This is a genomic window from Acidithiobacillus acidisediminis, assembly GCF_023277115.1.
GTDB classification, from domain to species: domain Bacteria; phylum Pseudomonadota; class Gammaproteobacteria; order Acidithiobacillales; family Acidithiobacillaceae; genus Igneacidithiobacillus; species Igneacidithiobacillus acidisediminis.
In genome coordinates, this window is record NZ_JALQCS010000001.1 from 1,813,132 (window position 1) to 1,928,474 (window position 115,343).

97 protein-coding genes, 2 tRNA genes, 5 pseudogenes and 1 CRISPR repeat array (2 of these 105 only partly in view) are annotated in these 115,343 nt (G+C 57.7%); of the genes and pseudogenes, 34 read left to right on the forward strand and 70 right to left on the reverse strand.

Features of this window, described 5'->3' with window-relative positions:
- A protein-coding gene (locus tag M5D89_RS09165) for a hypothetical protein (protein ID WP_248885512.1) crosses the window boundary here: on the reverse strand, window positions 1-709 show its 5' portion. It extends 323 nt beyond the left edge of the window; only the first 709 of its 1,032 coding nucleotides appear in the window; it begins with the start codon at window positions 707-709; its stop codon lies beyond the left edge, outside the window.
- Between the two features lie 550 nt (window positions 710-1,259).
- On the opposite strand from M5D89_RS09165, the gene M5D89_RS09170 reads away from it, so the two are divergent.
- On the forward strand, window positions 1,260-2,630 hold the full coding sequence (locus M5D89_RS09170; RefSeq protein ID WP_248885513.1) for a replication initiation protein: 1,371 nt from the start codon (window positions 1,260-1,262) through the stop codon (window positions 2,628-2,630).
- On the opposite strand, the gene M5D89_RS09175 is transcribed toward M5D89_RS09170, so the two are convergent.
- The 7 genes from M5D89_RS09175 to M5D89_RS09205 form a co-directional block, all read right to left on the reverse strand.
- Window positions 2,595-4,280, reverse strand: a complete 1,686-nt coding sequence (locus M5D89_RS09175; RefSeq protein ID WP_248885514.1) for a site-specific integrase — start codon at window positions 4,278-4,280, stop codon at window positions 2,595-2,597. The genes M5D89_RS09170 and M5D89_RS09175 overlap by 36 nt on opposite strands.
- 336 nt (window positions 4,281-4,616) lie before the next feature.
- Window positions 4,617-5,033 (reverse strand): AAA family ATPase, encoded by a 417-nt coding sequence (locus M5D89_RS09180; protein WP_248885515.1) that lies wholly within the window; start codon window positions 5,031-5,033, stop codon window positions 4,617-4,619.
- A gap of 73 nt (window positions 5,034-5,106) precedes the next feature.
- On the reverse strand, window positions 5,107-7,464 hold the full coding sequence (locus tag M5D89_RS09185; protein ID WP_248885516.1) for a TrlF family AAA-like ATPase: 2,358 nt from the start codon (window positions 7,462-7,464) through the stop codon (window positions 5,107-5,109).
- A gap of 10 nt (window positions 7,465-7,474) precedes the next feature.
- Window positions 7,475-10,450 (reverse strand): type I restriction endonuclease subunit R, encoded by a 2,976-nt coding sequence (locus M5D89_RS09190; RefSeq protein WP_248885517.1) that lies wholly within the window; start codon window positions 10,448-10,450, stop codon window positions 7,475-7,477.
- A complete protein-coding gene (locus M5D89_RS09195; RefSeq protein ID WP_248885518.1) occupies window positions 10,440-11,639 on the reverse strand; it encodes a restriction endonuclease subunit S in 1,200 nt (399 codons plus the stop codon). Before M5D89_RS09195 ends, M5D89_RS09190 begins: the two co-directional genes overlap by 11 nt.
- On the reverse strand, window positions 11,632-13,149 hold the full coding sequence (locus tag M5D89_RS09200; RefSeq protein WP_248885519.1) for a type I restriction-modification system subunit M: 1,518 nt from the start codon (window positions 13,147-13,149) through the stop codon (window positions 11,632-11,634). Before M5D89_RS09200 ends, M5D89_RS09195 begins: the two co-directional genes overlap by 8 nt.
- Entirely contained in the window at window positions 13,146-14,648 is a 1,503-nt protein-coding gene (locus M5D89_RS09205) for a type I restriction-modification system subunit M (RefSeq protein ID WP_248885520.1), read from the reverse strand. The genes M5D89_RS09200 and M5D89_RS09205 overlap by 4 nt, the downstream gene beginning before the upstream one ends.
- A 523-nt stretch (window positions 14,649-15,171) precedes the next feature.
- Between M5D89_RS09205 and M5D89_RS09210 the strand changes: the two genes are divergently transcribed.
- On the forward strand, window positions 15,172-16,845 hold the full coding sequence (locus M5D89_RS09210; RefSeq protein ID WP_248885521.1) for a recombinase family protein: 1,674 nt from the start codon (window positions 15,172-15,174) through the stop codon (window positions 16,843-16,845).
- An 82-nt stretch (window positions 16,846-16,927) separates the two neighbouring features.
- On the opposite strand, the gene M5D89_RS09215 is transcribed toward M5D89_RS09210, so the two are convergent.
- Complete coding sequence (locus M5D89_RS09215) at window positions 16,928-17,443, reverse strand: hypothetical protein (protein WP_248885522.1); 516 nt, start codon at window positions 17,441-17,443, stop codon at window positions 16,928-16,930.
- A 353-nt stretch (window positions 17,444-17,796) separates the two neighbouring features.
- Between M5D89_RS09215 and M5D89_RS09220 the strand changes: the two genes are divergently transcribed.
- Together M5D89_RS09220 and M5D89_RS09225 are read left to right on the forward strand one after the other, a co-directional pair.
- Window positions 17,797-19,521, forward strand: a complete 1,725-nt coding sequence (locus M5D89_RS09220) for a recombinase family protein (protein WP_248885523.1) — start codon at window positions 17,797-17,799, stop codon at window positions 19,519-19,521.
- 136 nt (window positions 19,522-19,657) lie between these two features.
- Window positions 19,658-20,626 (forward strand): IS5 family transposase, encoded by a 969-nt coding sequence (locus M5D89_RS09225; protein ID WP_248885524.1) that lies wholly within the window; start codon window positions 19,658-19,660, stop codon window positions 20,624-20,626.
- Window positions 20,627-21,123: 497 nt separating this feature from the next.
- On the opposite strand, the gene M5D89_RS09230 is transcribed toward M5D89_RS09225, so the two are convergent.
- Entirely contained in the window at window positions 21,124-22,563 is a 1,440-nt protein-coding gene (locus M5D89_RS09230) for a HipA domain-containing protein (RefSeq protein ID WP_488796114.1), read from the reverse strand.
- 564 nt (window positions 22,564-23,127) lie between these two features.
- Here M5D89_RS09230 and M5D89_RS09235 point away from each other — a divergent pair.
- Entirely contained in the window at window positions 23,128-23,277 is a 150-nt protein-coding gene (locus M5D89_RS09235) for a hypothetical protein (protein WP_248885526.1), read from the forward strand.
- A gap of 584 nt (window positions 23,278-23,861) precedes the next feature.
- Here M5D89_RS09235 and M5D89_RS09240 read toward each other — a convergent pair.
- Entirely contained in the window at window positions 23,862-24,170 is a 309-nt protein-coding gene (locus M5D89_RS09240) for a hypothetical protein (RefSeq protein WP_248885527.1), read from the reverse strand.
- 216 nt (window positions 24,171-24,386) lie between these two features.
- Here M5D89_RS09240 and M5D89_RS09245 point away from each other — a divergent pair.
- The 3 genes and pseudogenes from M5D89_RS09245 to M5D89_RS09255 all read left to right on the forward strand — a co-directional run.
- Window positions 24,387-24,710, forward strand: a pseudogene (locus M5D89_RS09245) (transposase); the annotation flags it as partial.
- 62 nt (window positions 24,711-24,772) lie between these two features.
- Entirely contained in the window at window positions 24,773-25,729 is a 957-nt protein-coding gene (locus tag M5D89_RS09250; protein WP_004871535.1) for an IS5 family transposase, read from the forward strand.
- A 131-nt stretch (window positions 25,730-25,860) separates the two neighbouring features.
- A pseudogene (locus tag M5D89_RS09255) lies at window positions 25,861-26,595 on the forward strand (IS5 family transposase); the annotation flags it as partial.
- Between the two features lie 122 nt (window positions 26,596-26,717).
- Here the strand turns inward: M5D89_RS09255 and lnt are convergent.
- The 19 genes and pseudogenes from lnt to M5D89_RS09350 all read right to left on the reverse strand — a co-directional run.
- A pseudogene (lnt, locus tag M5D89_RS09260) lies at window positions 26,718-28,037 on the reverse strand (apolipoprotein N-acyltransferase); the annotation flags it as partial.
- Window positions 28,038-28,174: 137 nt separating this feature from the next.
- Window positions 28,175-29,131, reverse strand: a complete 957-nt coding sequence (locus M5D89_RS09265; protein WP_004871535.1) for an IS5 family transposase — start codon at window positions 29,129-29,131, stop codon at window positions 28,175-28,177.
- 127 nt (window positions 29,132-29,258) lie between these two features.
- On the reverse strand, window positions 29,259-29,888 hold the full coding sequence (locus tag M5D89_RS09270; protein ID WP_248885528.1) for a thioredoxin fold domain-containing protein: 630 nt from the start codon (window positions 29,886-29,888) through the stop codon (window positions 29,259-29,261).
- 41 nt (window positions 29,889-29,929) lie between these two features.
- On the reverse strand, window positions 29,930-30,670 hold the full coding sequence (locus tag M5D89_RS09275; RefSeq protein WP_248885529.1) for an HvfC/BufC family peptide modification chaperone: 741 nt from the start codon (window positions 30,668-30,670) through the stop codon (window positions 29,930-29,932).
- A complete protein-coding gene (locus M5D89_RS09280) occupies window positions 30,667-31,479 on the reverse strand; it encodes an MbnB/TglH/ChrH family RiPP precursor modification enzyme (RefSeq protein ID WP_248885530.1) in 813 nt (270 codons plus the stop codon). Before M5D89_RS09280 ends, M5D89_RS09275 begins: the two co-directional genes overlap by 4 nt.
- 59 nt (window positions 31,480-31,538) lie before the next feature.
- Entirely contained in the window at window positions 31,539-31,787 is a 249-nt protein-coding gene (locus tag M5D89_RS09285; RefSeq protein WP_248885531.1) for a hypothetical protein, read from the reverse strand.
- A gap of 47 nt (window positions 31,788-31,834) precedes the next feature.
- Window positions 31,835-32,449: a thioredoxin fold domain-containing protein gene (locus M5D89_RS09290; protein WP_248885532.1), complete on the reverse strand. Its 615-nt coding sequence runs from the start codon at window positions 32,447-32,449 to the stop codon at window positions 31,835-31,837.
- A gap of 36 nt (window positions 32,450-32,485) precedes the next feature.
- Entirely contained in the window at window positions 32,486-33,094 is a 609-nt protein-coding gene (locus M5D89_RS09295; protein WP_248885533.1) for a thioredoxin fold domain-containing protein, read from the reverse strand.
- 28 nt (window positions 33,095-33,122) lie between these two features.
- Window positions 33,123-34,988, reverse strand: a complete 1,866-nt coding sequence (gene dsbD, locus M5D89_RS09300; protein WP_248885534.1) for a protein-disulfide reductase DsbD — start codon at window positions 34,986-34,988, stop codon at window positions 33,123-33,125.
- 267 nt (window positions 34,989-35,255) lie between these two features.
- Entirely contained in the window at window positions 35,256-35,819 is a 564-nt protein-coding gene (locus M5D89_RS09305; RefSeq protein WP_226047688.1) for an OsmC family protein, read from the reverse strand.
- Window positions 35,820-35,895: 76 nt separating this feature from the next.
- Complete coding sequence (locus tag M5D89_RS09310; protein WP_014002362.1) at window positions 35,896-36,234, reverse strand: DsrE family protein; 339 nt, start codon at window positions 36,232-36,234, stop codon at window positions 35,896-35,898.
- Window positions 36,231-37,520 carry an MFS transporter gene (locus M5D89_RS09315; RefSeq protein ID WP_248885535.1) on the reverse strand — a complete coding sequence of 430 codons (1,290 nt, stop codon included), beginning with the start codon at window positions 37,518-37,520 and terminating at the stop codon, window positions 36,231-36,233. The genes M5D89_RS09310 and M5D89_RS09315 overlap by 4 nt, the downstream gene beginning before the upstream one ends.
- Window positions 37,517-37,876: an ArsR/SmtB family transcription factor gene (locus M5D89_RS09320; protein ID WP_004872738.1), complete on the reverse strand. Its 360-nt coding sequence runs from the start codon at window positions 37,874-37,876 to the stop codon at window positions 37,517-37,519. Before M5D89_RS09320 ends, M5D89_RS09315 begins: the two co-directional genes overlap by 4 nt.
- Window positions 37,873-38,610, reverse strand: coding sequence for an MBL fold metallo-hydrolase (locus tag M5D89_RS09325; RefSeq protein WP_004872737.1), 738 nt, complete (start codon window positions 38,608-38,610; stop codon window positions 37,873-37,875). The genes M5D89_RS09320 and M5D89_RS09325 overlap by 4 nt, the downstream gene beginning before the upstream one ends.
- Before the next feature lie 244 nt (window positions 38,611-38,854).
- Window positions 38,855-39,286 carry a TlpA family protein disulfide reductase gene (locus tag M5D89_RS09330; protein WP_233444873.1) on the reverse strand — a complete coding sequence of 144 codons (432 nt, stop codon included), beginning with the start codon at window positions 39,284-39,286 and terminating at the stop codon, window positions 38,855-38,857.
- Window positions 39,287-39,500: 214 nt separating this feature from the next.
- On the reverse strand, window positions 39,501-39,992 hold the full coding sequence (locus tag M5D89_RS09335) for a MarR family transcriptional regulator (RefSeq protein WP_248885536.1): 492 nt from the start codon (window positions 39,990-39,992) through the stop codon (window positions 39,501-39,503).
- 68 nt (window positions 39,993-40,060) lie between these two features.
- Window positions 40,061-40,669 carry a class I SAM-dependent methyltransferase gene (locus tag M5D89_RS09340; RefSeq protein WP_248885537.1) on the reverse strand — a complete coding sequence of 203 codons (609 nt, stop codon included), beginning with the start codon at window positions 40,667-40,669 and terminating at the stop codon, window positions 40,061-40,063.
- A gap of 13 nt (window positions 40,670-40,682) precedes the next feature.
- Window positions 40,683-40,931 carry an SHOCT domain-containing protein gene (locus M5D89_RS09345; RefSeq protein WP_248885538.1) on the reverse strand — a complete coding sequence of 83 codons (249 nt, stop codon included), beginning with the start codon at window positions 40,929-40,931 and terminating at the stop codon, window positions 40,683-40,685.
- Window positions 40,922-41,287, reverse strand: a complete 366-nt coding sequence (locus M5D89_RS09350) for an ArsR/SmtB family transcription factor (protein WP_041635824.1) — start codon at window positions 41,285-41,287, stop codon at window positions 40,922-40,924. The genes M5D89_RS09345 and M5D89_RS09350 overlap by 10 nt, the downstream gene beginning before the upstream one ends.
- Before the next feature lie 112 nt (window positions 41,288-41,399).
- Between M5D89_RS09350 and M5D89_RS09355 the strand changes: the two genes are divergently transcribed.
- The 3 genes from M5D89_RS09355 to M5D89_RS09365 all read left to right on the forward strand — a co-directional run bounded on the left by M5D89_RS09355 (window position 41,400) and on the right by M5D89_RS09365 (window position 43,549).
- Window positions 41,400-42,065, forward strand: a complete 666-nt coding sequence (locus tag M5D89_RS09355; RefSeq protein ID WP_248885539.1) for a glutathione S-transferase — start codon at window positions 41,400-41,402, stop codon at window positions 42,063-42,065.
- Window positions 42,066-42,197: 132 nt separating this feature from the next.
- A complete protein-coding gene (locus tag M5D89_RS09360; protein ID WP_014002372.1) occupies window positions 42,198-42,587 on the forward strand; it encodes an ArsR/SmtB family transcription factor in 390 nt (129 codons plus the stop codon).
- Window positions 42,588-42,595: 8 nt separating this feature from the next.
- Window positions 42,596-43,549: a permease gene (locus M5D89_RS09365; protein WP_248885540.1), complete on the forward strand. Its 954-nt coding sequence runs from the start codon at window positions 42,596-42,598 to the stop codon at window positions 43,547-43,549.
- A 230-nt stretch (window positions 43,550-43,779) separates the two neighbouring features.
- Here M5D89_RS09365 and M5D89_RS09370 read toward each other — a convergent pair whose 3' ends face one another.
- Window positions 43,780-45,540, reverse strand: coding sequence for a site-specific integrase (locus M5D89_RS09370; RefSeq protein ID WP_248885541.1), 1,761 nt, complete (start codon window positions 45,538-45,540; stop codon window positions 43,780-43,782).
- Between the two features lie 724 nt (window positions 45,541-46,264).
- Here M5D89_RS09370 and M5D89_RS09375 point away from each other — a divergent pair.
- From M5D89_RS09375 to M5D89_RS09385, 3 genes are all read left to right on the forward strand, one after another.
- Window positions 46,265-46,921 carry a helix-turn-helix transcriptional regulator gene (locus M5D89_RS09375; RefSeq protein ID WP_248885542.1) on the forward strand — a complete coding sequence of 219 codons (657 nt, stop codon included), beginning with the start codon at window positions 46,265-46,267 and terminating at the stop codon, window positions 46,919-46,921.
- The gene (locus M5D89_RS09380; RefSeq protein WP_248885543.1) at window positions 46,918-47,448 is read left to right on the forward strand and encodes a hypothetical protein; all 531 of its coding nucleotides are present in this window, start codon (window positions 46,918-46,920) and stop codon (window positions 47,446-47,448) included. Before M5D89_RS09375 ends, M5D89_RS09380 begins: the two co-directional genes overlap by 4 nt.
- A gap of 63 nt (window positions 47,449-47,511) precedes the next feature.
- Window positions 47,512-48,774 carry an IS256 family transposase gene (locus tag M5D89_RS09385; RefSeq protein WP_248885544.1) on the forward strand — a complete coding sequence of 421 codons (1,263 nt, stop codon included), beginning with the start codon at window positions 47,512-47,514 and terminating at the stop codon, window positions 48,772-48,774.
- Window positions 48,775-48,780: 6 nt separating this feature from the next.
- Here M5D89_RS09385 and M5D89_RS09390 read toward each other — a convergent pair whose 3' ends face one another.
- A complete protein-coding gene (locus M5D89_RS09390; protein WP_248885545.1) occupies window positions 48,781-49,224 on the reverse strand; it encodes a hypothetical protein in 444 nt (147 codons plus the stop codon).
- Between M5D89_RS09390 and cas3 the strand changes: the two genes are divergently transcribed.
- From cas3 to cas7c, 4 genes are read left to right on the forward strand one after another with little or no spacing between them, the layout of a single operon-like run.
- Window positions 49,198-51,465: a CRISPR-associated helicase Cas3' gene (gene cas3 / locus M5D89_RS09395; RefSeq protein WP_248885546.1), complete on the forward strand. Its 2,268-nt coding sequence runs from the start codon at window positions 49,198-49,200 to the stop codon at window positions 51,463-51,465. The two genes, M5D89_RS09390 and cas3, sit on opposite strands and share 27 nt — an antisense overlap.
- Before the next feature lie 8 nt (window positions 51,466-51,473).
- On the forward strand, window positions 51,474-52,139 hold the full coding sequence (gene cas5c, locus M5D89_RS09400; protein ID WP_248885547.1) for a type I-C CRISPR-associated protein Cas5c: 666 nt from the start codon (window positions 51,474-51,476) through the stop codon (window positions 52,137-52,139).
- Window positions 52,136-53,890, forward strand: a complete 1,755-nt coding sequence (gene cas8c, locus M5D89_RS09405; protein ID WP_248885548.1) for a type I-C CRISPR-associated protein Cas8c/Csd1 — start codon at window positions 52,136-52,138, stop codon at window positions 53,888-53,890. Before cas5c ends, cas8c begins: the two co-directional genes overlap by 4 nt.
- Window positions 53,887-54,819, forward strand: a complete 933-nt coding sequence (gene cas7c / locus M5D89_RS09410) for a type I-C CRISPR-associated protein Cas7/Csd2 (protein ID WP_248885549.1) — start codon at window positions 53,887-53,889, stop codon at window positions 54,817-54,819. The genes cas8c and cas7c overlap by 4 nt, the downstream gene beginning before the upstream one ends.
- A 4-nt stretch (window positions 54,820-54,823) precedes the next feature.
- Here the strand turns inward: cas7c and M5D89_RS09415 are convergent, their stop codons facing one another.
- Both M5D89_RS09415 and M5D89_RS09420 read right to left on the reverse strand, forming a co-directional pair.
- Window positions 54,824-55,177 carry a type II toxin-antitoxin system RelE/ParE family toxin gene (locus M5D89_RS09415; RefSeq protein WP_346347713.1) on the reverse strand — a complete coding sequence of 118 codons (354 nt, stop codon included), beginning with the start codon at window positions 55,175-55,177 and terminating at the stop codon, window positions 54,824-54,826.
- Window positions 55,114-55,365 carry an addiction module protein gene (locus M5D89_RS09420; RefSeq protein WP_248885551.1) on the reverse strand — a complete coding sequence of 84 codons (252 nt, stop codon included), beginning with the start codon at window positions 55,363-55,365 and terminating at the stop codon, window positions 55,114-55,116. Before M5D89_RS09420 ends, M5D89_RS09415 begins: the two co-directional genes overlap by 64 nt.
- Window positions 55,366-55,412: 47 nt before the next feature.
- On the opposite strand from M5D89_RS09420, the gene cas4 reads away from it, so the two are divergent.
- From cas4 to cas2, 3 genes are read left to right on the forward strand one after another with little or no spacing between them, the layout of a single operon-like run.
- The gene (gene cas4 / locus M5D89_RS09425) at window positions 55,413-56,039 is read left to right on the forward strand and encodes a CRISPR-associated protein Cas4 (protein WP_248885552.1); all 627 of its coding nucleotides are present in this window, start codon (window positions 55,413-55,415) and stop codon (window positions 56,037-56,039) included.
- On the forward strand, window positions 56,036-57,070 hold the full coding sequence (cas1c, locus tag M5D89_RS09430) for a type I-C CRISPR-associated endonuclease Cas1c (protein ID WP_248885553.1): 1,035 nt from the start codon (window positions 56,036-56,038) through the stop codon (window positions 57,068-57,070). The genes cas4 and cas1c overlap by 4 nt, the downstream gene beginning before the upstream one ends.
- A gap of 10 nt (window positions 57,071-57,080) precedes the next feature.
- Window positions 57,081-57,371 (forward strand): CRISPR-associated endonuclease Cas2, encoded by a 291-nt coding sequence (cas2, locus tag M5D89_RS09435; protein WP_248885554.1) that lies wholly within the window; start codon window positions 57,081-57,083, stop codon window positions 57,369-57,371.
- Window positions 57,372-57,550: 179 nt separating this feature from the next.
- Window positions 57,551-60,904: a CRISPR direct-repeat array (repeat unit 37 nt; unit sequence GTATCGCCCGGCTCATAAACCGGGCGCGGATTGAAAC).
- Window positions 60,905-60,950: 46 nt separating this feature from the next.
- On the opposite strand, the pseudogene M5D89_RS09440 reads toward cas2, so the two are convergent.
- From M5D89_RS09440 to M5D89_RS09450, 3 genes and pseudogenes are all read right to left on the reverse strand, one after another.
- A pseudogene (locus tag M5D89_RS09440) lies at window positions 60,951-62,168 on the reverse strand (ISL3 family transposase).
- A gap of 205 nt (window positions 62,169-62,373) precedes the next feature.
- Window positions 62,374-62,718, reverse strand: coding sequence for a type IV secretory system conjugative DNA transfer family protein (locus tag M5D89_RS09445; protein WP_248885555.1), 345 nt, complete (start codon window positions 62,716-62,718; stop codon window positions 62,374-62,376).
- A 26-nt stretch (window positions 62,719-62,744) separates the two neighbouring features.
- Window positions 62,745-63,158 (reverse strand): type II secretion system protein M, encoded by a 414-nt coding sequence (locus tag M5D89_RS09450; RefSeq protein WP_248885556.1) that lies wholly within the window; start codon window positions 63,156-63,158, stop codon window positions 62,745-62,747.
- A gap of 10 nt (window positions 63,159-63,168) precedes the next feature.
- Between M5D89_RS09450 and M5D89_RS09455 the strand changes: the two are divergent.
- From M5D89_RS09455 to M5D89_RS09475, 5 genes and pseudogenes are all read left to right on the forward strand, one after another.
- Window positions 63,169-63,381: pseudogene (locus tag M5D89_RS09455) on the forward strand (IS66 family transposase); the annotation flags it as partial.
- Window positions 63,382-63,856: 475 nt separating this feature from the next.
- A complete protein-coding gene (locus M5D89_RS09460; RefSeq protein WP_248885557.1) occupies window positions 63,857-64,390 on the forward strand; it encodes a hypothetical protein in 534 nt (177 codons plus the stop codon).
- Between the two features lie 190 nt (window positions 64,391-64,580).
- A complete protein-coding gene (locus M5D89_RS09465; RefSeq protein ID WP_248885558.1) occupies window positions 64,581-66,101 on the forward strand; it encodes a hypothetical protein in 1,521 nt (506 codons plus the stop codon).
- A 148-nt stretch (window positions 66,102-66,249) separates the two neighbouring features.
- Window positions 66,250-70,323, forward strand: a complete 4,074-nt coding sequence (locus tag M5D89_RS09470) for a tetratricopeptide repeat protein (RefSeq protein WP_248885559.1) — start codon at window positions 66,250-66,252, stop codon at window positions 70,321-70,323.
- 133 nt (window positions 70,324-70,456) lie between these two features.
- Window positions 70,457-70,975 carry a hypothetical protein gene (locus M5D89_RS09475; protein WP_248885560.1) on the forward strand — a complete coding sequence of 173 codons (519 nt, stop codon included), beginning with the start codon at window positions 70,457-70,459 and terminating at the stop codon, window positions 70,973-70,975.
- Between the two features lie 108 nt (window positions 70,976-71,083).
- Here the strand turns inward: M5D89_RS09475 and M5D89_RS09480 are convergent, their stop codons facing one another.
- Together M5D89_RS09480 and M5D89_RS09485 are read right to left on the reverse strand one after the other, a co-directional pair.
- Window positions 71,084-72,598, reverse strand: a complete 1,515-nt coding sequence (locus M5D89_RS09480) for an AAA family ATPase (RefSeq protein WP_248885561.1) — start codon at window positions 72,596-72,598, stop codon at window positions 71,084-71,086.
- A 111-nt stretch (window positions 72,599-72,709) separates the two neighbouring features.
- On the reverse strand, window positions 72,710-73,822 hold the full coding sequence (locus M5D89_RS09485; RefSeq protein ID WP_248885562.1) for a hypothetical protein: 1,113 nt from the start codon (window positions 73,820-73,822) through the stop codon (window positions 72,710-72,712).
- Window positions 73,823-73,892: 70 nt separating this feature from the next.
- Here M5D89_RS09485 and M5D89_RS09490 point away from each other — a divergent pair, with 70 nt between their 5' ends.
- Window positions 73,893-74,801, forward strand: coding sequence for a metallophosphoesterase (locus M5D89_RS09490; protein WP_248885563.1), 909 nt, complete (start codon window positions 73,893-73,895; stop codon window positions 74,799-74,801).
- Window positions 74,802-74,803: 2 nt separating this feature from the next.
- Window positions 74,804-75,151 (forward strand): hypothetical protein, encoded by a 348-nt coding sequence (locus M5D89_RS09495; RefSeq protein WP_248885564.1) that lies wholly within the window; start codon window positions 74,804-74,806, stop codon window positions 75,149-75,151.
- A 338-nt stretch (window positions 75,152-75,489) separates the two neighbouring features.
- Here the strand turns inward: M5D89_RS09495 and M5D89_RS14235 are convergent, their stop codons facing one another.
- The 24 genes from M5D89_RS14235 to M5D89_RS09610 all read right to left on the reverse strand — a co-directional run bounded on the left by M5D89_RS14235 (window position 75,490) and on the right by M5D89_RS09610 (window position 98,424).
- Window positions 75,490-75,621, reverse strand: a complete 132-nt coding sequence (locus tag M5D89_RS14235) for a hypothetical protein (protein ID WP_283102978.1) — start codon at window positions 75,619-75,621, stop codon at window positions 75,490-75,492.
- Window positions 75,622-75,804: 183 nt separating this feature from the next.
- Window positions 75,805-76,803: a site-specific integrase gene (locus M5D89_RS09500; RefSeq protein ID WP_248885565.1), complete on the reverse strand. Its 999-nt coding sequence runs from the start codon at window positions 76,801-76,803 to the stop codon at window positions 75,805-75,807.
- A 113-nt stretch (window positions 76,804-76,916) separates the two neighbouring features.
- Window positions 76,917-77,005: transfer RNA gene (locus tag M5D89_RS09505), tRNA-Ser, on the reverse strand.
- A 46-nt stretch (window positions 77,006-77,051) separates the two neighbouring features.
- Window positions 77,052-78,002: a protein translocase subunit SecF gene (gene secF, locus M5D89_RS09510; RefSeq protein ID WP_248885566.1), complete on the reverse strand. Its 951-nt coding sequence runs from the start codon at window positions 78,000-78,002 to the stop codon at window positions 77,052-77,054.
- Window positions 78,003-78,009: 7 nt separating this feature from the next.
- On the reverse strand, window positions 78,010-79,794 hold the full coding sequence (gene secD / locus M5D89_RS09515; RefSeq protein WP_248885567.1) for a protein translocase subunit SecD: 1,785 nt from the start codon (window positions 79,792-79,794) through the stop codon (window positions 78,010-78,012).
- Between the two features lie 10 nt (window positions 79,795-79,804).
- Window positions 79,805-80,143, reverse strand: a complete 339-nt coding sequence (gene yajC / locus M5D89_RS09520; protein WP_248885568.1) for a preprotein translocase subunit YajC — start codon at window positions 80,141-80,143, stop codon at window positions 79,805-79,807.
- A gap of 98 nt (window positions 80,144-80,241) precedes the next feature.
- Window positions 80,242-80,499 (reverse strand): GlsB/YeaQ/YmgE family stress response membrane protein, encoded by a 258-nt coding sequence (locus M5D89_RS09525; protein ID WP_248885569.1) that lies wholly within the window; start codon window positions 80,497-80,499, stop codon window positions 80,242-80,244.
- Between the two features lie 99 nt (window positions 80,500-80,598).
- Complete coding sequence (gene tgt / locus M5D89_RS09530) at window positions 80,599-81,711, reverse strand: tRNA guanosine(34) transglycosylase Tgt (RefSeq protein ID WP_248885570.1); 1,113 nt, start codon at window positions 81,709-81,711, stop codon at window positions 80,599-80,601.
- Window positions 81,708-82,739, reverse strand: coding sequence for a tRNA preQ1(34) S-adenosylmethionine ribosyltransferase-isomerase QueA (queA, locus tag M5D89_RS09535; RefSeq protein WP_248886460.1), 1,032 nt, complete (start codon window positions 82,737-82,739; stop codon window positions 81,708-81,710). Before queA ends, tgt begins: the two co-directional genes overlap by 4 nt.
- Before the next feature lie 6 nt (window positions 82,740-82,745).
- Window positions 82,746-84,074: a hemolysin family protein gene (locus tag M5D89_RS09540; protein WP_248885571.1), complete on the reverse strand. Its 1,329-nt coding sequence runs from the start codon at window positions 84,072-84,074 to the stop codon at window positions 82,746-82,748.
- A gap of 38 nt (window positions 84,075-84,112) precedes the next feature.
- Window positions 84,113-84,706 carry a CBS domain-containing protein gene (locus M5D89_RS09545; protein ID WP_248885572.1) on the reverse strand — a complete coding sequence of 198 codons (594 nt, stop codon included), beginning with the start codon at window positions 84,704-84,706 and terminating at the stop codon, window positions 84,113-84,115.
- A 63-nt stretch (window positions 84,707-84,769) separates the two neighbouring features.
- A complete protein-coding gene (locus M5D89_RS09550) occupies window positions 84,770-85,966 on the reverse strand; it encodes an O-succinylhomoserine sulfhydrylase (protein ID WP_248885573.1) in 1,197 nt (398 codons plus the stop codon).
- Window positions 85,966-87,408: an amidophosphoribosyltransferase gene (gene purF / locus M5D89_RS09555; RefSeq protein WP_248885574.1), complete on the reverse strand. Its 1,443-nt coding sequence runs from the start codon at window positions 87,406-87,408 to the stop codon at window positions 85,966-85,968. The genes M5D89_RS09550 and purF overlap by 1 nt, the downstream gene beginning before the upstream one ends.
- The gene (locus tag M5D89_RS09560; RefSeq protein ID WP_248885575.1) at window positions 87,374-87,892 is read right to left on the reverse strand and encodes a CvpA family protein; all 519 of its coding nucleotides are present in this window, start codon (window positions 87,890-87,892) and stop codon (window positions 87,374-87,376) included. The genes purF and M5D89_RS09560 overlap by 35 nt, the downstream gene beginning before the upstream one ends.
- Complete coding sequence (locus M5D89_RS09565) at window positions 87,889-89,172, reverse strand: bifunctional folylpolyglutamate synthase/dihydrofolate synthase (RefSeq protein WP_248885576.1); 1,284 nt, start codon at window positions 89,170-89,172, stop codon at window positions 87,889-87,891. Before M5D89_RS09565 ends, M5D89_RS09560 begins: the two co-directional genes overlap by 4 nt.
- 7 nt (window positions 89,173-89,179) lie before the next feature.
- Complete coding sequence (gene accD, locus M5D89_RS09570; protein WP_248885577.1) at window positions 89,180-90,061, reverse strand: acetyl-CoA carboxylase, carboxyltransferase subunit beta; 882 nt, start codon at window positions 90,059-90,061, stop codon at window positions 89,180-89,182.
- On the reverse strand, window positions 90,058-90,870 hold the full coding sequence (gene trpA, locus M5D89_RS09575) for a tryptophan synthase subunit alpha (RefSeq protein WP_248885578.1): 813 nt from the start codon (window positions 90,868-90,870) through the stop codon (window positions 90,058-90,060). Before trpA ends, accD begins: the two co-directional genes overlap by 4 nt.
- The gene (gene trpB, locus M5D89_RS09580; RefSeq protein ID WP_248885579.1) at window positions 90,867-92,066 is read right to left on the reverse strand and encodes a tryptophan synthase subunit beta; all 1,200 of its coding nucleotides are present in this window, start codon (window positions 92,064-92,066) and stop codon (window positions 90,867-90,869) included. Before trpB ends, trpA begins: the two co-directional genes overlap by 4 nt.
- A gap of 3 nt (window positions 92,067-92,069) precedes the next feature.
- Window positions 92,070-92,693: a phosphoribosylanthranilate isomerase gene (locus M5D89_RS09585; RefSeq protein WP_248885580.1), complete on the reverse strand. Its 624-nt coding sequence runs from the start codon at window positions 92,691-92,693 to the stop codon at window positions 92,070-92,072.
- Window positions 92,694-92,724: 31 nt separating this feature from the next.
- A complete protein-coding gene (gene truA, locus M5D89_RS09590) occupies window positions 92,725-93,513 on the reverse strand; it encodes a tRNA pseudouridine(38-40) synthase TruA (RefSeq protein WP_248885581.1) in 789 nt (262 codons plus the stop codon).
- A gap of 14 nt (window positions 93,514-93,527) precedes the next feature.
- On the reverse strand, window positions 93,528-95,741 hold the full coding sequence (locus tag M5D89_RS09595; protein ID WP_248885582.1) for a motility hub landmark protein FimV: 2,214 nt from the start codon (window positions 95,739-95,741) through the stop codon (window positions 93,528-93,530).
- Window positions 95,742-95,809: 68 nt separating this feature from the next.
- The gene (locus M5D89_RS09600; RefSeq protein WP_248885583.1) at window positions 95,810-96,832 is read right to left on the reverse strand and encodes an aspartate-semialdehyde dehydrogenase; all 1,023 of its coding nucleotides are present in this window, start codon (window positions 96,830-96,832) and stop codon (window positions 95,810-95,812) included.
- 3 nt (window positions 96,833-96,835) lie between these two features.
- Window positions 96,836-97,912: a 3-isopropylmalate dehydrogenase gene (gene leuB / locus M5D89_RS09605; RefSeq protein ID WP_248885584.1), complete on the reverse strand. Its 1,077-nt coding sequence runs from the start codon at window positions 97,910-97,912 to the stop codon at window positions 96,836-96,838.
- The gene (locus M5D89_RS09610; protein WP_248885585.1) at window positions 97,909-98,424 is read right to left on the reverse strand and encodes a hypothetical protein; all 516 of its coding nucleotides are present in this window, start codon (window positions 98,422-98,424) and stop codon (window positions 97,909-97,911) included. The genes leuB and M5D89_RS09610 overlap by 4 nt, the downstream gene beginning before the upstream one ends.
- A 101-nt stretch (window positions 98,425-98,525) precedes the next feature.
- Here M5D89_RS09610 and mobA point away from each other — a divergent pair, with 101 nt between their 5' ends.
- Genes mobA through moeA form a run of 3 tightly spaced genes read left to right on the forward strand, consistent with a single transcriptional unit; the run spans window position 98,526 to window position 100,838 of the window.
- Window positions 98,526-99,116 carry a molybdenum cofactor guanylyltransferase MobA gene (mobA, locus tag M5D89_RS09615; protein WP_248885586.1) on the forward strand — a complete coding sequence of 197 codons (591 nt, stop codon included), beginning with the start codon at window positions 98,526-98,528 and terminating at the stop codon, window positions 99,114-99,116.
- Window positions 99,110-99,595, forward strand: coding sequence for a molybdopterin-guanine dinucleotide biosynthesis protein B (gene mobB, locus M5D89_RS09620; protein ID WP_346347714.1), 486 nt, complete (start codon window positions 99,110-99,112; stop codon window positions 99,593-99,595). Before mobA ends, mobB begins: the two co-directional genes overlap by 7 nt.
- A 4-nt stretch (window positions 99,596-99,599) precedes the next feature.
- On the forward strand, window positions 99,600-100,838 hold the full coding sequence (moeA, locus tag M5D89_RS09625; RefSeq protein ID WP_248885588.1) for a molybdopterin molybdotransferase MoeA: 1,239 nt from the start codon (window positions 99,600-99,602) through the stop codon (window positions 100,836-100,838).
- A 1-nt stretch (window position 100,839) separates the two neighbouring features.
- Here the strand turns inward: moeA and M5D89_RS09630 are convergent, their stop codons facing one another.
- Window positions 100,840-101,550, reverse strand: a complete 711-nt coding sequence (locus tag M5D89_RS09630; protein WP_248885589.1) for a phospholipase D family nuclease — start codon at window positions 101,548-101,550, stop codon at window positions 100,840-100,842.
- 38 nt (window positions 101,551-101,588) lie between these two features.
- On the opposite strand from M5D89_RS09630, the gene M5D89_RS14335 reads away from it, so the two are divergent.
- The 3 genes from M5D89_RS14335 to M5D89_RS09645 all read left to right on the forward strand — a co-directional run bounded on the left by M5D89_RS14335 (window position 101,589) and on the right by M5D89_RS09645 (window position 104,219).
- Window positions 101,589-103,007, forward strand: a complete 1,419-nt coding sequence (locus M5D89_RS14335; protein ID WP_248885590.1) for a cryptochrome/photolyase family protein — start codon at window positions 101,589-101,591, stop codon at window positions 103,005-103,007.
- A 321-nt stretch (window positions 103,008-103,328) separates the two neighbouring features.
- Window positions 103,329-104,075, forward strand: coding sequence for an alpha/beta fold hydrolase (locus M5D89_RS09640; protein ID WP_248885591.1), 747 nt, complete (start codon window positions 103,329-103,331; stop codon window positions 104,073-104,075).
- Between the two features lie 68 nt (window positions 104,076-104,143).
- A tRNA-Lys gene (locus tag M5D89_RS09645) sits at window positions 104,144-104,219 on the forward strand.
- Between the two features lie 310 nt (window positions 104,220-104,529).
- Here M5D89_RS09645 and M5D89_RS09650 read toward each other — a convergent pair.
- From M5D89_RS09650 to M5D89_RS09675, 6 genes are all read right to left on the reverse strand, one after another.
- Window positions 104,530-106,794: an nSTAND3 domain-containing NTPase gene (locus tag M5D89_RS09650; protein ID WP_248885592.1), complete on the reverse strand. Its 2,265-nt coding sequence runs from the start codon at window positions 106,792-106,794 to the stop codon at window positions 104,530-104,532.
- Window positions 106,795-106,796: 2 nt separating this feature from the next.
- Window positions 106,797-109,202, reverse strand: a complete 2,406-nt coding sequence (locus M5D89_RS09655; RefSeq protein WP_248885593.1) for an ATP-binding protein — start codon at window positions 109,200-109,202, stop codon at window positions 106,797-106,799.
- A gap of 721 nt (window positions 109,203-109,923) precedes the next feature.
- Window positions 109,924-111,216, reverse strand: coding sequence for a DUF2130 domain-containing protein (locus tag M5D89_RS09660; RefSeq protein WP_248885594.1), 1,293 nt, complete (start codon window positions 111,214-111,216; stop codon window positions 109,924-109,926).
- Between the two features lie 29 nt (window positions 111,217-111,245).
- Entirely contained in the window at window positions 111,246-111,539 is a 294-nt protein-coding gene (locus M5D89_RS09665) for a hypothetical protein (protein ID WP_248885595.1), read from the reverse strand.
- Window positions 111,536-114,643: a type III restriction-modification system endonuclease gene (locus M5D89_RS09670; protein ID WP_248885596.1), complete on the reverse strand. Its 3,108-nt coding sequence runs from the start codon at window positions 114,641-114,643 to the stop codon at window positions 111,536-111,538. Before M5D89_RS09670 ends, M5D89_RS09665 begins: the two co-directional genes overlap by 4 nt.
- Window positions 114,644-114,776: 133 nt before the next feature.
- On the reverse strand, window positions 114,777-115,343 hold the 3' end of the coding sequence (locus M5D89_RS09675; RefSeq protein WP_248885597.1) for an RNA-binding domain-containing protein. Its footprint extends 1,101 nt past the window's final position; 567 of the gene's 1,668 nt are visible here — the last part of the coding sequence; the start codon falls outside the window, past its right edge; its stop codon occupies window positions 114,777-114,779.

A 115,343-nucleotide genomic window follows, 5' to 3' on the forward strand; every position in this document is an offset into this window, starting at 1 on the left:
TGGCGGCGGCCAGAGGACCCCGGATGAGCTGGCACAGCGCCTCGAAGTCCTGGCGCTTGCGACTGTGAGCCTCCACTTCGAACCATTGCAATTCCGCACCGTCGTCATCCACTTGCAGAATCGCCCCATCGGGGATCTTGTTCGCTACCACAATCTGAGGGGTGCGACGGGTGAGGATTTCGTATTCCGTCCAGACCTGATTCCCCTCCACGAGCCGGTCAATCAGGGTGTTGTTGATGAGGCTGCGATGGCGGACGTTGCCCAGGCGGAGATCCAGCCCTGACTTGGCGGGCACCGTGGGCCGGGCTTGATGCAGATGCACGACTCCGGCGGGACGTAACACATAGGCAGAGCCGCCGCCGTCGATGACCCGCCTCAGAATCCAGCCTTGAGATTGAGCTTTGGCGATGAAGCGCTGGCCGAGCTTTTCCCGGGTGACGGGCGTACTCCCCGGCCATAGGAGCCGGCTGATCTGCTCGCGGGTGAGCCAGCCGAAGCGGGCGATGGCCTCCAGGCCGTCGAGAAGATTGGTCTGGTGCTGCTGTATCGTATCCATGCGGGAGTATAGCGACCCCGCGCCCAGGTCTTGAGGCCATAGGTCGGCAACGGCCCCCGGTGTGGCGTTTTCTCCCGTAGGGGGCTCTGTACCGACCCTCGCCTTCTGAGGGTTCCGCGCGCTCTCGCGCTCTCCACCCAGGAGACTGGCCACCTTGGTGGCCAGAGTTTGGGGCAGGAAGCCCGGGAATTGGGGGCTGGACGCCCCATTCCCAGGCCCAGTGCTGGACGCACTGGCCTGCCCCCTTTACAGCGGTCCCCCGGGCGCTTTGCGCCCGGCGGCAACCCGCTCACGCGGTGCCGCTGGACGCGCACCGGTGATCAAGTTGCCCCCGGCCTGCGGCCCGGGGGACGGGGGCTACGCCCCCCCGACTGCAAACCGGCACCTGGGGGTGCCTGGACCCGCAGCTCCGCGCTGGACGCGCGTCACTTCGCGGGCCCTTTTCATCGGCGCCCCCCCAGCCTCCCTCCGCTCCGTGCTGGACGCACGGATCGTCTGGAGGGGTTCCGCAGGTCGGCAGTGCCGACCGCTGCACCCCACGGCCACCGCTAAGCGGAGTGGCCGCGGCTCCCCTCGCTTCTACCCTGTCTGACTGCGGCCCATCCTCTTCCTTGCGTGTCCGGTTGCTACACTGGACATGCAAAACGATATAACCCCTCCCTCTTCACCAGCCTCCGACACTCCTCCAGGATGGACCCACTGGTTGACCACACTGCGCAAGGGTGTGGGTGCCGTCAATGTCAATAATTTATGGCGCTGTATCTTCTGGCGTTTGCGCGAGTATCCCCCAGAGGGGCCCATGCCACAATGCGTCATCGACGAGATCTTGGACTTAAAGGCCGAAATCGACCGGATCCACCGGAAGTATTCGGAAAAACGCGAAAAACAAAAAGCGGCTCTGCAGCGAAGTCAGCTCCTCGCCACGCAGAAATCTGCAGCTGCCAAAAAACTTCCCCGCATTCTGGCCCTGTGGCAGTCCCGACTGCCAGAACGCCCTTACTGTACAAATGACTTCGAAACCGGCGTCAGGATACGGCCCACAGGCTTGGCGGTGACTTTACGAGAAATCCAACCGAACAAACCCTGGGAAAATCAATGTCTCGTCATTGACCTGGATCATGCCCATGATCTCCCCGTCGATGTTCCGCCTCCGAATATCCTGGTAACAAACCCAGTATCCGGCCATCGGCATGCCTTCTATCTCTGGAAAACCCCCATCCTGATCGGCCCGAACGCCAGCCGAAAAGCCCAAAACTTTTTTACCGATGTGGCGATTGCATTGCGCATCGCTCTCAATGGCGATCCTGCCTACCAGGGAACACTGTGTCACAACCCCCTGCATCCCCATTGGCAACTGGAGATTCTTGTGCAGAAACCATACCAACTGCGCGACTTTCGCGAAGTCCTGGATCGCATCAAGGCCACTCACCGACTCCCGCGAAGAGGGAGACAAGATGACACCCTGGCAAGCCTCGGAAGAAACTGTGCAACTTGGGAAAGCTGTCGCAGACTGGCATACACCTACGGTCCTCAACAGGATCTATTGGATCGGGTAACGGCCGATGTGAATGCCTATAATCTGCAGAATAACTCCCCCCCGCTATCGGACCGAGAGTGCCACCACATCGCAAAATCCATCGCGAACTATGTGCAAAGTGGCCGCCACCAACTGTTCGTCAGCCGGACCCATTCACCAAAACTGCAAGCCCAGCGTGGGCGCAACAGCGGAAAAGCACGGCGCAGTCGATCCGAAGGGGCACGGGCGACGGCGGTGGCGCTGTATCGAGATGGCAAAAAACAGACGGAAATCGCCGAGATTCTAGCCGTCCATCAGTCTACCGTCTGCCGCTGGCTTAAAGCGTATCCGAAAATATGCACGAACCTAATCAGGATAAAAGCGGGGACGGCGGGCAAAAGCGCCGACCGTACCGCCAGATTGGGAAGAAAAGGGGCGGCGCGTCACCGAGGTCAGGGGGGTGGGTTCGAGCGCCGGGGCGGAGCCCCAGGAGCGGCCTTCCGGAATCCAGCCACACCAATCCTATCCTCTCGCGGTGATCCTCCGGGTGAAGGGTAGAGGTTTCGGAAAGGACAACGGTACCTCGACCTTGGCCATTTGTTGGGCTTTTACCTCGATGGAGTAACCATCGCCATAGCTGTCCCCCACGTTGGCGACCTGGCCGGGGCTCGCGTGACCGGTCAAGGCATGGTGTAGCTCCCGCGGAATCAAGGCGTTTCGGCAGAGATCCTTGAAGGTGTGGCGAAAGCTGTGGAAGGTGACCTCAGGGGGTAGGTTCAGGGTCTGATGAAGGAAACGGCCAATCCACTTGCCCACGACCTCACTATCGGTGCTGACTTGGCTGCGGCTGCGCAGGAAGGGCCAGAGGCTGCGGTATCCGGCGCTGCGGATGGCTTCCACATAGGCAAGGAAGCCCAGCTCGATGAGTTTGGGATGGATGGGAACATCGCGAATGCTGTTTTGGTTTTTGGCCTGCAGGATTCGGAAGTGGGGGACGGGTTCCCGGACAATGTGATCGACGGTGAGCTGACCGATCTCGTTGAGCCGGGCGCCGGAGTACAGGGCAATGAGGGGAATCCAAATGCGCGCGTGGTAGCCTCCCCCACCGGTGCTAGTGGTGATGCCGTAGAGCGCTTGGGAGGAGAATATCTGGGCCAGCTCGGCCTGGGTGAAGGATCGGCGGCTAGATTCCGGGGCGATGCCTTCCTTGGTGGCAAAGCGTTTGTAATCGAATCCGGAAAATGGATTTTTCTCCAACAATTCGTCCTTGACGGCGATGGAAAAGATCGCTCCGACAAGGGTACCCTTCTTCTCCAAGGTTTTAGCGCTGTTACCGCGCTGATCCCGTTCGTGGCGCAGCCAATCCGTCACCTGGGCGCGGGTCAATGTGGCTGGGGTGGCTTTGGGCAGGAAACTGGACAGCGACTGGATCAGGCGCTGGAGCTCTCTGTCGGTGCGGGGCTTGCGCGGGCAGTCCTGGCGCCAGTGGTCGAGCAGTTCCTGCCAACCAAGATCCGAATTTCGGGAAGTGGCGGCGTTGGTGGAGGTGGTGGGCTCCCAGACGGCCGGCAAGGGAATATCCTCTGGCGTCAGCTTGGGTTGCACCAGACGGCCCGCCTGGCGCTGGGCCAGGATGTCGTAGCCCTCTTGCAGCGCGGGAAGGACGTCCAGGACCAGTTGGCGCTCTTCTGCCGCACTGACGGCCAGTTGATGCCCCTTGCCCACCAGTAGGGTGCGAATAGCGGGGACAAAGGCTTCGGGCTGCCCTCGGGCCAGGGCTTGGGCAATCTTAGCCTGGACCTCCTGGATGTTCTCCTGGAGCTCTTGATATTCTTCATCGTCGATCCCTTCCCGGCGCCAGGCCAAGTCGGCTTCAAGGCTGGAAAGCCACAGGGCCCGCAGGCCGGAGACCAGTGCCGGAGTAACCTCGGTGATGGGTTTGAGGGGATGGTGCGGGGCCCTGGCGACGTAGCGCGCGAAGGATTGGGCGTAGTCCGCTTCCTGCTGGACCTGTTGCCGCAGGCTGTGGAATTGCTGATCCACCTGCACGGCCAATACACGGGCCTGGCTGACCGCCTGGCGGTAGTCTTTCCCTAGGGATCGCTTGATTTCACGCTTGCCGACAGCGGCCCGTAGGGACTCTGGAACGACGATGCGGAAAACATAGCCATGAGGGGTCTTGTAACAGTTGCTGGGCAGGGCGGGCATTACCTTCTCCTCGTCCCGCTCGCTCCGTTTTGTACCGGCTTTTTGTACCACTGAGCCTCCTGAATGCCTTGATACTATTGCCATTCAGTATATTAGTACAAATTGGCGGAGAGGGTGGGATTCGCCCACACACCCATACAATTATTTAAAATTCAATAAGTTACGAAACACTTCCTTGGTTGGTTAGTGACAGCACCTAGTTACAAAGCTCTTCTCTCTAAACACCTGCATTATAACAGACATGCGCCCTCATCCAAGCCGACGTAACTGTCCACCAACTTTGGCAATCAAGCGCAAGTATTGCAGGTCGAGTGAGGAACTCTGCTCCCGAATGGATCAAACCTCCCTTCCCAGGCGTTGATAACGTCGTTCAAACGCTTCTTCGCCGCCTTCCATCACTTGGCAGACTTCGCGGCGCATGGCCTGATCCTGCAACGAGCCGGTTTGCTTCACATGGCACTGGTGATTGAAGTCCAGCACGTGGATCAGCTCCGCATCGCCATTGACCACGATGTTGGGGTTGTGGGTCACGATGATGAGCTGACGGCGCAACTTGTTGCTGCGGATCTGCTGCACGACCAATCCGTAGATCAGGTGGTTATCCAGGTCATCTTCTGGCTGGTCGAGCACCAGCGGCTCGTTGCCGTGCGCCAGCAGGAAGGCTAGCATGGCGGCAGCGCGCTGCCCGGCAGACGCCTGGCCGATGGACTGAAAGTCCCGTCCGTCACCCTTGCGGCTGTACTCGATCTGCAAACCATCTTCGGGGAACCAGCACAGAATGTGGTCGATGAATTCCGGGCGCTTGTCGGCCTCCGCCTTCAGGAATTTATTGAACCAGCCGCCAAACTCCCCCTGCCCGCGACAGGCGTATCTTCTGCGTCAATAGCGCCTGCTCGAAGGCCGCCGTGTCCCATACGCCCGGCTGCTCGACCAGATCAACCGTGCCCAGCAGATCGGCCACGAGCCCTTTGGGGGATGCCCCCTCTTGCTCCTGATACAGGTCGTCCACGTACTTGCCTTCAGCGGCCCCAAGCACCTCCCGCAGGGAGCGCTCAATGCCCTGCGCGTCCCGGCTGTAAGGGATCAGTTCGATGCGTACAAAGGGATTGCCTTGCAGCGTTGCCTGCAGAAATGCGCTCCGTTGGGCGCTGATGGCGCGGCGGGCCAATTGCACCTGTTCCAGCAGCGATTTGGCCTTCTTTCGCAACTCGGTGTGCTGCTTCTGCAAGGCTTCCAGCTTCTTCAGCTCGGTTTCCAGGCGCCGCTTTTCTTGTACTAGGCGGCCGTACTCACTGGGGTCGCTGACGCCTTGTTGCTGCAAGTCAGCCTTGAGCTGCTCGTAGGCCGTCTTGGCCGCGCCGATCCGCGCAAACCAGGGCGAAGTCTCCAGTTCACCTCTCAGGACTCGCCCACGCGCCTGCAGCACGTTTGCCGCGCTCTCGACTTCCTGCCGCGCCTTAACGATGGCGGCGTGCAGCGCTTGGACAATGCTCAGTGCCGGGCCGTCCTCGGCGGTATCGAACAAGCCTTCCGGCAAGTCTTCCGCCAACAGATCGTCGGCAAGCGCTTTCAAGCGGGTTGCCAGTTCGGCGGAGGCTTCGAACTGGCGTTCCAGCTCGCGGCTTTGCCGGTTGGTGTGCTCATAGTTTTTCAGCAGGGTGGCATGATCAGCGCCCTCGAAGCGGGCCAGCTTGCGCTGAATATCTTGCAGGGCCAGCGTCAACGCCTCACGTCCTTGCAGCTTGCCGTCCAGCTCGCGCAATTGCGCCCGTGCGGCCAAGAAGGCACGCTTGACATCCTCGAAAGCGGCTTGCTGCGACTGTGTGCCCGCCGCATCGTCAATCACCTTGAGCAGCGCCTGCTGGCTGTCACCGGCCAGCGCGGCGATCTGCCCCTGGCTGAACAGGCGCAACGGAAAGCGTTGCTCGGTGACGGCCTGGCTAGCAGGAGGCTTGAAACTGCCCGTAGCGGCGTCCCATTCCTCCACCGCGTGGCCCTGGCCATCCTGCCGCCAGATCAGGCGATAGGGCACGCCATCGCGCTGCACCCGCACGTAGATGGTCGTATCTGCCAGCAGGCCGCCTTCGTCATTGCGGTTTTTGGCGACCTTGTTGAAACGGCTGAAGATTTGCCCGGCTTCCGAGGTGGGCGATAACTCCTTCTCACGGCGATAAGTCAGGCGCAGCGCATGCACGACGGTCGACTTGCCGGTGCCACGACCGCCGATAAGCGCGTTGAAATAGGGATTGAGCGGCAAGCTGGCAGTCTGTCTGCCCCGCCCCATGTAACGTGCGTCGCAGATTTCAATCGATTCGATGAAATGCTCGGGCGTATTGAACGGCGCAAAGTCGCGGATTTCATCGCTGCGCCGAACAGAGACTTCCTGTCCATCCAGCAAGGCAAGACGCAAGCCTTCCAGGCTAGGCCGGGCCATCTTGATCCAGGTGTAGCGCGAACCGGGAACAGCCGTACCTTGGAAGCTGTGGCAATCGGTGCCCACTACGCTGGCAAAGCGTAGTTTCAGTTCATCCAGCACCATAGGCACGGGGCGAGAGGATACGGTCCACTCCAGCGCCAGGATGCCGGGTTCCCGCAAGACAGCCTTAACCGTGTTGGCATCCATCACGCATCTGCGCGTACCAGTCTCGACCTGTAACAGCCCCTTGTCGCCATTAGCATGTGCCGGAATGGCAAGCCCCCCTGCCGCCAGAATGCGCTCCACCACCTGGGCGGCACCGATGCGGGTCACACCATCGCTGCCACCACGCGTGCCTTCGTACTCCACCCGCGCCAGCAGGTCGCTGATGGTTTGACTGTTAGCGGACGGGTCGAAGATCGCCAGCAGGTGAAAACCGCCCTGCACCGAGATTTCCACTCCAGGGAAGAGGTGCAGCTCACGGAATCCGGTAGGTGGCGCGCCTGCATCGGCCTCGCGCTTCATCTGCGCATAGGCCGCCTTAAGCCTATCGATCCACTCGCCTGTGTTGTGGTCGGTGATGGCCAGGCAGTCGATCTCGGCGGCCATGTACTTGAGCAGCCAGGCCTGCGGCGTCAATTCATTCGGCGTACCGATGGCGGCCTGCCATGCCCCGGTGTCCTTGGAGGCCGGAGTGTGGGTATGGAAATCGAACTTCCACCAGCGTGCCCCGGGGTATGGCCAGGGTTGGCTTGCGTTAACGCTCATGTCCATTCTCTCAGTAATACTGCCGGATGTAGCTGTACGCTTTCTCGAACAGCTCTTCATCGGCATGCAGCTTGTACTTGAACAAGGATTTCCTGAGCGCCTTCTTGATCTCGCGCTCGCCAGCGAGGGTGTCCTGCCAACCGGGAAACCGGACCAAGCGCACGATCTCGTCGATATCTGCCACCACGCGTTCGACCATGATCGGCGTCTCGGCGGTCTTTACTTCATTGAACAGCTCGGTCAGCGCTGCCTTGCCACGATCCTCGTCCTCTTCCGGAGGCGTTTCCTTCTCGGCCTGCAGCACTTCCTTGGCCAGTTGCAGCAGTTGCTTGAGAAACTCGACGCTGTTGAGCACGCCGCACTCGAAGCGATCGCGCAGGGCATCCAGGCGTTCCGAGAGGGCCTTGAACTTTGGGTTGCCGAGGTGCTTCCGTAGCCGCCGCGCCACCTTGATCTCGATTTCCTTGGCCTTCTTCGGGTATGAGTTTGAGAGCACCGCTTCCAACAGGTCGGCGTCCAGGATGAGCGTGTCCAGGTCGTCTCGCACGGTATCCACGTGCACGTTCTGGTGGATCAGCTTGATGGTCTTGGCCCCGAGGGAATGCCAGATCAGCTTGCCGTAGCCACTGGAGGGTTGCACCGACTGGTATACCTGCGAGAGCCACTTGTAGTCCTTCTCGTACTCACCGAGGATCGGATCTGGCGAGATGGCCTCCCAAAGCTTGTTAAGCAGGCTGTACTCGACCGCGAAGTTGTCGCGCACCTCGTTGTTGGGCAGGCATTGCTGGGCGGCGATCAGGCCCTCGTAACCCTCGACCGTACGATCCACGCCGGCAAAGAAAGCCAAGCATTTATGCATCGCCTCCGGCAGCCGGTCCTTGAGTTCCTGGATGTTCGATACCACTGCCGTGACGCTCTTGTCGTCGAACTCCAGCGCCTTGGCCACGTCGTCGAAGATGCCGAGGTAATCCACTATGAGGCCATGGGTCTTCTGCTCGGAGTAGGTGCGGTTCACCCGGCAGATGGCCTGGAGCAGCGTGTGGTCGCGCAGCGGCTTGTCCAGATACATCGCCTGCAGGATGGGCGCGTCGAAGCCGGTCAGCAGCTTCGAGGTGACGATGATCAGTTTGAGCGGGTCGTTGGGGTCGCGGAGGCGGTCAAGCAACCGCTCCTCTTCATCCCGCGTGCGCGCATAGGCCTTGTACTGCGGCTCGTTGGCATTGACCGTCATCACGATGTCGGAGGCCTCCGGCGGCAGCAGCTTGTCCAGCTCCTGCTTGTAGAGCAGGCAGGATTCGCGGTCGAAGGTGACGATCTGGCCCTTGAAGCCGTTCGGCTCCACCTTGCTCTGGAAGTGCTGGACGATGTCCTCGCACACGCGTCGGATGCGCTCCAGGGTCTTCACCAGCACCGCCATCTTGGCGGCAGTCTTGCCGAGGTTGTCACGGTCGAGGTCGGAGAGACCGCCGGTCATCTCCTTGAAGGCGGCATCGATGGCTGCCTTGTCGATGTGCAGCTCCAGCAGGCGCGGCTCGAAGTGCAGCTTTAGTGTCGCACCGTCGCGGATCGACTCCTCGAAGCCGTAGCGGCTCAAGTAGCCCTTGTCATCCTCCTCCGCGCCGAAGGCATAAAAAGTATTGCGGTCGAAGCGATTGATCGGCGTACCGGTCAGGCCGAACAGGAAGGCATTCGGTAACGCATCACGCATCTTGCGGCCGAGGTCGCCTTCCTGGGTGCGGTGCGCCTCGTCCACCAGCACGATGATGTTGCCGCGATCGTTCAGCACGCCATCGGCTTCGCCGAATTTGAAGATCGTCGTGATGATGATCTTGCGCACGTCCTGCGCCAGCAGTTGGCGCAGCTTGTCGCGGGAGTCGGCCTTCTCGAGGTTGGGAATATCGGCTCCGGTGAAGGTGCCGGTGATCTGGGTATCGAGATCGACACGGTCGACCACGATCAGCACCGTGGGATTCTTCAAGCGCGGATGCAGGCGCAGCTTCTGCGCCGCGAACACCATCAGCAGCGACTTGCCTGACCCCTGGAAATGCCAGATCAGGCCCTTCTTCGGATAGCCGGCCAGCACCCGCTCGACGATCTTGTTGGCCGCCTCGTACTGCTGATAGCGGCAGATGATCTTGATGCGCTGCTTTTTCTTGTTGGTGGCGAACAGGGTGAAGTTGGCCAGGATGTCGAGCACCACATGGGGCCGCAGCATGCTCTCGGCGGCCAGTTTCAAGCCTCTCAGCGGGTGCTTGAGCGCGTCGCCGTCATCCTCCAGGTTCCACGGCCCCCAATCCTTGATGGGCAGGCCGAGCGAGCCGTAACGATATTCCTTCCCTTCGGTGACCACCGAGAACACATTGCAGACGAACAGCTCAGGCACGAATTTCTCGTAGTCGTCATGCACCTGCAGCGCGCCATCCACCCAGCTCACCGCCGAGCGCGTCGGCGTCTTGGCCTCGATCAAAACCAGCGGCAGGCCGTTGACCAGCAAGACCAGATCGGCGCGGCGCTCGGCGCTGCCGGCGCGGAAGGTGAACTGCTGGGTGACGACGTACTGGTTCTGGTCGAGCTTGTCGAAATCGATCAAACGAACCGGCACATGCTCGTTGTTCTGGCCGAAGGGCATGGAACGCTCGCCCCTGAGCCAGGCCGTAAATTCCTCGTTGGCGCGGATCAGGCCGTCGGAGCGCACCGCGAGCACGATGGCACGCAGCTTGTAGAGCACCTCATCAGCGCGGTCCGGCTGGGCGGCAATTTCCGAGTTGAGGCGGATCAGCGCCTCGCGCACCCAGGATTCAACCAGCACGTCCTGGGGCTGACGCGGGATCTCAACGCTGGCGACTCGTCGCCACCCGATTCCCTTGTGGCTGCGGCCGTAGGCGGCTTCCGACTCCTGTACGACATTGGTCGGGACGGACTTACCCGGTCCGGAAAGCAGGTCGTAAAGGCAGGCTTCGACAGTATTGGATTCGTTAAACGCCATTGCTGCTCCCCCCTACGATCTCTTTCAAGGCGAGAGCCTTCAGGGCTTGTGCCTTGGCCTTGCGCCTTTCAATGTCAGTCCGTGCCTCTCGAATCGCACCGATTTCTTCCAGCAAGGCATCCTGTTCTTCGATCGGCGGAACCTTCAGGGTGTGTTGTCGAATGTCACCGCCGTTGATTTTCCAGATGCCATTGGTGGACTTGGCGCGCAAGATCAGCCGTTTGTGTGTGCTAGGCGTGTTCCATTGCAGGGCGGCGAACTGTGGCCGAATGATCTTGCTGTCGAACTGAAGCCGGATGAGCAGATCAGGATAGAAGCATCCTTGTGGCACGGTATCGACAAGGCCGCATTTTCCGGTTAACAGCTTATTGCCATTCCCTCTCACCACCAGCACATCGTCCTTCTTCAGCGCGAAGGCGGCAGCTTGATCGTCGGTCACTTCCGCATACTTGATGTTGCCCTCGGTGACGATGCAACCGTCCCTAACCGCGCTGATGCTTAAAGTGGGATAACCTCGCTCGTCGGCGTTAACCTTTGGCGAGAGGCCATTTCTCGGTGGTGTTACGACCAGCTTCTCGACCGGATGAAGGCAGCCGTCGGGAATGGAATCAAACGCATACTCCAGTCGCGAAAACTGCAAGCCAGTGGCCGATGCAAGCGCTGAATCCAGCGCAACAAGATTCTCTTCCAGCGCACTTAGCATGAGAACCAAACGTCGCTGCTCTTCGAGTTGCGGTAAGGCGAACTCAAATCGCGCCAAGTCAGAGAAGTTGATATACGGATTCACTGAGCCTTTGGAGTTCTTGACGGAGAACTCGTTAAAAGCATCCGTTTGCATGAGGAACGGAAGGAACTCGGGCAGCAGCTCCTCCACGTTCTTTGGCTCAATCACAAAGGTAGTGTTGGCGCAGATGCCATCGAAGTCTGCGACAGCCACCTTGCGGAGGTAAGTTCGCCGAGAGCCGTAAAGCACCTGCCCTGGCCGGAAGCGCATATGAAATGCAGGCCCGAGATAGCCACTACCGATCTCACCCCAGCGACGGATTCGCAAATCGTCGGTATCCATGTGGTCACCGGCGACATAGCGCTCCAGTCCTGAAGTCTCTGGCTCAACCTTTTCCTTAACTTGGCGCACCACGTCGCCGAATTTCACCTGGCGCCCGCCTGGCTTTTTGACCTTATCAAGCACGCTCGACCTCCTCGACTTCCAGGCCATCAAGCGTTTCCACCAAAGCATCCATCTGCTGCCAGAAGGCGCGACCGTCGCTTTGCCATTGCTCCCAGGCCGCGTTCAGGCTGACGGCCTCATTGGTGCCCTTGCCGTTCGCCGCGCTCGTCGCGCGCTTCACATACAGCGGAATGGAGAGATTGGCGCCGTTGCTGGCGATCTGGTTCAGCGTCGCCACCGCTGCAAAGCCATCGATCGGCGCGAAGGCGCGGAAGGCTTCCAGGATGCGTTGCTGGTGTTCCGGCTTGAGGAAGCTCTGCGCCCGTTCACGGGTGACTTCGTTCAGCGCGTTGATGAACAGCACCTTGCCCTTGCGTTCGGCTAGCTTGCGCCGGTTGCAGACCATGACGCAGGACTCCATCGGGGAGTTGTAGAACAGGTTCGGCCCGAGGCCGATCACGGCTTCGACCCAGTCCTGCTCGACCATCTTGGCGCGCATCGCCTGTTCCTCGTTGCGGAACAGCACGCCGTGCGGCCACAGGATGGCGCAGCGGCCACGGTCTGACAGGCTGGCAAGGATGTGCTGCTGGAAGGCGTAGTCGGCCCGACCTTGCGGTGGCGTGCCGAGGAAGTTGCGCCCCCACTTATCCTGGCCCCAGGCTTCGCGGTCCCACTGCTTGATGGAGTACGGCGGGTTGGCGAGGATCACGTCGAACTTGCGCAGCCGGTCGCCTTCGATGTGCTTTGGATCGGACAGGGTGTCGCCTCGGATGATCTGGAAGTCCTCGACGCCGTGCAGAAAGAGATTCATCCGGGCGATACCGGAGGTGATCAGGTTGCGTTCCTGACCGTAGAGCTTCAGGGTGCGGTACTCGCCGCCGCTGCGCTTGACCTCGGCCAGCGCGGAAATGAGCATGCCGCCGGTGCCGCAGGTGGGGTCGTAGATCGACTCGCCGGCCTGCGGGGCCAACAACTGCGTCATCAGATGCACAACGGTGCGGTTGGTATAGAACTCGGCGGCCGTATGGCCGGAGTCGTCCGCGAACTTCTTGATCAGGAATTCGTAGGCATTGCCGAGCTCGTCCTCGGGCACGTTGGCCACCGAGAGCGTTTGCGTCGAGAAATGTTCGATCAGGTTCTTGAGGGTTTCATCCGGCAGGCGCTCGCGGTTGGTCCAGGGCGCATCGCCAAAAATGCCGGCCAGCATGTCCGGGTTGGCGGACTCGATCTGCCGCAAGGCTGACTGAATCGCCATGCCGACGTTTTTCGGGACCTGACGCACGTCCTTCCAATGCGCGCCCTCCGGTATCTGGAAGCGATGGTTCTCGGCGAACTCGGCATAGGAGAGATCGTCGCCTGACTCCTTGAGCGCAGCCTGATATTCCTCATCCCAGACATCGGAAATACGCTTGAAGAACAGCAGCGGGAAGATGAACTGCTTGTAGTCGCCGGCATCGATGAGGCCGCGCAGCAGCACGGCGGCGCCCCAGAGATAGGATTCGAGTTCTTGTTGAGTAATGCGGGCACTCATTGCAGCCAGCCTCCTTCCACCATGACCTTGGCCAGCCTGTCTTCCGCTTCCCGGCAGCGGGTGAGCGCATCCTTGAATGCCGCGATAGCCTCGGGCAGCGGCGGGACCTCCTCCTGCAGCGGCGGCAGGACATAGCGCGAGATATTCAGCGTCCAGTCCTCGGCCTTGATTTCATCGAGGCCGACGATGCGTACCGCGTCCTGCACATCCTCGAACTTCTCGAACCAGCCCTGGATTTCAAGGGCATGCTCTGGCTCCAGATAGTTCTGTGCGCGACCGCGCCGGAACAGCCTGGATGCGTCGGCAATCATCACCTTCTGACGCCGCCGGGCCGGCTTCTTCTTGCGCAGTACCAGGATGCAGGCGGCGAGGCCTGTGCCATAGAAAAGGTTGGGCGCCAGGCCGATGACCGCCTCGACCAGATCCATCTCCAGTAGCTTTTGGCGGATACCGCCTTCGGCCCCTTTTCGGAACAGCGCGCCCTGGGGCAATACCACGACCATGCGTCCTGCCCCTTCGGCCATCGACTTGACCATGTGCTGCACCCAGGCGAAGTCACCGCTGCTGGACGGGGGCAGTCCGGCAAAGTTGCGCCCGAAGGGATCGTTCACCCATAGATCTTCGCCCCACTTTTCGAGGGAAAAGGGCGGATTAGCGATCACGCAATCGAAGCTCGCCAGACGGTCACCCTCGAAGAATGCCGGGTTGCGCAGGGTATCGCCGCGCACGATCTGAAAATCCTCGATGCCGTGCAGGAACAAGTTCATGCGGGCAATGGACGAGGTGGTGAGGTTTTTTTCCTGCCCGTAGAGCTTGCCCCACAGACGCTTCACATCGCCGTGTTGTTCTTGAACGTGCTGAACGGCTGCCAGCAACATGCCGCCCGTGCCACAGGCCGGGTCATAGATGGTTTCGCCCTCTTTGGGGTCGAGCATCTCGATCATCAGCCGCACGACACTGCGTGGTGTATAGAACTCGCCGGCCTTCTTGTTGGTGGCGTCGGCAAATTTCTTGATCAGGTACTCGTAGGCATCGCCCAGCACATCGGAGGCGATGTTTTTGTTGCCGAAGGAGATGCGCGAGAAATGCTCGATCAGATCCTTGAGCAGCGCGTCGGAAAGCCGATCCTTGTTGGTCCACTGGGCGTCGCCGAAGACCCCATACAGGGTGTCCGGGTTGGCCTTCTCGATCTCGCGCATGGCGCGTTGCAGGGCATTGCCAACATTGGTCACCACCGCGCGGACGTCATTCCAGTGGCAGTCATCCGGGATCTGGAAACGATGCGACTCTGGGAAGAGGGCCAGTTGAGCATCGCCGGTCTCGTCGACGATCTCGTCGTATTCCTCGTCCCAGACATCACAGACCCGCTTGAAGAACAGGAGCGGGAAGATGTAGGTCTTGAAGTCAGCCGCATCCACCGGGCCGCGCAGGATGTTGGCGGATTCCCAGAGGTGGCTTTCAAGCTGACTGAGGGAGATGGTCGGGGTTGCTTGCGTCATTTGGATGGCGTGCTTTTGAGTGAGGTTTACGCGAAGCCATCGGTGAGCAAACCGTGTGTGCTGGCGTACCCCAGCACCAAGATTTCGATCATCACCACCACCGAACGGCGCTCCCGATTAGCAGCTAGGCGTAACATCTGTTTGATCTCCGAGGATGATCGGACGGAGTGGGTCCTGACATTCAGACGTCATGGCGGACAGTTTCTGAGACCCACACCGAATCATTATATTGCTTTTTGCTTTTTACCGCCACAATTATGGAGTTGATTCACCCGCTCCACACCCCCAGCTTGCTCTCCCCCATCAAAACCCGCGCGGATCCCCCCCCAGGTGCCGAAGTGCGAGAACGGTTGCTATATTCTGTGCAGGGCAAACCGAAAACCGCACGAACTACGGGACAATCAATCAGTTGTACTCCCTTATAGGACAAACCCATGAAACAGGAACTGTATGACCTGGCCGACCTCTTGGCCGACGTAGCGCTATCCATCATCAACCACACCAACCCAGAAGGGGGGAACCCATGCTCATCGGAATATACGCCCGATATTCAACCGCCGACCAGTCGGAAACATCCATCGCCGACCAGATCCGCCGATGCCGAAACACCATCGCGCACAAGAAGATAACCGCTACCCGGGAAATCATATTCCAGGACGCGGCGATCAGCGGCTCAGCGAACGCACAACCCGCTCGTTCGGGCTATGCTGACCTGCTAAACGCGATAGAAAACCAACAAGTGAATTGCCTTGTTGTCGACGAAATCTCTCGTCTCAGTCGCGATCCATCAGAGATCATCCGGATCACCGAACGGATTGAAAAACACAATATCCTGCTGTTGTCTTCCGATGGGATCGACTCCCTTGAGCCGGACTGGCAAATGCGTTTGGCCCTGGCAGGAATCATGGGGAAGTCCGAACTGGATAATATCCGGTACCAGACGAAACGCGGCCTACGGGGACAGCTGGAAAGAGGATATATGATCGCTCCACCGGCTTTTGGTTACACTCGTATTCGGGTTAATGCTGCCGGTTTGCCGGCAGTCAATGAAGAGGAAGCGACCGGCACGATCTGGAAAGTCAACGAAGCACAAGCAACTATAGTCCGTCAGATTTACGAGCAGAGAGCCAGTGGAGTAGCGCTCGGAGAAATTGCCCGGGAATTGAACGACAAAAAGATTCTGCTGCCACGTGCAGGTAAAAAAGGACAATCGGTGTGGCTACCGACCACCGTACATCGACTCATCACAAATCCCATTTATCGAGGCGTTCTTGTACTCCACGGAAGCGAATCGTATCGCGCCACCCACAAATCGCGGGCAGAGGAACCGATCGAATACCACCGCCCGTCTCTGCGTCTGGTTTCGGACGAGGTCTGGGCCAAGTGCAATCCTACCTCCTCCAGACCACGGACAAAAAAAAGAAACTCCCATTTTTTGTCCCGCTTGGTCACCTGCGGGTTGTGTGGCCGGTATTTGAGCATGACATCCGCGTCACACAACTGTCGAAGCCTGTTCTGCTCCGCATGCTCGGTACGTAGGAAAGTATCTGGCGACAAACACACCCAGACAACCAGCGTGTCCCTCAACGCAGTAAAGGCATTGATACGACAGGTTCTCCTATTCACGATAAGTAACCCCGAAGTATTCTCTGCATACCAGAACGCCCTCAACTGCAAGCTCACCAATACATCGCGTGACCGACTCAGTCAAGTGCGAAAGAAACTGCGGACTTTATCCAAGGACTATCAGAACACTCTGGATCAGTACATCGCTGGGAACGATACACTCGAATCCCAGGTCGCGTTACTGGGCCTACGACGGCAAGCGCTAAAAACCGAAAAGGAACTTTTGGAGAACCAGTTGCGGAGCCTCGACGAAGAGAGCATACAGCACCAACTTTCCATCACGCCAAGCGATCTGATCGATACGCTTATGGAAGATTCAAAAGTCTACGAAGATCGCTTGTACCCCATTTTAAAGGCGATATTTCCGTCGATCCGACTGATGGGACGACGTTCGGATAAGGCCGCAGTATTTAAGGTACAAATAGACTTAGGTCAGGCCGTTGCAGCAGCATCTGGAACCGCGACCGTGGTCGCACATCCGATCACTACCACTTATTCAGTATTGGCATCAAAAAGACAACCAGGGGTTTGGACAGTCACACCCTCTATCCCCCCAAAGGCCACAACCTAGGATCTCTATCCGCCTTTCAGCCCCAATACATTGGGGCCTTTTTATGCACAGAAAGGGCTACCAAAAGGTAGCCCGTAAATGTTTACTTGACATCTCTCCTTTGGTTGCACAGCATAACAACGACCTCATCTAGTATCTGATCCCAATCTTGGGGATCGGGGATCATATGGCTACCCGTGAGCGCCTGATATAACCGGGCGATCGTCTCTTTGACACGTTCCTCCGCGAGATACGCTGAGACGGGAAGCATCTCCCCCCAGACAGTATCACGTGCAATCGTATCGAGCGCCAGATCGATCACCATGCCTCGGCTGACCGCCTCGCGTCGTTCGTCGATATTAGCTATTCCGGCCGCCGATAGCGCAGCTATGATCGAAATACCGAGCCAGTCTGCAATCTTTGCAAAAACACTGACAGGCAAGCGCCGAACCCGATAGCCTCCGCGCATCAGGACTTGGTAGTCCGCCTTGCGGATACGCAATAGCTTGCGTACGTTTTTTACCTTCTGATTTCGCTGCTGGGCCACCATAGTCACCCATGTTCGCAGCTGTTTGCCCTGCCCTTGCGACAAGCTATCGAACAGCGCTTTCAAACTCAATGGGGACTTCCTATCCGTACCCGCACAAGTCCAGCGCAGATTCCGAATCGTTTGCACTTCCACAACAGACCGATTTTCCATATGTGCTCCTTTTCCGTTTGACCTTTCACGCCACGCGCTGATTTCGAGGCTTCGTTGCGTACCTAGTATAGTCACCCGATTCGCAGTCTACGCCCCTATCCAAAATCTCCGTGCGATACCTGTCGCTATATTATCCAGGCCCACAAAGAACCGGTGTTCCCTTCATCCGAAACCTGGAAAACATCACCTAGTTGCACAGGGTGTTCCTATACTGTTTGCAGCCTCTCATACCGCTGCACATCCGACCCTAACATCAACTACAAGGAGGCTTCATGCCAACAGCAGCCATCTACGCACGATTCAGTACCGATAATCAGCGCGAGACCTCGATCGAGGACCAAGTTCGACGTTGCAAGGCTGTCGCTGAACGGAACGGCTATACCGTTCCTAATCATCTCATTTTCTCCGATTCGGCGATTTCTGGGAGTGAGAAAGCCACAACAAAACGGGAGGGTTATAAAGCGCTCATTGATGCCTGGGAATCCGGCAAATTTGACTGCATCATCCTGGACGAAATCAGCCGCATCAGTCGCAGCCTAAAAGAAACGATCAAGGTAACCGATCGTATCATGCAGACCAATGTCCGTCTTATCACGGCCGATGGGCGCGATTCACAAACAGCAAACTGGCTTGAGTTGCTGCAGATTGGAGCGATTTTTGCGGAAAAATCCCTCCAGTCCACGGCCTTTCGCGTTCGAAGAGGCATGGTCGGCCAATTGCAGCGCGGCTATGAAGTCGGCTATCCGCCATACGGTTACGATGCTGTATCCGTTGGCGTCTCGGGAAATCCTGTGACCCCAGGAGAAGAACGCGTCGGCATGCGATGGATGATCAATCCGGAGGAAGCGAAGATCATTGTTCAGATGTTCGAGATGCGTAAGGCAGGAAAAAGTTTCAATCAAATCTGCCAGCATCTCAACTCCGCCGGCGTGAACCCCCCTCGCGATCCCAGAACGCCGCAAGGAGTGGCATTCTGGCGACCTGGGACGATTCGCAGACTTATCGCGAATGAGACCTTTTGTGGGGTACTTGTGACCAACGATTTAGAACTCTCTGACAACACTACGGGAAAGACCGAGAAAGGCAGAACCACTCGCTACGATAGACCCCATCTCCGCATCATTGATGACGAACTCTGGATCGCGTGCAACAGTAAGAAAGGCGCACGCGCGAGTTATGGAGGAGGTAAAAATGCGTTAGCCGGACTTATCGAGTGCGGTACCTGTGGCACGAAGTTATCGCTGAGCAGTGCCGGCAAAGAGCAGAAACTTGTTCAATCTTTCTACTGTGCGAGTTGCCGGCAAAGAAAAAGCGTGGGCGCAGCATCGGCAGTCCGGGTTCCGGTCAATACCGCAAAAGCTGGGGTAGAAACCATGCTCCGTTTTTGCCTGCAGAGAATCGTTGATAATCCCGCTATTCGCGAGGAGTTTACCGCGCGACTGCGTGCCAAGCTTACCGGCGATAGGCAATCGGAATTACTTGCATTACAGGAAGAATGCAAGCAGGCAGAAAAAAAGTACACGCGCGCGGTGGAATTGCTCAGCAAGATAGGAGAGGAAGATCATCTCAGCAAAACAGTTGTTACGCTCCATGCGGCCTGGAAAACCCTGGAAACACGATATCACCGGCTGAAGTCGGCGATTGGGCAAGTCGACAAGAAAACCCTTGCCAAGCAACTGCGATTCGATCCCGCAAAAGCGGTGGCTTCGGTGTTCGATGCCGGGCTGCCTCCCGAACGGTTACGGGCGATGTTGCTTGGAGTCTTTCCCAAGATCATCGCGATCGGGAAGACGAATCGGTACACAACTCTCTTTCGGATTAGCCTCTGTCCAGGCGCTTTGGCTGCCGCTGCAACGGGCACGGAAATCCAGGATTCAGGCGTGGTGAGGTTATCGATCCGGTTGACGGCACGCACCAGCGGTGAACGCGGCTGGTTGGTCGAGGAGATTGAGGAGCCGGTGCGTCAGCCGACAGAAGAAAGCACACACCAAGAGTAAACGTTCCTCACGTTATTTCTTCCCCGGAAAGTTGCATTCCGGGGATTTTTGTTGGAGTTGCACGTTGACATTTAGGGAAGCTCTGCACAGCCTGAGCTGGTAGAATGAGGGGGTGCGCACAAGGCAGGAAGCGATCATGGCAGGTCAGATGACATTTGCGGAGACAATGGGGCTGTCGCGCCGACACAAGGAGACCAAGCGGGAGCGTTTCCTTCGGGAGATGGACCAGGTGGTGCCTTGGCAGCCGTTGATTGAGTGCATCGCTCCCTACTACCCCAAAGCTGGACCGCGTGGCGGTCGCAAGCCCATGCCGATAGAGCAAATGCTACGTATTCACTTTCTGCAGCAATGGTATGCCTACTCGGACCCAGGCATGGAAGAGGCCCTCTATGAAATTCCCTTGCTACGGGCCTTTGCCGGTATCGACTTGGGCCGTGACCTGATCCCCGACGAGTCCACGATCCTGCGCTTTCGTCGCCTGCTGGAGCAGCACGGTTTGGCGCAACAGATATTTGCCCAAGTACAGGAGCTGCTGGAAGCCTCCCACTTGATTCTGCAGGAAGGCAAGATGGTGGATGCCACCTTGATTCACGCCCCCAGCTCGACCAAGAATCGAGACCGCAAACGGGACCCCGAAATGCATCAAACCAAGAAGGGGAACCAATGGTATTTCGGCATGAAGGCCCATGTCGCGACGGACACGCAAGGCCTGGTTCAGGCCGTCGAGTTCACCGCGGCCCATGTTCCGGACCATCGGGTGCTGGAAGAGCTGCTGACCGGAGACGAGAAGACGGTGCTCGCCGATCGTGGCTACGATTACCCGCAGGTCCATGAATTTTTGCACAAGCAGGGGATTCAGGATGCCGTGGCTCGACGTCGCTTTCCCGGCCAGAAGACGGGGCTACAGGCACTCCAGCGTTTCAACCGCCGTGTAGCAAGCATCCGTGCGCGGGGTGAACATGCCTTCCGCGTCCTGAAGTGTCAGTTTGGCTACCGCAAGACCCGCTATCGGGGCTTAGCCAAAAACGGTGCGCAACTGACCACCTTGTTTGCCCTGGTGAACCTCTACCTGGTTCGTAAGGAGCTCTGTTGGTTACGGGCGTAATCCGTCACAAAGACGAAAATCGGGTGATTTCCGTGGGCACCATGCGCTCTTTGCTGTCTCTGGGGAGGAAAAAATGAGAATTTTGGTCGCCAAATCGATTTTGCGAGACAAACTCGCCCCAAATCACGACGATTTTACTACCAGTTCAGTGGTTCCTTAGGTCACCTCTGGCCATCGTTCCAGAGGCACTGGGCTCGATCTCGGTCACACTTGCGCGATCGGTAAAACCCAGCCGTCCCCTGTGGCCTACGGGGCGTCCACCGTGGCATGGGATGCTCGCCGGGAGGGCCTCTCGCCGTCCTGCGCCTACCCTACAGCAATGATACCGCCGTACTCAGCCCTATGCCGAGCCGCCAAATACTCTTCATCCTATTGTTTTTATGGACGAAATTAGCCATACCAGTATTGTCTCAACTGGTTCCCCTGAAGAGATAATTTAGCAATTGGTAGGCAAGATGTTACCGGCCTGCTGACTGCCGCCATCCGCCGAGCGTAGTTTACTCTGAAGCGTCCGGAGCGAGAGCTTCCATATGCGCCGTAGCCATCTCTCGAAAGTCCTGCGATATATGCGGATCCCTGGCGACATCCCCCCAGAACAATCGGGCCAGATCTTTGGCGAGCGATATTAGGGCATCCTCTTCCACGTAGGCCGATATATCCTTGAAGCCTGGCACCACCGATCCCTGCGCCGCGGGCGCATATTGCATGGGAAGCATGTCGTATACGGGCGCCACGACGAAAGTCCGGGAACCAGCACTTGGCCCTGGCATAAAAGAGAGGTTCCCAGAGTGACGGTCGGTATTACCAATGAAATGCCCATACGCATCCAGAAGTCTTATCCGCTTCTCGGTATCCGGATCGATAAGTCCGAGCTCATGCAACTTTTTTGCGGCAGTAGCCCAACCCGGCAAGTCGCCAAGGACTTCCATCAGGATGAATCGCATAGAAAAAACAGGAGTACGTCCGTACAGTCCAATCCGGTCAAATCGGGTGCTCTCCAAAAACCAGCGACCATCGGTTCCCTGCACAATATCCGTTGCCGCTGTGGGCACCCCGAACCTGGACAAAACGGAGAGCGCATGGAACTCGGCTCGAAGTAAATCGCACCACCGTCGGGCCACCGGGCTCTTTTCCTGGGCTGAAGGAGAGAACTTGACGATGACCTGCCAGATGGATCCGCTCGCATCAGCGACACACGCCGTAAACTTGGGCTGCTCTCCGCCTACACTGGAACGGGGTATCCACTGTCCAGTCACGAGATCGTGAACACGTTGCGCATAAACCGCGGGACGTTCCGGGATGGCAACCACCTGTGTCTCTGCTTTTTGCCGTCCAAATAGCACAGCGGATGATACGCCTATCAGAAAATTCCCTGGAAGATCCTCTCCCACGCGGGAAAGCAACCGAAGAACTTGGTGATCGCTCCATTCATGTACGTGCTCTGAAAGCTCTTCGGCGTCCAGTGCGGAATCCCTTAGCGCGAATAATGGCTGCGCGAGGGCGCGACCCAGATATCCTTGATAACGAAGGTCCTGCAGAAACCACGGAATGCCTTCATAATGGGTTCGCACCCAGCCCTTCGGGAGCCGCCCTGCCATAGACTGCGCGCCGGGACCTGGCGTAAAGATGTACTCGTCGGCCTCAAGAACGGTTAGGGCACCGAAAGGCAACAACGTGCCTTGACCGTCTACGCGATAGACCGAAATTCGCCAAGGGCGACTCGGATCTCCGTCAACAGCTTTCGCCCAGGCATAACGGGTGGCCCGCGCAGCACCGATTTTGCACAGGAACCCTGGTCGCTCACGTTGGCAGCGCTCCATTAATCGAGATAAGGTAGGGGGCGACACTCCCAACCGATCGCGAAGGTCCTGCCCCTTTTTGGACCCGGAACGCAACAAACGAGCAAGACTGTCTACCGACGCGCCCATATTAGGCATCACATCTGAAAAGATAGTTAATTGGTATTATTACTATTAATATATTGATTGTCAAATAATATTTTGACATTATGCGCGCCATAGTGAAACGATTGAAAAGCACATCCTAAGAATGGTACCGATTTGTCGAATCCAGTAAAGGTGACCAACGCGATCCAATCGAAGGACCAAGACGCCACCTCGTCACCCCACCCCTCCAGCGGTAGCGGTCCATTTGGCAAGGTACGGAAGCAGCGAATGGCTCCGGAGGTATCCCTGTGGACAAAAACCAGAGGTTCTCGTCCACCACGAGCATTTCCCCAACGTCAACAGTTACAACAAGGGAATCGCTGAGGTGGGCACCAGCACGATAGGCGCGCCAACTGGCAATGCGGTCATGGGCCTACAGCTCAAGGCAAATGAACAGGTCATCATTGAGGACACCGGCTTCAAACCTACGGTCGCGGTCGAGCCATTGCCTCTTCCTCGTTGTTGACGGACGGGGTCAGGGGCAAGACCCTGAGAGACCCTGCACTTCCGCCACACCGCCGTGCTGCGCTAGACTGCTCGGGTGGAGGTGGCGGAATGTTTATCGACGTATGGATCACCCGCCTGGCACCCTGGCTGATCGGGGTTGGCGGCTTGCTGGGAATAGTCTTGGCAGCAGTACTGCTCTATCTGCGAAGGCATCCTGAGGATCCGGGGGGTTCCGATCGGGTGGATCCTCCTTCCTGATGCTTCAGGGCACCTCGAAAACCCGTTTCGCCAAAATTCTGATGCCGTTAAATCAGAGAGTTGCACCGATGTCCATGCGGTAATTTGAGGTTATTCGAGGTGCCCTTCAATTGTCCCGATGTCGCTTAGCCTTTCGCCGAGGCGTGCTTTGATCCTGGGGTATAGGGCTCCGGGCACGACACGGTAAGGGGAAGCTAAATCTTGGATATATTGGTCGGCAGCACTTCCAGGGAATAGCCATCGCCGTATCGTTCTCCCACCGACCCCGACGCATGGCCCATGTGTCAATTGGCATCGAAATTTGAGCTGTTCACTTTTGCACGCTGATCGGAACGCACGGACGATCTGGAACGGCTCATTGCGGCCATCCGCCGGATGCCCGGATTCCACGGCATCCGGCGGCAACAATGGGCGCTCCTTGCCTTGGGCAAAAGCTGCTGGAATCGTACCCACAAAATCCCCTGGACGGGGTGGCCCCAAGAGATTCCGTATGTGGACAAGCGGCAGCCTGTCTACCACCGCCCCGAGCCCTTGCGCCTCGATGTGCTCGTGCAACTCCAGGCGCGACGCAGCGGGACACCGACTCAGAGCTTATCCTGAGAGGCCCACAGCTTCCGCTGGATCATTGTATTGCGTACACTGGCGCCGTAGGTGCGATAATGGTAACCAGCGTATAGATCGCGTTGCAGGTGGCCATGACGACGAGTGACCAGGGCAAGTATTCGTGGTTTGCTAAATGGAACAGTCTGCCAGACAAGTTCGGCGCCGCGCGCCTCCGAGGATTGCCAGATCAGCGCCTGGGGAATATCTTGCACATGAGGCATGACGGCTTGAGACTGTAAGCGGTCGTTAGAAACAGACTTCAAATAGCTATTGTATTTCGCGTGTGGCATATTACTTACTCTCTTTTCTACGTAGATGCAGTAATTGATGATCTTTCCATCCGACCCGCAGAATTGTGAGCACAAGAAAACTGCCAATTAAAAATGGCCAGTCACCGTAGTCTCCAAAAGGAGTCTTTCCTTTCCTTGGAGATATTTTTCCATTTAAGAGGCTGCTGAAAAAGTCGGTGGTATACTGGGCAAAATGGTGCAGCGGGGGGTGGAAAGATGCGTGGAGCCAAGGTAGAGACCCAAGGGTTATTCAGCTACGTTTCCCCGGAGCAACGGGTGCCCCAGGACCATCCGCTGAGAGCGATCCGGGCTATCGTGGATCGCTCCCTGGCGGAGATGGATAGCCATTTCAGCACGATGTACTCGAGCTACGGTCGTCCCTCCATTCCCCCGGAGTTTCTCCTGAGGGCGCTACTGCTGCAGGTGTTTTACAGCATCCGCTCGGAACGGCAGCTGATGGAGCAACTCAACTACAACCTGCTGTTCCGCTGGTTTGTCGGTTTGGGAATGGACGACGAGGTCTGGGTGCCCACGGTCTTTAGGAGTCTCTGATTTAGCCATCTGATACAATGGGCTGACCGAGTAGCGAGGAGATGCTATCCATGTCCGGACAGATAACCTTTGCCGAGGAGCCCAGCCTGTCGCGACGCCGCAAGCAGACCAAGCGAGAACGCTTTCTGGCCGAGATGGATGCCGTGGTTCCCTGGGCCAGGCTTGTGGCCTTGATCGAGCCGCACTACCCCAAGGGGGGCAGCGGCCGCAAACCTATGCCTTTGGAGCGGATGCTGCGGATCCACTTTCTCCAGCAATGGTTCGGCTACTCCGATCCGGGGATGGAAGAGGCCCTGTACGAGGTTCCTCTGCTCCGTCAATTCGTCGGTATCGACTTGGGTCGGGACTTCGTTCCCGATGAGACCACGATCCTGAAGTTCCGCCGCTTACTGGAGCGCCATGCGCTTGCCCAGGCCATCTTTGCCGAGGTGCAGTCCGTGTTGCAGGAGAAAGGGCTCTTGCTGCAGGAAGGCAAGACCGTGGATGCCACCTTGATTCACGCCCCGAGCTCCACCAAGAACCGAGACCGCAAGCGGGATCCAGAGATGAGTTCCACCAAGAAAGGGAATCAGTGGTATTTCGGGATGAAGGCGCATGTGGCAACGGATCTCCAAGGTATCGTACAGGCGGTGGACTTCACGGCGGCCAAGGTACCGGATCATCAGCGGCTGGAGGGGCTCCTTACCGGAGAGGAGTCGGTGGTCCTCGCTGACCGGGGCTATGACTATCCCCAGGTGCATGACACGCTGGTGGCCCGAGGCATACGGAACGCGGTAGCGCGGCGACGCTATCCTGGGCAGAAAACCGGCTTGGCGGCCCTCAAGCGCTACAACCGCGCCATTGCCCGGATCCGTGCCCGGGGAGAACACGCCTTCCGGGTGCTGAAGTGCCAATTCGGTTATCAGCGAACCAGATATCGGGGTCTGGCCAAGAACGGTGCTCAACTGACCACGCTCTTTGCCTTGGCCAATCTGTACATGCTGAGGAGATATCTCCTGGCCGCGTAGGGAGTGGTGTGCCCAATATCCAATAATTCTCCAGAAAATGGGGGAATTTGACGGATAAGTGACCTGATAGCAACGTGCTTAGGTCAATACTGGGGACAAGGCGCACCTTTTTAGGCTAGGTCAGAGCTTCCTTTACTAAGAATCGCGATCGGTTGCTGGATCACGGGACGGTACGGGAATGCTTCCGATCCGTACTGGAACAGGCTCGCGGCCAGAATCTGCTCTCCGAAGAGCATTTCTCCGTCGATGGTACGCTGTTGGAGGCCTGGGCCTCGCAGAAATCCTTTCAGCCCAAGGATCCCGAAGATCGTAGCGGTGATGGCTCCGACTTCCGGGGCCAGGAGCGCAGCAATGAGACCCACGCATCGGTGACGGACCCCGATGCCCGGCTGTACAAGAAGGCTCCCGGAGAGGCGTCCCGTCTGGCCTACCTGGGTCATGTGCTAATGGATAATCGGCATGGATTGATTGCCGGGGAACAGGTGACCACCGCCGATGGCACGGCAGAAGTGGATGCCGCTACCCAATTGGTGGATGATCTGGGCGGGAACCAGCGCATCACCCTCGGTGCCGACAAGGGCTATGACCGTCACGGCTTTGTTCAGGATCTCCGGGACCGGAATGTGACCCCGCATGTAGCGCGCAAGCGCAAAGGCTCGGCCATCGACGGGCGCACCACCCGCCACGCCGGTTACGCGATAAGCATCCACGTCCGGCGGCGGATAGAATCCATCTACGATTGGATGAAGACGGTGGGAGGGATGCGGAAAACCCGATTCCGTGGCTTGGAACGGGTCGGTCTGCACTTTTCCTTGGTCACTGTCGCCTACAACCTGGTCCGCATGGTGCGGTTGGGGGTGGCCTGATGGGGGTACTGCGTCTGGAATCCGAAAATGGCCCAAAAAAGACTGCAACAGCGGACAAAACAGGACTGATAGGGCTGCCTATTCGGCAATTTTTGATCAAATCGGATAGCGCCACGGCGTTTCTACGGATTTTTTCCGCACCCTCTTAAAGCCCCTCTAAAATATGCAGGAAGTTTGTCTTGTATCTTTCCGCCAGGAGAAATAATCGCAGTCACCCCAGTATTTGTGGATCGAATATCGGGTTTTTCCTCTTCGCGTGCCTGCATGGCGGCCATTTGCAAACTCTGCGGTAATGCCGTGCTATGTCCGAACCAGGAGTAATCACTGATGTTCGTCAGAAAAGAAGCTCCCTGTGTAACCCCCTTGCGCACGTCCCGAGAAAAGGACTCTTCGTAACATATCGTCATTCCTGCTTTTAAGCCCTTAACGTTCAGCGTGGAAGGCCCGTCGCCTGGAGTAAAGCTGCCCAATCCCGGCAAGAAATGGTGCACCAAAGGCGCAAGCAATTGCGGAAATGGAATGTATTCGCCAAAGGGAACCAGGTGTTGTTTTCGGTACCAATGCCATGGAGCCAATCCATCGATATCCAACGCCGCATTATAGTAGTGGTGTTTTGCGTACTCGACAATTCCGAGAATGATGTTTGTGTGATGTTCTGCAGACCATCTTTGTAGATTGCGGAGCAAGCCAGGAACCTGCGTCTGAAAAACTGGGAAGGCGGTTTCCGGCAAGACGACCAGATTCGTGCCTTTTGGCGTGGCAAGAATGAGCTTGACGTAGGTATCAAGCACCGCGCTGAGTTTTGCTACATTCCATTTTTCTGTTACAGGAACATCGCCCTGGATGAGTCGTACCGTAAGCTGCTTATGCATCCGTGCAGTCCAGTGAATGTCTTGACTAAATGCCGCTCCGGTATAGAGCAGGACAATTCCACCGATTGCGGCGACGGCCTTCCTGCGGTTAGCCCGATGGCGGATAAGGAAAAGAAGCAAAGCAGCCACGCCGGCAGTTGCCAGGCCCACGCCGTATTGGCCCAGGAGCGGAGCCCATCCCCCCAGGAGACTCCAGGTCTGACTGTATCCGGTGGCAAGCCAGGGAAACCCGGTGAAGAGATGGGCTTGAAGCCACTCCGCTCCTATCCACAGAAAGGGAAGCGCGAAGAGTCTGCTATGCGCCCACCACTTCGCGGCTACCCACAGGGAAAGGGCTGGATAAATAGCGCAGTAGAGTGCCAGCAGAGCAACGGCGGCCGCAGACAACAACCAACTCATGTGCGCATAATTATGAAGCGGTATAGCTAACCAATAGATCCCGGCTGCAAAGGCCCCGAAGCCAAACGCGAATCCTATCGTTGCGGCAGCGCTTGGTGTGACCGCATCACTGAGCCAAAATAGGGCCAGCAGGAGGACAATGGTCAGGAAGGAGAGATCAAAGGGTGCGAAGGCTAAGGAAGCTCTGACCTAGCCTAAAAAGGTGCGCCTTGTCCCCAGTATTGACCTAAGCACGTTGCTATCAGGTCACTTATCCGTCAAATTCCCCCATTTTCTGGAGAATTATTGGATATTGGGCACACCACTCCCTACGCGGCCAGGAGATATCTCCTCAGCATGTACAGATTGGCCAAGGCAAAGAGCGTGGTCAGTTGAGCACCGTTCTTGGCCAGACCCCGATATCTGGTTCGCTGATAACCGAATTGGCACTTCAGCACCCGGAAGGCGTGTTCTCCCCGGGCACGGATCCGGGCAATGGCGCGGTTGTAGCGCTTGAGGGCCGCCAAGCCGGTTTTCTGCCCAGGATAGCGTCGCCGCGCTACCGCGTTCCGTATGCCTCGGGCCACCAGCGTGTCATGCACCTGGGGATAGTCATAGCCCCGGTCAGCGAGGACCACCGACTCCTCTCCGGTAAGGAGCCCCTCCAGCCGCTGATGATCCGGTACCTTGGCCGCCGTGAAGTCCACCGCCTGTACGATACCTTGGAGATCCGTTGCCACATGCGCCTTCATCCCGAAATACCACTGATTCCCTTTCTTGGTGGAACTCATCTCTGGATCCCGCTTGCGGTCTCGGTTCTTGGTGGAGCTCGGGGCGTGAATCAAGGTGGCATCCACGGTCTTGCCTTCCTGCAGCAAGAGCCCTTTCTCCTGCAACACGGACTGCACCTCGGCAAAGATGGCCTGGGCAAGCGCATGGCGCTCCAGTAAGCGGCGGAACTTCAGGATCGTGGTCTCATCGGGAACGAAGTCCCGACCCAAGTCGATACCGACGAATTGACGGAGCAGAGGAACCTCGTACAGGGCCTCTTCCATCCCCGGATCGGAGTAGCCGAACCATTGCTGGAGAAAGTGGATCCGCAGCATCCGCTCCAAAGGCATAGGTTTGCGGCCGCTGCCCCCCTTGGGGTAGTGCGGCTCGATCAAGGCCACAAGCCTGGCCCAGGGAACCACGGCATCCATCTCGGCCAGAAAGCGTTCTCGCTTGGTCTGCTTGCGGCGTCGCGACAGGCTGGGCTCCTCGGCAAAGGTTATCTGTCCGGACATGGATAGCATCTCCTCGCTACTCGGTCAGCCCATTGTATCAGATGGCTAAATCAGAGACTCCCTAATGGCCAACAAGCACCCAATGCCACAGCAAGTCCCCAACGCCATCGCAGGCGGAGGCGCTTCTTCATGCGATCGTTGCCAGAATGTTATGCAGTCCGAGCAGCCCGAGCCCATGTTGGAGGTGCCATCGTTTCGCCTTGGTATAATAGAGCAGCGTTGGGGTCGCCTCCTCGCCGGTTTCGGCAAGCAGCTGTGTGTTGTCCGACACCGCTCGACGGATCGCCAAGGGTGCTTGGTAGTCAGGACGAATGCCCCCTTCCTCGGTAATAACGTTGAAATGCGATTCATCGAAAGCTAGCGCCTGCGCTGGGTTTTTGGCAGCTAAAATAGCTGCCGCTTTGGCAGCGCTGGTGGGCTTCAGAAAGCCAACGAGAGCCACCCGCAGATGGAGTTTCCCAGCGCGTACCAGGGGCATGGCCTTTTCGTAGAACCGGTGACACCAGATGCAGTTCGGATCCATGAAAGCGGTCAGCTCTGGACCACGGTTGCCCACGAGAAAGGTATCCGCATGGCGCAATTTTTGGACGATAGTCTGAATGGGCAGGGCTTTCGGCGGGAGATCGAAGGAGTGTTCGATGTGGTCAAAAGCGCTTTGAGGCGTAGCTGCAATTGCTGATGACGACAGAAAGAACGTCAGACCAAGAGAAACAATTGATATCCACCCGGAAATGTTAAAAAACCAGGCCTTGTTCATTTGTCCTCCAAGATTACGGATCGTGGCAGAGCGTTTCGGTATCAACCGACTCGAATGAGTCCAGCACGTTGGCAAGACTCGAGAATTTGTTGGTACTGTCCACCGGGATCAGCATAGAGTCCCCACTGCAGAGCGTCTTCGAGTGATTTCCCGGTACAAAGCTGGTTTAGAAAAACATAGGACCCGGCAGGCAAAATCCAATAGATTGGTCCCTGATCTGTGGGAATCATGCCGATACCCAACCAAGCATGTCTGTGTAAATCTCCTTGAGTCCAATCCGGGAGATCATGATAACGAGTCACCTCTTCGTAGGTTACCCAGTGGGAGCGAAACAGGCGTGGGAGGCGATCCAGGTAAATGGCTTGACCAGATGCACGTCCCAGGAACAGCGCGGGTTCTCGTTCTCGCGGAACCAATGGGTGGCAACATTCCAGATTGCATCGATGAAGAAACCATTCCAGACGCGCAATCTCCCCAAGATGTTGCAGACTCTTCCCACGAGAAATCAGAAAAGGACCCAAGTGCTCCCCGTAGAGCATCAGGTCCGGATCACTGGGTAAATAGAGTCCTCGATAGCTGTCTGCTAACTGGTTGAATGGGCCGACGCCGGCCATGTCGGCAACCGCTGGGTAAATGTTGGCCAAGGAATCCGCCAATCGGTTCTGCATACTTTGTCGGTAGAAAGACAACGCCGGAGCAGAGGGTTCATCGTCTACCGACTGCAGAATTCGGTTAGCCCAATCTCGCTGCCAGCGAAGTAATGCTTCCCTATTACCATTCATACTGCGGATTCCAGAGATTGTGCTGTCCTTACCAACTCGGACAACGAGGGCAGGTCGGCATCCCATTCCAGAATGCGAATGGCATCGGGAAAGCGCGCGCATGCGAATGCAAAGAGAGTCCGGGCCTGTTTTCCGGGGACACGACTGTGGGTGTCGACGGAGAGAACCGTTCCATCCACCTGCACCTGCTCACCGCCGGCAACATGAATTTCGGTAACTGCTGGTATGGGCAAACCACCCAGCAAAGCCCATGGATCCCCTCCATGGTTGTCACAATTGATTCGCAGGTTCTCGACGTCCAGCAGTAGTTGGCAGCCGGACTGCGATACCAACTCCCGCAAAAAATCCGCCTCTGAGTAGTCGTCTCGTCCATTCGGCGGGAGATAATAAGCAATATTCTCCAGGAGCAAAGGACATTGCAGAAAATCCTGTACCATTCCTATGCGAGACACCAGGTGCCGCAACACAACGGATTGTCGAGGAAGGGGATACTGATCACTGAAATACTGGCCATCCAGTGAAGACCAAGCAAGATGGTCCGAGACCCGAAGAGGATCTATCTGATGGATTAGAGTACGTAGTCTCTTTAGATAGCTCGTATTCAATGGGTCGCTGGAGCCGATGGAAAGTCCTACTCCGTGCAGGGTGATCGGATAACGCGCGCGCACCGCCTCCAGCTCTGCCAGCCAGGTTCGATCGGCCCCCAGATAATCCTCGCTGTAGACCTCCAGGACACTAACGTCGGGCTGCGTGAGCAGAATCCCCTCGACGTGAGGAGCCCGAAGCCCGATTCCTGTGGAAGCGTGCATGGTACTCTAAACCAGTTCGTCGCCGGATTCCTGCGAGAACCGGAATCCGGCAAAGTACCTTACATGGTGGATTTCTTTTTTACGCCACTACAACCATGACGCATCATTCCCCCTTTGTTCTCATAGGCTTTGCGTTTACCGCTGCAGCCATGGCGCATCATACCTCCCTGGGATTTTGCTGCGGACTGCGTTTTGCCCATGGGCGGGACCATGGTGTCGGCGTTAGCCAATGTGGTTATGGTGCCACCGGCCAAGCAACTGGCGAGAAACGTACTGGCGATTGTCTTGGCTACTTTGCTGTGTTCCATGGTATTACTCCTTCTTGCGTGTTGTCGATATAACGGGGTAGATTGGGTTAATCGTGCCCGTGCCATAAATGTGGTAACAGTTTTTTCAAGCTGGCTTCAGAAATGGCCCCTGGGATGCGTCCGATAGCTCCATCTTTGGCACGAAACAAGATCGCGGGAGTACCTTCGAAGCCCGCCTCGCCCATAATATCCAGATTCTGCCGCAGGTTTTTCCGGGTTGCAGCGGTTGGGGTTACCTTCGGCAAGGAACGATAACTCCCGCTGCGTAACGCTGGACCAACAATGGTTTCAAAGTGCTTGAGGGCCTGCAACGGGTGCGGTGACTGCAGCCAGGCCGCCGCTTCGGCCGGACTTTGGGGGGTGAGGAAGGCGACCGGTACATATCGCACCGTCAATTTTCCAGCCCGAATCAAGGGTGCCTCGTGTTCATACATCACATGGCAATAAGGACAATTGGGATCCTGAAAATCGTAAATTATCGGACCTGCATAGCCGTCCTGAATATAGGTGACGTGGTGCGGTAAAAACTGATTCCAAAAAGAACTGGCTGTCATTTTGGGAGCAGTATCCGAAGTCTTCGCAAAGGCGAGGTTTGGGGTAAGGAGGAAGAAGCCGAAGGTGAGCACTCCTCCCAAGATCCATTGCGCCCGCTGATTGTTCATCCATCGATTCATTCGCATTCACGTCTCCCGGAAGTTCTATTTGAGATTAGGAAGTAGGGTCAGCAGTTCCCCGCGGGAAACCATGCCGGGCAGTAAGCCCGTGGTACCGCTCTTGCGCTGATAGAGAATGGCCGGGACCCCCATGGAATGGGTGCTTTGCAGCACGGCCATGTTGACTTGCAGCGCGTGAATGGTCTGAGGAGTCGGTTTGGCTGTGGGAAGACCAATGGGCCCGCTCGCTGCCAAGGGAGCCGCAAAACTTTTACCCGCCAGCACTTCGAAATGCCGGAGCGCAGACAATCGATGCGAAGATTGCAGAATCGCGGCCGCCTCCGGTGTACTGCTGGGCATCAAATAGGCCACCGGAACATAGCGTACCGTAAGCTTCCCGGAGCGAATCAGGGGCTGCTCCTCGTTGTACATGCCATGGCAATAAGGGCAGTTCGGGTCAAAGAAATCGTAAATGATGGGCCCTCTGCGCCCTTCCTGAATGTAGGTGAGACGCTGTCCGATCGTTGTCCAATAGCTGGCTTGGGCCATGGGTGGCAGGGGGCTGGAAACGGTCGCTGCCAGTGCCACCGGAGAAGAAAAAGCTGCCGCCAGCATCGTGCCTACGACGGCTGTTATCACTGAGTGTTTGCGCATGGTTGTGCTCCTTGTGCATACATAAAAATCAACGGTTATTCCCCGTTGTCCCCAACTTTTCCTGCAAATGGCGTAGCAACGTGTTAGGACCCTCATAGCCCTCATATTGCCCGACGAGATGACCGTCTGGGTTTACCAGCAAAACCGCTGGTGGGCCGAAGAGTTGGAAATGGTGCAGGAGTGCGGATGACTGGCTGTCATTCGCCGTTACATCCACACGAATCAGGGACAAAGGCCGCAACGCGCTCTCCACTCGGGGATTGTCATAGGTTTCCACATCCATCCGCTGACACTCCACGCACCATTTTGCCCAGAAGTCCACCAGGACGGGATGGCCCTTGTCTGCGGCCAGCGCCGATCGCAATTGCGACAAGCTGCGAACCAAAGTGAAGTGCGGCGTACTGGTTTGTTGCTCCCCCGGGAGTGGCAAGTCATGCTGTACGAACGGTGCGAGCGGCTGGAGCACCTGAGAACCTCCCCCCAAAGCACCTATGAACAGGGCAACCCCGAACACCAAGGCCAGCAATCCGAGTCCTCGGCGGAACTGTTGCCATCCGGTAGGTGCGTAGTGAGAACCAAATACACCCAGATAGACGCTGGAAACGATCGCCAGTGCTGCCCACAGGGCAAGAGCGACATTACCGGGAACAATGCGCGTGAGAAACCAGATCGCCACCCCGAGCAAAACGACCCCAAAAATGGCCTTGACTCCATTCATCCAGGCACCGGCCTTGGGTAGGAAATGCCCGGCCGAAGTCCCGATGACCAGCAAGGGAACCCCCATCCCCAAGGCAAGAAGAAACAGTGCCAAGCCTCCCAGTAACACATTGCCAGTATGGGCAATAAACAGGAGGGCGCCGGCCAACGGTGCGGCAACGCAGGGGCCGACGATCAGCGCGGAGAGGACCCCCATTAGCCAAGCGCCGGTAAAATGCCCACCCTTTCCATAGCGGGAGAGACGAGATTGGATGGCAGTCGGCATCTGCAGTTCGTAAAAGCCGAACATGGACAATGCCAGCAAGACGAATAGGGCGCTGAAGCTCCCGAGTACCCATGGGCTTTCAAAGAATGCCTGCAGATAGGATCCCGTAACCGCAGCCAATACCCCGGCAATGGCGTACGTTAGGGACATCCCCAGCACGTATGCCAAGGAAATCCAGAAGGCATGCCGTCTGGCCTGTCTTGCCGTCATCTGGTCCTCTACGTGCCCGACCACCAGGGAGGACAAAATCGGGATCATGGGGAAAATGCAGGGGGTAAAAGCCAACCCCAGGCCAGCGACAAAGAAGAGCAGTAATGTCCAAAAAGCATGGCTACCGAGTAGCCCTGCAGCGAACTGGCGATACCTACCGGAAGCCGCATGCGACTGCTGGGGCGCTACGGGTTTGACCAGTGGTGGCTTCTCCGGAGGTGACACCGTGGCCACGGCCGCTGTACTGGGTGTTGCTATGCTAGGCGCAAGCGTATAGGTCTTGGTTTCTACCGGATAACAGACGCCAGCATTGGCACAACCCTGAAAGCTGCTGGTCACCTGAATCTGTTTCGGGGGCTGACCCTGGAAATGGAGCGGCACGCGAACGGTGGTGGTGTCTCCCTCGTAGACGGCCAAGGTGCCCACCCCAGGAATGTGCATGGGTTTTCCTGGTGGCAGGGTGTAGGGTCCCAGCCGTACGGTGCCAGGTGTCACGTGCACCTGAATCCGGTTGCGATATAGGTGATAGTGTTTGGCTGCCACCCACTGCAGCACCAGTTCGTTCTGTGGTGCCATGTGCGCGCGGAATTGAAAGGCTTTGGCTGGAGCCAGAAACGAAGAGGAACTCCCCATCAGGGGGGAGAAGACTTCGCCCGCCAGAGCAACGGGGGGCAGACACAGCAAAGTGATCAGGAGGATCAAAACTCCCCTAGTAAATTGTTTAACTGCGCACTTTGCCACCCTCTCCACTCCCAATCTTTCAAGAAACAGGGAAACTATGTCCGGTCAGGAAATCTGGGTAATCAGAAAGAACCACCTCCTGAAGAGGCTGGATCCTTCTCTGGTTACCACGGACCCTCTTTCCTGCGTTTTACTATCCATTGGGTGCGAGGCCCTCAGGTCACCCATCTTCCAGAACGCGTCGCGACCATTACGGTCCCAACCAGGGCTACGATTCCGTCTGGATCGTCAGGAATCCCGAATAAATCGCACCTGCACCGGAGTGGGATAGCGCAGCATATCGGTGACGGGGGATGTCTGTTGCACGTGATCCAGGAGATCGGCGATTTCCTGGTCCGATGCAGGGCTTTTGATCCGGCAGGCAATATGGATCTCCTGACACCCAGGTCGCACCGATTCCGAGATTCCCAAAAACCCCTGCAGATCGATATCCCCCGTGACGTCCAGGGTCATTGTCTCAATGGTGATTCCACGCGCGGCGGCGTTGTAGGAAATCCCCACCGAAAGGCAAGCCGTCAGTCCCGCAAGCAACAATTCCACAGCGTTGGGCCCCCGATTGCTTCCCAGCAGCACCGGCGGCTCATCTCCTTCGAGCACAAAGGGTTGTGTGCGCGACGAATCTTCCTGTTTGACCCCGCGGAATCCTTGAATCTGCGTCCGCACGTGGGCCCCGGTTTGCCATTCGGTGTGGGCCCGGAAGACAAACTTCGCAAGTTCGGGGTCTCCTTTCACGGCATCAATGGTTGCCATCAGTTGCGCAACGTCCACACCGTTCACTGGGGTTGAGTCCATGCGTTTTCCTCCGGCTAATCAGTAGATTCAGAAATTGCTAAACCGTGAGACAAAGAGAGCGCACCATTTGTTCCCATCAAAAGCAGACCACCTCATCCACGGCACTGATCCAAGCCGAGAGGCCTTTCATGGAGCTCTTAGCGACACCCTTTGGGAGGGCGTCGATCCCCTGGGCTTGCAAGGAGCTTCCGCAACACTGGACCTCTAGTCCCAACTCCAGCAGTTCGTTCAGCAAGGCATGCGTGCTATCCCCTGCAGTCTCGGTACCTTTCAGCAAGAGAACTCCCTCTCCCGCAAGAAACAGGCGCACGTCCTTTCCGTCAGCCAGCATGGCCCCAGCGAGTCGGACAGCGGTGTCGGCCCTGGGGTTTGCCCGTTCCGGAGCGGCATGCAAAATTATGAGAGCAGTAGTCATCCAGATACTCCTGTAGAAGCGGCGTGGGTTCGCGGGTGGGTTTCTTGTACGGAAAGCGCGATCCACAAGCCAGAAAACGCGACGATGCCGGCGGTGAACCAAATGGCGGGGAGAATCTTGTCGCTCCATTGTGCGACCACGCCGAGCACCAGGCCACCAATGGCATAACCCGTATCTCGCCAGTATCGATAGGTGCCCAGGATGCGTCCACGCTCCAGTGGGGGCGCCACATCGGACATGGCGGCGATCAGGTTGGGATAGAGAAGGGCCATGCCCAGGCCCATTACCGCCGCCGTGGCAATCCACGCGGTGAAGCGGCCGACCAGCGCAGTGCCTGCAAGCCCCGCAGCCAGCAGGGCGAAGCCTGCCAGGATGGGCGGTCTGCGACCGATGCGATCGGCGAGATGTCCGGTCCCAAATTGACCGAGCCCCCAGACCATCGCATAGACACCGGTGATCCAGCCGATTTGCACGACGCTCAAGCCGTGAAACCGGAAAAAGACCGGGAAGAGGACCCAAACCAGGGTATCGGCAATCTTGTTGGCGACCCCCCCCTGGCAGAGGGCCCGATAGGTGGCGTCCCGAAAAGAAACGTGCAGGAAAGTCGCCCAGGTGCTGACCTGAGAAGCCGTCTTTGTGGTTTCTGCCGATGGCTGACGCTGTGCATGCTCTGCGCGAACCCAATGGATAGTATCCTGGATCCCCAATAGTAGGAGTAGTGCAAGCGCAATGACCACGAGTCCGAACGCCAACAGTGTCCAACGGGGACCGTAGACGACGGCAAGATAGCCCGTTGCGAGGCCCGCCAAACCCACCGCGATGTAGCCCACTGCCTCATTGATGCCAACAGCCAGGCCGCGCTGGTGGTTATCGGCCAGATCGATTTGGCTCGTGACGGTCATGGTCCAGGTGAAGGCCTGATTTACCCCCAAAAAAACATTGGCGCCGATGATCCACCACCAGTTGGGAGCAAAAAAGATCATTAGCGGAATAGGAATCCCCGCCAACCAGCCCAGGAATAACACCCGCCTGCGACCGATTCGATCGGATAGCCCGCCGGCGACAAAGTTGAGAGCCCCTTTTACTAGACCAAAGGAAATCACAAAGGAGGCGAGAAAAAGGAAGGCGTGGCTATCTACGCCAAAACGGTGGCTCATGGCAGGAAGGACATTTCTCTCCATGCCGATGATCAAGCCTACGAAAAAGACCTGAACCGTTTGCAGGAGGAACTGACCTCGATTGACGCCAATTCCTCGAGTATAGGTCGTGGTCTCCTCGGAGCTCATCCCTGATGGCCCTTGCGTAGAGGCACCACCGTCGCTAATGCCTCTTGAAGCTGGGTAGTGGTCTGCATTTGGTCCAGGATGAGATCGCGGACGATCTCGCACGTTTCCAGAACCTTGGGGCTGGTCAGACGATAGTGACAGAAGGTCCCGCACTTTTCGCAATGCACCAAGCCCCGAGCTTTCAGCACGCTCAGGTGCTGGGAAAGGTTGGCTTTGGAGAGGCTGATGAGTTCTGCCAATTCACCGGCATTTTTCTGTCCCTCGCCCAGATAATGGATGATCTCCAGGCGTTTGGGGTGCGCAAGGGCAGAAAATACCTCAGAAAAAAGCGCATACCGAACGGTATCATTCTTCATGCTGCTTTCCCCAGATTGATGGCAACCATGCGCGCCATATCGGCGGGCTTTTCGGGAACGTCCGTGGTAAGCGAACGAACGAAAGCCTCGCGCTCCATGGTGAGGTAAGGGTCCCAACGTTTTTCAAAACCCAGAGTCGAAGAAGGCTTCCCGGACAAGCCTGCACCGCAGACGCTCCCGGCCGCGTGCCCTGGGAAAATCTCCAAGTCATCGGGCAGGGTGAGCAGTTTTTGGTGGAGGCTGTCGAAGAGTTTTCCCGCCATTTCCTCCGGCGTTCCACCCAGATCTGGGCGTCCCACTCCGCCAACAAAGAGCGTGTCACCGGTTAGGGCAAACCAGGGATCGGCACTTCTTCGCCGATCGCTGACCAGAAGACAGAGGCTGTCCAGGGTATGACCGGGGGTGTAGAGCACTTGCGTTACGACATTTCCGGTTTCCAGGACTTCGCCGTCGTGAAGGCCGCGAATCGCAAACTGCACCAAGTCTACATCGCTTTCGTGCATGCAGTACGGTGCGCCAACCCGTTCCGCCAGGGCCCGCCCGCCAGATAGGTGATCGGCGTGAATGTGGGTGTCGATGACGAAGCTAATGGCAACTGCAGCCTTCTGTGCCTCTTCGAGGAACCAGTCCTCGTCGCCCGCTACCACATCCACGGCTACCGCGAAGCCCTTGCCTCCGCACCCGTAGAAGTAGGACAAGGTACCGTCGGCGCTTGCGCGTTGTTTGAAGAACATGGTTCACCTCCAGCATTCCGAAGTTAAGAAATAGTGCAACTAAAAGGTAGGCAAAATCTTCAGCCCTGTCAAGCTCGCGCCCTATGCTGCCAGTGGTGCTATAGGTGGCCGCCGATATCCAAACAGAGATGGAGCGCTGTCCCGGTGAGGACTGCAGGGCAGCGAACGGTAGGGTGCAATCGACAACGCCGTGGCGCCAGACATCCCTATCAGGAATATGCGCACGTTGCTCGATGGATACTTCCTAAACCCATGTCCACAACAACTTCCAAACAATCACGGGTAGCGCTATGGCCCCGACATAGCGTCCAACAATTCGCCCCTTCCCATTGACGAGTATACTGGTCGGAGTCAGGATAACGCCGCCTAGCGCCTGGCTGACACCCTGGCCGGCGGCCAGATACTCCGGATAGTTGATGCCCAACTCGCGCATCCTCGCACGTACGGCTTTCGCTGTACTTCCATTTACGCCAATTCCAATAATGCTAAAGGACTTCCCGCCGAACCACTGCTGCAGTTGCACCAACGCTGGGGTCTCGGCCAAGCAAGCCGGACAGTCTGGGGCCCAGAAGTTGATAAGGATCATCCTCTTCGGTACCGCTGGCAGGTCAATAAGCCGACCACTCAGGCTTCGGACGACTAAACTCGGTAGTTGATGGGGGATATTTGCCGCCATAGGGCTGCCTCGCCATTGCGTAAACGCATAGACTCCAATCAGCAACCCGATCCAGATAACAAACTCTATCCAAAACCGTCTTTTTTTCAGAAAAGAAAGCATGATGGTGGATATCCTCGCCAAGAGGCACTTGGGCAAATATCAAGAGTCAGCACCCATTTCCCCGGGATATCCACCAAGTGGTTGAACCGACACACTACGTCCACTTGGGAAATCAAGATGCCTTGATACTCTCCGCTTTGAGATGGATCTTTCCCTGATTTTTTAGGCGAGCTAGCAATACCATCACACTTGCCGAACTCAGGGAAAGCATCTCCGCCAGGGCGTCTGGATCCTGGCTGCCGGCTTGTTCAATCCGATGGAGAACTTCATCCTCTCGGGCCGCGAGCCATTCTTCAAAAAGTTGGTACAGCTCCGGCTGGGCATAGGCCGCGAGCGCGGTGGTGCGCTGCATGGTTTCCAACATTTCCGAACACATCGCCATGCACGATCCCATCATTTGTTGCATGGGATTGCCCCCTTCCGCGCCTTCCCCGTGCTGGTTCATCATCTTCTGCATCATCGCCATAGGACCCCCACCGCCTTGCCCCATCATTTTTTTCATCATTCCCATGCCCATCTCCATGGGGTTTCCACTCCCGGACTTTGCAGAATCGTCTTTTTCGTTGCCACTTTTTTCCGGTTCATCGGGTTTTGCTGATTCCATGACCACTCTCCTAAATTACTCAGATTTGTCACTGCCAACAGAATACCTGGGCAGTTCCGGTTTCTCCGTTATCCACGAAGTCGAAAAAGGCTACCGTAGTGATAGGGGGGCAACGTAATCACGTCTACCTGTTGGAAGCCAGCGGGTTCTACCACAGTTCGCACCTGCTCCGGCGTCATGCGCAGTTCCGTGCGCGGTCCGCGTGCCTGTCCCAGGACCGGAGTTTCTTCCCGCGGGCGGGCATGCCAGTTGACGACGGCAAAAAGCCCGCCGGGCTTGAGGACGCGGGCGATCTCCCGGGCCAGCGCTGTCTGCTCGGGCACGCCGTGAAAGGTATTGGCCATGAGGCAATAATCTACCGGCTTCGGGAGCAGTTGATGCAGATCCATGGCGTCGCCTTGCAAAAAAGAACAGTTCCTCAACCCGGCACACGCTGATTCAGCGGCAGCAAGCATTTGCTCGTCGAGATCAAGACCGAAGACTTCACCGTTTTCCACCTGTTTGGCGAGGGCGGCAGTGAAATAACCATCGCCGCAGCAAAGGTCCAAGACCGACATTCCTGTTGTCACACCAAGATCCTGAATTACCCTCAAGGGATCAGGCCACAGGGCCTGCCACCAGTCTGGGTCAGGCATGATTGTCGCTGGGAATAAAGCCTCTTGCTTATCAACGTTCATGTAATCTTCCTTCTTACCCTTCCAGATCCTTGCGCATTTGCTGGTACTCTTCTCGAGTGATCTCCCCCCGGGCATAGCGTCGGTCCAGGGCTTCCCGCGGGGTTTCTGCCGATCCTGGCGTTTGGTGGGAACCGCCGCACATGGGGCCGCCGCCCATGCCACCGCGCATCATGAAAACCATAAAAACCACCATCAGCACCAAAAAAATCAGCGGGAAGATCCACCCCCATGGCATCCAGCCCCACCCTCCATTCATCCACATGACCTTGTCCTCCGGTCTAATGAGGAAGTACTGCCGTCAACATCCTCATCGGGGCTGAGCAACGGAGTATGAGCCCCTACCCAAGCCTGCAACGACTCCAGAATCCCTAACAAGTCTGGGTCGGGAAGGCAGTAGTACACGAAGCTCCCGCGCCGTTCGGCGCGCACCAGTCCAGCTTCCCGCAGAATGCGCAAGTGGAAGGAGACATTGGTTTGGGGTAGCTCGGTGGCACGGATGATGTCGGTGACTGGTCGGCATTCCGTCCCCAACGCACAAAGGATGGACAGCCGGTTCGGTTCGGCCAGGACTTTGAAAATCGGGCTGAGCAATCGAGCGGGGCAGGACGCTTCCGGCATAACATTCTCCTTGATATGAGCACGCTCATACATGTATATTCGCTCATATTGATGATAGCGCATGCAGTTGTCAATAGGTTCCACTTCCGTGCTGCCATCTGGGAGGATTTTCATGCTGACGCTCATTCATTTTGACTTCTGCCCTTTTTGCCAGCGGGTGCGTTTGGCACTGGGTTACAAGGGAATCGTTTTTAACGAGCAGCCAGCGCGCTTTTATGGTCCAGAATACTTCCAATCGATTAGCGGCTTTGGTCGACTACCTGTTGTCGAGTACCCCGATGGAAGTCGCCAGGGCGAATCTCTGGAGATCATCGCAGAACTGGATCGCCGTTTTCCTGAGACACCGCCGCTCTGTCGCGGAGCCATTAGCGACTCGGAGTGGGAAGGTGTGCAGGCGTGGCGTGCACGCATCAGTGACATGCTATTTCGCCTGATCGCACCCACATTGCCGCAATATGCGAGTCTCGGACAGGATCCCCGCGCAATGACCTATTACCGGAACCGTATGGAGAGTTGGCTGGGAGATACGCTGGAGGGGCTGCAGAAGCGTCGTAAGGAGTGGTATGCCGGAATGGAGGTCGATCTCCAGGACGTTGCCGCGCGCGTCGCCGTCCACGGCTTCTATACTCCCATGTTTTCTGTGGCCGACACGCTTATTACCGGCGATTTGACCGGCTTACGCCTACTGGAGGACATCCAGTTGCCACCCGAACTGACCACATACTTCGCACGCGTGGAAGCGGCTGCCCAGACCACGCTTCTGCCCACCCGGGGATAGCAAAGACGGCCTGGCTTTGTTCGTGAATCATCGGTAGTCGTCAAAGTGGCCCGCGGACGGCCGGTAAGTAAGGGAGAAACTGCGCGTGCGCTCCTGTTGACAGGTGACCCGATCATTACTATATTTGTTCAAATGAGCATAGAAGATACTGATCCGCGTTGTCTCGTCAACTGCTTTGAACCCGGCAAAGTCGCTGCCGCGCGCATGCGTCTGGAACAAGATGAATCCGATATCAAAGCGGTTGTGCGCATATTTGATGTGCTGGGAAATCGAACGCGTCTGCGCATCCTGCTTGCTTTGGCGTCCGAAGAGCTTTGCGTCTGTGACATTGCGCACGCGCTCAACCTCAGTATCAGTGCAGCTTCTCATCAATTACGTGCATTACACGACCGGGACTGGTTGCGTATGCGTAATGATGGAAAGATGGTCTACTACCGCACCGATCCTCAGAAAGTAAAACAACTTCTCAGCATGACAAACGCCTTCCTGGAAGCCCGGATTGCGCAGCAGAAAGCAGGATAGGGGGCTGCATGGATTGGTTGGGTACAGTACTCGATTATTCCAAAGAGTTCGGAGAAGTCGCGGTTTTTGGATTCTTGTTTGCAGGTTTTTTGCAGGCTGTGGCAAGACCTACGGTGGTGGCCAGGTATTTATCGGGATACTCTTTGTGGCGCGCCAACGCGATCGGCGCTACGGTTGGATTTTTTACCCCCTTGTGTTGTTGCACTGCGATTCCTACCGCGCTGGCACTTTGGCGTGGAGGTAGTCGCCCCGGGCCTGCCTGCGCCTTTTTAATTGCGACGCCCTGGTTCAACTGGTATGGGCTGGTAGCCTTGTGGATATTTCTGGGCTGGCAAATGGCATTGGTTGTCGCCGGCTCGGGAGTATTAATCGCCTTTCTCACGGGGATGATCATCGATTGGCAGTCTACCGACAGATGCACCGCTCGATCGCTGGCAACAGAGGTGCCAGAAACGGTCTGTACGACAACGTCCTGTTCCGTCAAAAGTGGTTCTGCCTGTTGTTCTACGGTGGATGTTGTTGGGAGTGGAAAATTCTTCGACTTCTCTCACCCGTGGAAAAAACTACAGATGGCCGGGACTAACGCCTGGGCTTTGGCACGGGAGCTTTTACCCTGGATTGTTGCCGGAATATTGATTGGCGCTACGGTCAAGACCTGGCTACCCACTGCGTGGATCAGTGCCCTGGAGGCCCGTGACTGGCTGACTCCTGTACTGGCTCTGATCTTCGCGACGCTACTTTATGCAGATAGCCTGGGGTCGTTACCGCTGGTCAACGCGCTGTTGCAAAAAGGATTGGGGCCTGGGAATGGCATGATTTTGCTCATTGCCGGTGTGGGCTCAAATATCGCCACGCTCGGCCCAATTTATCGCGAAATGGGAGCCCGCGTTGCCATTCTTTACGCCTGCTGTGTCATGACCCTGGCGCTTCTATTGGGGATATTGTGGAATCTCTTTCTGTAGTTTAAAAGCGAATAAATAAAGGACACTCTGATTTATCTTCCTGATATAATGTGAGCACTCCTGGGTCGATAATATGGATCTCGCGAACGACTGCTTACGCTGCTCACCAGCCATCGACTTAACCGACAGATGAGCGTGCCTTATCAGACTGCTCCATCTACGACGGCGTCCTGACGATTCGGGGGAGCCCCTTCGGTTGGATCCTCCTGCCCGACGCGATCGTTCCGATGTCACGTAGCTCTTCGCTGGGGAGCGGCGCTTTGATCTGGGATATAAGGCTCCGGACGCGGGACGGTAAAAGGAAGCCGGATTTTGGAAATCTCCGTCTGCAGCACTTCCAGGGAATAGCCCTCGCCGTATCGATCCCCCACCGATCCTGATGCGTGACCGGTGAGCTGGTGGTGCACGTCGCTGACGATTCCGGCATTCCGGCATAAGTCTTTGAAAGTATGCCGCAGGGAATGAAACACCACGGTTCGCGGAAAGCCCAGACGCTCGTGGACGTACCGGTTGAACCATCGGCCGATCATTTCACTATCTGTATGCAAGGCTCCGCGACTGCGCAGCAGGGGCCAGAGCCGGGAATGCCCAGCCGCCTGGATGGCCTCGACATAGTCCAGGAATCCATGTTCGATCAGCTGCGGATGCAGGGGCACCGAGCGTAAGCTCTCGCTGTTTTTCGCACGGCGAATACGAAAATGGGGTACCGGCTCCCGCTGTACGTCGTCTACCGTGAGGCGTCCCAGCTCGTCGAGCCGCGCACCTGTGAAAAGCCCCAGTAGGGGAATCCAGACCCTGGCGTAATACCCTCCCCCTCCGTTGCCTTTGCTCTGCGCAAACAGACCCTCCGCCGAGAACAGTGTCTGCAACTGGGCCAAGGAAAAGGGCTCTCGGCCCGATTCCGACTGTACGCCAATCTTCAGAGCAAGGCGCTTGTAATCGAAACCGGTGAACGGATTGCTCGGCAGAAGCTCGTCTTTAACCGCCACCGAAAACAGCGCTCCCATCAAGGTGCCTTTCTTTTCGAGGGTCTTGCCGCTATTGCCGCGACTATCTCGCTCGTGCCGGAGCCAAGCCGTGACATCTTGCTTGGACATGTCAGCAGGCAGCTTGCCCCGCAAAAACTGGGACAGAGACTGTACTAGGGTCTGCATCTCCCGGACCGTGCGGGGATGGCGGGGACAATCCCGGATCCAATACTCCAACAGCTCCTGCCAGCCGAAAGTCGGCTTGCCCTTTACCGCAATCTCCGGCACGGGGGGCGTCGGCACTTCCTCTCCTCTCTGCCGTCGCTTTAGATCTCGGGACACGGCCCGGAAAGCGGCGGCAAAGGGTTCATAGCCCTCTCCTAAGCGCCAGAAAGAGGTATCCCGGCCAGTAGCCAGGTGTAGGTGTTGGGCAATAAAGGGCTTGAGTGCTTTCAGCAGCTGCACATCCCCGACCAACCCCGCCGGCGGAAGCTTACCCACGAAAAAGGGATTCTCCCGCGGCATTAGCCAGCGCTCATCCGTGTCCTTTCCGTCCGAGTCCGGGGCCAGGAGCGAGGCCACCAGCTCCCGATATTCCTGCTCGTCCTGCTGCAGGATCGTCGCGTACATCAGTCGCGCGGCTTTTTCGATTTCTTCTGGAGAAAAGGTCGGTCGGGGTACCGGGCGGGCAACCTCGAGGATTTTCGCCTGCTGGTCCGGGGGCAGCTGGTCAAAGATGTCTTTGAGAATCACTCCCTGCGGCTGACCCTGTTTCTCCAGCGATGGGGCGACGATCCGTTCCCAGGCTGCCTTTTTAGCCGCGAGGAATTCGTCGACCTCCACCGCCACCCGCCGGGCTAGGCGCTCGGCTTCCTGGCGGTTGCCGGTGCCGAGGGAAAAGCGCAGATAGCCATTGGTGCCGACCTTTCTTGGGCCGGAGGCCAATGGGATTTCCTTACCGCGGAGGGAGTCCGGGAGCTTGCGAGAAAAGTGGTACAGCGACCCGCGACGGATAATGTACATGGGGGTATCGACCTCACTTTTAGCTACACGTCTAGCCACAGTGTTTAGCCGCAACCCATTGAATTGAAAATTCCTTTTTTAACTATCAGGAACTTATCTACGATTGGCGGAGAGGGTGGGATTCGAACCCACGTGACATTGCTGTCCATCCGATTTCGAGTCGGATTTTACGCCTTTTTTGATCAATCGCTTGCATAGTGTTCTTTTTATTTTTCAATACGTTATATCGTTTTCCGTTCCCGCCAATTCCCATATATTCCCGCCCTGGGTGTGCTGCAATTACGCTGCAAGAAAGCCCTGAGAATCCTCATAACCAATCCGATCGCACCCAGCAACCGCGCCCATACTAGCACACGAGTTGAGAACCGCGCTCACCCATCCCATGCGCTCAGACCCGCGCGAGCGCTCACCGGCCCTCAATCTTTTTATGGTTACATCAATAATCGCAATACCGACGGGCAATCATCGTGAAAAAGTAACGCTACATTGCCTTAATTGTTCCCTCTCGCCCCCGTTCGTTCCCACTGAATAACGTGGCGTTAGTTTCATAAGCCATTGATCGTATTGCATTTATGCTTGACATGGGCAGACTAGGTGCCTATAATGAGTGATATGGAGTGCACCATGCACTTGCACGGAAAGGGCCTCGTCTCCCCCTGCACTCCTGCCGCACAAGCCAACGGCGGATGAAGTGAGACGGCGGCGATGTTTATAGGAGACGAAAATGACGTCTGAAGCACAAAATTTGGCAAAACAGATTGAACGGGAATCTCGCAAAATCACAGACATTGCAACGGAACTCGCGCCGGATATGCTCAACCCACCAAGCTATTACGATCCCGAAAACGATGATAAACCGTTATTTACACAAGAACAGCAATATAGAATAAATAAAGTACAGGTGCGCGTTGCACTTTTAAAGAAGAGGCTTTCTCTTGTTACTCGTCCGCAAGTTCGGCTGCTGCAGCGAGTGCCCGCGACTCGCACTACCACCCGTGCACGTCGGTCTCACGGGGCATCAAGCCGCTCAAGCGCAGCATCTGCAGAGTCGGGATCCGACGGCGATGGGGATGGCGGCGATGGGGAACCGCCTCAATCACTCATCAGCAGTCTTCTAGACCAGAACGCGCTCGCGCAACTTCTGTGCGTTAGCAAAAAAACCCTTCAAAATCAGTACAGCAAAAACCCTTTCGCATTCCCGCCTGCCATTGCAGTGCCTGGAGCTCGCGGTCCCAGGTGGACGCTGGCCAGTATCCAAGCATGGATTGCTAATCGTCCTACCTATCTCCCCCCTGCACCGCCACTACCTACTCAGCAAAAGCGCCGTGGTCGTCCTCGGCTTGCCCTCGTTGCCCGTGGGGCAAAGGGAGGTGCGGCATGAGTACTCGCACCTTCAAAAAATCCGCCAAGACATTTTCTGTAGATGATGTTTTGACGTTGCTACAAAACGCTAAAATTTATTGCAAGCGTAACGGGCGGGAAGTTAATGCCGATTGCGACAATACTGGTCATTGCAACTACAAAATTGCCCCGCAAAAAGGAGTGTATCTCAATACAGCCGCCAACGAGGGCGGCACTATAGCCGATCTTCTCCGCCGCCTGCGCATTGATGCTGCCACGGCTTCTGCACCGATCCTCGCGTCTCCTCGCCCCGCCGAAGGCAGGCAACAAGTGGAGCGTGCGACACAAGATAACAGCAGCATTGCTGCGCGCCTCTGGACGCAAAGCTGGAGCTGCATACACAGCGCTGATATGCCGGTGGATTGGGATAAGGGTCTGTCCACTGGTCAAAAAATTGGGGTGCGTGCGCGAATCGAGCGCGAACGCGATGCTGCGCGAGCTTATATCCGGTCGCGGCTAGGTGAGCTATGCTCGAAAGTGGTGTGCGGGAGATTACAGCTGACCTGAGGAGGGTGGCGCACTGTTGCTAGAAAGGGTTTCGAAATCTGATCAGCAACGAAGAGGTGCGCCATGAGAGAAGATAGCAAAGTGGTAGAGGGATTGGCAGGGCTGGAGGTGGGGATCGAAGAGATCCTGCGGCAGGGGGCAAGACGTTTGGTCCAACAGGCGGTGGAGGCTGAACTGGTGGCGGTACTCGAAGAGCTGAGCACGGTACGGACCGTGGATGGGCGTCGCGCCGTGGTGCGCAATGGCTACCAGCCGGAGCGGGAGATACTGACCCGCCTGGGTCCTGTTCCGGTGCGAGTACCCAAGACTCGGGACCGCTCGGGATCGGGGTTGGGATTCCGCTCTTCTTTGGTCCCGCCCTATGTTCGCCGTTCGCAGACCATCGCTGCGGCCCTGCCATGGCTTTATCTGCACGGTATTTCCTCTGGCAAGCTGCGCGAGGCGCTGGTCGTGCTGTTGGGCGAGCAGGCTCGGGGACTCTCTCCGGCGGCCCTGGGGCGCCTCAAGGCGGAGTGGGCGCAGGAGCATACCGAATGGCAGCGCCGTTCCCTCTGTGGCAAGCGCTATGCCTACTGGTGGGCCGATGGCATCTACACCAACCTGCGTGCGGAAGATGACCCACGCATCTGTCTCTTGGTCATCATCGGCGTGACCGCTGAAGGGAAGAAGGAGATCGTGACGGTCACCGACGGCCTGCGCGAATCCAAGGCGTCCTGGCTCGAAGTCCTGCGCGACCTGCGGGATCGAGGCGTGCAGGAAGCCCCCTTGCTGGCCATCGGCGACGGGGCCTTGGGCTTCTGGTCGGCGCTGAGCGAGATCTATCCGCAGACACGCCATCAACGCTGCTGGGTGCACAAGACCGCCAACGTCCTCAACGAGTTTCCCAAGCGGCTGCAGAGCCAGGCCAAGGCCGCCCTGCAGAACATCTGGATGGCCGAGACCAAAGAGGCGGCAGAGCAGGCCTGGCGGGTCTTTGTGCGCAACTACCAGGCCAAGTACCCAAAGGCGGTAGAGAAGCTCCAGAAGGACCGCGACGTACTGCTGGCCTTCTACGACTTTCCCGCAGAGCATTGGCTCCACATTCGCAGCAGCAATGCCATCGAGTCCACCTTTGCGACCGTTCGCCAGCGCAGCAGCCGCAGCAAGAACTGCGTCTCGCGCAGCAGTTTCCTGGGACTGAGCTTCAAGCTCATCCAGCAAGCGGAAAAACACTGGAAAGGGATTCGCTACCCGCAGAGGCTCCGAGACCTCTTTGCCGGGGTGATCTTTGTCGATGGGATGCCGGCCAATGAAACCCAGCCCGACCCCCAACAGGACGCCGCCTGAATCATGTCAGCAAATCCTGATACACCACTCTTGACCATAGCTCCTGGGCGTGCCACCGTTATTCTGGCTGTAATAGTCCTCGATGGCGCCCGATCCAGGCCGGGAATCGCTTGTGCGCTTGGGTTGGTCGCTGGGGGTTTCGTCTGGATAGTCAGCCACCTTGGCGACGTGCTCCAGGTTGGAGCCTTTCTTGGCGTGGATGGAAAGCATACAATCTCCTGAGCAACTACCTTCGGTTATAGCCGGAAGTTGGAAAATGTTCTTGTGCAGATTCTGCATGGCGGCTCTTCGCTTGGCCGTGCGCGCCTCAAGTGTTCGGATCTTGAAGAAGATGGCATGGCCTGTTGATCGCGGCACAGGCCTTGGCGTCTGGCTGGTCACGACGAACGAGAGGAAATAAAGTGCGGATAGGCAGCGCAAATCATGCCCATAAGTAGTAGCATCGCTCATGCCGCGAAAAATGCTGACGGATTTTGGCGTGATCCGCACGACCTACTAGAGCATCTGAATAGTGTTGGTACGCTGGCCGCGACATTCGCGGAACAATATGGCGGCGACTGGGCCCGATTGGCCGGGCGCTGGCACGATCTCGGTAAATACCGCCCGCGCTTCCAGCGCTACATCCGCTTGGCCAGTGGCTTTGAGGTCGATGCACACATCAAGGGCGAAGCGGGCAAGGCGCCACATTCTACGGCGGGGGCCATGCTTGCAACGGATCGCTTCGGTGCGGCGGGTCGAGTGCTGGCCTATCTAATCGCTGGACATCATGCGGGACTCGCAGACTGGTTTGGAGGGCTGGATGTGCGACTGAGCAACGCAGATAGTCGTGATGAACTCAATGAAGCACTGGCCGAAAATCCGCCCGCAGAATTACTGGATACTGGTGGCTTCAAGCCAGATTTGCGCATCATCCCAGGTGGCAAGAATGGCTTTGCCCTGTGGGTGCGCATGCTATTCTCGGCGCTGGTGGATGCAGACTTCCTCGACACCGAGCGCTACATGGACCCGGACAAGTTCGCGCAACGTAACTGCTGGCCTGCGCTTGCCGAGCTAGAGCCCCGCTTCGACGCTCACATGGCGCAGCTGGCTACACTGGCCCTGCCCACGGCGGTCAACGCCATCCGCGCAGATATTCTGCGCCAGTGTCGGGAAAAAGCCGCGCTCACTCCGGGCCTTTTCTCGCTCACCGTGCCCACTGGTGGCGGTAAGACACTCTCGGCTATGGCATTCGCCCTGGCCCATGCGCAAGTACACGGCAAGCGCCGGGTCATTCACGTCATCCCCTACACCAGTATCATCGAGCAGACGGCAGACGTCTTCCGCAGCATCTTCGGCGAAGTGGTCATCGAGCATCACAGCAATGCCGAATCCGAACCCAGCCAGGAAAACCACGCTTCACGCTTGGCTTGCGAAAATTGGGACGCGCCCGTTATCGTTACCACCAACGTGCAGTTTTTCGAGTCACTGTTCGCCGCCCGGACATCGCGCTGCCGCAAGCTACATAATCTGGTGGATAGCGTCGTCATCCTCGATGAAGCGCAGCTGTTGCCTCCGGAATTTCTACAGCCGATGCTCGACGTACTCAATCTGTTGACGCAGCACTACGGCGTGACCGTGGTGCTGTCCACCGCCACGCAGCCCGCCTTGAGCACTCGCGCCTATTTTGACGCGCGCCAGAACCTGCGCGGCCTGGACAATGTGCGTGAAATCATCAGCGATCCTGATGCGCTCTACCATTCACTGGAACGCGTGCGGGTACTTCTACCTGCAGATTGGCATACACCCATAGAATGGCCGCAGCTGGCGTCGGAATTGGCCGCACACGACTCGGTGCTCGCTATCGTCAATACCCGCAACGATGCTCGCGCGTTGTGGGAGCAGATGCAGAAGATCGATGCGGGGACGCTGCATCTGTCCGCGCTGATGTGCGGCGCCCACCGTTCGCTGGTCATCGCCGACATCAAGGCGCGACTAAAAGCCGGCATACCTACGCGTGTGGTCAGCACCCAACTGATCGAAGCGGGCGTGGACGTGGATTTCCCTGTGGTATTTCGTGCGCTCGCAGGGCTCGATTCCATCGCCCAAGCGGCAGGGCGCTGCAACCGCGAGGGCCACTTGGCCGCCAAAGGCAAGGTCGTCATTTTCGTGCCGCCTAAGCCCGCTCCACCCGGGCTTCTGCGTCGTGGCGAGGACGCTTGTCGCAGCGTTCTGTACGGCGACACCGAGCAGCCGCTTGCGCTCGAGTGCTTCGCCCGCTATTTCGAGCGTTTGTACCATGCCTGTGAACTCGACAAAAAAGGCATCTGCGATGACTTGTTCATGGCCGACAACGCGCTTGACGGACGCGAACTGGCCGTCAATTTCCGCACCGCAGCAGAGAAATTCAAATTGATTTCAGATGAAGACAGCATGCCCATCGTTGTGCGTTACCAGGGCGTTAATGGCCAGGACGACAGCATCAACAAGTGGCTAGCGACCTTGCGTAAAGATGGTCCCGAACGCTGGCTGATGCGCAAGCTGCAGCGCTACACTGTTAACCTGCATCGCATCCAAGCCATGCAACTGCTCCGACAAGGCGACATTGAGGAAATCATGCCTGGGCTGTTCGCGCAAGTGAGCGATTGGCTGTACGACACCACCCTTGGCCTCAATCCCGAGGGCACTCCGGTTCACCCTGTTTGCATCGCATGAGAGGTCTTATGAAGCCTTACTGCCTTGAACTTTCTGGCCCCTACGCCTGTTTCACCCGGCCGGAAATGAAGGTCGAACGGGTGAGCTACGACGTGATGACTCCTTCGGCCGCACGCGCCTGCTTCGAGGCGATTCTTTGGAAGCCAGCAATCCGCTGGCATGTGCGCCGCATCGAGGTGCTCAAACCCATCCGCTGGATCAATCTGCGGCGTAACGAGGTGGCTGGTGTGGTCTCCAGCCACAATGTCCAGACCGCTATGAAGAATGGTCAAGGCGACCTAGCTCTCTATATTGAGGATGACCGCCAGCAGCGCGCCGGGCTGTTCTTACGCGATGTGGCATACCGGGTGCATGCCGATCTGGAGTTCCTGCCCGCGCACGACCCTGAGGCCCGCGCACCGAAGTATCACGAGATGTTCGAGCGCCGCGCGGCCAAGGGCCAATGCGTCAATCAGCCCTACCTCGGCACCCGTGAGTTCGCGGCGCATTTCCGGCTCGTTGACGATAAAGCCACCGAGCCACAACCTATCGATGAATCCCGCGACTTAGGTTTCATGCTGCACGATTTGGACTTCTCCAACCCAGCCGACCCACAGCCGCGCTTTTTCCGCGCGCGCATGGAGCAAGGCGTGGTGCATGTTCCAGCCTGGGACAGCGCGGAGGTGCGGAGATGATTCTGCAAGCTCTGAATCGTTACTACGACCGGGTTGACAGCTTGCCGCGCGAGGGATGGGTGCGCCGTGGCGTCGATTATGTCGTTGTTCTCGACGAGCAGGGTGAATGCGTCAACCTCGAAGCTGTCGGAGAACGGAGTAAAGGTAAGACCATTCCGCGCGACATGCTGGTTACCGCCATCGGCAAGCAGGCGATGAAGCACACCAACAGCGGCAAGGATGCCAATCTGCTCTGGGACAACGCCAGTTTCGTGTTTGGCAAAGGCAATAAGGGCGACGTCAAGCTGTGTGGCTTCATAGACACTCTTCAAGAATGGCTTGGTGACCTAAACGATAAAGGCGTCGAAGCCGTGCGTCGGTTCTGCATCAACCTTCGTGACAACCCCGAAGCCTCCACAGCATTAGTACATCGTTTCCAAGCCAAAGACGATTTCGAGAAGCGCGACCCAGTTCTGATCTTTCGCCTTATCTCCGATATGGAGGGCATTCACCTACGTCCCGCCGTCCGCGATGCATACGAAACAGCGCTGGCCGCTTCGCAAGCCGGCAGCGAACTGCACGGCAATTGCTTAGTAACCGGTGAGGTTGATGTGCCACTTGCACCGAACGAATCCGTCATAAAGGGCGTTTGGGGCGGGCAGTCTGCCGGGTGCAATATCATTTCCTTCAACGCCCGCGCATTTGAGTCCTACGGCAAACGCGAACGCAATGGTGAAAACGCGCCGGTCAGCTTGCATGCTTCATTCGCCTACACCACCGCATTGAATCACCTGTTGGCATCGAAGCAGCGCATTCAGGTCGGTGATACCTCCACTGTGTTCTGGGCCGAGGAGCCCCACGAGTTGGAAGATACATTGACCGATCTCTTCGGCGAACCACTCAAGGACAACCCGGACAAAAACACTGAAGCGATCAAGGCCCTGTATACGTCCGTAGCGTCGGGGCAGTTCAGTGTCGGCAGGCCGGATACCCGCTTCCATGTGCTCGGCCTTGCACCCAACGCAGCGCGCATCAGCATCCGCTTTTGGGAAACTGCCACAGCCAGCGAGTTGGCGCGGCGCATCAGGCAGCACTTCGAGGATGTGGCCATCGTCCACACCATCTACGAACCTGAACATCTGTCATTATTTCGCCTGCTCACCGGCGTGGCGCTACTGAACAAGTCTGACAACATCCCGCCCAACCTCGGCGGCGAAGTCATGCGCGCCATCCTCGAAGGCCTGCCTTATCCGGCCACCCTGCTCAATCTGGCTGTGGCGCGCTGCCGCGCCGAGCAAAAACCCACCTATGCCCGCGCCGCTGCCATCAAGGGCAGTATTAACCGCTGGATTCGTTCACGTCATACCCAAGAGAAGGAGTTCGCGCCCATGCTCGATCCATCCAATGCCAACCCGGCCTATCGGCTGGGTCGACTGTTCGCCACGCTGGAAAAAATCCAGGAAGACGCCAGCCCCGGACTCAACGCCACCATCCGCGACCGCTACTATGGCGCGGCGTCGAGCACCCCAGCTGCGGTGTTCCCGACGCTGCTGCGGTTAAATAAGCACCACCTCGGCAAGCTGGCCGCCGGTCTCGCGATCACCCGTGAGAGGCTGATTGGCGAAATCATGGACGGTTTCGATGCCACCGCCTTCCCGCCGCGTATCCTGCCCCTGCCAGACCAGGCGCGTTTCGCCCTCGGCTACTACCAGCAACGCCAAGCCTTTTTCAGTAAACCCTCCCCCGTCACCGTCAAGGAGCAAACCCTATGAGTATCGCCAATCGCTATGACTTTGTGCTGCTATTTGATGTGAAAGACGGTAATCCCAATGGCGACCCTGATGCCGGCAACTTGCCGCGCCTGGATGCCGAAACCGGACATGGGCTGGTGACTGACGTAGCATTGAAGCGCAAGGTACGTAACTTCGTGGCCATGACTCGCGATCAGGATGAACGCGACCCGCAGCCGGGAGAAAAGCGTTTTGAGATTTACGTGCGCGAGAAAGCCATCCTCAATCTACAAAACCAGCGTGCTTACTCCGCGCTGCAGCTAGATGTGGAACCGGCTGAGGCCGATTCCGACGGAGCCCCAGAGAAAAAACCTGTCAAAAAGCGTAAGGGTGGCGGCGACGAAGTGAACAAGGCCAGAGACTGGATGTGCCAGAATTTTTTCGACGTACGCACCTTCGGAGCGGTTATGTCCACCGGCATCAACTGCGGCCAAGTGCGCGGACCAGTGCAGCTCACCTTTGCGCGTTCGGTCGATCCTATCATCGCGCAAGAGCATTCGATTACCCGCATGGCCGTAGCTACCGAAGCTGAAGCCGAAAAGCAGGGAGGCGATAATCGTACCATGGGCCGCAAGCACACCGTTCCATACGGCCTCTATGTCGCGCATGGCTTCATCTCCAGCTTCCTCGCCAGGCAGACCGGTTTTTCAGACGCCGACCTAGAACTGCTATGGCAGGCGCTTGGCCAGATGTTTGACCATGACCGCTCGGCTGCGCGCGGGGAAATGGCAACACGCAGGCTGTACGTGTTCAAGCACGAGTCGGAGTTGGGCAATGCGCCGGCGCACTCGCTATTCGAGCGCATCCAGGTGGTGCGAAAGGTAGACGTGCCGCGCAGCTTCGCGGACTATGAAGTCGTCGTGAACGAGGCGGAGTTGCCCTCAGGCGTGACGCTTCTAAGCATGGTTTAAGATGCTACCGCCGCCCGGACCAATACCCCGGACGACGACGGTCACTGGCGATGGCGAGTACCCGCAGGTGGCCGCTATCGATACGATAAATGATCGAGTAGGGATAACGACGAATGATTATTCTGCGCGTATCGCCAGAGGAAGGCGCGCCGATAGCTGGGTGCGCGCTGATCAATTGCAAGCTGCGCTGCACTTCGTTTCTGAAGTGCATTGCATGCGCTTCCCCAGCTTCATCGGCGTACCAGATTGCTGCGTCAGCAAATTCTTGCCGGGCTGCTGGGTTGAACGAGATTTTCACCGCGTCCGTTTGGCGATAAGGGCATCGACTTCCTCGAACACCTTTTCGGCAGGAATCCACTGCGTGTGTCCCGCTTCCAAGTCGGCTACACGCCGGGCAATTTCTTCATCCCAGGCCTTAGCAATGGTCTCTGGAGAATCCTCTGGCTCCTCTTCCAAGCTCACGATGAGACGATGGGCTAGCTCGCTGCGCTCGTGCGGCGAAAGCTGCAAGGCTTGGTTTTCAATCTCTTGGAGTATCGCGACCATGATTTGCCTCGTATCATTGCTGCCTTATGTAACAGGATAGCACCTGCATGGTGACCGATACAGACCCCATTCCCCTCTCCGCTCTTCAGCACTGGACCTACTGCCCGCGACAGTGCGGCCTGATCCACCTGGAGCAGCAGTTTGCGGAGAATATCCACACGGCACGCGGGCAGGCAGTGCATCATTTGGTGGACACGCCCGGCTACGAGGTCCGGCACGGAGTGCGGGTGGAACGGGCGTTGCCGCTGTGGTCGGACCGGCTGGGGCTAATCGGCAAGGCAGATCTGGTGGAATTCCACCCCGACGGTACAGTGTTTCCTGTGGAATTCAAGCATGGGCGAAAACAACAAAAGATCCATGACGACATTCAACTTGCCGCCCAAGCCATCTGTCTGGAAGACATGCTGTGTCGACCGGTTCCGCAAGGGGCAATTTTCCATGCCAGCAGCCACCGCCGACGTGTGGTGAGCATCACCCCCGAACTTCGAGCACTGGTGGTGGAAGCTGCGGAGGCTATTCGCGCCATGCTCACTTCCGGCAAGCTGCCGTCTCCGGTGAATGACGCACGCTGCAAGGAATGCTCACTCAGGGACATTTGCCAGCCTGAGGCCCTGACCTCCCTTGAAAAGCAGCGTGAGCAACACACGCGCTTATTTGATGCGGAATGGCCATGATCACCCTGCAAAACACTCTCTACGTAATGACCCCACAGGCTTATGTCCACTTGGACAACACAACATTGCGAGTAGACGTGGAGCATGAAAAACGCCTACAAGTGCCCCTGCACCATGTGGGCGCGCTGGTTTGTTTTGGCAACGTGATGGTCTCGCCTGCCTTGGTGCATCGTTTGGCCGACGAAGGGAAGTCCCTGGTGCTGCTGGATGGCTTCGGTCGCTTCAAAGCACGCATGGAAGGACCGATCTCAGGAAACATCCTGCTTCGCCAAGCCCAATATCGGAGCGCCAACGACGCTGCAATAACACTGGAACTAGCCCGTTCCTGTGTAGCGGGCAAAATCCGTAATAGCCGCACGCTGTTACAACGTGGAGCTAGGGAAGCCAAAGATCTGGAGGACGCGAACCAATTGAATATAGCTACTAAACACTTGGCTGCATCCCTGCGCTCCACAGCAGAGGCATCAGGAGTAGACGAGCTACGGGGGATCGAAGGCGACGCAGCACGCTTTTACTTCTCGGCGTTCAATTACATCATTAAGCCCAACATGCGTACGCAATTTCAGTGGAACGGCCGCACAAGGCGCCCGCCCCTGGACAAGCTCAATGCCCTGTTATCCTTTCTCTATTCCATGCTGATGAATGACTGCCGTTCCGCCCTAGAGACGGTTGGCCTTGATCCCCAGCTCGGATTCTTGCACGTAATGCGCCCTGGCCGGGCAGCATTGGCTCTTGATCTACAGGAAGAATTCCGTGCCGCCATTTGCGACCGGTTCGCGCTCACTCTAGTCAACCGTGGTCAACTCAGCAACGGCGATTTTGAAGAACGAGAAGGTGGGGCAGTACTGCTTGCGGACAAAGGTCGACGTAAAGTCGTGGCTGCGTGGCAGGAGCGGAAGCAGGAGGAAATCACCCATCCCTTGCTGGATCAAAAAATGCCCATTGGCCTGCTGCCCTTCGTGCAAGCACGCTTGATGGCACGTAGCATTCGGGGAGAGATGGTCAGTTACTTACCCTATCTGGCGCGTTGAGGACCGAATCATGCTTATTATCGTCACGTATGATGTCTCCACTGAAACCGCGGCTGGTCGCAAGCGGCTTCGCCGTGTGGCCAAAGCCTGTGAGCGTGTCGGCCAAAGAGTGCAAAAGTCCGTATTCGAATGCCAGGTCAATGCAATACAATATGAAGCTTTCGAGCGCGAGTTACTGGCAGAAATCGATGAAAAGGAGGACAATCTGCGCTTCTATCGCATCTCTGAACCAACCGATCTCCGCATCAAGCAATATGGCACCTTCCGGTCCATCGATTTCACGGCTCCCCTCGTCATTTGAGGCGCGAACCCGGTTCGTCGCTCTTGAACCCGCCGTTTCGCGCACCGCTCAACGTATTGTTTATATTCCATTCTATGATATGTTCCTTGCGGTGAACCGATGTCTCAAACGCCTCTTGCTCAGGTTCGCGCAAAGAATAGAAAAAGTTCTTTTACAACAGACGGTTGTATGTTTGTGGGGTATCGCCCGGCTCATAAACCGGGCGCGGATTGAAACCTCTGCGCGATCCTGCATGGTTGGAGGCGGAGAAGGGTATCGCCCGGCTCATAAACCGGGCGCGGATTGAAACATCAGCTCCGACGGCATGCCGCTGCCGGATATGCGGTATCGCCCGGCTCATAAACCGGGCGCGGATTGAAACTGTATGTCTGGGTCAATCTTCACCGCAGGTCCAGGGTATCGCCCGGCTCATAAACCGGGCGCGGATTGAAACAATATAGCGCCGATACACCCTCGGCATTTTGGGAGTATCGCCCGGCTCATAAACCGGGCGCGGATTGAAACTTGTCGGGCTTCACGCCTTTTGCGCCGCGCACAGGGGTATCGCCCGGCTCATAAACCGGGCGCGGATTGAAACAGCGACTCAATGGACTCCTCGATGCCGATAGAGAGGGTATCGCCCGGCTCATAAACCGGGCGCGGATTGAAACCTCAAAGGCCACCTTGTAGGGCACGCGCCCGTACGGTATCGCCCGGCTCATAAACCGGGCGCGGATTGAAACATCAGCTCCGACGGCATGCCGCTGCCGGATATGCGGTATCGCCCGGCTCATAAACCGGGCGCGGATTGAAACCATCGAAGGCCACTTTGTATGGCACGTTGCCATAGGGTATCGCCCGGCTCATAAACCGGGCGCGGATTGAAACCTCAAGCCGCGCGTCAATGCTCGGCAGCCACTCGAGGTATCGCCCGGCTCATAAACCGGGCGCGGATTGAAACACGATCTGCCGAGTGTTCGTCGGCGGCAAGGAACGGGTATCGCCCGGCTCATAAACCGGGCGCGGATTGAAACACCTATGGCCCCTTACTGGCCCTGGGCAATAGCGGGGTATCGCCCGGCTCATAAACCGGGCGCGGATTGAAACGGGCCAACGCCAACGCACCCCGGGAACTCGACGCGGTATCGCCCGGCTCATAAACCGGGCGCGGATTGAAACATAAGAGAGGGAAAGAAGAACCCCAATTTCCACAAGGTATCGCCCGGCTCATAAACCGGGCGCGGATTGAAACATGTACGGACCCCTCATCGCCCTCGGCAACGCGGGTATCGCCCGGCTCATAAACCGGGCGCGGATTGAAACACGTTGGCCACGAGCTTGTGCCCCTGGTCAATCACGTATCGCCCGGCTCATAAACCGGGCGCGGATTGAAACCCATGGCGCGGCTTGTACTGGTCAGCCAACTCCTGTATCGCCCGGCTCATAAACCGGGCGCGGATTGAAACATCAATTGGTTTCCCGGTTGCCGGGTTTTTAACCGGTATCGCCCGGCTCATAAACCGGGCGCGGATTGAAACCTAGTGCCCCTGGCCGGTCTCGATTCTCTGGCCTTGGTATCGCCCGGCTCATAAACCGGGCGCGGATTGAAACTTGATCTGCACGCCAATGGGCACGGTGGAAGGGTCGTATCGCCCGGCTCATAAACCGGGCGCGGATTGAAACACCTCTCCCCAGTTTATGAATCATCAGGACGGCGGTATCGCCCGGCTCATAAACCGGGCGCGGATTGAAACTGACTGCGGTTGCTGCATTGAGCATACGATGGCCGTATCGCCCGGCTCATAAACCGGGCGCGGATTGAAACTGACTAATCGGATTCACGCCTTCGGGGACGCCCGAGGTATCGCCCGGCTCATAAACCGGGCGCGGATTGAAACTCTTAGCAGGACCAGAGCATGAAAATTACTGGGATGGTATCGCCCGGCTCATAAACCGGGCGCGGATTGAAACTGATGAGGTTTATCAATTCACCAAAGAGACCGGCGGGTATCGCCCGGCTCATAAACCGGGCGCGGATTGAAACTATCAACACGTATGAAACGTGCCCGCGTCAGTTTGTATCGCCCGGCTCATAAACCGGGCGCGGATTGAAACTTGGGAATCGAAACAGGAGAGACAAAATGAGTAAGTATCGCCCGGCTCATAAACCGGGCGCGGATTGAAACTGGATATGGACACGCTGCGCGTCGTGCCGAAGCCGTATCGCCCGGCTCATAAACCGGGCGCGGATTGAAACAAGACAAAGCGTACCCACACTATGATGTAACAACGGTATCGCCCGGCTCATAAACCGGGCGCGGATTGAAACTGGGAAATCGAATCCCTCGGTGAATACCATGCAATGTATCGCCCGGCTCATAAACCGGGCGCGGATTGAAACATACAAGTGTGCCGAGAAGTTGGGGTATCGGTAAGTATCGCCCGGCTCATAAACCGGGCGCGGATTGAAACATGTACTGCCGTACATTATGCCTTTCAACTGGAGCGTATCGCCCGGCTCATAAACCGGGCGCGGATTGAAACCCTGTACCGCCAGCGGTGTAGGTAGCTCCCGATGCGGTATCGCCCGGCTCATAAACCGGGCGCGGATTGAAACCTTTTGTAGCTTGGAATATCAGCCTTGCACCGGAGGTATCGCCCGGCTCATAAACCGGGCGCGGATTGAAACACGAGGCGCACGGCCTGCTTGACGCTGCGATCCTGGTATCGCCCGGCTCATAAACCGGGCGCGGATTGAAACAGTACCGGAGTAAGTTCATCCGGCCACTGATAGATGTATCGCCCGGCTCATAAACCGGGCGCGGATTGAAACAGGATATCCAAATCCCAAGCCGAGTTTTGCGGGATGTATCGCCCGGCTCATAAACCGGGCGCGGATTGAAACATCCGCACGATGGCGCCATAACCAGCCGTCAGCTGTATCGCCCGGCTCATAAACCGGGCGCGGATTGAAACGTCGTCAGCGCGAATTTTCCTTGCGCACTTTCGGCCGTATCGCCCGGCTCATAAACCGGGCGCGGATTGAAACCGCTGTGCCTCTAGCTCTTCGCGCTCGATGCGCAGGTATCGCCCGGCTCATAAACCGGGCGCGGATTGAAACTTCTTCGTGAACTCGCGCTATGCGCCCGCGCTGGCGTATCGCCCGGCTCATAAACCGGGCGCGGATTGAAACCACAGGACGTCGCGCCCATCGTGAGCGCGGGAATGTATCGCCCGGCTCATAAACCGGGCGCGGATTGAAACCGCCATACCATAGGCATCACGCGAAACGAAGTGAGGTATCGCCCGGCTCATAAACCGGGCGCGGATTGAAACCACTCTTGGCGGAACGCTCTGATCAGCATTTCTTCCGGTATCGCCCGGCTCATAAACCGGGCGCGGATTGAAACCTCTGGTGCTGATGGATTGGGATATTGTCCAGATCGGTATCGCCCGGCTCATAAACCGGGCGCGGATTGAAACAGGAACTGGCAGAACTCGGGCTGCCCGAAGAAGCGTATCGCCCGGCTCATAAACCGGGCGCGGATTGAAACCTGAGACCTGCGCATCGTCCGAAATAATTGCCGGTTCCTCGACGTTTCATGTGGGTAACCTGAGATCTAGCTTGCCCAAGATGAGGTAGGCCATGTTGATGAAGTTCTTATGGGTACGGTAACCCCGAGCCTTGGCCTTGGCGGACTGCAGAAGGCTGTTGAATCCCTCCAGAATCCCGTTGGTGATCTGGCTCTCGAACCAGCGCAATGCCCCGTCCCAATGGTTCATGAGGGTGTAGGTGACTTTGACCAGAGGGGGTAGTCCGCTGGCCTTGGCGTTTTCCATCCAGGCCTTGAGGAGCACAGCGCCTTGGTGGCGATTCTGGATCGTGAAGATTTCTTGGAAGGAGAGGCGGAACTGGTAGGCCTGAGCCGTCTTGAGGTTCTGGTTCTTGAGGATCTCCTAGAGCTTGGCGCTCTGCTTGGCCGAGAGCTTTCCCGGGTTCTTGAGCCACAGCCAGCGGCTCTTTTTCAGATCGGGCTGGGAGAGGGCTTCGCTCTTACGCACGGCATCCACGGCCTCATTGATGAGCTTCATCAGGTGAAAGCGATCGAAGGTGATCTGGGCACGGGGCAGATGCTCTGCAGCGCCTTTTTGGAAGGCCGGCGAGAGGTCCATGCTCACCTCCGTAATGGCTTCGGCGCTACCACCATGGGCCTGCAGATCGTCGGAGAACTTCGCAAAAGTCCTGGCGTCCTTGCCAGGGGTAGCAAAGAGCAAACGCCTGGCCTCCAGGTCCACGAACAGGGTGATGTAGTCATGGCCGCGCCGGCTGCTGGTTTCATCGACACCGATGGCATGGACCTCTGACATGTCTACGGCCTCACGAGCTTTGGCGACGTAATGCTCGATCACTCGCCAGAGCCGCTGGTCCGTCTCCCGGACCAAGCGGGCGACCGTCAACACGGGCATCTCCCGAACCATGGCCATGACCATAGCCTCGAAGAGCAGCGTGAACCCTGAGCCTTCCCGCGCCCAGGGGACGGGCACCAAATGCACAGCGTGTTCCGGGCACTGGACCCGCGGCACCCGCGCATGGAGGTAGGCCCCATGCTGGAAGAAATCGAGGTGGCGCCAGACCTTCTCCTGCGTGTCATAGACGGGGCAGTCCTAGCCGCAGACCGGACAAGGGAAGTGGCTCCCCTTGGGGAAATTGACGTGCAGGTCCAGCCGCTTCTCCTCCACGGTAAACCGTACATCGTCCACCGCCCACGGTGGAACCAAGCCCAATGCCAGTGTGAACAGTTGATTCCCTTGGTCCATCGTTTCCCTCAGCTCGCTGCCCGCTCTATCAGGCAATCATACCGCCTTACCCACTCGAAATGTCGAGGAGCCCCAAATGATAAATGGCGATAAAATGGCCACATAATGGTGACAAAATAGCACCAAAGTACGAATGGCGCCATGATGACACCAAAATAGCGACATAATGGCGATAAGATGATGTCAAAATGGCGATATGATGGTGTCATTTCGTCACCATTCGGATAACATTTTGGCCATTTGGTGGGACCGTCGGGACGCCATCTTGCGTGTATTCCTGTTCCGCTGTCTGCGCAGGTGTAGGCGCGCCCACAAACTGGATCAACGGCAGCCCTGCATTCGGATAATCAGGCGATTGAATGACCGGCGCCCAATCCTTCGGCATCCGAAACGAACCCGAATCCGTCAAACGGAAAATCCGCTCGCCCACACTCAAGGTCCGCCCCTCTACCCGAATCCCTACCTCACCCGTAGACAAAATCGGCGCCTGCACCACACCACGCTGACTCAGCCACCAAAAACGCAGCATCCATGCATAGTCGCGCGTCAACCGATGCAGCCCCAGGAAAATCCTTGTCAGGATGTATCGGACACCCGGTCAGGAATAAGGGGAGCAACACCCAAGGAAGACGGAAAAGGGAAATGCGCCGAAAGGAAATGGACATGCCAACTCCTAATGAATGCAGAGAACAATCTGATTCCATGACGCTCTGTTATCAAATTTTTTGGCACGTTTTTTCTTTGATACTTTTCTATCATAAAGTTAAGCCAACATAGAGGGTCGACGAAAAAAAGAGGCTCACCAACCAGAATCCAGCGGATCTTTTCCGCCTGTTTCCGAAAAGAAGCGAAAATTTTTTGCGGGGCAGAAACCGCATCAGAGACCGGTTGACGATTCTGTTCTGGCGGTCTGGAAGCCTGGGATTGCTGATCTACAGTAACCGGTCTCCCTGCGGCGTTCTTTCCCTGAGTGGATTGTGTTGCCAGCATGAGGCTCCTTACCGAGCTGGGTGCCGAGTACCTAGGCATCATCCAGAGCCTGCTCAGTACCTGCCGGCTGCAGGGTGTGTACCCTTAGGACTACATCGTCGATGTCCTGCACGGGTGGCACCCTGTCAAGGATGCGACGCAGCTCACCCCAAGACTCTGGAAAGAGCACTTCGCCGCCAATCCTCTACGCTCTCTACTTTCTTACATCCGCAAACCCGCCTGAAAGAACGCCGGTCCCTTACCGAATCGCTGCTACACCTGTTATCTGAAAGCGGCGTTCCCGGAGAGGGCAGAAATCATGCAATGGTGCGCTCGCGCCAGGACTGGGCGACAATTCTGGTATCCAGTCGAGGAAGTTGCGATATTCCGCCACGAGGCCAAAAGCCGGCTCTGTTCCGGGCGATACGGGAGAAAATGGAGCGGCAGGGTCCGGAGGGCTTTTTGCGTGCGGCGCTGGAGTAGGCGCAGCATTTTTCTGCACAGAGGCCGGAGGACATCTGGCTTGCATAGCGGGTGCGGATCCTCGATGATGCGCTGCATTCTCCAGAATCGCTCGCCCGCATGTACGCGCTCATGATCAGCACGGATGAGCACGCCAACGACATGCGCCAGAGCTCGCCTTTTGCTATGGTAGCCACGACTGCGGAGCGGACCCAAGTGCTCCTGGATTTCCGGGACGCCAGGGCGCGGGGGAAACGATGACCATCTTTTTCACTTCTGACTGGCACTTGGGCCACAAAAATATCATCCGATACACCCAGCGACCGTTTTCCTCCATCGAGGAAATGGAATCCTGCCTGATTGGCGAATGGCACAGCCGCGTGACCCGCAGGGATACCGTCTATTTTTTGGGCGATTTCTCCGTTACCAATGCCCAAAACAGGCCGCGCATGGAAGCCATTCTGGCCTCCCTACCCGGACACAAGATTCTGGTCGTCGGCAACCACGATGACGGCAAGATCCAGGGTTGGGACGAGGAACACCGGCTCCTGGATGTTCGTGTCGATGGCAAACATCTCCTGCTCTGCCACTATCCCCTAGCCTCCTGGGGCGACATGCGCAACATCCTGCACCTGCACGGCCATACCCACGGTAATGGTGGCCGGCACCCGGGCATGATCGATGTCGGTGTGGACGTGTGGGGTGGGAGGATCGTGACCCTCGAGGATATCCTGCCGCACACCGAGCCCTTCACCGGCCATCGGCATGAGGGAACGCCGTATCAGATCTAGCGGTGGTAAAGGCCATTTCGTGCACCCCGTTACGGACGCGAGGATACTCGGCATGAGCTTCGCGATGGGAATACTGTCGTGGGCACGATATTCCGCTCGGCAATGACCCTGCGTAATAATCTCACCCGTCGGAAAACAGGAAGGGAGCCCCACGTCGGGCTCTGCTGCGCGGATAAGGAAAAGCTCCCCCATGGTCAATGTCGCCTCCCATAAGATTCACGGTCTCTTCCCCTTCTCCTTCGGGCAGGAGGAACCTTCCGGTGGCTTGATGGGTGCGGACGCACTCCAAAACGTCGCGCGAAGAGTGACGTCCGCGACGGCGACGGACCTGGAACTCACTGCGCCCACCATTACGGAGGGTGGCGTATCGCTGGCGGCAGGGAACTTCGAAGCCAACGGCCCGGTATGGAAAGAAAGCTCCGGAAAAGGGCTGGCGACGGAGGACTTCTACCCCATCATTCGCCAGATCATCGGCAGCAGAGCGGAACACTTTCCGTTGCTCTGTATCCCGCTGGACTTGGCACAGCCCACGATGTTTTCCCAACGCAAAGGTGGAAAGCCGCGGCTCTGGCAGCTGCCCATCGGGGCCAAAGCGAAAGAACGCTGTCGGCTCGGCGAGCACGAAACCTTGGCGCTGCAGTTGCTCGATGCCCGGCTCTATCTGTTTCGTACCGGTATCGGCATTCTCGACCTTGCCTGGCGCTATCCCAACGTCAAGAGAGCCGATCGAATCCTGGAAGGAAATTACGTGCTCGGCCATGCCCGAGCGCCGCAGATCAAGAATCTCGACGCGACAGAACACGACGTGTTCGGTCCCCAACAGCTCGTCCTGCTGGCAGGCCGCATGATCCGTCCACTGGTCCCGGAATATGACTCCTCCCGGAGTAGCCGCAACATCCTCTACTCCATCCTGGAGATTGACGCGGATAGTCCAGAGCCCCTAGACCTGCTGACTACCCGCTTGTCCCATCGGCAGACGATCGATTACCAACCTGCCCAGGAGATGATCCAGGCAACGATTTGGCAGCCCTTTCCCTACGTCTGCCATGGGGCCAGCTTGGAAGGGGGCGCATCGGTGGTCCGCGGAGAACCGATTGCCTCGGACTTTTTGAAGGGGTTTGTCGAGGGCACTGGCCCCAAGACCTATCTTCCCCTGGCGCTGGCTTCCTTCCATGCCCATTTCTGGCTCCTCAATCGCACGGAATGGATCCCCATGGAGCGGACCCGCTCCGGAAGCCGCCAAGAACGCGAGGGAATCGAAGAAATCTTCGAGACCACCGTCGAGTATCGCCGCTATTTTCAATATCCCGTGGTCAGCCAGATCAGTTTGCACAACCGCTTTCACCGTCTCTGGGAAGAGGCCCTGTCGATCCCCGAACGGATCCGTTTTCAGGAACAAACCGCCAAAGATGTGGCGGAACTGATCGGGGCACGCCGCTCCCGCTGGATTGGCCGCCTCTCTGGGGCCGTCGGCGGCTTTTTGGTGACCCACGAAGTCCTTGAGGCCTTTGCGTCCAGCGGACTCCCCTTCGCCATGCCGGACATGCGCACCTGGTTCGTCATTACGGCCAACAAGACCCCAGAAGTGCTGCGCCCAATGTTGGCCTTGGTAGAGCATTGGGAAATCGGGATCTTTCTCGGGAGCCTCCTAGGGGCCGCGCTGGGTTTGTGGTCCATGTGGAATTTTGACAAAACCATCGGGAAGGAATGAGGCAAAGCAGCATCCAGCGCCTTTTCGGCTTTGTCGCGGAATTTGCTTGCCATCCTTGGACTCCCTTCGCGGTGCCGCCAGGCAGCATAACGGTTAAAGATACTAAGATTTTGGCAGCTTGTCCGTTCGTCAAAGGGAGGAAGAAAAGATGGCCGCTGTTTGCCCACACTGTAACAGCCACGATACTGCCTGGAAGCCCAAAGCCCGGCAGTGGGAGTGCCAGGACTGTGAGCAACGTTTCGATGCCCCTGCGCCTGCCCCAGAGGACATACCAGATCCACTAGCGCTGCGGGAAGACGAGTTTCGCGCTCGCGCCAAAGGCCTTGCCGATTCTGACGCCTGGTGCAGCGACGTTCTCGATCATTGGCCGGCACCGATCGCCTATACCTATGCCTTGTTGCGCAGTACGCTGAAAAGGGGGCAGATTGATGCAGCGGCCTTGGTGCTCAAGGATTTCGCCGAATTGCTCGCTCGTTTCTCGACCCTGGCCATGACCTGCGAGATCCGGGAGAAAGGGCCAGAAGACAAGCGCCGCGAGGTGTTGTCCCAGCTCTTCGCCAAACCTCTGACCATGGGAGACTGGGTGCGTCTGGCCGATGGCCTGGCAAAGTGGCTGGAAGCCGAGCCCCAGCGGCAGCCGGACTGGCTCACGCGGCCCATTGCCCGCTTGTGGCGCAGCGGAAAAAGACAGACCGTATTGGGCCGAGTGCTGGAGCAAATGGTCCGTTGGCGCAACGAGACCATCGGGCACGGGGTTCGGGGAAGCGATCTGGAACCCACCATGCAAGGCCTGGAGCGTTTTTTAGGGGCTGATGGAGAAAACAATCTGCATCGAGGGTTGCAGGCCGCTGGCAACATCGGAGAAGGGCTGCTATTGATCGACGACAGGGAGCGTGCCCTTATGGGGAGCCAGGCGCTGCATGCCCCGCAGCAGCAGCAATCTGTCGAGCATCCACTGGAGCCTTGGCAGGGGCTCTGGCTCCAACGTCGCAGCGATGGGGAAAAAATCTCCCTGAGCCCCTACCTGGCCGTGCGCCGCTGCGAAGTCTGCGGTCGTGCCGAGACTTTCCATTACGACTGCCTGCGCCCCAAGAAATACCTGCCGGACTTCCGAGTGCTCAACTACGAACAGGGTCACGCATTTCCGGTTCCCCTCCAGGTGGACAGCGGCCTGCTGGAAGAATGGCGACGGCTGAACATCCCGCAAGAACATCGTGCGGAGATCGATTTCGACAACGATGCAAGCATCCCCGGTGATGTTGTCGAGCTGCTCGGTCAGCAGGCAATCGAACGAGGCTATCTCTCTCCTGCATATCTGCGCGATCCTTTATGGAAATTCATCGATGACGGGCTGGATTCCGGGCAAGGTGGACTTTATTGGCTCCGGGCGCCGGCGCATGTCGGAAAGTCTACCTTCGTGCAGGGTTTGGACCCACAGACCGCCGAGATCTTGGGGGAAAAGCCGTTGCGGGACGACCTGGCCGTGGTCAGCTTCGCGATACGACGGGAGTACCACTACCACTTGGCCCAGTTTGCCGATGGGTTGCGGGATCTGCTCAAAGTCGCGCTCAACCTGAGCGCTGGCACGCAGGTACTGCCCAGCCTCGACATCGCCAACCCAAGCCCACAGGCATTCTTGACGTTCCTGAAGGACTTCCAAACCCTGGGGAGAAAACCCATTCTCGTCATTCTGGATGGTCTGGACGAGCTCGCCGAGGAACATCCCGGCATCCTCGACCTCTTGCCGAGTCCCGATGAGATGCCGGAAAAAGTCTTCCTCCTGCTCACCTCGCGTCCTCTCGCCGACTGCGATCTCTGGATACAGAACCGGCTGCAGTCACTTCTATCCGCGCCCGGGCGGGAGCTGGGGCTCGAGGACCCCGAGTATCGGGACTTGCTCCGGGAGTACGCAGAAAAAACTCTGCAAGGAAAAATCCAGGGCCAGCCTCTTGAGGAAATTTTTCCGCAGCTGCTCGAGCAGAGCGATGCCCGTTTCTTGTACTTCCGCTTCCTGGTCGATCGCCTGAAAGATGGCGATTTGAAAGCGCAGGATCTCCATCACCTGGCCAGAGCCGAGCACTTGTTGCCGCGATTCGTAAGGGCCTTGCGGGACCGCTATGCCAATACCCCGATGGGAGAGCGCATCGACCGTGCCCTCTATACCCTTGCGCTGGCGGAGCGCGCTTTTGAGCAGTCGATGCAATCCCTCCCGATTTTGGCGCGCAGTCCCTGGCAAGGTTTGCCCATGCCGGTACTCTGCGAGATGGTGGAGGGCACGCCGCGAATGACGCCAAACCTCGTCAATCTCCTCTACCTATTGAAACCCTTGCTGTCCACTTGGCGTGGCGAGAGCGATGGTCCCCGGTACCGCCTGGGTATCAAGGGGCTGGAGGATCTGCTCAGAGAGGAGAATCCCCAAGCCCTTGCCGATCTGGCACGCCGCTGGGTCGAGAATCTCTTCCTTCGCCAACGGCAGTGGCTGGATACCCCAGAGGCGGAGCGCGGGGAGGGAAAAGACTTCCGCGGGCCGGCACTGGACTGGGTGCTCCTGCACCTCGATGGCTTGTCCTTGGAGCTGGATGCCCAGCCGAAACTAAGCATCGCGCCCGATCAATCGCTCAGACAGAGCTTGACCAAAGAGCTGCTGGATCGTGCTAACGCGCACAGAAACCGATCGCACCATCGGGATGCGTTGCAGCGGATTTCTGCTGCGGATGCTCTACTTCGTTGGGATTGGGAGACAGAGGAAAAAACGCCCTCTCTGCAATATACCTTGGATTCCGATACCTCTCTGTTTTTGTTAACAAATATTAACGAACTTCAAACGTGGTTAAGCATCTGTGAAAGAAGAGGAGCTTCTCTTTTTGCTATCGGAAATAATGGAGATGCGATAGCTGATTTTGATCGGCCCATAGGCATGTTGAAATTGATCCGCAAACAAAGCGGAGGGCAGCTTTCGCCATACATGGCTGCCAGCCTAGCCGGATTTTTATCAAATCTAGGCTACACTCTCAGAACCATTGGAAAGAATCGTGAAGCCATTGATGCCGGTAACGAAGCAATCAAGATTTGGGAAGAAATACGAGAAAAACACGGCAATCACTTCACGGTCGAAATGACTACCGGGCTGGCCGCCGCAGAAATAAACCTGGGCAAATCCCTCAGCGCTGTAGGTCAGAACCAGGCGGCCCTAGACAACCACGAACATGCGATTGACAAGATGGAAACGCTACGGAATCAACTCGGCGAGCAGTTCCCTCCCAAGATGGCTGAAACTCTGGCCCGCGCGTATGGGAACCGAGGCGTCGTCCGGAGCGACCTCGACCAGAATCAGGATGCCCTAGACGACTACGAGCGCGCAATCCGCATCTTGGAGGACCTACATAGCCAATTGAGAAAGGACTTCACGCCCCAGATGGCCAATGGTCTAGCTGTCGTATACTTGAACCGAGGCAACGTCTGTATGGCTCTCGGTCAGCATGAAGAGGCCGTCTCCGACTACGAGCAGGCGATTGACAGGATGGAATTGCTACGAGAGCAACTCGGCGAGCGGTTCACGCCCGCGATGGCTGAAGATCTGGCCGGCGCATACATGAACAGAGGCAACGTCTGGCTGGCTCTCGATTCGCATGAAAAGGCCCTCTCCGACTACAAGAAGGCGATCTCTATTTGGGTGGATCTGCGCAGCCAATTGGGAGACCAATTCACGCCCGAGATGGCCAATGGTCTAGCTGTCGTATACTTGAACCGAGGCAACGTCTGTATGGCTCTCGGTCAGCATGAAGAGGCCCTTTCCGACTACGAGCAGGCGATTTATATGAAAAATGCGCTACGGACGCGACTCGGCGAGCAGTTCCCTCCCAAGATGGCCAACAATCTGGCTAGCTCATTTGTGAACAGAGGTAATGTCCGGAGCGATCTTGGTCAGAATTCGGAGGCCCTCTCCGACTACGATCAAGCGATTTCTATGTGGGAGGACCTTCGCAGTCGGCCGGGAGAGCGATTCACGCCCGAGATGGCCAACGATCTGGCCAGCGCGTATGGGAACCGGGGCGTCGCCCGAAGCGCTCTCGGCCAACATCAAGAGGCCCTGGCCGACTACGAGCAGGCGATCCAGATTTGGGAGGAACTGCGTGACCGGTTGGGAGAACAGTTCACGCCGGATATGGCGGAAGATCTTCTTACGGCCCAGTCGATGCGGGACAAGTTGCGTGACCATTGATGTTGGACGGCCAAATCATGTATCCAAGATAGTGGGCTGTCAGGATTGGTCGGTAAAGCCATCCGCCCATCCGTCCAGTTGATGGTATGAAAAAGGCGAAATCGTGCTTTCATTTTCTTGGGAGGGAATCCGTATGAAAAATATCGTGTTATTTTTTCTGTTGTTAGTTTCCCCGCTGGCCCTGGCGGGAACCCCTTTTGCACAAATGACGATACCGAAACCGATCGGAACGGTATATCTCGATAAGACGCCGCTTCCCGCTTTTGCTGCTTATGCCTATGGTCCAGGGGCTGCTTTTCAAGGCGAGGCGGATGTGCAGCTGCAAAACAGAAACTTCGCCTTTCACATTCCTGCCGAGATGCAAAAGAACTACGCCGTTTATGTGACCGCATTTGGTCCGTACCTCCTGCCAAAAGGCATGCGCTATCTTTTCTACCAAGGAGCCTCTGGCGGAGAGAGTCTGCACATGCGCAATCAGAGTGGCTCTGTCGAGGTGCGCGGATCGGTCGTGCCTGGAGCGTCATGGAATAACAACAAAACGACATACGAGAATAAAATCCTGCTCAAGAACATGCCGGAATCGGAAAAGTCTATCATCCGGAGCTTCGCCAAAAGCGATGCTGTGCGACGCAACGTGATGTCGATGGATTGAGGAACAAGGCGCCACCCGAAGCCTTTTGCTGAGGGAAAAAAACATTCGGCCCCATTGCGGGGCCTTTTCTTTCTGCTGGTAATTGGCGTTTTTCCCGGCTCCCCCTCGTCACTGGATCCAGCTTGGCCCGGCAGCAGAAGCCTGTTGCATCCTCGCCTCCCAGTCGAGGAGATCCTGGGTGAGAGATTTCAAGCGCCGCAGAGACCGCGGATTCTTCCGGAACGCATCCCGCAGCCGCTTCACCAACGCGGGATCCAGACGCGGCAAGTCCTCCACGTCCGTCCCCCAGTCCCGGGCGATGTCTTCCAGGATGTTGCCAAAGAAGCGGGAAAAGTCCTCCCCCCGCGGCTCCTGTACATAGATGACACGGAAGCGTGACTTCAGTGGGTCCGGCAGCATGCGGATATCATTGGCGGTAGCGATCCAGTTGATGCGCGAGTAATCCACCGGGGTGAGCATGAACTCATCCAGCACCTGCGAAGCCGTCGCGGGCTCCAGCATACCGAGCAAGGTATCCCAGACCCGCCCGTTCTGTCTGCCTTCCCCGATCTTGTCGATTTCATCCAGGCACACCAGCGGGTTGGCGATCTTCGCCTTGAGAAAGTATTCGAGCAGGGCACCAGGGCGGGCGCCTGCCCAGCCGCGGGCGTTGCCCTTGAGCAGCATGTTGTCGTTCATTCCGTTCAAGGAATAGAGCCGGCTTGGTACTCCTAGCTCCCCGGCGAGGCGGCGGCAGAAACGGCTCTTGCCGATCCCGGCACCCCCCACGAGCAGGATGGGAGAAAATTGCAATTCGCGCTGGTTCAGATACCGCGCCCGCGCACTCGAGCCCAGCAAGCGGTCGATCACCTCTTGTAGATTGGGGAACTCGGCACGCAAGGTCTCTGCCCAATCGTCACTCTTTGGCCACGACGCCAGTGGCAGGGGTTCCAACAAGGGTTTCATACGGCGGATCTGTTCCTTCTCCCGCTGTTCCGTGCTGGGGACGAGATCCTGGAGAATCCGCACGCCATCAATGGAATCTTCCACGCCCAACAGGTTCTGTGCCTCCCATCGCAAGCCGAGGAGTGCTGGTTCGTCCACCCCGAGTTCCGCCATAAGCTTCAGGGTCTCTTCGGCAATTTCTGGATCACGGTTGGCGATGGCCGCACACAGTCCCACCTCTGCCGCAAGTGTCCTGATGCTGGCAAATCGCGATGTTTGCTGACGCAGGGATTGCTCGTCGGCAGCGACGGCTTGCCAACGCAGAAAAACCCTTTTGGCAAATGCGGCATCGACGCGCCCCTGAGAGATCCTCTCATTTTGCACGAGGACCAATTGGGCCATCAGCGAGCCCATCTCGGCGGCGAGCGAACACCATCGCAGACCCGTCTCGGCATCGTCTGGCAGGAAGTCAGAATTCGGCAAATAGGCGCGGCCAATATCCGCTAGGGCATCACGAAAGGCATCTGCGCTCAATGTGTCTTCCTGTGCCAGCTCCCAGCAATCTTCCTTTGCCAGGAAATCGCTCTGACTTTTCCAGAGCTGCAAGGCTCTCTTTGCCGAGTCGGTCCCGGCTTTTTTTACATCCGCATCGAGTCGTTCTCCCAACTCCCGAAGTTCTGCTACGCGATTCAGAATCATGACCTAAGCTCCTCGTGATGATCTGTCACGAGGGACATTATAGCCATAGTAACACTGTTGTCAACTGTTGTGTTATCTATCTGTTAACCAGCTTTTCTGAAAAAAAACTCCTCACCAGTCGAGATCGGCCGGGTCCGGGCTGACGATGTCCTGGAGACAGGCCAGGGCCAGGCCCAGACAGGTGCCACCAGGGGCGCTCGATATTTCCAACCTGTCGCCCCGCAGATAGAGAGCAGGATGGCCGCTCGGGACCGGTTCTCCCCAGGGTGTCAGACGGCCACAGGGCAAGGCGCTTGCGGTTTGTATGAGCCAGCGTTTGTCGGAGCGGGAATCGACGTAGAGGCGAATCTTTCCCTCCCGGGCGAGCTGGAAAGCCTGTGCACCGAGCAGCAGGCGATCCAGGCGGACCAGACCTTCAGGAAAGAGCCGCTGCTCGGGGAGCGGGAAGATGGGAACGTCGACAATTTCTGGATGGACGCCATCGGGCACTTCCAGGCGGTGGCGCAGGGTACGCCAGGCATGGCGACAGGCGGTCTCGTCGGTTTTCTGCTCGCCAGATAGAGAATGCGGCTCACTGCCTGGAAGCTTGATGCCCATTTGGTAACTGGCCCATTCCGCCCAGGCATTCCAGTCGGCCAGCTTCTGTAGATAGTCCGGTTGGGCCTTTTGGAAGTGCTGATTCTGCTCGGACTCAGGAATATGGATTCTCCCCTGGCCACCCAGAAACGCAATAATCTGCTGGTGATTCCATCCGCTGGGGTGCTGGTACACCGCATGCGGCCGGTTCCAGTGGGGATGCTGGTCGCGCAACAGAAAGAAGACCTGCGGACGCAGAGAGAGCAGAATCTGGCCTTCCGTGGAACGGATCAGCAGATGCAGCCAGTCGCGCTGGGTCACACCGATCTCGAAAAAGATATCCACGCCTTGCTCGGGGTCCAACAGGCTCTTAGGGATGCGTAACAACGACTCGAGCTCACGTTCCGAAGCGACCTTCCAGAGGTGTACACCCTTCTGTAAACGCAGAGCCCCGGAGGGATCGAGATACAGACCGGCCCAATCGAGGAGTTCCAGCGCCTTTTGGCTGCCGATGGCTGGGCGCCCATGCAGAAAGCTGACCAGATTGGTGCGGCTAACGCCAAAGCTCTGGGCAATGTGCCCCATGCTCCAAGGCGACAGGGAGAGGAACGTATGCAGGACGTCGAGGGGAAGGATCGTTTTCTTCATCGTAATACACTTGATAAAAATGTTACGTTATGCTATGCTACGCTGGTCTGTTTTGCAAGGGAGATTCCTCATGCAAAAAGCACTCTTTCTCGAGTCCAACCCCTTGCTCGCCCACTTTGAGGAAAATCGCCGCGGCAGGGATTTCGTCGTCGGCGACCTCCACGGCTGTCTCGACCAATTCCGCAAACTGCTGCAGCACGTCGCCTTCGATCCCGAGCGGGACCGGGTGTTCTCCGTCGGCGACCTTGTGGATCGTGGTCCCTACAGTTTTGCGACCTTGCAGCTCCTAGAACAGCCCTGGTTTTATGCGGTGCTGGGCAATCACGATGCCATGTTTCTGGCCTATGCGGTCCAGCAGGGTTTTGGCCCGGAGCTGGAACGGGATTTTCGCTTGGAGATCTACGGTAGTGCGTTCCGGAAGAATGACGGCAGCGACTGGGCCATCGCCTTGGGGAGAAATCCAGCGGATGCCGTGCGCCGCCTCGTGCAGCGCCTGGGCACCCTGCCCTTGCTGATCCGGGTCGGTTCTGGGGAGCAAGCCTTTTGGATTGCCCACGCCGAGCGCATTGCCTTTTCCACCGACGACGAGCCGCGGGCACTGACGGACGAATATCTGCTGCAAGGGGCGTTTTTGGACGAACTGCGCGCACCCTGGTCCGTCATTGGCTACGACCTGGAAGGGAACTGGTGGGATGCGCTGCTTTGGGGGCGCTCCGTCCGCCGGGCGATGCAATGGCAAAGCGATCTCCCGCAGCAGTGGCCGGGTGTGGGCATTACCTTCGTTGGGCACACGATCACGGCATCCAGAAATCATCAGGTGCGGGAGGCTGCCAGTCATGTGTTCCTGGACTTTGGTGCCTACCAGGCAAGGAAAAAGGGCTGCGGCCTCGTCCTGTGGGACGTGCAGCAGGATCAGGGATACCAATATCGAGCCTATGCACCGATTGTGACCATTACTCGTCAAGCCGACCGGGAGTGAAAATGACCACAGACGAACTCAATGCCCGCATCCTGCGGGATGGAGCCATCTTGCGCGGCATACTGCAGCGGGTTCGCGACAGAATCGACCCGATGCTTTGGGAGGACCCATACGGGCAGGTCTTTGCACAAGCGGTACTCCCCAAAGATCAGCCTCGCCTGTCGGCGTTGGAACAGGAAAAAGGGCTACTTTTGCTATCCAAGGTCTACGGTTGTCCACCCGCCCTGGAGCAGGTCCCAGACTGGATCCGCAAGCGGATTGCGCCAAGGGACATGGGCCTCGAGACCGCAGCCGAACGCGTCCGCCACGACCACCGGCGCTTCGATGGGTTGTCGCTGAAGAGGGATTGAGCAGGTCGTAGCCAGCCAGATCGGTCGCGCAACCACCTGGCCCGGAAATATACCGAAGCTCACTAGCAAGGCTCCAAAACGCAGCCGAGGCCAAAACGCTCTCGGCTGCTTCCTTTACAATCTGGGATTCCAGCCGTAATCGCCTTGCCGCGCCATCGAGCATCGAGGGCATACCGGATGCACAAGAAAGCGGAGAAGGATACCCGGCGACGAGATCGGCGGGGGCTATGTGCAAAGCCAGATCAGCGATCTGTCAGCGTGGAGGGTGAGGCGGTGAGATGGCGTAACCGCTAGTTACAGCATAACCACCAAGGCAAGGGGGGTATCAGGTATGCTGATCAATGGTGCTTGGTGTTATGTTCTTTATCGTCCACCTTGTGCTGTTTTCCGAAGCGATCTACGGCAACCACGGCGGTTCCAATGATTGCGAGCAAAGTAACACCAAGCGAGCCCATAACATTACCGCTCATCGTCCACCCCTGTAGCGACCAGAAAGCAGCAAACTCTAACCAAAGAAACATGACCAGTGACCAAACGAAAATACCCCAGCTCGGCCAATCCTACAGCTTGGAGTGTTGCGGCAAGATGCTTGGCTTGCTCTGTGTTCATTCTGCCACCCCAACCGATGCCCTAACATAGCGTTAGGCCTTATCCTACCCTAACCGCTTCGCCAGATCCTCCGCCTTCAGATGAGTATAGCGTTTCAGCATTTGCAATGTCTTATGGCCGGTGATCGCCGAGACTTCCATGGGGTTGAAGCCCTTCTCGAAGAGGCGGCTGGTTGCCTCGTGCCGTAGGTCGTGGAAGCGGAGATCCTCGATGCCAGCACGTCGGCAGGCGCGGGAGAAGGCATCCTTCACTCCCTCTTGCTTATACTTCCAGACCTTCCCATTGATCTGGCGCGGAAGTCCATCAAGTACCTTGCAAGCGGCAGAGGAAAGAGGAACAACCCGACGAGTGCCGTTCTTTGTCATATCTAGAGTGATCGTGCGCTTGGCAAGATCCACGTGCTTCCACGTTAGCCCCATGATCTCCCCTTGGCGCATCGCAGTTTCCAGTGCGATCTTCACAATTGCGGCCAATTCGGGATTGATAGCCTCGCACGTATCCAGCAGGATTTCCTCTTCGCCATCCCGCAACCTTCTCTCTCTGCCCTGGGGCACCTTTGGCTTACGGATCACCTCGACCGGGTTTGCGAGCGATTCTAGACCCCATTCCGTGCGAGCTACCTTGAACAGATGCGACAGCAACGCCAGGTGCAAGCGAATCGTATTGGCGCCCTTCCCTTCTTCTTCCATCTCCTTGACCGACTCCGCGACATCTCGGCCACGGACGGATGCCATATATAGGTATGCAATCCGGCGACGCTTCCACTGGTTCACATAATCAACCTCTCGGCGACCACCCTTCTTGGTTGGGACGACTTCGGTCAGGTAGCGATCCAGACACTCCATGAGCGTTGTGCCCTCTGCCTCTGACCGATCTTGCCAAACACCCCGGGTCATCTCTGACTCGATCACGACTGCCCACGCTTCGGCCTCACGTCTCGTCCTGAAAGTCTTGTATTGGGGAGGGAACCCTCTTTTTCTGACCGACACCTTCCAGCCGATGTGCTCCCCTTCTCGGTCGTAGCTGGGCGCGATCGAAGCCATATCAACCCCCTTTTCAGCGCAGCAAAACCAAGCTCAGTGTGCTGCATTTACGCTGCAAAATCAAAACCTGGAAGATTGACGGAAGGGATATTTTTCTAACTGTTTGTTTTTATTGGCGGAGAGGGTGGGATTCGAACCCACGTGACATTGCTGTCCATCCGATTTCGAGTCGGCGCCGTTATGGCCACTTCGGTACCTCTCCAAGGGCCCCATACAGTAATGCATCGACGGGTCCGGCTCAAGAGCCTTCACAGAGTCGCGCCGTCCTTACGGTCCTTGGCGCTGATAAACTGCCGCTTGAGCACGTGCTCGCGCTTCAGTCCCAACCACAGGGCAATCGGGCTGGCCACGAAGATGGACGAATAGGTGCCCACCACAACACCAATGTCCAGAGCCGTAGCAAAGCCGTGAATCACCGGCCCACCAAAGAGAAACAGCGCCAATGCGACCATGAAGGTGATAAAACTGGTAATGATGGTACGCGAGAGGGTTTCATTGATGGCGATGTTGAAGATCTCGGCCACGCTGCCATTCCGTGCGGCACGTAAGTCTTCGCGCATGCGGTCAAACACCACCACCGTATCGTTCAAGGAATAGCCCATGATAACCAGCAGCGCGGCAATCACGGTCAGGGAAAACTCTTGCTGGGAAATCGCAAAGTATCCCACGACGAGAATTGGATCATGCAGCATGGCGAGTACGCCGCCGGTGGCAAAACGCCACTCGAAGCGGAATCCGACATAAATCAGGATGCCGATGGTCACGACGATCAGGGCAAGAATGCCATCGTTGCGCAGTTGCTTCCCCACCTCCGGACCCACGTATTCCGTGCGCCGTAGCTGCACTCCCGGATAGGCCTGAGGATCATGCTGAAAGACCGACAGGATCTTGCTGGATACTGCACTACTCTCTCCGGGACGGGTGCGCAGTCGAACCAGCAAGTCCTTGTCTCCGCCGAAGGTCTGCACCACCGCATCTCCATAACCCGCACCTTCCAACGTGTGGCGCACGGTGCCCAGGTCAGGCGTTTTGCTGAAGGCAAGCTCAACCAAGGTGCCACCCGTAAAGTCGATACTGTAGTTCAGGCCACGAACTAGAAAGACGACGACCGATGCGATAATTAGAAAAATCGAGATCCCTAGAAAGATCCAGCGACGCGACATGAAATCGATATGGGTACCAGATTTGATGAATTGCATGCTGACCTCAGATCCAGAGTTTGCCAACGCGGCGCTTGCCGAGGACAAGTTCGACGATACCGCGGCTCATCATGGTTGCGGTAAACATGGATACCAAAACGCCAATGGTAAGGACCAAGGCGAATCCCTTGATCGCACCCGTACCGAACTGGAACAAGGTGAGTGCCGCAATCAACACCGTGATGTTCGAATCAACGATGGTTGCGAAGGCCTTCTTGAAACCAGTATCAATACTTGCACGCGGACTCATGCCACGGCGCAGCTCTTCGCGGATGCGCTCAAAGACCAAGACATTAGCGTCGACGGCCAAACCGATCTTGAGAACGATGCCGGCTATACCCGGCAAGGTCAAGGTGCCGCCCATGATCGATAAGACCGCCAAAATCGCAAGGATGTTCACCAGAATGGCCAAATCCGCAATCAGCCCGAAGAGGCGGTAGTACAACGTCATGAATCCAACGACAAAGATCATGCCGAAGATCACTGCCATGACCCCGTCGTGAATGGAATCCTGCCCCAGGGTCGGACCGACGGTGCGCTCTTCCGAGACATGCACCGGCGCCGGCAATGCCCCCGCACGCAGCTCGATCGCCACGTTACTGGCATCCTTCAAGCTGGAAAATCCATTGATCTGCGCTCGGCCGCCGGTAATGGCCTCTTGAATCACCGGGGCGGTCACGACCTTGTTGTCGAGCAGAATCGCCATCCGCTTGCCCACATTCTTGCTCGTCAGGTCGCCAAAGATCCGCGTTCCCACGCTGTCAAAGCTGATATTGACGATTGCGCTACCGGTATTGTTATCCACACCAGCGGTAGCACCGTTCAGGTAACGTCCGGTAAGTACGGTATCGGTATGCAACAGGTACGGTTGACCATCACTGCCATAGTAGAGAGCGTCACCCGCTGGCACCTGCCCCTTGAGGGCTGCGGCCAAATCATTTTCGTTGGCCACCATCTTGAATTCCAATTGCGCGGTAGAACCGATAATGGCCTTGGCACGCTGGGTATCCTGCACGCCAGGCAACTGCACGGCAATGTGCTCCTGACCCTGACGCTGTATCTGCGGTTCGGCCACGCCCAGTTCATCGATACGATTCCGAATGACGACAATGGCCTGCTGCAACGCGTCGTCTGTCTGCTTGGTGACCGTCGCTGGGGGCATGCTGACTTCAATCTGCCCCTGCCCTTTCTCCGTGGCCAACAAATCCGGATATTGGCTGGCGATGACGCGCACCGCTGCAGCGCTGAGGTCATCTTGCGCCATTTCCACGCCCAGCTTATCCGGACCGGTGATCTCTACCTTCAGATACTGCAGGTTGTGATGTCGCAAGAGGGTACGAATACCATTCTGGTATTCTTCCAAATGGTGATGAATCAGGGCCTGCGTTTCGACGCGCAAGAGAAGATACACGCCACCACGCAGGTCGAGACCTAAATTCACGGGCCGCCCTCCCAGCGCGCGAAGCCAATCGGGCTCCGCCGATTGTTGCGACAGGATCACCTGCGCGTTGCTGGGCAATCGGTTTTGCAGCAGGGTCTCAGCCAAACCTTGCGCGTCATCATTGGGAAAATAGAACGTCGTACCCTGACTGCTGCTGATCTGCCGGCTTACGGGGATCTTGGCCTGGCGCAGCCAGTCCGCCATGGTGGCGACTGGCGGCAATTGGGTACCCACAGGGGCACGCACGTCGATGGCTGCGTGCCAACCAAAAAAATTGGGTATCGCATAAAAGATGGCGGGAACCACGATCGCCAAAATAATGAGGTACTTCCACCACGGATAACGGGTCATGCCAACGCCTTTAGAGTTTTTTCAGGGTCCCCTTGGGCAGGACCATCGTGACGGCGCTGCGCTGAATCTTTACGACGGTGTTTTCGGCAATTTCTATCTGCAGATATTCTTCCCCTGCCTGCATGACGCGTCCCACCAGCCCACCTGAACTGACCACTTCGTCACCCTTGCCAATCGCAGCAACCATATCCCGTTGTGCCTTGGCCTTTTTACTTTGCGGGCGGATGAGCAGGAAGTAGAAGATGGCGAAAATAACAATCAGCGGCAAGAATTGAAAAATCATGCTGTCCGAACCGCCCCCCGCGTCAGCAGTCGCTGCGTAGGCAGTAGCAATGGGCGAAAAGTTCATGAACCCCTCCGGTTCCAGTATAAGGGCGCCATTGTAGCCCCTCGCCGCAGGACAGGAAAGCCGCCCACCGCCCCCTCTGTCACAGGAAATTCCCTCATTCAGACCTTCTTGATCAACTTGATGACAAAGAGCAAGACGACTGCACCAATCACGGCGACAATGATAGATCCGAGAATTCCGGCGCTAAAGAGAGCGGCCAAGCCTACTGCTGTCAACAAAAAGCCGCCAATGAAAGCGCCAATCACACCAACAATGATGTCCCCAAAGAGGCCAAAGCCTCGTCCGCGAATCAATAAACCAGCGAGCCAGCCGGCAATGCCACCGATGATCAAAAAAATGATAAGATTCATGAGCATGAGAATATCCTTACTGTGGCTGATTGATCAGAGAATTGCCCTAATTCCCAACACAAGGAAAAATAGATTTTTTCTACTATCGATTTTTCTACCAGCGGCCTAATCCGCTGGGCATTGGACACCACGCTGACGATAAAATTCCACGCGAAATTCCGCCAGACGGTTAGCCGCAATGGCGTCCCGCATTTCTCTCATAATAGTTTGATAGTAATACAAATTATGCCAAGTATTCAAACGCGCACCGAGAATTTCGCGATTCTGTTGTAAATGGCGCAGGTAGGCGCGGCTGTAATTACGGCAGGTATAGCACTGGCACTCAGGATCTGGCGGCTGGATATCGCGCGCATACTCCGCGTTGCGCAACTTGAGGGTACCCGAGCGCGTGAAGAGCCAGCCATTGCGGGCATTGCGCGTGGGCATCACGCAATCGAACATATCGACCCCTCGCCAAACCCCTTCAACCAGGTCTTCCGGCGTGCCGACCCCCATCAAATAGCGTGGCTTGGTCTGGGGCATTTCCGGCAGCAGATGATCGAGGACGTGAAACATTTCTGCCTTGCCTTCCCCCACCGACAGTCCACCGATCGCGAGACCGGGAAAATCCAGCTTCTCCAGAGCCGCCAGGGATCGTGAGCGCAAATCTGGAAACATCCCCCCCTGTACGATACCGAAGAGACGTCCCGCACCGGCATAGCTGGCACGGGAGCGCGCCGCCCAGCGCATGGAGAGTTCCATACTCGCCCTGGCCGTGGCGTGGTCGGCTGGATGCGGCGTGCACTCGTCAAAGGCCATGGCGATGTCCGAACCTAGTCGGGCTTGTATTTCCATGGATTCTTCTGGCCCCAGAAACACCTTCCGCCCATCGTTGGGGGCACGGAAGCTCACCCCCAGCTCCCGTAACCGACGCAGCGCCCCCAAGCTAAAAACCTGGAAGCCACCGGAATCTGTGAGGATAGGACCATCCCAATGCATCATTCCATGCAGTCCACCGAGGGCCTCAATCACCTCCAGGCCAGGACGCAGATACAGGTGAAAGGTATTTCCGAGGATGATCTCCGCGCCCAATTCACGCAGTTCCTCTGGAGTCATCGCCTTGACCGTACCGTAGGTTCCCACCGGCATGAACGCTGGCGTCTCCACCGTGCCGCGGGAGAATTGCAGGCGCCCGCGCCGCGCGGCACCATCTCGAGCCAGCAAGGTAAAAAAGCTCATGCCAATGCACCCGAGCAAATCAGCATGGCATCACCGTAGCTGAAAAAGCGGTAGCGTTCTTCTACCGCATGACGATAGGCCGCTAGGATCAGTTCGCGTCCCGCCAGAGCGGAAACCAGCATCATCAAAGTCGATTCTGGAAGATGAAAATTGGTAAATAGCGCGTCGATGACGTGAAACGCCTTGCCCGGGTACAAAAACAGTCGCGTCTCGTCCGCAAAGGGACGCAGCGTGCCATCGCTGGCGGCACTTTCCAAGGCACGACAAGCAGTAGTCCCGACGGCAATCACCCGCCCTCCCCGCGCTTTCGTCGCCGCTACCGCCGCCACCGCTTCCGCACTCACCCGGGTGATTTCTGCATGCATCTGATGCTCTTCAATGTCGTCCGCACGCACTGGCAGAAAGGTACCAGCACCGACATGCAGCGTAACAAAGCAGGAATGGATACCTGCTTGTACGAAGCGGTCCAGCATGTCCTGATCGAAATGCAGTCCCGCCGTAGGTGCCGCAACGGCGCCAGGTTCCCGCGCGTACACGGTCTGATAGCGCTCGCGGTCACTGTCATCCGCCTGGCGCTGAATATAGGGGGGTAGCGGTACCTCGCCGTAGCTTTCCAACAGGACAAGCCAATCTGTGGACTCTCGCTCTAACCAGACTTGCATCTCGCGTCGATCATTCACCGTCGCAAAGCTGCCATCGGGCAAGGACAAGCGCATTCCCGGGCGTAGGGGTTTGGAAGCGCGGGCAAAGAATATTGCCCTGCCGTCCTTCAGAATGCGATCCAGGAGCAACTCCACCGCGCCACCACTTTCTTTGCGTGCCCGTAGGCGGGCGGGCAGTACTCGAGTGTCGTTGAAGACCAGCAAGTCGCCCCGCCGCAACAAATTCGGCAGCTCCCGCACTTGCCTGTCCTGCCACGCCTGCGCCTGCGGATCGACTAGCAGCAAACGGGCGGCACTGCGCTCTGGCAGAGGCTCCTGGGCGATCAAATCGCTGGGGAGATCGTAATGGAAATCGGACGTACGCAGTGACACTCAGGTAAACCACTCATCAGAATCGGCGGCAGGATGCGGGAAAACCTGCAAAGAGGCAATACGCGGCCCATCACGCTGTAAAACCAGCACATCAAAATCGCGAAACCCAACCCGTTCCCCCTGCTCGGGCAGGCGATCCAGGCGCTGCATCAGGAGGCCGCCAATGCTATCGGCGTCACCGGCCTCATCGATGTCGCGATCCAAAACCTGCTCCAGAGAATAAATCGAGAGGCTTCCGGACCCGATCCAGGAACCATCTTCCTGTTCCTGCCAATCCCGATGGCGATGGCGAAACTCATCCGGGATTTTCCCCAGTAACGCCTCCAACACATGGTCCAGGGTAACAAAACCAGTGATGGTGCCCAGTTCGTCGACCACCAGCGCAAAATGCGGTTGCCCGGAGCGGAAATGGGCCAGTAGCTCCATCGCTGGCAGATCACGCGGCACTGCCGGCAAGGGACGGGCAATACGGTGCAGATCAATAGCCGCGTCGGCGTGCCAGAGCAGCGGCAGTAGATCCTTGACATGCACCAGACCACGCACGTGCTGGCGATCGCCAGCGCAGAGAGGATAGCGGGTATAGCGATAGCGCAACAGGGTACGGCGGATTTCTGCCGGGTCGGGCTGGTCCATCAAACAGATCATGTCGGCTGCGGGGCGCGCCAAGTCCCCCGCGCTCAGCTCATGAAAGTCGAGTGCCCGTTCCAGAATGTCTCCCGTACGCGCGCCCAGGGTGCCTTGCGCCTGACTGAGAGCCAGGATCATGGCCAATTCATCACGCGTATGCGGGGCATCCCCGTGTTCGGCGTTCAGCCGCATACCGAACAATCTCAGCAACACCCGGGTGCTGCCATTGAGCAGCGCGATGGCGGGATAGAGCAGCCAATGAAAGGCATAGAGCGGCAGTGCAGTCCACAGAGAGACAGACTCCGCCTTGCGAATCGCCAAAGACTTTGGCGCCAGCTCACCCAGGATGATCGTCGCAAAGGCCACGAGGACAAAGGCGACGGCAAAAGACGTGGACTCTTGCGCTGTAGCGGACTGGATGCCCCAGGCGCGGAAGGCTGGGCGCAGAAGTCTGGCTACTGCTGGCTCACCAATCCAGCCCAAGGCAAGCGAGGCAAGGGTAATGCCCAATTGCGTCGCGGAGAGGTAGATATCGAGATGGCGGTGGATACGCCGCAATACTCGCCCACGCCAAGCATGTTCTTGGACGAGGGCGCGCACTTGGGTACTGCGCAAGCGGACCAAGGCAAACTCTGCCGCCACAAAAAACCCATTGATCAGAATCAGGAGGAACGCTACAAGTAGCGCTGCGGACTCAGGCATGAACGCTAACCCCGCCCTGCCTGAGTCCGCACCTTCGGTCAGCTTTCATGATCGACGAGCAATTGCTCCAGTTCACTAAAACTCTGTACGGCGCCGCCCGTTTCGATCTGCACTCCGAGCTGGCGGGCGATTTGGCTCAAGGAAAACACGCCGCGCACACAGGGCTGCTGATCCTTTTCTTCGACCAGGGCGTGCTGACGACCCATTTGCTTCATGGTCTGGACGAGATCCCCCACCGAGGATCGCTGTACTTCGGCAAAGTCGAGCACCTCGATCTGTCCACGCCGGACCATGATGTCGCCAATCTGCACTTGATCGCGTTGCACTTGCTCGCGAGCGGCAATTCGCACGGGCTTTTCCCCCATCAGATCGCGGGCAGTGACCATTCCCACCAGATCACCCATGGCGTCGACCACGAAGAGCATGCGCACGCCAGCGTGTACCATACGCTGCAGTGCGGCATCAACCGTCAAATCGGGGTGGACGGTTACCGCCGGTACGCGGCGTAGATCGGTCATTACCTTGAGAGCGCTATCATTGACGGAAACATGAACCGGCAGGCCATTATCAAAGTACGTCAAGCGCGAATCGACGTGTAAGTGATGAATTTGCAAAGGTCGAAATCTGGTCATGTTGTTTTTCTCCTTTGGGACGCTCCCCATGAGCCACTCCCTTTTTGAGCATAGCGTAAAATGTCAGCGCGGTAAGCCAGCCAGTCCGCGCTGTAGGTCCTCCCGCAGATCGTCGACATGCTCCAGGCCAACACTCAAACGCAATAGGCCATCCTGGATCCCTGCGGCAGCACGCTCCTCAGCACTGACCCGACTATGGGTGGTACTCGCCGGGTGGGTGATCGTGCTTTTGGCGTCGCCGAGGTTCGCCGTCCGGGAAAAAATCTGCAGACGATCCATCAACGCCCAAGCTGCCGTCTGCCCACCGCGCAGCACAAAGGACAGAATTCCGCCGGGCAGGCGCTGTTGCTTGCGCACCAGCAGCGCTTGGGGATGGGTCGGAAGGCCGGGATAGTAGACCGCCTCCACCTCGGGCAGATCTTGTAGCCAGGTAGCCAATGCTGCTGCATTGGCGCAGTGGCGCTCCATGCGCAGGGCAAGGGTTTCCAGGCCTTTCAGCTGAATCCAGGCATTGAAGGGACTGAGACTCGGGCCCGCGGTGCGGAGGAAGCCGCGCGGCCCGTCCATAAGTTCGCGTCGACCACAGACCGCGCCGCCCAAGGTTCGACCCTGGCCATCGATGTATTTGGTGTTGGAGTGCAGGACGAGATCCGCACCCCAACGAATCGGCTGCTGCAAGATCGGAGTACAGAAGCAGTTGTCGACTACCAGCAGCGCATTGTGGGCATGCGCCAATTTGGCCAGTGCCTCCAGATCGCCCAGCTCGGTCATCGGATTGGAAGGTGTCTCCAGAAATAATATGCGCGTGTTCGGGCGGATCGCAGCCTCCCAAGCCGCCAGATCCGTGAGGGGAACAAAACTGGTCTCGACCGCAAAACGGGCCAGAACTTTCTGCAGCAACTGCACCGTGGTGCCAAACAGGGAACGAGAAGCAACGATATGATCCCCCGCCTGCAATGTGCCCATGAAGGCAGTGAGGCAGGCCGCCATGCCGGAGGCCGTGGCAATGCAGTCCTCCGCACCTTCCAGAGCCGCCAGACGCTCCTCGAGAATGCGGGTGGTGGGATTGGTGAAACGGGCATAGATGTTCCCTGGCTCACGGCCAGCAAAACGTTCTGCAGCCTCCTCCGCGGAGGCAAAGACAAAACTTGAGGTGGGGAAGATGGCCTCGGAATGTTCCTGCTCCGCCGTACGATGGATCCCGGCCCGAATCGCCAGGGTCTCTGGGTGTAGTCGGGTCAACCAATCCTCATCTTTCATCAGAGCTCCTTCAAGAGATGCAGTTGGTGCCCCACCCCCGGCCTTGCCACGGGAATGGGGTAATTGTCACTGAAACAGGCATCACAGAATCCCAGTTCGCGGCTCCCTACGGCCTCATAGAGGGCGTCGATACTCAGATAGCCCAGGCTGTCCGCCCCGATCATCTTGCAAATCTCTTCGATGCTATGCTGCGCGGCAATGAGCTGTGCTCGGTCCGGGGTATCGATCCCGTAGTAGCAAGGCCCGGTAGTGGGCGGCGAACTCGATAGAAAATGAATCTCCCGCGCCCCTGCAGCCCGCACCAAATGCACGATCTTGGCACTGGTCGTACCCCGCACGATCGAGTCGTCCACCAAAATCACCCGCTTACCCTTAAGGATCTCCGGCTGGGCGTTGAGTTTGACCCGTACGCCAAAGTCCCGCCCGCGCTGTGCCGGCTGAATGAAGGTACGGCCGACATAATGGTTGCGGATCAGACCGAGCTCAAAGGGCAGACCCGAGGCCTCGGCATAACCCATAGCCGCCGCCACGCCGGAATCCGGGACTGGCACGACCATGTCGGCGTCGCGGGGATGCAATCGCGCCAACACCTTGCCAATCCGTTTGCGCGCCGAATAGACATGGATGCCATCGAGAACGCTGTCAGGACGCGCAAAATATAGGTACTCAAAGATACACATGCGCCGTGGTTTTTCCGGCAATGCCTGACGACTCTCGATACCAGTGTCAGAAATGATGACCATTTCGCCTGGCGCGACGTCGCGAACGAACTCCGCTCCCATGAGATCCAGAGCGCAGGTCTCGGAGGCGAGGACAAAGCCGCCAGAGTCAATCAGGCGCCCAAGCACCAACGGGCGAAAGCCCATCGGATCACGTACGCCAATCAAGCGGGTTTCCGTTAGGCAAACCAGGGAATAGGCGCCTGACACCTGTTCCAGCGCAGCCGCCAAGCGTTCTCCGGCATCGGTGCCCGACACCCGGGCGAGCAGATGCACAATAACTTCCGTATCCATGTCCGTATGGAAGATGGCACCATCCCGCTCCAGGCGCTGGCGCAGTTCCAGCGCATTGACGAGATTGCCATTGTGGCCCACGGCGAAGAAACCATGTCGGTAATTAATGAACACCGGTTGAGTATTCTGCAACACGGAGCCACCAGCAGTAGAATAGCGGACGTGTCCGATCGCCTGCGTGCCCGGTAACTTGCCTAATTCTTTACTGCCAAAGACATCCGCCACTCTGCCCATGCCGCGATGGCTGTGCAATCTGCCCTCTGCCGCCGCAACGATTCCTGCCGATTCTTGCCCACGATGCTGCAAGGCATAGAGACCCAAATAAGCAAGATTAGCGGCCTCGGGATGACCAAATATTCCCACCACGCCACATTCGTCATGGAAGTGATCATCCTCAAGCACTGTGGTCTGGGCCAACGGTTTTTCCACGGGTTTGGTACTCCCAATAAGACACAGCTGGTGCGGTAACGGTCTGCGCCAGAGCCTCGATACGGGTCTGACCGAGCCAAGACTGTCGCCACCAGCCTGCGTGATTCAACTGAAAACTCTGCGCCAAAAGTATCACAAGTGCGACGATTGCGGCAGCGCGCAGCAAACCAAAAACGCCGCCGACCACCCGATCTGGAATTCCGAATCCAACCCGGTACAACATCCCGCGCAGCACAAAGGACAACACCGTGGCACTGGCAAGGATGAGAAAAAACAGACTGAAATCGGCCACGGGAAGCACCCATTCCGCCGGTAGGTGGCCGTCGAGATACGGCGCCAGAAAACTCTGTCCCCAACGCCAGGCAACGTAGACCCCCCCCACCCAGCCAACGACACCAAAAAACTCGCGAATCATCCCGCGCGCCACACCCCATAGAGCGCTCAGGAGAAAGACTGCGAGTACGGCGACGTTCAACCAACTCATGCTGTGTCTCGGAACCAGCTCGGTGGCAAAGCCGCAAGCACATGAAAGGAACCAAAGCACAGCAGTAGATCATCGCTGCCTAATTCCGCAGCCAAGCGATCCAGTTGCATGGGCAAATCGTGTATCGCAATCTCACCACTGACCTGATCCGCGGGCAGAACTTTTTTGAGGGTGGCGGGGGGAGCGGCACGGGGATTATCCGGCATAGCCAGCAGCCACCAAGCACTGATCCGCTCGCGCAAGGGACCCACACTGGCGGCGAGATCCTTGTCCGCCATCATGCCCCAGCAGGCCACGACGCGCCCATCTTCGTGAGCAACGCGCGCAGCCAAGGCACGTGTCGCTTGCGGATTGTGCGCCACATCGACTATCAGCTCGGGTCCTTGTACTCCCCAGGGGCGCAGTCGCTGCCCTCGCCCAGGTAGCCAGGGCAAAAAAGTCCATTGTGTAGGCGCAGGCCAAGCCAGCGGAAATCGTTCGCGCAGGCAATGGAGCGCCGCCAACGCCAGGGCAAGATTGTTGCGCTGTGCCGCGCTGCTGATGACAGGGACTGGCGCTGGGAAGGCGTTGCCATTGCCTCGCCAATTGCCATCGGGCTCTAGATCGAAATCGCGCCCGAGCAGAAACAAAGGTGCCTCGAGTTGTTCGGCGGCCGCAAGAACGCTCTGGCAAGGCGCAGCGCGATCGCCATAGAATACCGGCCGCTGACGACGGATGATGCCTGCTTTTTCTGCACCGATATGTTCTCGATCTGGACCGAGAAGTGCTTGATGATCCAAATCGATAGAACTGATGATGGCGATGGTGGAATCCACGGCATTCACGGCATCCAGCCGCCCACCCAACCCCACCTCGAGAATGGCGATGTCTGGTTGTGCTTCCAGACACAACATCAGTGCAGCAAGAGTGCTTGCCTCAAAATAGGTCAGGGGGATCTCTTCTGCAACTGGCCCGAGGAGACGCAGTTTCTCCATCCATGCCGTATCGCTGAACGGGTTGCCATCAAAGCGTAACCGTTCAGCGAAGGCCCAGATATGCGGACTGGTATAGGCAGCAGAATGGTGGCCGGCCTGTTGGAACAGCGCTTCCAGATAGGCAACGACGGAGCCCTTGCCGTTGGTCCCCGCTACGGTAATGACCGGAAACGGCAATTCCGCTGGAATATCGAGGCGCGTCATTGCGGCCCGCACCCTCGCCAAACCCAGCTCGATACGCTGCGCAGGTCCAGCCAAGTGAAGCAGCAGAGATTCCGCGTCGGCCGCTTCGAGCTCGGAAATCATGCGTCCGTCAGCTGGCGCGCTCAGCCTGCATCAGGATACCGATTTGGCAAGCGATGCGGGAACGGAGCTGGCGGCGATCCACAATCTGGTCAATAGCACCATGTTCAAGCAGATATTCCGAACGCTGAAATCCCTCCGGGAGTTTTTCGCGAATGGTTTGCTCGATCACCCGCGGCCCGGCAAAGCCAATCAGGGCATTGGGCTCGGCAATCAGAATGTCGCCGAGGGTGGCCAGGCTGGCGGAGACACCCCCCATGGTCGGGTCGGTCAGCACCGAAATATAGGGAACCCGCGCCTTGGCTAGGCGCTCGATTGCGGCTGCGGTCTTTGCCATCTGCAAGAGCGAAAGCAAACCCTCCTGCATACGTGCGCCACCGCTGGCGCTGAAACAGACCAAGGGGCAGCGCTCGACCAGGGCGGTCTCTGCGGCCTTCACAAAGCGCGCCCCTACCACGGAGCCCATACTACCGCCCATGAACTCAAAGGCAAAAGCGGCGGCGACCACCGGCTGCCCCTGCAGCAGGCCACGCATGGCTACCAGGGCATCTTTCTCGCCGGATTTACTCTGCGCCTCTTGAATTCGCTCCTTATAGCGTTTCTGATCCTTGAAGCGCAGCGGGTCTACGGGGAGTAAATCCGCGCCAAGCTCCAAACGTGGTTCGGGATCTAGGAAGTAGTCAAGGCGTTGCCGCACCGTCAGGCGGTGATGATGGCCACAATGCGGGCAGACCTGCAGATTTTCCTCCAACTCGGTGCGGTACAGCACGACCTGGCAGGTAGGACATTTGGACCACAATCCCTCTGGCACCGAGCGCTTATTCTCCGCCGGTTCCGCTTCGGCAACTTTCTTATTGATCTTGGGCGGCAAAACCCGGCTGAACCAATTCATACCTTTCGCTCCGCATAGAGGGCTTTACGAATCGGCACGAGAAACTCCATCACTAGGCGCTCTGCATCCGCATCATCCGTCGCCTGCTGCAAGCGCTGCACCAAGGCCGAGCCAATTACCACTGCGTCTGCGCCCTTTCCCAGTCGCTGTGCCGTAGTCGCATCACGAATCCCAAAACCGATCGCAACCGGCATGGCCAGTTCCTGCCGCAGTTGCGCTACCCGCGCGAGCACGGCGTCCCAATCTTGCTGCTGCGCCCCCGTAATACCGCGCAGAGAGACATAGTAGACAAAGCCAGACCCCAAGCGTTTGACGGCTGCTACCCGCTGCGACCCACTAGTTGGCGCCAACAGAAAAATGGGATCGACCCCTGCCGCGCGCAGCTGCGCACTGCCCTCTTCTGCTTCCTCCGGCGTCATGTCCACCAGAATGACACCATCCACCCCAACGTCTGCAGCTTCCTGGGCAAAGCGCTGCATCCCCAGCGTCTCGACCGGGTTCAGATACCCCATGAGGATGATCGGCGTCGTGTCATTCTGTTGGCGGAATTCCCGCACCCACTGCAGCACGTGCAGCAGCGACACACCACGCCGCAGCGCCCGCTCACTGGAGCCCTGAATCACGGCGCCATCCGCCATCGGATCGGAAAAAGGCACACCCAACTCGATCGCGTCGGCACCAGCCCTTACCATGGCATGTAACAAGGAAACCACACCACTGGTACTGGGGTCGCCTGCGGTAATGAAGGGTATCAAGGCACTGCGCTTTGTCTCGTGGAGAGCAGCGAACAACCCTGTCAGACGACTCATAGATGGATCCCTTCCAGCGCCGCAACCGTATGAATATCTTTGTCTCCCCGCCCGGAGAGATTGACGATGATACTTTGCTCGGGGCGCATGGTGGGAGCGAGTTGAAAGGCATAGGCCAGAGCATGAGAGGTTTCCAAGGCGGGAATGATGCCCTCGACTCGACTGAGGCGATGAAAGGCGGCCAGCGCCTCGTCATCCGTGACCGCCACATATTCGGCCCGCCCCGTATCCTTGAGATAGGCATGTTCGGGCCCCACACCGGGGTAGTCGAGACCGGCAGAAATGGAATGGGTGGCCTCGATCTGGCCATTTTCATCCGCCATCAGATAGGTACGGTTACCGTGCAGCACACCCGGTCGCCCGACACTAAGTGGCGCTGCATGCTGACCCGTGTTCAAACCAAGCCCTGCAGCCTCCACGCCCACCAGACGCACCGCGCCATCATCAATAAACGGGTAAAACAAACCCAGAGCGTTGCTCCCGCCGCCAACACAAGCGATGCAAGCATCGGGTAAACGGCCCGTAAGCTCCAAGCACTGGGCGCGCGCCTCATCGCCGATCACACGATGGAAGTTGCGCACCATCTGCGGATAAGGATGGGGCCCCGCTACCGTACCGATGATGTAGAAGGTATCTTCCACATTACTGACCCAATCGCGCAAGGCTTCATTGAGGGCGTCCTTGAGGGTACGCGAACCACTGCGGACGGGCTCCACCGTAGCCCCAAGCAGCCGCATACGATAGACATTGCTCGACTGACGCTGGATATCTTCCTCGCCCATGTACACGACACAGTCCATGCCATAGCGCGTCGCGACGGTCGCGGTGGCGACGCCGTGCTGCCCCGCCCCTGTTTCCGCAATCAGCCGTCGCTTTCCCATGCGCTTTGCCAGCAACGCCTGACCCACGGCGTTATTGATCTTGTGCGCACCGGTGTGATTGAGATCTTCGCGTTTCAGATAGATTTGTGCCCCACCCAGTTCAGACGACAAACGTTGGGCGTGATAGAGCGGGTTCGGTCGGCCAACGAACTGCCGCAATTCGCTGTGTAGCTCCGCCTGAAACTCGGGATCCTTCTGGGCTGCAGCATAGGCCTGCTGCAATTCATCCAGAGCGGGAATCAAGGTCTCAGCAACGAAGCGACCGCCGTAAACCCCAAAGTGCCCTCGTTCATCGGGTTGTTGATAGATCCCCATCCCCTATGCCTCTCCTACCCCACGGGCCTGTGCAATGAAGTGTTCTATTTTGCCACGATCCTTGCGCCCTGGCGAAATCTCCACGCCGCTACTGACATCCACCGCATAAGGATGAGCGACGGCCACCGCCGTCGCGACAGTATCCGGTCGCAGGCCACCCGCGAGAATCAAAGGCATGTCAAGATCTTGCGGCAAATGCCACCAGGAAAAGCTCTGGCCCGAGCCGCCATAGACCCGGTCATCGCGCTTATCCAAGAGGAGCCCCTGCGCCGTGGCATAGCGATCACGCCAAGGACGCAAATCGCACTCTCCGTTTACCCGCACGACCTTGAGATAAGGGCGGTGGAACCGCTTACAAAAATCCTCGGGTTCATCTCCATGAAATTGCAGGAGATCCAGGGCACAGGATCGCAGTATCCCTTCCACCCAGGATGCCTCGGGATTGACGAAAAGCCCCACCCGAGTGACAAAGGGAGGCAACGCGGCAAGGATCTGCTGCGCTGTTTCTGCAGGCACATTGCGCGGACTGGGCGAGTAGAATACCAAACCAATCGCATCTGCGCCGGCGGTTGCAGCCGCCAGAGCATCTGTCACCGAGGTAATGCCGCAGATCTTTACCCTTAGCACGAATTTCCTCTCCAAAATCCCCGCAGGATCGTCATGGAAACATACCAGAGCAACTGGGGATTGGGTAATTGCTGGGATAGGAAACGGAATAAAAATACAGCCCATCTGGCGGTGCCGTAGTACCGGCAAGGCGTCGATCACGACTGGTCAAGACCTCCCCTACCCACTCTGGCGAACGCTCCCCTCGCCCAACGAAGAGTAACGTACCCATCAGATTGCGGACCATGTGGTGCAAAAATGCATTGGCCTCTACGGTGACAATCAGGAGATCACCGCGACGCTCAATGTCCAATCGCCGCAACGTACGCACCGGACTCTTTGCCTGGCAAGCCGCGGCACGAAAAGCAGAAAAATCATGGGTGCCCAGTAACAGCTGCGCAGCATCTTGCATACGTTGTTCATCAAGAGTCTGCGGTATCCAGGTTGCCCGACCGGCTGCCAACGCGGGGCGTTCGGCTCGATTGACAATCAGGTAACGATAGCTACGACCGGTAGCCGAGAATCGAGCATGAAAATCCGCTGGGACGGGCCTCGCCCACCGGACACTGATCGCGCGCGGAAGAAAGCGGTTGGTGCCACGCACCCAAGCAAGCGCCGATCGAACAACGGGTGTATCGAAATGCGCCACCTGGCAAAGCGCGTGCACACCGGCATCGGTGCGCCCTGCCACGGTTAGGCGGATGGGTCGATCGGCTACCGCCGCCAAGGCATCTTCTAAGGCACCTTGGATAGTGGGAGGCCCATCTTGCAGCTGCCAACCGCAAAAATGGGCCCCATCATACTCGACGCCAAGGGCCCAGCGTTGTTCTTCAGAGCCCATCTGCGTTGTTTAGCTCACAGGCCGGCGACCAGCTTTTCCGCCTCGCTCTGCTGCTCGGGATTACCGTCGCGCCGAATTTCCTCCAGCAATTCCCGCGCCGCGTCGCCATCACCCATCTCGACATAGGCCTTGGCCAGGTCGAGCTTCGTACCGATGGCGTCCCAATCCGCAGCGGTGGCAAGAGTTGCGGCTGCGGGTACTGCAACGCCAAGTTCCGTCTCCATCCGGTGCTCTGCAGGCGCCGTCTCCGCCATGGATGCAGGCTCCTCACTGGCGAGACTCAATCCCGGCTCTGATCCTTCATCCAGAGCGCGGAACTGCTCATTCACGTCCTCCAGCATCTTGCGATGGGCATCCGTCCAAGCGGGTTCTTCTTCACTCTGAACCGGCTCCTCCTGATGTCCCCAGGAGCCAAAATCGAAATCCAGTTTTTCCGGCTCAACCTCTTGTTCGTCGGCTTCCGAGGCGGCCTCTGGCACTGTCACTGCTGGGCTTTCTGCCGTCGAACTGCTTTCAGGCACCGCCGTTTCTTCCAAGAATAAGGCATTACTGGGGAATAGTTCGCGCCCCTTGCCCGCAATTTCTTGCCACTCGGCATTGTTTGGACCGAAGCGACTACGCATCCGTTCGGCCAGATCCAGAAAATCACCGCGCCGATCCGCATCTGCATACAGACCCAACAGACGAACATAAACTTCGCGCCGTCGCGGATTGACCTCCAACGCCTCTTGCAAGACATTCATGGCCTGTTCCGTCTTGCCATACGTCTGGTAGAGGTCGGCCTGCTCTAGGGGATCGACTTCAAAACTATCGCGATCATCGTCCTCATCAACATCCGCCGCAGCTGCCACTGGGGTAGAGCCGATGCCTGATGCCACAGCAGGTGAACTGACGATTGCTGGCTCCGATACGTCAGCATCCGCCACGGGCTTGGGCGTGATTGTTGGTTCCATTGCGGGAACGGGGATGGGCGTCGCTATGGGCGCCGGAGCTGGAGCCGGGGCAGGCGCCCGGGCCGCAGTTCCGAGAGTCGTGAGCTTGGAGGAGATTTCTCTTTGCCGGGCCGCAGCCTGCTCCTGACGCCGATACATCCACACGAAGAGCAGAAGTAGCAGCAGATTCCCGCCCAGAGATACCCACAGCAGCGGCGGAAAGCTTGTCGAACCCGTATCTCGCGACATCTTGGCAATTTGCATCGCCTGCGACGCCAATTGTTGCTGCGCCACGGAGAGACGTGCCTCTACCCCCTGCAAGGTATGTTGCAGATTATCGATTTTTGCCTGGTCCGCAGGGGCGACTACCGGCGCAGCGCTCACGGCTGGCGTCACGGCAGAGGTAGCGACAGCCGTCTTTGCCGCAGAAACGGCTGGTGCACTGGTCAAGCTCAATGCCGTTGCAACACCACTGGGGCTCGCCGGAGACGGAGCTGAAGGTGCCGAGCTTGCCGATGCGGTCGCCGGCGTCGGCGCCGCTGTGCTTGCAGTCGCCGCCCCGGTCTGTTCCTTCCGATGCAGGAGTGTCGCCGCCTGCATGGGGCTCAATGCCTCTACCTCGCGAATGCCCGGGACTCGCAGTACCACACCGGCGAGGAGCCTGGATGGGTCGCCTTGCAGAAAGGCGGCAGGATTGGCCTTGAACAGCGCCGCCATGGCCTGTTGCTGGCTAAGCCGGGGATTCTGGTTGAGTTGTTGAGCGATTTGATACAGCGAGGCACCGGCAGGCACGGGGCCGTAGTGTGCCCGATTGGTCCAGCCATTACTGCTAGGTGCTGGTGCCTGAGGCATTTGGGCATTGCTCGCGACCGCCGCAGGCGTTGCCAGCGCCGTTCTCTTCGGCACGTTGTAGGCGCCGGGATAGGCCTGATATTCCCGCACCATCTGTCCGCCGGCCCAATCCAATTGCACCAGAAATGGGGTAGCGCCTGGGGCAAGCGGCGTCGAACTGCTGATCAGAATGGCTGGATTATCCCCAGGGCGAACAGAGAACTGCCAGTTCTGTGTTGCCTGCGCCACGGGCAGATGAATCATTGCGTAAGCGGAAGGATCTGCCAGTTGCGCTTCCAGCCCTGCCAGTTGCTTCGGATGCGCACTGTGAATCGGGATTTCTGCCTGGAAGGGCTCCCCTGGACCAGAAAGGACTACGAGATTTCCCAGACCAATGGCCTGCGCCACACCTGGCAGCACCAGCCCCAAGGAAAGCAGTGTCTGCACCCAGTCTTTTCTATTCATCCTTCTCCCCTTCCGGCAATGAGCAAGATTGCAGATGACAGCAATGCTGCCAAACAATCTTCACGGCCCTATAGATAGTCGCGAATCAAGATCTCTGCAATCTGCACGCTATTCAGCGCAGCCCCTTTTCGGATGTTGTCTGCCACTACCCAAAAATTCAGCCCCTGCGGGTGACTGCAATCCTCGCGGATCCGCCCCACCCAGGTCTGATCTTTCCCCGCTGCATCAAGGGCAGTGGGCCAGCCCCCCGCTTCGTGCTCGTCCCATACCTGTACACCAGGCGCAGTACGCAGCAGGTCCCGCACTTGTGCGGCGCCAAGCTTCTTCTGAGTAACGACATTGACCGCTTCCGAATGCCCATAAAATACCGGTACACGAACACAGGTTGCGGTGAGCGCCAGATCTGGAATCTCGAGGATCTTGCGGCTTTCCCACAGCATTTTCATCTCTTCCTTGGTGTAGCCATTATCCTGAAACACATCGATTTGCGGCAGGCAATTGAAGGCAATCTGCTTCGGGAATACCGCAGCTGGCACTTCTTCTTGCTTGAAAATTCCCAAAGTCTGCCGACCCAGCTCCTGAATGGCACGGCTGCCGGCACCGCTCACCGCCTGATAGGTAGACACCACAACGCGTTCCAGACCCACCGCGTCCGCAATCGGCTTGAGCACCAAAAGCATCTGAATGGTCGAGCAATTGGGATTCGCGATGATGCCGCGCGTGGTGTAGTCGGCAATACGCTGCGGGTTGACTTCGGGAACGACCAAGGGAATATCTTCTTCATAGCGGTAACGGGAGGTGTTATCGATGACCACAGCCCCGGCTGCAGCGGCTTTTGGCGCATAGATTTCGCTTGCGGACGCGCCTGCGGAGAAAAGCCCGATATCAACCCCTGTCCAATCAAAGTTTGCCGCATCGCGCACCCGTACCGACTTGCCGGCAAAATCCAGCGTGCCCCCTGCAGAGCGCTCACTGGCCAACAGGATCAGTTCACTGACAGGAAAATTCCGCTCCGCCAAGATCTCGCGCATGACTTCGCCAACGGCGCCCGTTGCGCCCAGGATGGCCACCTTGTAGGCATTCTTCTTCATTCCTCAACTCCCTGCCCGCAATGCCGTCACCACTGCTTCACCCATCGCCCGGGTACCGATGATTGCTTCTCCCAGACTTGCGATATCGGCGGTACGCTTACCCTGATCGAGGACGCTCTGGACTGCAGACTCAACCCGCTCCGCCCACCGCTCCTGTTGCAAGGAATGGCGCAACATCATGGCCACCGAGAGGATGGTCGCCAAAGGATTTGCCTTGTCCTGTCCCGCAATATCTGGGGCCGAACCGTGGATGGGTTCATACATGCCACGCCCCTCGCCCAGCGAAGCCGAGGGCAACATGCCGATGGAACCGGTAAGCTGACTCGCCTCATCCGAAAGAATGTCACCGAACATATTTCCGGTGAGCAGCACATCAAACTGCATCGGATAGCGAATCAGCTGCATGGCAGCATTATCGACGTACATATGCTCCAGGCTGACTTCGGGGTATTCCTTACTGACTTCGGTTACCACTTCCCGCCACAGGCGCGTAGTTTCCAGCACATTGGCCTTATCAACGGAACAAACCTTATGCCGCCGACCCTGCGCCGCGCGAAACGCGATGTGCGCAATCCGACGAATTTCTGTTTCATCGTAGACCATGGTGTTGAACCCGCGTCGCTGCCCGTTCACAAGTTCCACGCCGCGCGGCTGACCAAAGTAAATATCGCCCGTCAGCTCACGTACAACCAGGATATCGACGTCTCGTACCAGTTCCGGACGTAACGGCGACGCCGCCAGGAGCTGTGGAAAGATCTGCGCGGGGCGCAGATTGGCATAGAGATCCAGCCCCTTACGCAAGCGCAACAGCCCCTGCTCAGGCCGCTGCGCTGGCGGCCGCGCATCCCACTTCGGTCCGCCCACCGCGCCGAGGAGGACCGCATCGGCACTTTTGGCCAGCGTCAGAGAACTCTCTGGCAGAGGGTCGTCGTGTGCATCGAGGGCCGCGCCACCGACCAGGCCTTCTTCGATTTGCAGCGGCAGATTGGCCAGTTCAGCGACCGTTTCCAGCACGGCGCGGGCAGCGGCACTGATCTCGGGACCAATACCGTCACCGGGGAAAAACGCAATTTTCTTCATTTCTGCAGGTCCTTACGATAAACAATCCGGATCACGAAGGGATTCTCCGTTCCCGGTTGGGGATTTTCTGGAATATGGGTGAAGGGATAGGTGCCAGGGCCTAAGCCATGCACGTCTTCGCTGACAATGGACTGCGCTGCAGCGGAAGCTGTCTCCGGCTTTGCGAGGCTGAAGCGCAAGCCGATCGCCTCCGGACGTTGGCGCGCAGCATCCACATACATGCGCCGGGTAATTTCACTGAAAAGTACCCGAAAAAATGCTACTAGGGTGTTCTCTGCCACTCCGCTGTCGGGATGCGCAGCGAGAAAACTCCGCGCGCTCTCCCGCGGGAGAAGTCTCAAAAAATCTGCCCGCACGACAAACTCCGACAGAGCCCGCTGCAAAGCAGGATCCTCGGGCAACTGGCCAAACCCTTGATAATGCAGGTAGAACAGAGGCGCAGGAAGAGGCAATTCCTCTACCCGCTCCTGCGGCGGTACACCAGCATCCACTACCGCGCCGCGCGGCTGCATGCCCTGCCCCTTTCCCGTCAACCAGTCCCAGATTGCCAATGCGCGCCAGCCAAACGTCCCGAAAATTGCGCAAGGATAGCACAATGACGGAGAATTCGAGCATGTCACTTCCTTCTGAATCGTTGCTGCTGCCCATTACTGGGCTGGTCCTCGCGGGCGGGGCGGGGCGGCGCATGGGTGGCGAGGACAAGGGCTGGCTGTCTTTTGCAGGGCGCCCGCTGGTGCAGCATGCCTTGCGGCCCCTGCGGTCGCATGCCCGGGAAATCCTGATCAGTGCCAACCGACACCAAGAGCGTTATGCTGCCTTGGGGTACCCGGTGCTTGCCGATGCGCAAGAGGGATTCCCCGGCCCATTGCACGGCTTGCTTGCCGGGCTGATGGTGGCGCAAGAGGATTGGATTGCCTTTGTCCCTGTTGACGCTCCCCATTTACCGCGAGATCTCCCGTTGCAACTCTGGCACCAGCGTAAGGGTGTGCCGCTGGTTCTTGCCCGGGATGAACAAAGCGTGATCCCGGTGATTGGGCTGATGCACCGGCGCCTGACTGGCTTGCTGCGTCTTTTCCTCAGCACCGGGCAAAGTCGGGCCGGTGATTTTTTCGCCCCCATTCCGCAGCACCATCTCCACCTTTCGGCGCTTGCGGCGCGTAATTGCAACAGGCCTGAGGATCTCGAGGAGTCGTTTGCGTGCTAACGTTAGGTATAATAGGATATAGCGGCGTCGGGAAAACGACCTTATTGTGTTCTTTGATTCCACATCTGCGTGCTGGCGGGTTGCGTGTCGCTGCCATTAAGGCCAGTCATCATGACGTCCGCTGGGACCAGCCTGGTAAGGACAGTTGGCGTCTGCAGGAGGCGGGTGCCGAACCGGTACTTCTAGCTGGCCCACAGCGCTGGTATCTGAACCGTGCCGCCGCACCCGGTGACTGGGAGGCCATGTTGGCCAGCCTACAGCCCCGTCCCGACCTAGTGCTGAGCGAAGGCAATCAGGACTGGCCCATTCCCCGTCTGCTGGTGCATCGCGCGGCCCTTGGCCGGGAGTTGCGCTGGAACCCTGGAGATCAGGTTCTGGCAGTGGCGAGTGATACGCCTCTGCAGCTGGACGTGCCCTGTCTGGATCTGAACGATCCATCAGCCATCGCTCAATTTATATTGCATTGGTATGGAGAGTAACCCTATGGCGGCCTGTTGCGACGATAACGAACATGATCCCCGCGCGAAAAGCGTTGACGAAGCCTTACAGATCATTCTCGATGCCTCCCAGCCGGTCTCTGATATGGAATGGTTGGCCCTCGATGCAGCGCTCGACCGCGTGCTCGCACAGGACCAACAAGCCTCAGCCCCAATTCCCGCCTGGCCCAACTCTGCTATGGATGGCTACGCCGTGCGCAGTAGCGATGGAGAGGCAGCGAGGCGGATAGTTGGCAGCGCATTTGCGGGGCGCCCCTTCACCGGTTCCGTTGCCGTTGGCGAGGCGGTGCGCATCATGACGGGTGCGATCGTTCCCGAGGATTGTGACACAGTTGTTCCGCAAGAACAGACCGAACGCGACGGCGACAACGTACATCTCACTGGCCAGATTCGTAGTGGTGTCAATGTTCGTCACATTGGAGAAGACTTGGCAGGAGGAGAGATCGCACTACCCGCCGGTACGCTATTACGGCCCAGCCAGATTGGCGTCTTGGCCAGTCTCGGGGTGAGTGAGCTTGCGGTATTTCGGCGGCTCCGTGTGGCTTTTTTCTCCACCGGCGACGAACTACGGCCCCTTGGAAGCGAGCTACGCGCCGGTGAAATCTATGACAGCAACCGTCATACCTTGCTGGCCTTGCTGCGGCGTCTTGGCGTCGAGGCCATCGATCTCGGCCGTCTACCCGACGATCCGGAGCGTATTAGTACCACGTTGCGACAGGCCGGCGAGATCGCCGACGTACTGATCACCAGCGGCGGGGTGTCGGTAGGCGAAGCGGACTACATCGCTGAACTGCTCCAGAGCCTCGGTACCGTCCAGTTCTGGAAAATGAACATGAAACCGGGGCGCCCTCTGGCTTTTGGACGCATCGGTACGGCGGATTTTTTTGGCTTACCTGGCAATCCAGTCTCCACCATTGTGACCTTCTATCAATTTGTCGCCCCGGCACTGCGCAAACGCATGGGGCGCCGCGCACCCTGGACGCTGCCGCGCCTACGCCTCCCGTGTGCGACGGCACTGCGAAAGAAACCGGGGCGCACCGACTTCCAGCGTGGTCGCTTGGTCCACGGTCCCGAGGGATTGCAAGTGACCACGGTCAAGACGCAATCCTCCCACATTCTTACCGGCATGGCAGAGGCAGAGTGCTTCCTGATTCTTCCTGCTGAGGCAGGGGATCTCCCTGCTGGCTCCATCGTCGAGGTACAGCTCCTCGAAGGCATGGTCTGAGCTAGTCCAGACCGTGGCGCACCTTGTACGGTGTGGAATGCGACCAGTGATGCAGAAAATTTTGTGCATATAAGGCGTTGAGCTGCGGATTTCCTCGGAGCACCAGGAGATTCTCGGCGTTGGCCTGTTCCGCTGCCTTGGTAAAGTTGAAGCTGCCCGTGATAACCGTGGCATCATCGATGATCATGACCTTGTTATGAGCAATGGCATGCTGATCATCGATGCGCAGATTCACCCCCTGATTGGCAAAGAAATCAGCGGCAGAATACTTTTGGCTCCGCTGACTCTTGTCCAGCAAGACGCGCAGTTCAACGCCACGCTTCTGCGCCGCTATTGCTGCTTTCGCGATGGGCGCGCTGGTGAAACTGTAGGCCTGTATCCAGAGACGATGCTGCGCCTCGCTCATCGCGCGGATTACGGTATCTGTTGCACCGGCGGGCGGCGAGAAAGCGACTTCGATAGTGCCTTGCGCCGGAATCTTCACCGGCGAGGCTGGCAGGGACGCCCATGCTTCCTGCCATTGCCCCGATGCCTGCTGCAGACCCGACTGCAATTCTGCCGGCGCCAATACCGCGAGCGCAGCGGTGCTGAGCCCCAATACCACAAAGCCGATCCCGATATGGCGCCATGGATTTCCCCGCATTTGCTCCCCCCCTCTTTTCCCGCCATTTTCCCGATTGCGACGCGCTTGCACAATGGGGGTGCTTTTCATAGCCTCTCCATAATAGACAAAGATCCTGGGAGGTCTTCGTGACCAGTATCGTCCTCTTTCGCAACGACTTACGTATTGACGACCACCCTGCTTTTGCTCATGCCGCAGCGCGCGGTCCGGTACTCCCGGTTTTCCTGAGCGACCCCCGGGATGAACGGGGCGCTGCCTATCAATGGTGGCAGCGGCAAAGCCTGCGCAGCCTCGAAAATGCCCTCACCACACTGGGTTTGCCACTGGTCTATCGCCGCGGCCCGACCCTCGAGCTCGTCGCGGAACTCGTGGCGCAGACTGCTGCGGACTCGGTTCTCTGGAATCGACGCTACGCGTGGGAACAACGCGAAACCGATACAGCAATGAAGTCTCACCTTCGCGCCAAAGGCATCACCGTTGAGTCCTTCCCCGGAGATACCCTTAGCGAACCGTGGGACCTCCTGCGCGATGGTGCGCCTTATAAGGTCTTTAGTCCTTTCTGGAAGCGCTTTCTACGCGACATCACGGTACCGACACCGTACCCCCGCCCTCAGCGCCCACAGACGCCTTCCCACATACCCTCCTCAGAAGACCCTGACAGCTGGGGATGGGAGCCCCACGCGCTCGATTGGGCGCAGAGCCTACGGAGCCATTGGAAGCCGGGAGAGGATGGAGCAACCGAGCGTCTCGAAAATTTTATCACTGATGCGCTTGCAGAATATGCCAGTGGCCGGGATTTTCCCGACAGCGAGAAGGTGTCTCGCTTGTCTCCCTATCTGGCGCATGGAGAAATCAGTCCTCGGCGGATTTGGCAGAGAATGCGAGAGATTGCTGAGGAACGCCCGAATCTACAGAAGGCCGTAGACAAATTTTTGCAAGAGTTGGGATGGCGGGAATTTTCCTGGCACCTGCTCTATCACTTCCCCCACTTACCACACTCGCCCTTGCGTGCGGAATTCATGCACTTTCCCTGGAGCGAGAATGATCAGCTGCTACGCGCGTGGCAGCAGGGAAAGACCGGATATCCCATTGTTGACGCCGGGATGCGTGAGCTCTGGCAGACGGGTTACATGCACAATCGCATCCGCATGATTGCGGGGAGTTTTCTGGTGAAAGATCTGTTGCTGCCTTGGCAACAAGGAGCAGCTTGGTTCTTGGATACCTTGGTGGATGCGGATCCGGCCAACAATAACGCATCCTGGCAATGGGTCGCGGGTTGCGGAACCGACGCGGCACCCTATTTTCGCGTCTTCAACCCGGTGCTGCAGGCGCAGAAGTTTGACGCGGAAGGTCACTACCAGCGACGCTGGCTTCCAGAACTCCAGGGGCTACCTGGCGATCTACTCCCAGAACCGTGGAGTCACCCGGAGCGACTGCAGGCGCTAGGGGTCCGATTGGGGGAAGATTACCCGCGCCCCATCGTCGATCATCATGCGGCCCGAGAGCGGGCGTTAGCAGCGTTTGCAACACTACAGGCAGGGCACTGAAACATGACGTAACAATTGCAGCAACAGCCGTCGGAACTTTCTTTGTTCCCATACCTCTAATCTTTTGCAAGCAGCTGTGATGGTTGCGAGCGCATGTTTCTTCCTCCTTTGGTGGTTTTGGGCGGCCCTTATGGTGCCGCCCTCTTTTTTTTCCGACCGGTCGGAATGTTATTGCGCAGAGATCGAGCAAATGCTAATATTGCCACTCGTAGCCATTTTGGCTGCGAGCGCATGTTTCTTTCCTCCTTTGTGGTTTTGGGGCTTCTGAAGCCCCTTTTTTTGTGTCATCCTGCCCCTATGCAACGGTCTACGGAAACTCTAATGGAGGTCCCGACTCCCAGCAGAGAAATGGTGCGCGCCTACTGGCAAGATTCGGGAGCGGGTCCGATTGGCATCTTCCTCCCCGGTTTCGCCTCTGACCTGCGTGGGAGCAAGTCACAACTGCTTGCCGAACGCGCGCAACAAAGCCAGCGTTCCTGGCTGCGTTTTGACTACCGGGGAATGGGCATCTCCGATGGGGATTTCACTGCACTCACCATCTCACGCTACGTGGAAGACATCGGTGCTATCATTCGTGCCCTACCTTCTCGCTCGCTACTGCTGGTCGGCTCAAGCATGGGCGGTTGGGTTGCAACCCGAGCAGCGCAACTCTGGCCAGATCGTGTCCGCGCGCTCGTGCTGATCGCCCCGGCATTCAATTTCATTCAAGACTATTACGCTGCCTTATCTCCGTCCGCCCAGAGCGAATGGCAACGTTCCGGTACGCACGCCTGGCAGCTTGGCGCGCATGGACCGGTATTCTCCTTGGGATTTTCCGCCGTGGAGGATGCCGCACGGCATGATTTACTCGCGGCACCACCCAGGCTAGACATCCCAGTGACGATTCTACATGGCTCCGACGACGATGCGGTACCGCTGCAGCGTAGCTTTGATTTTGCCTGCCACGCGTGCGCCAGCCTACTCGCCATACAAACTCTGCAAGGGGTGGGGCACCGACTGCAAGGAGCAGAACCGCAGCTTTTGAGCGCGGTAGATAGTAGCTTTCTCCGAATCACCCATTCCGGGTGACCCGCACTCCCGCTTTTGGCGCTGACCCTTCTTCCATTATTCTGACGTTCTTGTATAATCCGGCACTCGGGTTGTTAGCTCAGTTGGTAGAGCAGCTGACTCTTAATCAGCGGGTCGTGGGTTCGATCCCCTCACAACCCACCAAATAAAACAGGCACTTAGGATGATTTCCTCGGTGCCTTCATTTTTCTATCCAACCTATATCCAACCTCAGAGGGAAAACGGGCTATCCGGGCAGGCGGGGTCTAGGTATGCACGACTGGTCCCTGTCCGCATCGCATCCACGCGAGTATCGCTTACAAACGACGCGGGGCAGTAAATTGTCCAAGGGTGAGGAACGGCAACGCACGTCTCCGCGTAGATAATGGACCCGCGATCACCCCATATCGCAAAGGCGCGTAAGCGACTACTCAGACGCAGGCACGCCGCTTTTGTTGAAGCTCGAACCCGCTCCTCAGACATCGACATCGTCGAAAATGCTCCGGGTGCCATGTGGCTTGTCGATGGTCTCGGCTGTGCCGAGCGATCGGGGTGCCCTATCTGGAAGTGTACGATCATTGTCGTTGATCCAGTCTTTCGCCAGATCGATCTCGCGATCAATGATTCGCACCGCTTCTGCGTCATCGCCGAACCTGTCCTTCAGCGTCTTGAAGCTTTCGAACATATGTTCCATGTATTCATCGGCAGGTTCGTCACCCCTGTATCCATCTTGTTCCTCTTCGCGCACTCTGCTCAACCGTGGCAATAGGTCTGCGCGGACCCTGGCGATAAGCGCGTCGAATTCAGCATCTGTGAACACGCTGCGAATATCCTCGTTGTCGAGCGCGTACACGTCTTCGCCACTGATGGCATACGCGCCCACGGCTTGAACGAAGATTTTCCTGTACTCCTCTGGAAGCAATCCGAACTCATGCAAACGCACAGCGAGGGCTCCCTCGGAAGAAGAGCTCAAAAACAGGCCGGGACGGCAAACCTTGTCAATCAGTTCAGGGTTCGTCTGAAGATAGAGGGTCAGAAATTCCTTCGAGCACCGCCGGGTGAGGAATGAATGCAGCGACCGCTTCGCGCCCCAAATCGCCAGATACTGGGACTTGTACTTCTCGCTCGCAGTGAACTCCACAAGCCGCTCGACCATCTGCGGATAGAGCGGCTTTGGTACCATCACCGCTTGCTCAATACCGACATCGCCGCAGGTTACCTGCTCGATCAGATTCTCGGTGGCGCTTCCCAGCAGGAAGATGCCCAGAAGGTCCGGACTCCGAGCCAACACCGAAGCGAACGCGTCGCCGATCGTCGGATGTTTAAAGCGCCATACCGACTCACCGTCCGCCTGCTGGTGCAGGACAAGACTGCCATTCAAGGACTCCAGTGCCGTAATGCATTTTCCGAGGCTACTGCCTAGCCTGCGCAGCGCATCTTCTTCCGTTTCATGCAATGAAACCGGACTTTCGAGATAGTCCTTCTTCATGTAGATAAGCGCTAGCGCCGCCATGCTGTCCTTATCCAGCCCGTCGAGCACTTCCTGCAGCAATTGCTCCCGCTTTTGCACAAACTGACCAAGGTGGTACTCCGTCAGATAGAGCCGCTTCGTGAAGGTTGGGTCCGCAAGCCGTCTGGCGATTTCGGGAATGAAGCGCGGGTGTGCCGCCACCGATGGAAGATGCGGCTTGATCTCGGCCTTGAACGCAGGGAGCTGACTACCGAGCTTCAGATGATTGTAGAGGATCTGCTGTTTCTCTTGGCTTGAGAGGTCGTGAACGTCGATTACTACTTGGCTCTCGTTGAACAACGGGAAGGCACCTTCTTTGAGGTCACGCCGGGCACGCTTGTAGATGTAGTCCCGCGAAGTCATCACGATCTTGGCCCCCTGGCGTAACATCGTCCTTACCTGTGGCAGGATGTGGTTCCACGAGTGCGCCAGAGACGATTCGTACTGCATGATGCCGAAGGCGTCATCGACCCAGAAGAACTGCGACGGCTCCTCCGGATTCCATCGCTCCTCCACCTTGGCGGGATCATTCAGCTTCAGCACTGACGAGCCCCATTTGTCGGCAGCGGCCATGGCCAACATAGAGGCGATCGTTGTTTTGCCTGCCGCCGGCTCGCCAATCAGCATCACGAATCCGTGTTCGTTCAAGGCTTCTACCGCTTTGCCGTAGGAGGCCGTGACGACCACCTTAGCGAGGTCTTCGCGCATCGACTCTAGCACCGCTCGGGCTTGTGCATAAGCGCGCTCATCCAGAATTTGGCTCAGGTCTCCGAGCCCATACATGCGCGGCACATGCATGCGCAGGCTCTTCCTCTCCCTGACCTGCTGATTGATCCAGGTGGAGCCAAAAACCAACACATGCCGAACCCCTGCCTGGGCCAGCAGGGCTTTAACCTTGTCCGTCTGTACCCCCGAAACTCCGGCATTCGTCATCAGTACGTAAATGTCGCACTGACCTGCGGCTACGAGCTTGCGAACCTTCTCGATCTCGTCCTTGATGTCTGATGGCTTAAGGTTATGCCCGGCGACCGCCGTGAACTTGCACTGGATCACGAAATGACCTGCATAGACTTTGCCTGGTATGGGAGTCCAGGTTCCGGTAAACGCGCCATCCTTTCCCGCGTCATTCGAATCGAGGAACGATTCGACAGTCTGCCCCAGAACCTCGCGGCAGATTGTCTGGCACAGCTGCTGAAAGCTGTTCCACCCTAGGCGGTGCAATTCGTACATGGCTACCTGCCTACGCGAAGGTCAAGGCCATCTAGCCTTTCGAGGGTTTGAACCACTATTTCCACAAGGGCAGCGTCAAAGTCATCACGGTTTGCTTCTTCGTGCGTGCCCTTGTTCAGATAGGTCCACACTAGATTAGCAGCCGGGATCCCAAGAATCTGACCGTAGGCGGCCACCAGCAAGGGCTTGTTGGCGTGATTGAAGGTCGCTGCGTCGTTCAGCCGCTTTAAGAGCGCTTCGCAGAGGTTGCGCAAGCCGGGCTCAGCGCCGACGCCGGCGATCCGCAGATTCAGCACGCCCAGATCGTGGCTGGCGAGCCAGCGCCACACCTTCTCAGACAGCATCTCGAGGGCCTGCCGGCAAGACGCCAAGGCCTCGCGGTTGTCCAGTGCGTCTTTTGATGCCCTGGCCTTCACCACATAGTTCTTACTTTGGACATTGCCTCTCACGCGAGGCTGATAATTGCCGTTGTGGTTGCGGAACAAATAGACCTGGCAATCACCACGCCGCTGGGTGGGCAAGTGCTGCTGGATGTCTTTAATGAACTCGTTGCTGTGGCAAGTGACGATGAGCTGCGTTTGGGCAAAATGGTCGCTCTCGAAGATCGTCTCGCGGATGCCACTGCGGTGGTCGTGGTCGATAGCGTTGATCGCGTCGTCGAACACTATCAACGGGCTTTGGATACTCTGGGCCTTCGCGAGCAGGATCGCCAGGCCTAGGCACCGAATGTGGCCCTCGCTGAGGATTTGCAGTGCATCCACGCGAACGCCCGGATTGCCTCGGAATGAAATCTCTATCTTCTGTTCGCCGGTTAGCGGCAGATGGAGCGCCGCGAGCTTGTCCGGCTCCAAGTCATTGCGGTTGAACTCGTTGTAGAGGTTCATAGCCGCGTCGTTGAGGCCAGCCATGAGGGTGCCAGGAAGCTGTTTGCGGTAGGCTCTTAGCAAGGCCAGGAAGCTGTCATATGCGGCCTTGATGGGGGCATCGCGCTCGATGTCGCGCGCTTCCTGGGTCACGTCACTGATGAGCGTCGCGTTGTCAGCGTCGAAGGCCGCGATCCGGTCTTTGGCCGCCGCCACGTCCTCGACAAGTCGCTGACGTTTCGAATCCTGGGCTTGGAGAAGCAGTTGGAAAGCGATGAGACTGTCACGCTCGGCGATGTTGCGTTGGCGCTCCTGGTGGGCCAGCAACGAGCCAGCGTCTTGCGCCGCCACGCGGTCGGCGACCGCCAAAATCTGCTCGAGTGTCACGGCGGTGGCTTCAGTGCCGCTCTCCTGCGGCGCCCGGGTGGGGTAGACCGCCGCCCACCAATCTCCCCCAGGCTCGGCTGCCAGGCCGGCAAGGTATCGGCCCACCGGCGTCTCTTGTTCCCCATGGGTCGCAACGAACGCGGTGAGGTTGGCAAGCTGCCGACGGAGCTCGCGCGACGCAGCGGCTACTTTGTCTAGCGCGATCTTGCGCTCCTCTTGCAATTCGCCGAGCTCCTTCAAGTGCGCCAGGCCGGTCATGGCCTTGTTGAAGGGGTTGGCTTTCGCGTCCGCCAACGGCGTGTCACATGCTGGGCAGTGGCCGCCTTCGGTGGCTTGCAGAGCTAGGACTGCCGTGTAGAGGTCTTTAAAAGAAACTTGACTACTACGGGCATCGAGCTTGGCGGCGATGCCTATGAGCACTTCTTGGCCTTGGTGCGACGCCTCGAAGGCGCTCAGTAGGCCTTCGCGCGAAAGACCGATCGCCGCTGGTGGCACGGCGTTAAGGATAGCTTCGAGCTGCTGCAGGCGACTGGGCGCATCGGCTGTGCCGATAAGTGCCTTGAGCCCCCCATACGTCATGCCCGCAGAGTGCGTAAGGGCGAGGGCAGCCTCCTCGTTCGCCAGGTCCAGCAGAGCTTGCGTCTCATCATTGACTATGCCTAGGTCAGCAGCCAGGGCGTTGCGCTTGCCGGTCAGCGCGAGTTGCTTGGTGGTGGTCAGTACGAGTTGCTGGTCAATAGATTCGTTGAAGTGGCCCACAAACTCGTTGAATTTGTCCATTCCGAACAGTGTAGCGATTAGTTCGGTGCGCTGAGCAGGCGGCCGAGCGGCGATTCGGGAGAATGCGTCAATCCGGTTCTTCTCGATGAAGCAGAACCGGAATGTGTCCGGATTAGAGTCGACCGCGACTTCCCGGTCCTGATTGTCCGTCGCCCGCAATGTCGGCGGCTCAAAGTGGCGCGCGTGGAGGTTGGCGAGATATATACGTCCGTCGATGCGTTTGGTCTCGGCCTCTTCGACCGAACCAAGCAGGCTATATTCCAGACCTTCGCAAAAGCTGGTTTTGCCACTGCCGTTGGGGCCATAGAACAAGACGACTCGCTTCTGCAGATCGAACGGCTCGGGCGTCCTAAAGCCTCGGAAGGGGCCGATAGTCATGTTCCGCAGCCGTTGCCAAGGCCAAGTGCCATCAGCCGCTCCAGTTTGGATGTTGGGCGATCCGTCTGGCGTCTGGGCCAAGGCACTGCGAGCGCGATCAACTAAATATATAGACCGCTGACTGCGGTGACGAACGGTCCCAGCCAGCTCATCAAAATTTTCCAAGACGAGGTTCGCCAGCCGCTTCACTTCTGGCGGAGTGTGGGTGGTTGGGAGATGCAGCCACGTTATAAACCGCTCAAAGTCTCGCCTAGCAGATGCCATATATCCTCCTTTGTATAGTTGCCCACAGTTCACGCACTACGTGAACTGGTTATGACGAGATCTCAGTGCCAAGTACGCCTTTGTGCCAATCCCAGAAGCTTGACTGCACGAAAATGATCAGTGAAGTCCGGGATATTGACTTCAGGGTGCATTTTGAGGGACCGCGAAGCCGCCGATCACCAGTGTCGAGTAATGGTCGATATTACTCATCGGCAACTTGGAGGTGAATGGCCATTTCCGCTGCATCACTGGCCATACCCCGACCATATTTTTACTGCTGGTTGAGGATTTCGTCCAGCAATCTCATCTGGTGTATCGCCCGGCTCGCTGCCTGGACGTGGACTAGCCCCCTCACAGTGATCCCGAGCGAGCGCGCGTATATGCCCTGGGGAACAGTCCGATCCAGTAGTTCTGGGCAGCATGGTACCTCCCTTTGCGGTGAAGTATGCAAGCCGACCTATTCCGAAAGCTCATCGAACTTTGCTTTCATGGTCGGGTTGCCCCGGGTGAGGCGCTTGATAGTAACGTTCTGCGCCTTATCGTTGGCTAGGCGCAGGTTGCGATCGGTGCCCATGAGGGCGTCCTTGGTTTTCTGCAGGTGGTCGATGGACTTGTCGATCTCGTCGATGGCGGCTTGAAACTTGCGAGCGGCCAAGTCGTAGTTTTTGGCGAAGGCGTCCTTGAAGCCTTCCAGCTCGGCCTCGAAGTTGGTGATGTCGATATTCTGCGCCTTGACTAGGGCAAGCTCCTGCCGGTAGCGGAGGCTATTGAGGGCAGCGTTACGCAGTAGGGTAATCATCGGCAGGAAGAACTGCGGGCGGATGACGTACATTTTGGGGTACCGGTGCGAGACATCGACGATGCCGGTGTTGTAGAGCTCGCTGTCGGACTCCAGGAGCGATACCAGCACGGCGTACTCACAGCCCTTCTCGGAACGATCCTTGTCGAGTTCCTTGAAGAAGTCCTCGTTGCGCTTCTTGGTGGCCGTGGTGTCCGCCTCGTTCTTCATCTCGAACATGATGGACACGATCTCAATGGGGTTGGCGGGATCGGAGGCGTCGAAATCGCGGAAAATATAATCGCCCTTGCTGCCGGTGCGGGCGTCGGTGTCCTTCTCGAAGTAGGCATTCGGGAAGGCGGTGGCGCGGATCTGGTTGAAGGTGACTTCGCAGTGCTGCTCCAGGGTCTCGCCAAGCATCTTGGTGGAGAGCCGCGCCTTCATGTCGCGCAGCCGCTCGATAGCCTCGTCGCGATCCCGGATCTGCATCTCGTACCGTTCTGTCAGCGCCTTTTCGGCCAAATCCTTCTCGAGCCCTGCCCTTTGCAGTGCTGCGCGTAACTCGTCCCGTTCCTTTTGAACGCTTTCGACGGACTCCCGAATTGCCAGCGCTTTGCTGGTGTCGTGGGCCTGGACCTTGGCCTGCAGCGCCTGTATCTGGGCGTCTTTTTCGGCAGCGACGCGCTGGAGTTGGTTGAGTAGTTTGGCCTCCGAGAGCTCCGAGAGGGAGGCGATCTGCGCCTGGAGCTTGGCGATCTCGGCATCCTTGTCGGCTACGGATTGCTGGCGCTGCTGCTCAAGCTGCGCTCGGGCGAGTTGTAGCGCTGTCTCCTTGTCGCGCTCCGCCAGGGCTAGGCGTTCAGCGACCTGTTTGTTGAACTCCTTGTCGCGCACTTGGCGCAGGATCTCGGCGTAGCCAGACTCATCGACCTGAAAGGCCGTGTGGCAGTGGGGGCAGACGATTTCGGGCATGACGTGGTTCCTTTGCAAGTGTGAGCGATCTAGCGGGGTGGCTTGAAGCTAGCCGTCTCCCGGTCGTAGACATAGTCGGTGATACTTCCATCCTTGATGCGCTCCATCGCCTCATCGATTACGAACGAGGGAACTAGAAGCCCCTCCTTTGGCAGCAGAGGCCGAATATCTTTGAAGCTTGTGATGGCGCGTTCTTCTCCGGCAGAACGTCCGTCTTTTTTTCTCAGGCGACGTAAAATTGGCCAGCTCCGCTGCGAGGCCGTCGAGACCGATATCACGTGCACCATCCCCTGAGTTTCCAGAGAAAAAAGACTCGAGCTCATGTTTTAACTATCTCCATAAGCCTCCCGAAGCTGTCCACCACGTCGTACCTGACATTCTCCGGGGCGAAACGGCGGTTCATCTCATCAAAGAACTTGCGGGCGCATTTGATCTTGGTTTCTTCGATCTCGCGCAGATCCATCGAGGACATCGATCCTTTGGTTTCTGCAACGAAGTAGATGTGCTTCACCGCGCCTTCCTTGAACGAGATGGCCCAGTCCGGGTTGTAGTCTCCGACCGGGGTCGGGATCAGGAAACCGCGCGGTAGCTTGGCGTACACAATGACTTCGGTGCTGGCCTCCAACGCCTCTGCAAAATCACGCTCCCGCTTCGAGCCGGAATCTGGCAGTACGAAGTCGTAGATGTGGTGCCTGGGCGTCTTGACTGCGTTGCTGAAGTCCTGCTTGGTTTGCCCGGCAGTGAAGATGTCGAGGTCGAACTTGTCTTCGACCGGATCGTAGGCCAGATGCTCGATGATGACGGTAGCCTTCTGCTCGTTGATCAGGCGAATCGCTTCGGCGATGAAGCTCTCTGGGTTGGTCTTAAACTGCGCGAATACGGTCGCGTTGAGCCCCTTGAGGATCTCGGTCACCGTGCGTCGCGTCAGCTGAGTGCCTTCGGCAAGCTTACCGATCAGGTCGTACTTGACCGCCGAATGGATCGAGGCGCGGTTGGTTTCCGTCTGTGTGGCTTTCAATTCGAAGGCATCGCCGGCCTTTATTTCGTCATAGGTCACGGCGGCTGCCTGTTCGCCGTGCTGGATGGTGTACTGCATCGGGGTCACACGAAGCCCAGCATCTTTGTCGTTGAGAGTCTTTACCGCTATCTGCACCAGTTCATCGGAGTCGAAGTCGACGCTGTACACCGCCTTGCGATTGATCCGATGCCACAGCGCTTTGAACTCCTGCTTCTCGAAGTTGGCGTTGAGCGGGTTCTTCTTGGGTTTGCGATCGTCGCTAATGTCAGGCAGCTGGCTCTCGCTGAACACGCTGTCAATCAATTGGAAAACCTGCTCGGCGTGCGGAACCAGATCCTCGGGCAAAGGCGCCAGTGTCCCGTCTTTTTTGGCCTCGTGGTAGACGCTGGTGATGCGGTCAGCGTCATCGGTGTAGTCGTGCTTGAGCAGGTATTTGTAGATCTGCTTGGCGAGTTGCGGTGTGACCTCGACATCACCAGTCGCCGTCTTCAGAACTTTGCCGGTGAAGTAGGCCTCGTCCGCTACGCGCGGACGCGCCGACAGCGACTCGCTGATGTCCTTCTGCAGCGCCGTGACAAACTCCCTGTAGCTCTCGCTGGCCACCACGGTCAAAACATTGATGTCGTGTACCGTGACTGGGTTATCCATGCGGTCACCACTTTGGTTGACGCACAGCCGCAAGCCACGCCCCACCTCCTGGCGGCGGGAAATCGTGTTATCGCTATGCTTCAGTGCGCAGATGACAAACACGTTCGGGTTGTCCCAGCCTTCACGCAGTGCCGAGTGGGAGAAGATGAAGCGTACCGGCTCGGCGAACGACAGCAGCCGCTCCTTGTCCTTCAGGATCAGGTCGTAGGCGTCCACGTCGTCGGAAAGCCCCGCGTTCTCGCCACGCGCCGCGACCGTGGGGTCGGCCAGTCGTTTGCTCTTCTTGTCGATGGAGAAATAGCCGCTGTGCGTCTTTTCGGCAGAAATGCCTTTTAGGTACTTGATATACGGCGTCTCATCCAGATCTAGCACCTCGTTGAGGTAGAGCTGATACTCCTCCTCGAAGATGCGGGCGTACTCGCCTTTCTCGTCCGGTGCGCTGTAGTCGCGGTATTTGGCAACTTCGTCGATGAAGAAGAGCGTCAGCACCTTCACGCCTTGCTCGAACAACGGCTGTTCTTTATCGAAGTGCGCCTTGATGGCCTCGCGAATTTGAATGCGGCGCAGCGCGGTCTCGGTCACATCACCGATTGCATCCCCGACGGTGAGCTCGACACCATTGGTGAAGCTCAGGGTGTCGGAGTTGGCGTTGATGTCCGCGACTACATAGCCACGGTACTGATCCAGCTCGTTTGAAAAACCATCGGAGAAGAGGTTGTCTCCTTTGGAGATCTTGCGCACCACGCGCTTGATCTCGCCGCTTTTCAGCTTCTGCTCGAACTCAACACGGGCCACAGGCGCCTTGCTCGAAATCTCGATGGACTGCAAGTACAGATAGCCCGCCGTGCCCGCCAGGCCTTTCACCGCGATGCCGCGCACCGCGATCTTCTTTACCAGCTTCTGGCTATAGGCGTCCAGCGCGTCTAGCCGGTGAATCTTGTTGTGCGTGGTCTTGTGGGTGGCCGAGTAGCGCAACACCATCAGCGCCTTGAACTCCTCCAGCGACTTCAACGTCGCCGCGCCTTCCATCTTCTGCGGTTCATCCAGGATCAGGATGGGGCGGTTAGCGCTGATCACGTCGATGGGCTTGCGCGACTGGAAATCGTCCAGCACGTCATAAATGCGGCGGTTGTCGGCTCCTCGCGCGGCGAAGGCCTGCACGTTGATCACCATCACGTTGATGCCCGCGTCAGACGAGAAGCTCTCCAGGTGGTGCAGCTGTTTCGAGTTGTAGATGAAGAATCGCGCCTTCTTGTGGTAAGTCTCCAGGAAGTGCTCTGCAGTGATCTGCAGCGACTTGGCTACGCCTTCACGGATGGCGATGCTGGGTACCACGATGATGAACTTGCTCCAGCCGTATTGCTTGTTCAGCTCAAAGATCGTCTTGATGTAGCAATAGGTCTTGCCGGTGCCAGTTTCCATCTCGATGTCGAGATTGACCCTTGCCACCTTGGTCTTGACCAGCGCGTCAGATACCGGCAGGTTCTGGCCGTGCTGCACGGCTCGGATGTTGTCGAGCAGCGCTGTTTCCGACAACGTGAAGTCGGCGTTGCGAAATGCAGCTTCCATGTCCAGTGCGGTTTCAGACGCCCGGACCCCCAGCGGAAGCAGCCCCTGCGTACTCACGGGAGCAGTTTTCTGGCTACCGAGATCGAGCCGGTAGCGAACGCCGCCATGATGCGGAACCTGCCCCTTGAAGCAGTCGACCACAGCTTGCACTGCCGCCGTCTGGTAGGCCTGCGTCTTGAATTTGAGCTTCATTTTTCTCTGCAATCCTTCCGTACATATCTATGCATCTTCTCTGCACTGTCAGTTTTCAGAGAAGAACAACCAGTTGATTTACAAGAAGTTAATTTGGCGACGATTCCATAACCTCCGATTTCTTCTCTGCACATCATTCGCCCTTCTCTGCAAGCACCCACCGAGGGACATGGTCACTGCCCTGGTTCTCGATCAAACCCCGACGCCTCAATTTCGTGAGCAGATTACTGATCTTATTGACTTTTTGCTTCTCATCCAGCGCATCGCTGAGCTTGTCCAGCAGTAGCTTGTTGACCTCCACGCGACTCGCCTGCCCAAACTTTTCGAGGTAATCCGTCAACAGCTTGGCGTAGAACGCATCATCCTGTGCCCGTGTCCGGATGTAGTCCGCTTTCCTCGCCGTAACGATGGCTACGGCGGCCGACACATGGAAGTTGGGCTTGCGCCCCTCGATCAGTTGCATCCGTTTCAGACGAGCTGCGGCCTCATCGGGGATGGGCAGTTTCTTCTGCACCCGGTCCAGCGCCAGTACGTCGGCCAGCGGCAGGTCGGTTTTCTGGATTAACAGGCGGCTGTATGCCGGATCGACTACACCGCCGTAGACCGTCATCTTCACCACACCGGGTTCGCTCAGGTCGTAGTCGGGCAGCGGGAAATAACGCCGAGCCTGACCTTTGTAAATCTGGTGAATGCCGTAGCC

Excerpts from the sequence above, each read along its gene's own strand:
- M5D89_RS09655 (WP_248885593.1), bottom strand. The coding sequence starts at position 109,202 with ATGACTATCGGCCCCTTCCGAGGCTTTAGGACGCCCGAGCCGTTCGAT.
- M5D89_RS09280 (WP_248885530.1), bottom strand. The coding sequence starts at position 31,479 with ATGCACGCTTCCACAGGAATCGGGCTTCGGGCTCCTCACGTCGAGGGG.
- M5D89_RS09485 (WP_248885562.1), bottom strand. The coding sequence starts at position 73,822 with ATGAAGAAAACGATCCTTCCCCTCGACGTCCTGCATACGTTCCTCTCC.
- M5D89_RS09185 (WP_248885516.1), bottom strand. The coding sequence starts at position 7,464 with ATGAGCGTTAACGCAAGCCAACCCTGGCCATACCCCGGGGCACGCTGG.
- M5D89_RS14235 (WP_283102978.1), bottom strand. The coding sequence starts at position 75,621 with ATGAGCGGTAATGTTATGGGCTCGCTTGGTGTTACTTTGCTCGCAATC.
- M5D89_RS09315 (WP_248885535.1), bottom strand. The coding sequence starts at position 37,520 with ATGAGCTCCGAGGAGACCACGACCTATACTCGAGGAATTGGCGTCAAT.
- M5D89_RS09225 (WP_248885524.1), top strand. The coding sequence starts at position 19,658 with ATGGCAGGTCAGATGACATTTGCGGAGACAATGGGGCTGTCGCGCCGA.
- M5D89_RS09360 (WP_014002372.1), top strand. The coding sequence starts at position 42,198 with ATGAGCATAGAAGATACTGATCCGCGTTGTCTCGTCAACTGCTTTGAA.
- cas2 (WP_248885554.1), top strand. The coding sequence starts at position 57,081 with ATGCTTATTATCGTCACGTATGATGTCTCCACTGAAACCGCGGCTGGT.
- M5D89_RS09275 (WP_248885529.1), bottom strand. The coding sequence starts at position 30,670 with ATGAATGGTAATAGGGAAGCATTACTTCGCTGGCAGCGAGATTGGGCT.
- M5D89_RS09365 (WP_248885540.1), top strand. The coding sequence starts at position 42,596 with ATGGATTGGTTGGGTACAGTACTCGATTATTCCAAAGAGTTCGGAGAA.
- M5D89_RS09375 (WP_248885542.1), top strand. The coding sequence starts at position 46,265 with ATGACGTCTGAAGCACAAAATTTGGCAAAACAGATTGAACGGGAATCT.
- M5D89_RS09270 (WP_248885528.1), bottom strand. The coding sequence starts at position 29,888 with ATGAACAAGGCCTGGTTTTTTAACATTTCCGGGTGGATATCAATTGTT.
- M5D89_RS09380 (WP_248885543.1), top strand. The coding sequence starts at position 46,918 with ATGAGTACTCGCACCTTCAAAAAATCCGCCAAGACATTTTCTGTAGAT.
- M5D89_RS09295 (WP_248885533.1), bottom strand. The coding sequence starts at position 33,094 with ATGCGCAAACACTCAGTGATAACAGCCGTCGTAGGCACGATGCTGGCG.
- secF (WP_248885566.1), bottom strand. The coding sequence starts at position 78,002 with ATGCAATTCATCAAATCTGGTACCCATATCGATTTCATGTCGCGTCGC.
- M5D89_RS09665 (WP_248885595.1), bottom strand. The coding sequence starts at position 111,539 with ATGAGCTCGAGTCTTTTTTCTCTGGAAACTCAGGGGATGGTGCACGTG.
- secD (WP_248885567.1), bottom strand. The coding sequence starts at position 79,794 with ATGACCCGTTATCCGTGGTGGAAGTACCTCATTATTTTGGCGATCGTG.
- M5D89_RS09610 (WP_248885585.1), bottom strand. The coding sequence starts at position 98,424 with ATGCAGCCGCGCGGCGCGGTAGTGGATGCTGGTGTACCGCCGCAGGAG.
- cas4 (WP_248885552.1), top strand. The coding sequence starts at position 55,413 with ATGGTGACCGATACAGACCCCATTCCCCTCTCCGCTCTTCAGCACTGG.
- M5D89_RS09630 (WP_248885589.1), bottom strand. The coding sequence starts at position 101,550 with ATGAAAAGCACCCCCATTGTGCAAGCGCGTCGCAATCGGGAAAATGGC.
- tgt (WP_248885570.1), bottom strand. The coding sequence starts at position 81,711 with ATGAGCTTTTTTACCTTGCTGGCTCGAGATGGTGCCGCGCGGCGCGGG.
- M5D89_RS09305 (WP_226047688.1), bottom strand. The coding sequence starts at position 35,819 with ATGGACTCAACCCCAGTGAACGGTGTGGACGTTGCGCAACTGATGGCA.
- M5D89_RS09370 (WP_248885541.1), bottom strand. The coding sequence starts at position 45,540 with ATGTACATTATCCGTCGCGGGTCGCTGTACCACTTTTCTCGCAAGCTC.
- M5D89_RS09235 (WP_248885526.1), top strand. The coding sequence starts at position 23,128 with ATGTTTATCGACGTATGGATCACCCGCCTGGCACCCTGGCTGATCGGG.
- M5D89_RS09240 (WP_248885527.1), bottom strand. The coding sequence starts at position 24,170 with ATGCCACACGCGAAATACAATAGCTATTTGAAGTCTGTTTCTAACGAC.
- M5D89_RS09310 (WP_014002362.1), bottom strand. The coding sequence starts at position 36,234 with ATGACTACTGCTCTCATAATTTTGCATGCCGCTCCGGAACGGGCAAAC.
- M5D89_RS09350 (WP_041635824.1), bottom strand. The coding sequence starts at position 41,287 with ATGCCGGAAGCGTCCTGCCCCGCTCGATTGCTCAGCCCGATTTTCAAA.
- M5D89_RS09660 (WP_248885594.1), bottom strand. The coding sequence starts at position 111,216 with ATGCCCGAAATCGTCTGCCCCCACTGCCACACGGCCTTTCAGGTCGAT.
- M5D89_RS09650 (WP_248885592.1), bottom strand. The coding sequence starts at position 106,794 with ATGTACGAATTGCACCGCCTAGGGTGGAACAGCTTTCAGCAGCTGTGC.
- M5D89_RS09340 (WP_248885537.1), bottom strand. The coding sequence starts at position 40,669 with ATGAACGTTGATAAGCAAGAGGCTTTATTCCCAGCGACAATCATGCCT.
- cas1c (WP_248885553.1), top strand. The coding sequence starts at position 56,036 with ATGATCACCCTGCAAAACACTCTCTACGTAATGACCCCACAGGCTTAT.
- M5D89_RS09230 (WP_488796114.1), bottom strand. The coding sequence starts at position 22,563 with ATGCCTAATATGGGCGCGTCGGTAGACAGTCTTGCTCGTTTGTTGCGT.
- accD (WP_248885577.1), bottom strand. The coding sequence starts at position 90,061 with ATGAATTGGTTCAGCCGGGTTTTGCCGCCCAAGATCAATAAGAAAGTT.
- M5D89_RS09640 (WP_248885591.1), top strand. The coding sequence starts at position 103,329 with ATGGAGGTCCCGACTCCCAGCAGAGAAATGGTGCGCGCCTACTGGCAA.
- M5D89_RS09345 (WP_248885538.1), bottom strand. The coding sequence starts at position 40,931 with ATGTGGATGAATGGAGGGTGGGGCTGGATGCCATGGGGGTGGATCTTC.
- M5D89_RS09335 (WP_248885536.1), bottom strand. The coding sequence starts at position 39,992 with ATGGAATCAGCAAAACCCGATGAACCGGAAAAAAGTGGCAACGAAAAA.
- trpA (WP_248885578.1), bottom strand. The coding sequence starts at position 90,870 with ATGAGTCGTCTGACAGGGTTGTTCGCTGCTCTCCACGAGACAAAGCGC.
- M5D89_RS09385 (WP_248885544.1), top strand. The coding sequence starts at position 47,512 with ATGAGAGAAGATAGCAAAGTGGTAGAGGGATTGGCAGGGCTGGAGGTG.
- M5D89_RS09290 (WP_248885532.1), bottom strand. The coding sequence starts at position 32,449 with ATGAACAATCAGCGGGCGCAATGGATCTTGGGAGGAGTGCTCACCTTC.
- M5D89_RS09200 (WP_248885519.1), bottom strand. The coding sequence starts at position 13,149 with ATGAGTGCCCGCATTACTCAACAAGAACTCGAATCCTATCTCTGGGGC.
- M5D89_RS09325 (WP_004872737.1), bottom strand. The coding sequence starts at position 38,610 with ATGTTCTTCAAACAACGCGCAAGCGCCGACGGTACCTTGTCCTACTTC.
- cas8c (WP_248885548.1), top strand. The coding sequence starts at position 52,136 with ATGATTCTGCAAGCTCTGAATCGTTACTACGACCGGGTTGACAGCTTG.
- mobA (WP_248885586.1), top strand. The coding sequence starts at position 98,526 with ATGTCACTTCCTTCTGAATCGTTGCTGCTGCCCATTACTGGGCTGGTC.
- M5D89_RS09565 (WP_248885576.1), bottom strand. The coding sequence starts at position 89,172 with ATGATTTCCGAGCTCGAAGCGGCCGACGCGGAATCTCTGCTGCTTCAC.
- M5D89_RS09525 (WP_248885569.1), bottom strand. The coding sequence starts at position 80,499 with ATGCTCATGAATCTTATCATTTTTTTGATCATCGGTGGCATTGCCGGC.
- M5D89_RS09475 (WP_248885560.1), top strand. The coding sequence starts at position 70,457 with ATGAAAAATATCGTGTTATTTTTTCTGTTGTTAGTTTCCCCGCTGGCC.
- M5D89_RS09330 (WP_233444873.1), bottom strand. The coding sequence starts at position 39,286 with ATGGCGGCAAATATCCCCCATCAACTACCGAGTTTAGTCGTCCGAAGC.
- moeA (WP_248885588.1), top strand. The coding sequence starts at position 99,600 with ATGGCGGCCTGTTGCGACGATAACGAACATGATCCCCGCGCGAAAAGC.
- M5D89_RS09210 (WP_248885521.1), top strand. The coding sequence starts at position 15,172 with ATGCTCATCGGAATATACGCCCGATATTCAACCGCCGACCAGTCGGAA.
- cas7c (WP_248885549.1), top strand. The coding sequence starts at position 53,887 with ATGAGTATCGCCAATCGCTATGACTTTGTGCTGCTATTTGATGTGAAA.
- M5D89_RS09265 (WP_004871535.1), bottom strand. The coding sequence starts at position 29,131 with ATGTCCGGACAGATAACCTTTGCCGAGGAGCCCAGCCTGTCGCGACGC.
- M5D89_RS09355 (WP_248885539.1), top strand. The coding sequence starts at position 41,400 with ATGCTGACGCTCATTCATTTTGACTTCTGCCCTTTTTGCCAGCGGGTG.
- trpB (WP_248885579.1), bottom strand. The coding sequence starts at position 92,066 with ATGGGGATCTATCAACAACCCGATGAACGAGGGCACTTTGGGGTTTAC.
- M5D89_RS09470 (WP_248885559.1), top strand. The coding sequence starts at position 66,250 with ATGGCCGCTGTTTGCCCACACTGTAACAGCCACGATACTGCCTGGAAG.
- M5D89_RS09495 (WP_248885564.1), top strand. The coding sequence starts at position 74,804 with ATGACCACAGACGAACTCAATGCCCGCATCCTGCGGGATGGAGCCATC.
- M5D89_RS09220 (WP_248885523.1), top strand. The coding sequence starts at position 17,797 with ATGCCAACAGCAGCCATCTACGCACGATTCAGTACCGATAATCAGCGC.
- M5D89_RS09490 (WP_248885563.1), top strand. The coding sequence starts at position 73,893 with ATGCAAAAAGCACTCTTTCTCGAGTCCAACCCCTTGCTCGCCCACTTT.
- M5D89_RS09465 (WP_248885558.1), top strand. The coding sequence starts at position 64,581 with ATGGTCAATGTCGCCTCCCATAAGATTCACGGTCTCTTCCCCTTCTCC.
- M5D89_RS09560 (WP_248885575.1), bottom strand. The coding sequence starts at position 87,892 with ATGAGTTGGTTGAACGTCGCCGTACTCGCAGTCTTTCTCCTGAGCGCT.
- M5D89_RS09285 (WP_248885531.1), bottom strand. The coding sequence starts at position 31,787 with ATGGAACACAGCAAAGTAGCCAAGACAATCGCCAGTACGTTTCTCGCC.
- M5D89_RS09320 (WP_004872738.1), bottom strand. The coding sequence starts at position 37,876 with ATGAAGAATGATACCGTTCGGTATGCGCTTTTTTCTGAGGTATTTTCT.
- M5D89_RS09600 (WP_248885583.1), bottom strand. The coding sequence starts at position 96,832 with ATGAAGAAGAATGCCTACAAGGTGGCCATCCTGGGCGCAACGGGCGCC.
- M5D89_RS09460 (WP_248885557.1), top strand. The coding sequence starts at position 63,857 with ATGACCATCTTTTTCACTTCTGACTGGCACTTGGGCCACAAAAATATC.
- M5D89_RS09390 (WP_248885545.1), bottom strand. The coding sequence starts at position 49,224 with ATGAGCGATGCTACTACTTATGGGCATGATTTGCGCTGCCTATCCGCA.
- cas3 (WP_248885546.1), top strand. The coding sequence starts at position 49,198 with ATGCCCATAAGTAGTAGCATCGCTCATGCCGCGAAAAATGCTGACGGA.
- M5D89_RS09480 (WP_248885561.1), bottom strand. The coding sequence starts at position 72,598 with ATGATTCTGAATCGCGTAGCAGAACTTCGGGAGTTGGGAGAACGACTC.
- M5D89_RS09670 (WP_248885596.1), bottom strand. The coding sequence starts at position 114,643 with ATGAAGCTCAAATTCAAGACGCAGGCCTACCAGACGGCGGCAGTGCAA.
- M5D89_RS09545 (WP_248885572.1), bottom strand. The coding sequence starts at position 84,706 with ATGACCAGATTTCGACCTTTGCAAATTCATCACTTACACGTCGATTCG.
- M5D89_RS09190 (WP_248885517.1), bottom strand. The coding sequence starts at position 10,450 with ATGGCGTTTAACGAATCCAATACTGTCGAAGCCTGCCTTTACGACCTG.
- truA (WP_248885581.1), bottom strand. The coding sequence starts at position 93,513 with ATGGGCTCTGAAGAACAACGCTGGGCCCTTGGCGTCGAGTATGATGGG.
- M5D89_RS09450 (WP_248885556.1), bottom strand. The coding sequence starts at position 63,158 with ATGCTGGCAACACAATCCACTCAGGGAAAGAACGCCGCAGGGAGACCG.
- cas5c (WP_248885547.1), top strand. The coding sequence starts at position 51,474 with ATGAAGCCTTACTGCCTTGAACTTTCTGGCCCCTACGCCTGTTTCACC.
- M5D89_RS09595 (WP_248885582.1), bottom strand. The coding sequence starts at position 95,741 with ATGAATAGAAAAGACTGGGTGCAGACACTGCTTTCCTTGGGGCTGGTG.
- leuB (WP_248885584.1), bottom strand. The coding sequence starts at position 97,912 with ATGAAGAAAATTGCGTTTTTCCCCGGTGACGGTATTGGTCCCGAGATC.
- yajC (WP_248885568.1), bottom strand. The coding sequence starts at position 80,143 with ATGAACTTTTCGCCCATTGCTACTGCCTACGCAGCGACTGCTGACGCG.
- M5D89_RS09250 (WP_004871535.1), top strand. The coding sequence starts at position 24,773 with ATGTCCGGACAGATAACCTTTGCCGAGGAGCCCAGCCTGTCGCGACGC.
- M5D89_RS09175 (WP_248885514.1), bottom strand. The coding sequence starts at position 4,280 with ATGCCCGCCCTGCCCAGCAACTGTTACAAGACCCCTCATGGCTATGTT.
- M5D89_RS09205 (WP_248885520.1), bottom strand. The coding sequence starts at position 14,648 with ATGACGCAAGCAACCCCGACCATCTCCCTCAGTCAGCTTGAAAGCCAC.
- M5D89_RS09500 (WP_248885565.1), bottom strand. The coding sequence starts at position 76,803 with ATGGCTTCGATCGCGCCCAGCTACGACCGAGAAGGGGAGCACATCGGC.
- M5D89_RS09550 (WP_248885573.1), bottom strand. The coding sequence starts at position 85,966 with ATGAAAGATGAGGATTGGTTGACCCGACTACACCCAGAGACCCTGGCG.
- M5D89_RS09540 (WP_248885571.1), bottom strand. The coding sequence starts at position 84,074 with ATGCCTGAGTCCGCAGCGCTACTTGTAGCGTTCCTCCTGATTCTGATC.
- M5D89_RS09420 (WP_248885551.1), bottom strand. The coding sequence starts at position 55,365 with ATGGTCGCGATACTCCAAGAGATTGAAAACCAAGCCTTGCAGCTTTCG.